This window comes from Burkholderia sp. BCC1985 (assembly GCF_905339915.1).
In the GTDB taxonomy this organism is placed as follows: Bacteria; Pseudomonadota; Gammaproteobacteria; order Burkholderiales; family Burkholderiaceae; genus Burkholderia.
On record NZ_CAJPGY010000009.1, the window covers coordinates 1 to 112,943 of the forward strand.

The 112,943-nt window shown below is 68.0% G+C and carries 100 protein-coding genes; 61 read left to right on the forward strand and 39 right to left on the reverse strand.

The features are described 5' to 3' along the window. The coding region (locus tag U4Z31_RS11125; protein ID WP_321810363.1) for an alginate export family protein at positions 1–1,391 on the forward strand (1,391 nt) is incomplete at its 5' end. A gap of 140 nt (positions 1,392–1,531) precedes the next feature. Here U4Z31_RS11125 and U4Z31_RS11130 read toward each other — a convergent pair. Continuing rightward, positions 1,532–3,118, reverse strand: coding sequence for an acid phosphatase (locus tag U4Z31_RS11130; protein WP_044846117.1), 1,587 nt, complete (start codon positions 3,116–3,118; stop codon positions 1,532–1,534). A gap of 221 nt (positions 3,119–3,339) precedes the next feature. On the opposite strand from U4Z31_RS11130, the gene U4Z31_RS11135 reads away from it, so the two are divergent. From U4Z31_RS11135 to U4Z31_RS11145, 3 genes are all read left to right on the forward strand, one after another. Continuing rightward, a complete protein-coding gene (locus U4Z31_RS11135; protein WP_321802143.1) occupies positions 3,340–4,689 on the forward strand; it encodes a cytochrome-c peroxidase in 1,350 nt (449 codons plus the stop codon). Positions 4,690–4,816: 127 nt separating this feature from the next. Next, the gene (locus U4Z31_RS11140; RefSeq protein WP_044846115.1) at positions 4,817–5,203 is read left to right on the forward strand and encodes a hypothetical protein; all 387 of its coding nucleotides are present in this window, start codon (positions 4,817–4,819) and stop codon (positions 5,201–5,203) included. An 11-nt stretch (positions 5,204–5,214) separates the two neighbouring features. After that, positions 5,215–5,685 (forward strand): NUDIX hydrolase, encoded by a 471-nt coding sequence (locus tag U4Z31_RS11145; protein WP_044846139.1) that lies wholly within the window; start codon positions 5,215–5,217, stop codon positions 5,683–5,685. 125 nt (positions 5,686–5,810) lie between these two features. Here U4Z31_RS11145 and U4Z31_RS11150 read toward each other — a convergent pair whose 3' ends face one another. Continuing rightward, positions 5,811–7,520, reverse strand: coding sequence for a glutamine--tRNA ligase/YqeY domain fusion protein (locus U4Z31_RS11150; RefSeq protein ID WP_044846114.1), 1,710 nt, complete (start codon positions 7,518–7,520; stop codon positions 5,811–5,813). A 252-nt stretch (positions 7,521–7,772) separates the two neighbouring features. On the opposite strand from U4Z31_RS11150, the gene U4Z31_RS11155 reads away from it, so the two are divergent. The 4 genes from U4Z31_RS11155 (at position 7,773) to U4Z31_RS11170 (ending at position 9,964) form a co-directional block, all read left to right on the forward strand. Beyond that, positions 7,773–7,982, forward strand: a complete 210-nt coding sequence (locus U4Z31_RS11155; RefSeq protein ID WP_006497729.1) for an ornithine acetyltransferase — start codon at positions 7,773–7,775, stop codon at positions 7,980–7,982. Positions 7,983–8,143: 161 nt separating this feature from the next. Beyond that, positions 8,144–8,698, forward strand: a complete 555-nt coding sequence (locus U4Z31_RS11160; protein ID WP_321810364.1) for an alpha/beta hydrolase — start codon at positions 8,144–8,146, stop codon at positions 8,696–8,698. Positions 8,699–8,969: 271 nt separating this feature from the next. After that, a complete protein-coding gene (locus U4Z31_RS11165; protein WP_044846112.1) occupies positions 8,970–9,398 on the forward strand; it encodes a L,D-transpeptidase in 429 nt (142 codons plus the stop codon). 41 nt (positions 9,399–9,439) lie between these two features. Then, complete coding sequence (locus U4Z31_RS11170; protein WP_321810365.1) at positions 9,440–9,964, forward strand: hypothetical protein; 525 nt, start codon at positions 9,440–9,442, stop codon at positions 9,962–9,964. A 59-nt stretch (positions 9,965–10,023) separates the two neighbouring features. Here U4Z31_RS11170 and U4Z31_RS11175 read toward each other — a convergent pair whose 3' ends face one another. Then, positions 10,024–11,244 (reverse strand): CaiB/BaiF CoA transferase family protein, encoded by a 1,221-nt coding sequence (locus tag U4Z31_RS11175; RefSeq protein WP_124523014.1) that lies wholly within the window; start codon positions 11,242–11,244, stop codon positions 10,024–10,026. A 240-nt stretch (positions 11,245–11,484) separates the two neighbouring features. On the opposite strand from U4Z31_RS11175, the gene alaS reads away from it, so the two are divergent. Then, the gene (alaS, locus tag U4Z31_RS11180) at positions 11,485–14,109 is read left to right on the forward strand and encodes an alanine--tRNA ligase (protein WP_321810366.1); all 2,625 of its coding nucleotides are present in this window, start codon (positions 11,485–11,487) and stop codon (positions 14,107–14,109) included. A 260-nt stretch (positions 14,110–14,369) separates the two neighbouring features. Here alaS and U4Z31_RS11185 read toward each other — a convergent pair whose 3' ends face one another. Then, positions 14,370–15,290, reverse strand: a complete 921-nt coding sequence (locus U4Z31_RS11185) for a LysR family transcriptional regulator (RefSeq protein WP_321810367.1) — start codon at positions 15,288–15,290, stop codon at positions 14,370–14,372. A gap of 124 nt (positions 15,291–15,414) precedes the next feature. Between U4Z31_RS11185 and U4Z31_RS11190 the strand changes: the two genes are divergently transcribed. The 8 genes from U4Z31_RS11190 to U4Z31_RS11225 all read left to right on the forward strand — a co-directional run bounded on the left by U4Z31_RS11190 (position 15,415) and on the right by U4Z31_RS11225 (position 22,458). After that, positions 15,415–16,692 (forward strand): YbfB/YjiJ family MFS transporter, encoded by a 1,278-nt coding sequence (locus U4Z31_RS11190; protein WP_321810368.1) that lies wholly within the window; start codon positions 15,415–15,417, stop codon positions 16,690–16,692. Between the two features lie 122 nt (positions 16,693–16,814). Continuing rightward, positions 16,815–17,351 (forward strand): NUDIX domain-containing protein, encoded by a 537-nt coding sequence (locus U4Z31_RS11195; RefSeq protein WP_044846107.1) that lies wholly within the window; start codon positions 16,815–16,817, stop codon positions 17,349–17,351. Between the two features lie 146 nt (positions 17,352–17,497). Then, entirely contained in the window at positions 17,498–17,935 is a 438-nt protein-coding gene (locus tag U4Z31_RS11200; RefSeq protein ID WP_044846106.1) for an acyl-CoA thioesterase, read from the forward strand. Between the two features lie 13 nt (positions 17,936–17,948). Further along, positions 17,949–18,884 (forward strand): branched-chain amino acid ABC transporter permease, encoded by a 936-nt coding sequence (locus U4Z31_RS11205; RefSeq protein WP_321810369.1) that lies wholly within the window; start codon positions 17,949–17,951, stop codon positions 18,882–18,884. Continuing rightward, on the forward strand, positions 18,877–20,103 hold the full coding sequence (locus U4Z31_RS11210; RefSeq protein ID WP_321810370.1) for a branched-chain amino acid ABC transporter permease: 1,227 nt from the start codon (positions 18,877–18,879) through the stop codon (positions 20,101–20,103). The genes U4Z31_RS11205 and U4Z31_RS11210 overlap by 8 nt, the downstream gene beginning before the upstream one ends. Continuing rightward, positions 20,100–20,849, forward strand: coding sequence for an ABC transporter ATP-binding protein (locus tag U4Z31_RS11215; RefSeq protein WP_321810371.1), 750 nt, complete (start codon positions 20,100–20,102; stop codon positions 20,847–20,849). Before U4Z31_RS11210 ends, U4Z31_RS11215 begins: the two co-directional genes overlap by 4 nt. Beyond that, positions 20,846–21,550, forward strand: a complete 705-nt coding sequence (locus tag U4Z31_RS11220; protein ID WP_321802150.1) for an ABC transporter ATP-binding protein — start codon at positions 20,846–20,848, stop codon at positions 21,548–21,550. The genes U4Z31_RS11215 and U4Z31_RS11220 overlap by 4 nt, the downstream gene beginning before the upstream one ends. Positions 21,551–21,711: 161 nt before the next feature. Beyond that, the gene (locus U4Z31_RS11225; RefSeq protein WP_257774079.1) at positions 21,712–22,458 is read left to right on the forward strand and encodes a glucose 1-dehydrogenase; all 747 of its coding nucleotides are present in this window, start codon (positions 21,712–21,714) and stop codon (positions 22,456–22,458) included. Positions 22,459–22,481: 23 nt separating this feature from the next. On the opposite strand, the gene U4Z31_RS11230 is transcribed toward U4Z31_RS11225, so the two are convergent. The 5 genes from U4Z31_RS11230 to U4Z31_RS11250 all read right to left on the reverse strand — a co-directional run bounded on the left by U4Z31_RS11230 (position 22,482) and on the right by U4Z31_RS11250 (position 28,790). After that, entirely contained in the window at positions 22,482–22,976 is a 495-nt protein-coding gene (locus U4Z31_RS11230) for a heme-degrading domain-containing protein (protein ID WP_321810372.1), read from the reverse strand. Positions 22,977–23,060: 84 nt separating this feature from the next. Next, the gene (gene iolB, locus U4Z31_RS11235) at positions 23,061–23,879 is read right to left on the reverse strand and encodes a 5-deoxy-glucuronate isomerase (protein ID WP_321810373.1); all 819 of its coding nucleotides are present in this window, start codon (positions 23,877–23,879) and stop codon (positions 23,061–23,063) included. A gap of 31 nt (positions 23,880–23,910) precedes the next feature. Next, entirely contained in the window at positions 23,911–24,840 is a 930-nt protein-coding gene (iolE, locus tag U4Z31_RS11240) for a myo-inosose-2 dehydratase (RefSeq protein ID WP_124523020.1), read from the reverse strand. 61 nt (positions 24,841–24,901) lie between these two features. Beyond that, positions 24,902–26,785, reverse strand: a complete 1,884-nt coding sequence (gene iolD / locus U4Z31_RS11245) for a 3D-(3,5/4)-trihydroxycyclohexane-1,2-dione acylhydrolase (decyclizing) (protein WP_321810374.1) — start codon at positions 26,783–26,785, stop codon at positions 24,902–24,904. Positions 26,786–26,831: 46 nt separating this feature from the next. Beyond that, positions 26,832–28,790, reverse strand: coding sequence for a bifunctional 5-dehydro-2-deoxygluconokinase/5-dehydro-2-deoxyphosphogluconate aldolase (locus tag U4Z31_RS11250; protein WP_321810375.1), 1,959 nt, complete (start codon positions 28,788–28,790; stop codon positions 26,832–26,834). Between the two features lie 317 nt (positions 28,791–29,107). Between U4Z31_RS11250 and U4Z31_RS11255 the strand changes: the two genes are divergently transcribed. From U4Z31_RS11255 to U4Z31_RS11290, 8 genes are all read left to right on the forward strand, one after another. Further along, positions 29,108–30,034, forward strand: coding sequence for a sugar ABC transporter substrate-binding protein (locus U4Z31_RS11255; protein WP_044846095.1), 927 nt, complete (start codon positions 29,108–29,110; stop codon positions 30,032–30,034). 68 nt (positions 30,035–30,102) lie between these two features. Continuing rightward, positions 30,103–31,677, forward strand: coding sequence for a sugar ABC transporter ATP-binding protein (locus U4Z31_RS11260; protein WP_044846094.1), 1,575 nt, complete (start codon positions 30,103–30,105; stop codon positions 31,675–31,677). A gap of 27 nt (positions 31,678–31,704) precedes the next feature. Further along, the gene (locus tag U4Z31_RS11265) at positions 31,705–32,730 is read left to right on the forward strand and encodes an ABC transporter permease (RefSeq protein WP_014722872.1); all 1,026 of its coding nucleotides are present in this window, start codon (positions 31,705–31,707) and stop codon (positions 32,728–32,730) included. 37 nt (positions 32,731–32,767) lie between these two features. Continuing rightward, complete coding sequence (locus U4Z31_RS11270) at positions 32,768–33,682, forward strand: sugar phosphate isomerase/epimerase (RefSeq protein ID WP_321810376.1); 915 nt, start codon at positions 32,768–32,770, stop codon at positions 33,680–33,682. Positions 33,683–33,756: 74 nt separating this feature from the next. Beyond that, entirely contained in the window at positions 33,757–34,770 is a 1,014-nt protein-coding gene (locus tag U4Z31_RS11275) for a Gfo/Idh/MocA family oxidoreductase (RefSeq protein ID WP_321802153.1), read from the forward strand. An 85-nt stretch (positions 34,771–34,855) separates the two neighbouring features. After that, positions 34,856–35,782: a TIM barrel protein gene (locus tag U4Z31_RS11280; RefSeq protein ID WP_044846137.1), complete on the forward strand. Its 927-nt coding sequence runs from the start codon at positions 34,856–34,858 to the stop codon at positions 35,780–35,782. Positions 35,783–35,848: 66 nt separating this feature from the next. Next, positions 35,849–37,021, forward strand: a complete 1,173-nt coding sequence (locus U4Z31_RS11285; RefSeq protein WP_124488955.1) for a Gfo/Idh/MocA family protein — start codon at positions 35,849–35,851, stop codon at positions 37,019–37,021. Positions 37,022–37,338: 317 nt separating this feature from the next. Continuing rightward, complete coding sequence (locus tag U4Z31_RS11290; RefSeq protein ID WP_321802155.1) at positions 37,339–38,223, forward strand: MurR/RpiR family transcriptional regulator; 885 nt, start codon at positions 37,339–37,341, stop codon at positions 38,221–38,223. Between the two features lie 62 nt (positions 38,224–38,285). Here U4Z31_RS11290 and U4Z31_RS11295 read toward each other — a convergent pair whose 3' ends face one another. Beyond that, entirely contained in the window at positions 38,286–39,806 is a 1,521-nt protein-coding gene (locus U4Z31_RS11295) for a CoA-acylating methylmalonate-semialdehyde dehydrogenase (protein WP_321810377.1), read from the reverse strand. Between the two features lie 115 nt (positions 39,807–39,921). Here U4Z31_RS11295 and U4Z31_RS11300 point away from each other — a divergent pair, with 115 nt between their 5' ends. The 7 genes from U4Z31_RS11300 (at position 39,922) to U4Z31_RS11330 (ending at position 47,304) form a co-directional block, all read left to right on the forward strand. Next, positions 39,922–40,857: a LysR family transcriptional regulator gene (locus U4Z31_RS11300; protein ID WP_321810378.1), complete on the forward strand. Its 936-nt coding sequence runs from the start codon at positions 39,922–39,924 to the stop codon at positions 40,855–40,857. A 162-nt stretch (positions 40,858–41,019) separates the two neighbouring features. Beyond that, positions 41,020–41,247 carry a sulfurtransferase TusA family protein gene (locus tag U4Z31_RS11305; protein WP_006753156.1) on the forward strand — a complete coding sequence of 76 codons (228 nt, stop codon included), beginning with the start codon at positions 41,020–41,022 and terminating at the stop codon, positions 41,245–41,247. Positions 41,248–41,536: 289 nt separating this feature from the next. Beyond that, entirely contained in the window at positions 41,537–41,962 is a 426-nt protein-coding gene (locus U4Z31_RS11310; protein WP_044846087.1) for a hypothetical protein, read from the forward strand. 229 nt (positions 41,963–42,191) lie between these two features. Next, complete coding sequence (locus U4Z31_RS11315) at positions 42,192–42,896, forward strand: response regulator transcription factor (RefSeq protein WP_006490421.1); 705 nt, start codon at positions 42,192–42,194, stop codon at positions 42,894–42,896. Then, positions 42,893–44,254: a FecR domain-containing protein gene (locus tag U4Z31_RS11320; RefSeq protein ID WP_321810379.1), complete on the forward strand. Its 1,362-nt coding sequence runs from the start codon at positions 42,893–42,895 to the stop codon at positions 44,252–44,254. The genes U4Z31_RS11315 and U4Z31_RS11320 overlap by 4 nt, the downstream gene beginning before the upstream one ends. A gap of 10 nt (positions 44,255–44,264) precedes the next feature. Beyond that, the gene (locus U4Z31_RS11325; protein WP_321810380.1) at positions 44,265–46,652 is read left to right on the forward strand and encodes a CHASE2 domain-containing protein; all 2,388 of its coding nucleotides are present in this window, start codon (positions 44,265–44,267) and stop codon (positions 46,650–46,652) included. A 37-nt stretch (positions 46,653–46,689) separates the two neighbouring features. Next, entirely contained in the window at positions 46,690–47,304 is a 615-nt protein-coding gene (locus U4Z31_RS11330; RefSeq protein ID WP_044846084.1) for a DUF4136 domain-containing protein, read from the forward strand. Positions 47,305–47,363: 59 nt separating this feature from the next. Here U4Z31_RS11330 and galU read toward each other — a convergent pair whose 3' ends face one another. Together galU and U4Z31_RS11340 are read right to left on the reverse strand one after the other, a co-directional pair. Then, positions 47,364–48,248, reverse strand: a complete 885-nt coding sequence (gene galU, locus U4Z31_RS11335) for a UTP--glucose-1-phosphate uridylyltransferase GalU (RefSeq protein ID WP_044846083.1) — start codon at positions 48,246–48,248, stop codon at positions 47,364–47,366. Positions 48,249–48,335: 87 nt separating this feature from the next. Continuing rightward, positions 48,336–51,203 carry a valine--tRNA ligase gene (locus tag U4Z31_RS11340; RefSeq protein ID WP_321810381.1) on the reverse strand — a complete coding sequence of 956 codons (2,868 nt, stop codon included), beginning with the start codon at positions 51,201–51,203 and terminating at the stop codon, positions 48,336–48,338. A 214-nt stretch (positions 51,204–51,417) separates the two neighbouring features. Between U4Z31_RS11340 and U4Z31_RS11345 the strand changes: the two genes are divergently transcribed. Further along, positions 51,418–53,781 (forward strand): UvrD-helicase domain-containing protein, encoded by a 2,364-nt coding sequence (locus U4Z31_RS11345; RefSeq protein ID WP_321802163.1) that lies wholly within the window; start codon positions 51,418–51,420, stop codon positions 53,779–53,781. After that, entirely contained in the window at positions 53,778–54,575 is a 798-nt protein-coding gene (locus tag U4Z31_RS11350; protein WP_321810382.1) for a 5'-methylthioadenosine/adenosylhomocysteine nucleosidase, read from the forward strand. The genes U4Z31_RS11345 and U4Z31_RS11350 overlap by 4 nt, the downstream gene beginning before the upstream one ends. Positions 54,576–54,640: 65 nt before the next feature. On the opposite strand, the gene U4Z31_RS11355 is transcribed toward U4Z31_RS11350, so the two are convergent. Further along, complete coding sequence (locus U4Z31_RS11355; protein ID WP_124488965.1) at positions 54,641–55,876, reverse strand: MFS transporter; 1,236 nt, start codon at positions 55,874–55,876, stop codon at positions 54,641–54,643. A 410-nt stretch (positions 55,877–56,286) separates the two neighbouring features. Between U4Z31_RS11355 and U4Z31_RS11360 the strand changes: the two genes are divergently transcribed. Further along, positions 56,287–57,960, forward strand: a complete 1,674-nt coding sequence (locus U4Z31_RS11360) for a methyl-accepting chemotaxis protein (protein ID WP_321810383.1) — start codon at positions 56,287–56,289, stop codon at positions 57,958–57,960. A gap of 23 nt (positions 57,961–57,983) precedes the next feature. Here the strand turns inward: U4Z31_RS11360 and U4Z31_RS11365 are convergent, their stop codons facing one another. The 4 genes from U4Z31_RS11365 to U4Z31_RS11380 are packed head-to-tail and all read right to left on the reverse strand — an operon-like array spanning position 57,984 to position 62,908. Then, the gene (locus U4Z31_RS11365; RefSeq protein ID WP_044846076.1) at positions 57,984–58,859 is read right to left on the reverse strand and encodes an HlyD family secretion protein; all 876 of its coding nucleotides are present in this window, start codon (positions 58,857–58,859) and stop codon (positions 57,984–57,986) included. A 12-nt stretch (positions 58,860–58,871) separates the two neighbouring features. Continuing rightward, positions 58,872–59,075: a DUF1656 domain-containing protein gene (locus tag U4Z31_RS11370; protein WP_011351756.1), complete on the reverse strand. Its 204-nt coding sequence runs from the start codon at positions 59,073–59,075 to the stop codon at positions 58,872–58,874. Further along, a complete protein-coding gene (locus U4Z31_RS11375) occupies positions 59,072–61,273 on the reverse strand; it encodes an FUSC family protein (RefSeq protein ID WP_124523052.1) in 2,202 nt (733 codons plus the stop codon). Before U4Z31_RS11375 ends, U4Z31_RS11370 begins: the two co-directional genes overlap by 4 nt. A 15-nt stretch (positions 61,274–61,288) precedes the next feature. Next, a complete protein-coding gene (locus tag U4Z31_RS11380) occupies positions 61,289–62,908 on the reverse strand; it encodes an efflux transporter outer membrane subunit (protein WP_321810384.1) in 1,620 nt (539 codons plus the stop codon). Between the two features lie 157 nt (positions 62,909–63,065). Here U4Z31_RS11380 and U4Z31_RS11385 point away from each other — a divergent pair, with 157 nt between their 5' ends. Both U4Z31_RS11385 and U4Z31_RS11390 read left to right on the forward strand, forming a co-directional pair. Further along, a complete protein-coding gene (locus U4Z31_RS11385; RefSeq protein WP_321810385.1) occupies positions 63,066–64,007 on the forward strand; it encodes a LysR family transcriptional regulator in 942 nt (313 codons plus the stop codon). A 125-nt stretch (positions 64,008–64,132) separates the two neighbouring features. Further along, positions 64,133–64,291, forward strand: coding sequence for a hypothetical protein (locus U4Z31_RS11390; protein ID WP_170296438.1), 159 nt, complete (start codon positions 64,133–64,135; stop codon positions 64,289–64,291). A 56-nt stretch (positions 64,292–64,347) separates the two neighbouring features. On the opposite strand, the gene U4Z31_RS11395 is transcribed toward U4Z31_RS11390, so the two are convergent. From U4Z31_RS11395 to wrbA, 4 genes are read right to left on the reverse strand one after another with little or no spacing between them, the layout of a single operon-like run. After that, positions 64,348–65,175 (reverse strand): metallophosphoesterase, encoded by an 828-nt coding sequence (locus U4Z31_RS11395; RefSeq protein ID WP_321810386.1) that lies wholly within the window; start codon positions 65,173–65,175, stop codon positions 64,348–64,350. A gap of 24 nt (positions 65,176–65,199) precedes the next feature. Further along, positions 65,200–66,621 (reverse strand): FAD-binding oxidoreductase, encoded by a 1,422-nt coding sequence (locus U4Z31_RS11400; protein ID WP_044846071.1) that lies wholly within the window; start codon positions 66,619–66,621, stop codon positions 65,200–65,202. A 19-nt stretch (positions 66,622–66,640) separates the two neighbouring features. Further along, positions 66,641–67,042: a DUF2069 domain-containing protein gene (locus tag U4Z31_RS11405; protein WP_044846070.1), complete on the reverse strand. Its 402-nt coding sequence runs from the start codon at positions 67,040–67,042 to the stop codon at positions 66,641–66,643. Then, complete coding sequence (wrbA, locus tag U4Z31_RS11410) at positions 67,039–67,659, reverse strand: NAD(P)H:quinone oxidoreductase (protein ID WP_044846069.1); 621 nt, start codon at positions 67,657–67,659, stop codon at positions 67,039–67,041. Before wrbA ends, U4Z31_RS11405 begins: the two co-directional genes overlap by 4 nt. Positions 67,660–67,807: 148 nt before the next feature. Between wrbA and U4Z31_RS11415 the strand changes: the two genes are divergently transcribed. Next, a complete protein-coding gene (locus U4Z31_RS11415) occupies positions 67,808–69,136 on the forward strand; it encodes a YihY family inner membrane protein (protein WP_321810387.1) in 1,329 nt (442 codons plus the stop codon). Between the two features lie 18 nt (positions 69,137–69,154). On the opposite strand, the gene U4Z31_RS11420 is transcribed toward U4Z31_RS11415, so the two are convergent. After that, a complete protein-coding gene (locus U4Z31_RS11420) occupies positions 69,155–69,472 on the reverse strand; it encodes an Mpo1-like protein (protein ID WP_044846067.1) in 318 nt (105 codons plus the stop codon). 158 nt (positions 69,473–69,630) lie between these two features. Here U4Z31_RS11420 and U4Z31_RS11425 point away from each other — a divergent pair, with 158 nt between their 5' ends. From U4Z31_RS11425 to aroC, 3 genes are all read left to right on the forward strand, one after another. Beyond that, entirely contained in the window at positions 69,631–70,086 is a 456-nt protein-coding gene (locus U4Z31_RS11425) for a CBS domain-containing protein (RefSeq protein ID WP_044846066.1), read from the forward strand. A gap of 139 nt (positions 70,087–70,225) precedes the next feature. Beyond that, positions 70,226–72,160, forward strand: coding sequence for an MFS transporter (locus U4Z31_RS11430; protein WP_044846065.1), 1,935 nt, complete (start codon positions 70,226–70,228; stop codon positions 72,158–72,160). Between the two features lie 262 nt (positions 72,161–72,422). Continuing rightward, positions 72,423–73,523, forward strand: coding sequence for a chorismate synthase (gene aroC / locus U4Z31_RS11435; RefSeq protein ID WP_321810388.1), 1,101 nt, complete (start codon positions 72,423–72,425; stop codon positions 73,521–73,523). A gap of 78 nt (positions 73,524–73,601) precedes the next feature. Here the strand turns inward: aroC and U4Z31_RS11440 are convergent, their stop codons facing one another. Continuing rightward, positions 73,602–74,672: a LacI family DNA-binding transcriptional regulator gene (locus tag U4Z31_RS11440; RefSeq protein ID WP_321810389.1), complete on the reverse strand. Its 1,071-nt coding sequence runs from the start codon at positions 74,670–74,672 to the stop codon at positions 73,602–73,604. Positions 74,673–74,910: 238 nt separating this feature from the next. Between U4Z31_RS11440 and rbsK the strand changes: the two genes are divergently transcribed. The 3 genes from rbsK to U4Z31_RS11455 all read left to right on the forward strand — a co-directional run bounded on the left by rbsK (position 74,911) and on the right by U4Z31_RS11455 (position 78,214). After that, the gene (gene rbsK / locus U4Z31_RS11445) at positions 74,911–75,840 is read left to right on the forward strand and encodes a ribokinase (RefSeq protein ID WP_321810390.1); all 930 of its coding nucleotides are present in this window, start codon (positions 74,911–74,913) and stop codon (positions 75,838–75,840) included. A 61-nt stretch (positions 75,841–75,901) separates the two neighbouring features. After that, positions 75,902–77,221 carry an MFS transporter gene (locus U4Z31_RS11450; RefSeq protein ID WP_124488978.1) on the forward strand — a complete coding sequence of 440 codons (1,320 nt, stop codon included), beginning with the start codon at positions 75,902–75,904 and terminating at the stop codon, positions 77,219–77,221. 45 nt (positions 77,222–77,266) lie between these two features. Then, positions 77,267–78,214 (forward strand): dihydrodipicolinate synthase family protein, encoded by a 948-nt coding sequence (locus U4Z31_RS11455; RefSeq protein WP_321810391.1) that lies wholly within the window; start codon positions 77,267–77,269, stop codon positions 78,212–78,214. 117 nt (positions 78,215–78,331) lie between these two features. Here U4Z31_RS11455 and U4Z31_RS11460 read toward each other — a convergent pair whose 3' ends face one another. Genes U4Z31_RS11460 through U4Z31_RS11480 form a run of 5 tightly spaced genes read right to left on the reverse strand, consistent with a single transcriptional unit; the run spans position 78,332 to position 83,621 of the window. Next, positions 78,332–80,005, reverse strand: a complete 1,674-nt coding sequence (locus tag U4Z31_RS11460) for an electron transfer flavoprotein-ubiquinone oxidoreductase (RefSeq protein ID WP_321810392.1) — start codon at positions 80,003–80,005, stop codon at positions 78,332–78,334. 21 nt (positions 80,006–80,026) lie between these two features. Further along, positions 80,027–80,692, reverse strand: coding sequence for a HutD family protein (locus U4Z31_RS11465; protein WP_321810393.1), 666 nt, complete (start codon positions 80,690–80,692; stop codon positions 80,027–80,029). Further along, positions 80,689–81,633 (reverse strand): electron transfer flavoprotein subunit alpha/FixB family protein, encoded by a 945-nt coding sequence (locus tag U4Z31_RS11470; protein WP_321802390.1) that lies wholly within the window; start codon positions 81,631–81,633, stop codon positions 80,689–80,691. The genes U4Z31_RS11465 and U4Z31_RS11470 overlap by 4 nt, the downstream gene beginning before the upstream one ends. Then, the gene (locus U4Z31_RS11475) at positions 81,630–82,409 is read right to left on the reverse strand and encodes an electron transfer flavoprotein subunit beta/FixA family protein (RefSeq protein WP_321810394.1); all 780 of its coding nucleotides are present in this window, start codon (positions 82,407–82,409) and stop codon (positions 81,630–81,632) included. The genes U4Z31_RS11470 and U4Z31_RS11475 overlap by 4 nt, the downstream gene beginning before the upstream one ends. A gap of 27 nt (positions 82,410–82,436) precedes the next feature. After that, positions 82,437–83,621: an FAD-binding oxidoreductase gene (locus U4Z31_RS11480; RefSeq protein WP_321810395.1), complete on the reverse strand. Its 1,185-nt coding sequence runs from the start codon at positions 83,619–83,621 to the stop codon at positions 82,437–82,439. A 177-nt stretch (positions 83,622–83,798) separates the two neighbouring features. Between U4Z31_RS11480 and U4Z31_RS11485 the strand changes: the two genes are divergently transcribed. Together U4Z31_RS11485 and hutG are read left to right on the forward strand one after the other, a co-directional pair. Beyond that, on the forward strand, positions 83,799–84,764 hold the full coding sequence (locus U4Z31_RS11485; RefSeq protein ID WP_321802616.1) for a LysR family transcriptional regulator: 966 nt from the start codon (positions 83,799–83,801) through the stop codon (positions 84,762–84,764). Positions 84,765–84,781: 17 nt separating this feature from the next. Further along, a complete protein-coding gene (hutG, locus tag U4Z31_RS11490; protein WP_321810396.1) occupies positions 84,782–85,591 on the forward strand; it encodes an N-formylglutamate deformylase in 810 nt (269 codons plus the stop codon). 212 nt (positions 85,592–85,803) lie between these two features. On the opposite strand, the gene U4Z31_RS11495 is transcribed toward hutG, so the two are convergent. Continuing rightward, entirely contained in the window at positions 85,804–86,406 is a 603-nt protein-coding gene (locus U4Z31_RS11495) for a helix-turn-helix domain-containing protein (RefSeq protein ID WP_124488097.1), read from the reverse strand. A gap of 250 nt (positions 86,407–86,656) precedes the next feature. Here U4Z31_RS11495 and glnT point away from each other — a divergent pair, with 250 nt between their 5' ends. The 5 genes from glnT (at position 86,657) to U4Z31_RS11520 (ending at position 92,617) form a co-directional block, all read left to right on the forward strand. Further along, on the forward strand, positions 86,657–88,045 hold the full coding sequence (gene glnT / locus U4Z31_RS11500) for a type III glutamate--ammonia ligase (RefSeq protein WP_321810397.1): 1,389 nt from the start codon (positions 86,657–86,659) through the stop codon (positions 88,043–88,045). A 12-nt stretch (positions 88,046–88,057) separates the two neighbouring features. Beyond that, positions 88,058–88,966: an amidophosphoribosyltransferase gene (locus tag U4Z31_RS11505; protein ID WP_321802401.1), complete on the forward strand. Its 909-nt coding sequence runs from the start codon at positions 88,058–88,060 to the stop codon at positions 88,964–88,966. Next, on the forward strand, positions 88,954–89,643 hold the full coding sequence (locus U4Z31_RS11510) for a protein glxC (RefSeq protein WP_321810398.1): 690 nt from the start codon (positions 88,954–88,956) through the stop codon (positions 89,641–89,643). The genes U4Z31_RS11505 and U4Z31_RS11510 overlap by 13 nt, the downstream gene beginning before the upstream one ends. 25 nt (positions 89,644–89,668) lie before the next feature. Further along, positions 89,669–91,030: an FMN-binding glutamate synthase family protein gene (locus tag U4Z31_RS11515; protein WP_034191060.1), complete on the forward strand. Its 1,362-nt coding sequence runs from the start codon at positions 89,669–89,671 to the stop codon at positions 91,028–91,030. Positions 91,031–91,219: 189 nt separating this feature from the next. Continuing rightward, positions 91,220–92,617 carry an ammonium transporter gene (locus U4Z31_RS11520; protein ID WP_321810399.1) on the forward strand — a complete coding sequence of 466 codons (1,398 nt, stop codon included), beginning with the start codon at positions 91,220–91,222 and terminating at the stop codon, positions 92,615–92,617. Between the two features lie 197 nt (positions 92,618–92,814). Here U4Z31_RS11520 and U4Z31_RS11525 read toward each other — a convergent pair whose 3' ends face one another. Then, positions 92,815–93,120, reverse strand: coding sequence for a hypothetical protein (locus tag U4Z31_RS11525; protein WP_321810400.1), 306 nt, complete (start codon positions 93,118–93,120; stop codon positions 92,815–92,817). A gap of 349 nt (positions 93,121–93,469) precedes the next feature. Here U4Z31_RS11525 and U4Z31_RS11530 point away from each other — a divergent pair, with 349 nt between their 5' ends. Beyond that, the gene (locus U4Z31_RS11530) at positions 93,470–94,390 is read left to right on the forward strand and encodes an SDR family oxidoreductase (protein ID WP_321810401.1); all 921 of its coding nucleotides are present in this window, start codon (positions 93,470–93,472) and stop codon (positions 94,388–94,390) included. A gap of 51 nt (positions 94,391–94,441) precedes the next feature. Here the strand turns inward: U4Z31_RS11530 and U4Z31_RS11535 are convergent, their stop codons facing one another. From U4Z31_RS11535 to U4Z31_RS11570, 8 genes are all read right to left on the reverse strand, one after another. Next, positions 94,442–96,790, reverse strand: a complete 2,349-nt coding sequence (locus U4Z31_RS11535) for a DUF1989 domain-containing protein (RefSeq protein ID WP_321810402.1) — start codon at positions 96,788–96,790, stop codon at positions 94,442–94,444. A 120-nt stretch (positions 96,791–96,910) separates the two neighbouring features. Further along, entirely contained in the window at positions 96,911–98,281 is a 1,371-nt protein-coding gene (locus tag U4Z31_RS11540; protein WP_124488092.1) for an NAD(P)-binding domain-containing protein, read from the reverse strand. Between the two features lie 73 nt (positions 98,282–98,354). After that, positions 98,355–99,221, reverse strand: a complete 867-nt coding sequence (locus U4Z31_RS11545; protein WP_321810403.1) for a bifunctional methylenetetrahydrofolate dehydrogenase/methenyltetrahydrofolate cyclohydrolase FolD — start codon at positions 99,219–99,221, stop codon at positions 98,355–98,357. Next, positions 99,218–100,075 (reverse strand): formyltetrahydrofolate deformylase, encoded by an 858-nt coding sequence (gene purU / locus U4Z31_RS11550; protein WP_321810404.1) that lies wholly within the window; start codon positions 100,073–100,075, stop codon positions 99,218–99,220. The genes U4Z31_RS11545 and purU overlap by 4 nt, the downstream gene beginning before the upstream one ends. Before the next feature lie 73 nt (positions 100,076–100,148). Further along, complete coding sequence (locus U4Z31_RS11555) at positions 100,149–101,279, reverse strand: aminomethyltransferase family protein (protein ID WP_124488090.1); 1,131 nt, start codon at positions 101,277–101,279, stop codon at positions 100,149–100,151. Positions 101,280–101,327: 48 nt separating this feature from the next. Continuing rightward, positions 101,328–102,344 carry a DUF3445 domain-containing protein gene (locus tag U4Z31_RS11560; protein WP_321810405.1) on the reverse strand — a complete coding sequence of 339 codons (1,017 nt, stop codon included), beginning with the start codon at positions 102,342–102,344 and terminating at the stop codon, positions 101,328–101,330. A gap of 10 nt (positions 102,345–102,354) precedes the next feature. After that, the gene (locus tag U4Z31_RS11565; protein WP_124521255.1) at positions 102,355–103,290 is read right to left on the reverse strand and encodes a PDR/VanB family oxidoreductase; all 936 of its coding nucleotides are present in this window, start codon (positions 103,288–103,290) and stop codon (positions 102,355–102,357) included. After that, positions 103,287–103,892 carry a dimethylamine monooxygenase subunit DmmA family protein gene (locus tag U4Z31_RS11570; protein WP_321810406.1) on the reverse strand — a complete coding sequence of 202 codons (606 nt, stop codon included), beginning with the start codon at positions 103,890–103,892 and terminating at the stop codon, positions 103,287–103,289. Before U4Z31_RS11570 ends, U4Z31_RS11565 begins: the two co-directional genes overlap by 4 nt. Before the next feature lie 224 nt (positions 103,893–104,116). Between U4Z31_RS11570 and U4Z31_RS11575 the strand changes: the two genes are divergently transcribed. From U4Z31_RS11575 to U4Z31_RS11585, 3 genes are read left to right on the forward strand one after another with little or no spacing between them, the layout of a single operon-like run. Then, positions 104,117–105,208: a sensor histidine kinase gene (locus tag U4Z31_RS11575; RefSeq protein WP_321802426.1), complete on the forward strand. Its 1,092-nt coding sequence runs from the start codon at positions 104,117–104,119 to the stop codon at positions 105,206–105,208. After that, positions 105,208–105,861, forward strand: coding sequence for a response regulator (locus U4Z31_RS11580; protein ID WP_321806321.1), 654 nt, complete (start codon positions 105,208–105,210; stop codon positions 105,859–105,861). The genes U4Z31_RS11575 and U4Z31_RS11580 overlap by 1 nt, the downstream gene beginning before the upstream one ends. A gap of 17 nt (positions 105,862–105,878) precedes the next feature. Next, positions 105,879–106,640 carry a PAS domain-containing protein gene (locus tag U4Z31_RS11585; RefSeq protein WP_321810407.1) on the forward strand — a complete coding sequence of 254 codons (762 nt, stop codon included), beginning with the start codon at positions 105,879–105,881 and terminating at the stop codon, positions 106,638–106,640. Positions 106,641–106,756: 116 nt separating this feature from the next. Here U4Z31_RS11585 and U4Z31_RS11590 read toward each other — a convergent pair whose 3' ends face one another. Continuing rightward, a complete protein-coding gene (locus U4Z31_RS11590) occupies positions 106,757–108,445 on the reverse strand; it encodes an APC family permease (RefSeq protein WP_321810408.1) in 1,689 nt (562 codons plus the stop codon). 335 nt (positions 108,446–108,780) lie between these two features. Here U4Z31_RS11590 and U4Z31_RS37180 point away from each other — a divergent pair, with 335 nt between their 5' ends. The 6 genes from U4Z31_RS37180 to U4Z31_RS11620 all read left to right on the forward strand — a co-directional run bounded on the left by U4Z31_RS37180 (position 108,781) and on the right by U4Z31_RS11620 (position 112,838). Next, positions 108,781–109,107, forward strand: coding sequence for a hypothetical protein (locus U4Z31_RS37180; RefSeq protein WP_415750280.1), 327 nt, complete (start codon positions 108,781–108,783; stop codon positions 109,105–109,107). Positions 109,108–109,139: 32 nt separating this feature from the next. Next, positions 109,140–109,706 (forward strand): TetR/AcrR family transcriptional regulator, encoded by a 567-nt coding sequence (locus tag U4Z31_RS11600; RefSeq protein ID WP_124488085.1) that lies wholly within the window; start codon positions 109,140–109,142, stop codon positions 109,704–109,706. A gap of 226 nt (positions 109,707–109,932) precedes the next feature. Continuing rightward, positions 109,933–110,358 carry an organic hydroperoxide resistance protein gene (locus U4Z31_RS11605; protein ID WP_011880657.1) on the forward strand — a complete coding sequence of 142 codons (426 nt, stop codon included), beginning with the start codon at positions 109,933–109,935 and terminating at the stop codon, positions 110,356–110,358. Between the two features lie 67 nt (positions 110,359–110,425). Next, positions 110,426–111,460 (forward strand): alpha/beta hydrolase, encoded by a 1,035-nt coding sequence (locus U4Z31_RS11610; RefSeq protein ID WP_321810409.1) that lies wholly within the window; start codon positions 110,426–110,428, stop codon positions 111,458–111,460. 275 nt (positions 111,461–111,735) lie between these two features. Continuing rightward, positions 111,736–112,107, forward strand: a complete 372-nt coding sequence (locus U4Z31_RS11615) for a CidA/LrgA family protein (protein ID WP_044847703.1) — start codon at positions 111,736–111,738, stop codon at positions 112,105–112,107. Then, the gene (locus U4Z31_RS11620; RefSeq protein ID WP_321810410.1) at positions 112,104–112,838 is read left to right on the forward strand and encodes an LrgB family protein; all 735 of its coding nucleotides are present in this window, start codon (positions 112,104–112,106) and stop codon (positions 112,836–112,838) included. Before U4Z31_RS11615 ends, U4Z31_RS11620 begins: the two co-directional genes overlap by 4 nt. Positions 112,839–112,943 lie beyond the last annotated feature (105 nt).

Genomic DNA, 112,943 nt, shown 5'->3' on the forward strand with positions numbered 1-112,943 from the left:
CGCAGCCTTCGGCTGCGTCATCGGTTTCGACCTCGACGCCGGCAGCGACCCAGACGGCCACCGCCGCATCGGCCTGCACGGCCAAGCGCCCGACGGTGCTGTTCAACCGCTGGCAGGAGGACTGGTCGGTGCTCGCGAATCCGTGCGTGCCGCGTGCGCCGCTCGACGGACTGAAATACATTCCGCTCGGCAACGATCCGGCCTCCTATCTATCGCTCGGCGTGAACCTGCGCGAGCGGCTGGAGACCAACGACGCGCCGCTGTTCGGGATCGGCTCCGCGCAATCGGACACGTACCTGATCCAGCGCGTCGAAGTGCATGCCGATGCGCATCTCGGCCAGCACTGGCAGTTCTTCGCGCAGTTGCAGGACGCGCGCGCGTTCGGCAAGAACACGGTGTCGCCCGTCGACAAGAACCCGCTCGATCTCGAACAGGCGTTCGCGACTTACACGGGCGCGCTCGGCGGCGGCACGTTCAAGTTCCGCGTCGGCCGGCAGGAGATGGCGTTCGACCTGCAGCGCTTCATCGCCACGCGCGACGGCCCGAACGTGCGGCAGGCGTTCGATGCGGTCTGGGCCGATTACGAATACGGGAAATGGCGCTTCATCGGCTACGCGACGCAACCGGTGCAGAACCGCAACGCGTCCGATTTCGACGACGTATCCAATCGCGGTCTCACCTTCAGCGGCGTGCGCGTCGAGCGGCAGTCGGTCGGGCCGGGCGACCTGTCCGGCTACTGGTCGCGCTACAACCGCCGCAACGCGCGTTTCCTCGATGCGAGCGGCGCCGAGCATCGCGATGTGTGGGACGTTCGCTACACGGGCACGCAGGGCCGTTTCGACTGGGATCTCGAGACGATGCTGCAGACCGGGACGGTCGGCAACGACACGATCGGTGCGTGGGCAGTCGGCTCGATCGCGGGCTACAAGCTCGATGCGCCGTGGTCGCCGCGCGTCGCGTTGCAGATCGATGCGGCCTCGGGCGACCGGCATCCGCACGACGGCCGCGTCGGCACCTTCAATCCGCTGTTTCCCAACGGCTATTACTTCACGCTGGCCGGCTACACGAGCTATGCGAACCTGATCCACGTGAAGCCGTCCGTGACGCTGAAGCCGTCGGCGAACCTGTCGCTGCTCGGCGCGCTGGGTTTCCAGTGGCGCGAGACGACCGGCGACGCCGTCTATCAGCAGCCGAACATTCCGGTGCCGGGCACGGCAGGCAAGGGCGGCCGCTGGACGGGGATGTACGTGCAGCTGCGCGCGGACTGGACGATCGCCGCGAACCTGATCGGCGCGGTCGAGGCCGTGCACTTCCAGGTCGGCGACGCGATCCGGCAGGCGGGCGGGCACAACGCGGACTACGTCGGCGTCGAGCTGAAGTACGGTTGGTGACGCGGCCGCGCAGCAACGCGCGCGCATGAAAAACACCCCAAAGGCTGGATTCGCATCCGGCTTTTGGGGTGCAGGTCGCCGCGGGTTGCCCTTCGTTCGTCCGGGCCGGCCGCGCGGCCGGCCCGTTCGCGGTGATGCCGTTACAGGTTCGGCGACAGCGTGAGCGCGTTCGTCAGGTCGCCCATCGGCTGCGCGCCGTTCGCCTTCAGTGCGTCGTCGCGCTGCTGCAGGCCCGGCAGGCGCGGCAGCGAGAAGCGGCGCGTGATGAGACGCAGGATCGAACCCGTGTCGTACTGCGTGTGGTCCACGAAACCCTTCTTCGCGTACGGCGACACGATCAGCGCCGGAATCCGCGTGCCCGGACCCCAGCGATCGGCGGTCGGCGGCGCGGCATGATCCCAGAAGCCGCCGTTCTCGTCGTACGTGACGACGACGACCATGTTCTTCCACTGCGGGCTTGCCTGCAGGTGCGCGATCACGTCGGCGATGTGCTGGTCGCCGGAGGTGACGTCCGTGTAGCCCGGGTGCTCGTTCAGGTTGCCTTGCGGCTTGTAGAACGTGACTTGCGGCAGCGTGCCCGCGTCGATCGCCTTGATGAACTCGGCGCCGTTCGCGCCGCCGTCGAGCAGGTGCTGCGCGCGGCTCGCGGTGCCCGGTGCCTGGTTCGCGAAGTAGTTGAACGGCTGGTGGTGCGGCTGGAAGTTCGGCGTCGACAGGTCGGCGCCGTAGATCACGTTCGACGTGCCGTTCTGGCTTGCCTGCAGCGCCTGGCCCCACGCGCCGCCGTACCATGCCCACGACACGCCCGCGTTGGTCATCAGGTCGCCGATGTTGGTCGCCGTCTGCGGCGGCATCGTCGACGGATTGGCCGGATCGGCGAGCAGCGGATCGCCGCCCGTGGCTGCCTTGTTGCCGCTCGGCTGATACGGCGGCTGCATCGTGTTGACCGCGAAGAAGTCGGGCGTGATCGCGCCGTCGTTGACGAACTTCGGCGGGCCGCTGAGCGCGGACGCGGGCGAGTTCGTCGCAACCTTCAGCGACTTGCCGTCCGCGTTCAACACGGCGATCTTGCCGGCTGCGGGGCTCGTGTTCGCGTTCGCGTAGAACGGCGCGCACGCGCAGATCAGGTACTGGTGGTTCAGGAACGAGCCGCCGAATGCGCCCATGAAGAAGTTGTCGGCGAGCACGTACTGCTGCGCGATCTTCCACAGCGGCAGCTTCGACGGATCCGGCGTGTAGTGGCCCATCGTCAGGCCGCCCGCATCGGTCCATGCGGCGTACATGTCGTTCTTGCCGCCGTTGATCTGCATCTGGTCCTGGTAGAAGCGGTGCACGATGTCGCGCGTCGCGATGCTCATCGACTGGTTGAAGCCCTTCGGATCGTCGATCGCGAACGGCGCGTTCGGCAGGTTCGCCGTCATCGCCTCGGTGACCGCCGGCGTGATGCCGGTCGCGGTCAGGCCGCCCCAGATCTTCGGCAGCGTCGCCATCGTCGAGCCGTCGCGATCCTTCTGCACCGAGTTCGCCGCCGTCGCATTCTGCAGGCCGTTCGCGCCGGGGAAGTTGCCGTACAGGTTGTCGAAGCTGCGGTTTTCCGCGTAGATCACGACGACGTTCTTGACGGCCGACAGGCCTTGCTGCGTGACATCGTCGCCGCCGCAGGCGGTCAGGCTGAGCGCGGCCGCGAGGGCGATCGGCGTGTAACGAATCCAGGCGTGCTTCTTCATGCGATGTTCTCTCTTTCGTCGTGTGTCGCGTGTGGGAATCGCGGTGGTGTCGGGCCGGCGCGGGAACCTTCGGACACCTGCCGGCTGCGCGCATTATCTGGAACCGATTTGACAGCCGGGTGTAGGGGCGCTTTCAAATGACTGTCGGTCGAACGTCATGCGGCGGTCACGGAACTGACATAAGCTCCGGCCGATTGCCCACCGCTACAAGAAGAACGACGATGCACAGCCTTCTGAAATCCTTCGCGTCCGCGCGATCGCTGATCCCTGCCGCGGCGGCGCTGGCGCTGGTCGGCGGGCTCGCGGCGCTCGCCGGTTGCGATGCGCGCCCCGGTGCCGATGCATCGGCCGCCGCCATCGTGCCGGCGGCACAGGCCGCACCGGCCGCTCCGGCAGTCGCGCCGGCCAGCCAGCCGCAGACGCGCGCACAGGTATTCGAGGGCGTGAAGCAGATGACGGCGCTCGGCAAGCAGTTGTTCTTCGATCCGTCGCTGTCCGGGTCCGGCAAGCTCGCGTGCGCGTCGTGCCATAGCGCCGAGCATGCGTTCGGGCCGCCGAACGCGCTGTCGGCGCAACTCGGCGGCGACGACATGCACAGCACGGGCTTTCGTGCGGTGCCGTCGCTGAAGTACCTGCGCGGCATTCCGCCGTTCAGCGAGCACTTCCACGATTCGCCGGACGAAGGTGACGAAAGCATCGATGCGGGCCCGACCGGCGGGCTGACCTGGGATGGCCGCGTCGATACGCGCGATGCGCAGGCGCGCATTCCGCTCACGTCGCCCTTCGAGATGAGCAGTTCGCCGGCGCGGGTTGCGAAGGCGGTGCGCGCCGCGCCGTATGCCGACGCGTTCCGCAAGGCGTTCGGCGACCAGGTTCTCGGCGACGACCAGGCGACGTTCGGTGCGGTGCTGCGCGCGCTCGACGCATTCCAGCAGCAGCCGGCGCTGTTCGATCCGTACACGAGCAAGTACGACGCCTATCTGGCCGGCCACGCGCAGCTCACGCCCGCGGAGCTGCGCGGGCTGCAGCTGTTCAACGACGAGAAGAAGGGCAACTGCGCGAGCTGCCACGTGAGCCAGCGCACGCTCGAAGGCGGCCCGCCGCAGTTCAGCGATTTCGGCCTGATCGCGATCGCGGTGCCGCGCAACCGCGCGCTGCCGGTCAATCGCGATCCGCGCTTTTACGACCTCGGCGCGTGCGGCCCCGAGCGCACCGACCTGAAGGGCCGCGACGAATTCTGCGGGCTGTTCCGCACGCCGTCGCTGCGCAACGTCGCGCTGCGCAAGACGTTCTTCCACAACGGCGTGTACCACTCGCTCGAGGACGTGATGCGCTTCTACGTCGAGCGTGACATTCATCCGGAGAAGTTCTATCCGGTCGTGCACGGCAAGGTGCAGGTCTACGACGACCTGCCGAAGCGCTACTGGCCGAACATCAACCGCGAGCCGCCGTTCGACCGCAAGCGCGGCGACGCGCCCGCGCTGAACGCGGCCGAGATCAGGGACGTGATCGCGTTCCTGAACACGCTGACCGACGGATATCAACCGGCAGCCGCGTCGGCGGCCCGCTAGACGACGTTCCTGGCGGCACGCATGCTATGCTCGCTGGCTGACGGGCGTGGCGCGTGCCGGTTCGCCGGCCGCCGGAGTGCCGGCCGCGCGCCATGCCGTTCGATCGAACATCCAAGGAGAACAACACATGTCGATGCGTGCATCCCTTTCCGTCGTCACGCGCGTGCTGGCCGGCGCCGCGTGCGCAGCCGCGATGCTGCCTGCCTACGCACAGAGCAACCTGGGCTTCCTGAACGACACGCCGCTCGCCTACTTCAGCAAGACCGACCGTGCGTCGCTGGCCAAGGCCGTGGCGCAGGTGCGCGACGAAGGCAAGGACGGCGAGACCACGACCTGGCAGAGCAGCGGCCGCGGCACGCAGATCGATGCGAAGCTCACGCCGTCGACGTCCGAGAACGACGGCAAGACCTGCCGCGAGATCGCCACCGACATTTCCGCGAAGGGCCAGACGCTGACGCTCAAGCCCGTCTATTGCAAGACCGCCACGGGCAAGTGGCAGCTGCAGAAGCGCTGAGCGCGCGTGCAATGAAGCGCAGCGGTGCGTCGCGCACGGTGTCGTGCGGCGTCGTGATTCTCGACGGGGCCGGCCGCGTATTCCTCGCGCACGCGACGGACACCACGCACTGGGACATCCCGAAGGGGCAGGGCGAGCCCGGCGAATCGCCGGTCGACGCGGCGCTGCGGGAGCTGCGCGAGGAAACCGGCATCGAGTTTGCGCCGGCGCGGCTGCTCGATCTCGGCCGCTTCGCCTACCGTCACGACAAGGACTTGCACCTGTTCGCGGTGCAGGTCGCGGACGACGAGATCGATCCCGCGCGCTGCACGTGCACGTCGCTGTTCCCGAGCCGTCGCGACGGCTCGCTGATTCCCGAGATGGACGCGTATCGCTGGACCGCGCCCGGCGACGTCGACGCGTATGCAAGCCGCAGCCTCGCGCGGCTGTTTCGCACGACGCTGTCGCTCGCGGATCTGCATCGGCGGTTGGCGAGCGCGTGAGCGTGGCGGCCGGTGCTGCCTGCCGCGCGATTTCCGCGCACGCAATAAAAAACGGCCCGAAGGCCGTTTTTTTTCATCCTGCGGCGGGCGGTGCGAGGCCGCCGCGCCGCGCGCGGAGCAGGCCGTCAGGCCGGTTTGCCCCAGCTGTCGCGCAGCCCGACGATCCGGTTGAACACGGGCTTGCCCGGCTTCGAATCGACGCGGTCGGCGACGAAATAGCCGTGACGCTCGAACTGCAGGCGCGTTTCCGGCGCGACGTCGCCGGCGCCCGGCTCGACGTAGGCCTGCGTGACCTTCTTCGAGTCCGGGTTCAGCGCCTCGAGGAAGTTCGCGCCGCCCGCGTCCGGGTGCGGCGCCTTGAACAGCCGGTCGTAGATCCGCACTTCGGCCGCCTGCGCGTGCTTCGCGCTGACCCAGTGGATGTTGCCCTTGACCTTGTAGTTGTTCGCGCCTTCGGTGCCCGACTTGCTGTCCGGGAAGTAGTTGCAGTGCACGGCCGTCACGTTGCCGTCGGCGTCCTTGTCGAAGCCCGTGCATTCGATCACGTAGCCGTAGCGCAGGCGCACCTTGTTGCCCGGGAACAGGCGGAAATAGCCCTTCGGCGGGTTCTCGACGAAGTCCTCGCGCTCGATCCACAGCTCGCGCGAGATCGGGAAGGTGCGCACGCCGCGGTCGGGATGGTGCGGGTGCACGGGCGCCGTGCACGCTTCTTCCTGGCCTTCCGGATAGTTGTCGATCACGAGCTTCAGCGGATCGAGCACGGCGACCGAGCGCGGCGCCTTGTCGTCGAGGTCGTCGCGCAGCGCACCTTCGAACACGCTCATGTCGATCCACGAATCGACCTTCGTCACGCCGATCCGCTCGCAGAACAGGTGAATGCTCTCCGGCGTGAAGCCGCGGCGGCGGATGCCGACGATCGTCGGCATGCGCGGGTCGTCCCAGCCTTCGACGTGACCTTCGGTGACGAGCTGCAGCAGCTTGCGCTTGCTGGTGATCGCGTACGTGAGGTTCAGGCGCGAGAATTCGATCTGTTGCGGCAGCGGGCGCGTGAATACGCCGGCTTCCGCGAGTTCGTTCAGCACCCAGTCGTACAGCGGGCGGTGATCCTCGAATTCGAGCGTGCACAGCGAATGCGTGATGCCTTCGAGCGCATCCGAGATGCAGTGCGTGTAGTCGTACATCGGATACACGCACCATGCGTCGCCGGTACGGTAGTGATGCGCGTAGCGGATCCGGTAGATCACCGGGTCGCGCATGTTCATGTTCGGCGACGCCATGTCGATCTTCGCGCGCAGCACGTGCTCGCCTTCCTTGAACTCGCCGGCCTTCATCCGGCGGAACAGGTCGAGGTTTTCCTCGGGCGAGCGGTCGCGGAACGGCGACGGCTTGCCGCCTTCGGTCAGCGAGCCGCGGTTCGCGCGCATTTCCTCGGCGCTCTGGCTGTCGACGTACGCCTTGCCGCGCTGGATCAGCAACTCGGCGAATTCGTACAGCTTGTCGTAGTAGTCGCTCGCGAAATACTGGTGATCGACCGCGTCCTTGCGCCAGTCGAAGCCGAGCCAGCGCACGGCGTCGACGATCGAGTCGACGTATTCGACGCTTTCCTTTTCCGGGTTCGTGTCGTCGAAGCGCAGGTGGCACACGCCGCCGTAGTCGCGCGCGACGCTGAAGTTCAGGCAGATGCTCTTGGCATGGCCGATGTGCAGATAGCCGTTCGGCTCGGGCGGGAAGCGCGTCTCGACGCGGCCGCTCCATTTGCCGGTGCGGTTGTCGTCGTCGATGATGTTGCGGATGAAATTGGAAGCCGCGGGGGCGTCGTTGCGTTCGGTGCTCATGCGGTTGGCGTCAGGTTGTGTCGGCGCGTCGCGCCGGTTTAATCCCGTAATTCTACCTGACCGGGGTCCGTCCCGCGCGGGTTGCGGCGTCGGCAGGGCGGTTCGCGCTGCCGATCGCAATATCTCGATAGTGTGTCGGCTGTAACACGACGTAAATCGGATTGCCCCCCGCATTCGGCTTTTCCTATGATGGCTTCACCGAATCAATGCCGCCATTCGCAGTTTTTGCGGGGCGGGAGGAAGCCAACAATCATGATGAAGAAGACCACTTTTCTCGTTCGTACCGCGGTAATCGTCGCGGCCCTGTCGCAACTCGGCGCATGCGCGATGACGCATACGCAGCGTAACGCCGGGATCGGCGCGGCAGCGGGCGGCGCGCTCGGCTACCTGATCACGGGCGGCCCGGTCGGCACGGTCGCCGGCGCCGCGGCAGGCGGCCTCGTCGGCGCCGGCGTGCGCTGACCGAAGCCGGCGCGCGTGAGCGCCGGCCGGTCGCGTGCGCAGCGCGACCGATTCATGTACCGCACATCCATTCCGCGATTCGACAGGCAACATCAGGGAGGAGCGGGTGTGCGACACTTCGTCGACGTTACATAACGACTTCATGCGTCGACGAACCTTCCATGAGCGATTCTCTCGTTTTCGTGCTGCCGGGCTACGGCAACTCCGGCCCGTTCCACTGGCAAAGCCGCTGGGAGCGCGCCGACGCGCGTTTCGTGCGCATCGCGATGCCCGACTGGGACCGTGCGTTCCGCAACGGCTGGTGTCTCGCGCTCGATCGTGCGGTCGAAGCCGCACCGGGCCCCGTGACGATCGCCGCGCACAGCCTCGGCACGCTGACCACCGCGTGGTGGGCGACCCGCTACGCGCGGCCGGCCGCGCTCGCGAAGGTGCGCGGCGCGCTGCTCGTCGCGTTGCCCGATCCGGCCGGGCCGGCGTTTCCGGCCGACGCGCACGGCTTCGGGCCGGTGCCGCACGAGCGGCTGCCGTTTCCGACCTGCGTGGTTGCGAGCAGCGACGATCCGTACGGCTCGCTCGCGTTCGCGCGCGGCTGCGCGCACGCGTGGGGCAGCGCGTTTCATGACCTCGGCCCGCGCGGCCACATCAACGCGGACAGCGGGCTCGGCGACTGGCCGCAGGGGCGCGGCTGGCTCGACGCGCTGGCGGGCGCAGGTTGACCGTGTCGCGCAGGGCGGATCGCAGGACCTTCAGATCGTCTGCTTCGCCTTCAACGTCGCGATCCGTTCGTTGTCGTGGCACAGCAACGGCGGAGCCACGCGCGTCGACAGTCACCCGTAGCGTGTCGCGCCATCCGGGCTCATCGTGGTAGGCGTGCGCGGCAGCGGACTCCTGCCGTTGGACAGCGCTCCGAATTTCTGACGTGTCCCATATCGCTTGAAGTCGGTAGTGGGTAGTCTGGCGGGCCATTCGACCAGACGGAAAGCCTCCATGCCAGTCCAGCCCGCACGATCCGACCGAACCAAAGAAAACAACGGCGCCGCGACGAAACGGATTCAGGTTGATCTGTCACGGCAATGCGTGGAAGCATACGAGGGGCGCGTTTGCGTGTTCCGCTTCGACTGCGTGACAGGCGACCGCGAGCACCCGACCGATCGGGGCACGTTCAGAATCCTCCGCAAGCACCACCCCTATCGCAGTCGCATGTATAACGCGCAGATGGATCATGCAATGTTCTTCACCGCGGATGGCAAGGCGTTTCATCAATACCACGGACCGATGCCGCTCGGCGTCGTGCGGCTGGCTCGCAATTCACTGAGTGACCGGTTCGGCTCGCGCGGATGTGTGCGGCTGAACGAGGCCGATGCGCGGCAGTTGTACGAATGGACACCGGTCGGAACCATGGTGCAGGTGTCATGACGCCCGCGGCAACAGGCCGGCTCGCTCGCGCGGCCGGCGCGGTGTTCGTCGCCGTGCTCGTCGTATTGGCTTGGCGAAGCATGGTCGGGGGCGCCGGCAGTCCCGTGCCGATCGCGCCGGGTACCGAAATACTCAGTGTGCAGCCGGATGAGGTGATGTCGTTCGTCTACTCCGCCGGTACGCTGAACGTGAACGCGCATCGCGTGCAGTCGGCGGCGCCGTTCTCCGTACGCGTCACGTTCGACGGCCGTGTTTCCCGGCAGTGTGTCGCGCCCCCTGGGCTGGCCGACCGGCTCGCGCCGCTCACCACGCTGATCGTGCGCGGCAGTGTGCCCGTCGCCGCGCTTGCGACGGCGTTCCCGACGCCGCTCGGCACGTTGGAAATGCGCGATCGCATCGCCTCCGAACCGCTTCCGACATTGGTATTCCGGGGGGCGGCCGACACGGACCCGGTGGCAGTCACCGGCCTCCCGGGCGCGGGCGGTCGTGCGATCGTCGTCGATCCGGCCGCGCGTGCCGCGCTCGCACTGCTCGCTGGCGGGTGCGATACGCTTGCGCAGCGCTGACCCCCGATATACCCGGCCGACACTGCTTGCGTGGGCGGTCGGCCGGGTATCACACGCGCTCAGATCGCCTGCTTCGCCTTCAACGCGGCGATCCGCACATCGTCGTAGCCGAGCATGTCGCGCAGCACGTCTTCCGTCTGCGCGCCCAGCAGCGGCGGGGCGGTGCGCGCATCGGGCGGCGTCGCGCTCATCCGGATCGGATTGCGCACGAGCTTCACGTCCGCGCCGCACGGGTGCGGCAGCGACACCTGCATTCCGCGCGCGACCACCTGTTCGTTGTCGAACACCTCGTCGAGTTCGTTGATCGGCCCGCACGGCACGCCGGCCGCTTCGAGCACGGCGATCCAGTCGGCCTTGCCGCGCGCCTTCACCATCTCCGCGAGGATCGGCACCAGCGTGTCGCGGTGGCGCACGCGCGACGGATTCGTCGCGAACCGTTCGTCGTCGGCCAGCTCGGGCCGCCCGCCGGCCTCGACGAACTTGCGGAACTGCCCGTCGTTGCCGACCGCGACGATGATCCAGCCGTCGCTCGTCTGGAACGTCTGGTAAGGCACGATGTTCGGGTGCGCGTTGCCCCAGCGCACCGGCGGCTTGCCGCTCGCGAGGAAGTTGGTGTTCATGTTCGCGAGCAGCGCGACCTGCACGTCGAGCAGCGCCATGTCGATGTACTGGCCTTCGCCCGTGCGATCGCGGTGCGCGAGCGCGGCGAGCACCGCGATCGTCGAATAGAGGCCCGTCGCGAGATCGGCGATCGCCACGCCGGCTTTTTGCGGGCCGCCGCCCGGCTCGCTGTCGCGCTCGCCGGTGATGCTCATGAAGCCTCCGATCCCCTGGACGATGAAGTCGTAGCCCGCGCGGTGCGCGTACGGGCCCGTCTGGCCAAATCCGGTGACCGAGCAGTAGACGAGATCGGGCTTCACCGCACGCAGCGATTCGTAATCGAGCCCGTATTTCTTCAGCTGGCCGACCTTGTAGTTCTCGAGCACGACGTCGCTCTGCGCGGCGAGCTCGCGCACGATTTGCTGGCCTTCCGGCGTCGCGATGTCGACCGTCACCGAGCGCTTGTTGCGGTTCGCCGCGAGGTAGTACGCGGCCTCGGCCGTATCGGCGCCGGTCGCGTCCTTCAGGTACGGCGGCCCCCAGTGGCGCGTGTCGTCGCCGGCGCCGGGGCGCTCGACCTTGATCACGTCCGCGCCGAAATCGGCAAGCGTCTGCGCGCACCACGGGCCCGCGAGCACGCGGGTGAGGTCCAGCACGCGGATATGGCTCAGGGCACCCATCGTCGAATCGTCTCCTTTCATGGCTCGCCCGGCCCGAGGCAAGGCGGATTGGCATGCCGAGCATCTTAAGGCGAATCGGCCGCGCCGGTGGCCCAGGCCGCTCGTCCGGCGCGGCGGGCCGCTGGCGTGGGAGCCGCCGATCTGTATCGTATAATCGCTCGTTTACGATATCTGCCCGCCGTGCGTCCGCGAGGACGGCCGGCGTTTGAAGCCGTCTCAGCCAGACATTCCCCGCACGCCATGAAAGCTGCCGAAATCCGCGAGAAATTCCTCAAATTCTTCGAATCGAAGGGCCACACGATCGTCCGCTCGTCGAGCCTCGTGCCCGGTAACGACCCCACGCTGATGTTCACGAACTCGGGCATGGTCCAGTTCAAGGACGTGTTCCTCGGCACGGATCCGCGTCCGTACACGCGCGCCACGACCGCGCAGCGCAGCGTGCGCGCGGGCGGCAAGCACAACGACCTCGAGAACGTCGGCTACACGGCGCGCCACCACACGTTCTTCGAGATGCTCGGCAATTTCTCGTTCGGCGACTACTTCAAGCACGACGCGATCCGCTTCGCGTGGGAACTGCTGACCACGGTCTACCAGCTGCCGAAGGAAAAGCTGTGGGTCACCGTCTACCAGGAAGACGACGAAGCGTACGACATCTGGGCGAAGGAGGTCGGCGTGCCGACCGAGCGGATCATCCGCATCGGCGACAACAAGGGCGCCCGCTACACGTCGGACAACTTCTGGACGATGGGCGACACCGGCCCGTGCGGCCCGTGTACCGAAATCTTCTACGACCACGGCCCGGACGTGTGGGGCGGCCCGCCGGGATCGCCTGAAGAAGACGGCGACCGCTACATCGAGATCTGGAACCTCGTGTTCATGCAGTTCAACCGTGACGCGCAGGGCAACATGACGCGTCTGCCGAAGCAGTCGGTCGACACCGGCATGGGCCTCGAGCGCCTCGCCGCGGTGCTGCAGCACGTGCACAGCAACTACGAGATCGACCTGTTCCAGAACCTGATCAAGGCCGCCGCGCGCGTGACCGAGATCAGCGATCTCACGAACAACTCGCTGAAGGTGATCGCCGATCACATCCGCGCGTGCTCGTTCCTGATCGTCGACGGCGTGATCCCCGGCAACGAAGGCCGCGGCTATGTGCTGCGCCGCATCGTGCGCCGCGCGATCCGCCACGGCTACAAGCTCGGCCGCAAGGGCTCGTTCTTCCACAAGCTGGTGGCCGACCTCGTCGCCGAGATGGGCGCAGCCTATCCGGAACTGAAGGAAGCCGAGCAGCGCGTGACCGACGTGCTGCGCCAGGAAGAAGAGCGTTTCTTCGAGACGATCGAGCACGGGATGTCGATCCTCGAAGCGGCGCTGGCGGATGTCGAAGCGAAGGGCGGCAAGGTGCTCGACGGCGAACTCGCGTTCAAGCTGCACGACACGTACGGTTTCCCGCTCGACCTCACGGCCGACGTGTGCCGCGAGCGCGGGATGACGGTCGACGAGCCGGCGTTCGACGACGCGATGGCGCGTCAGCGCGAGCAGGCGCGCGCGGCTGGCAAGTTCAAGGCCACGCAGGGCCTCGAATACTCGGGCGCGAAGACCACGTTCCACGGTTATGAAGAGATCGCGTTCGACGACGCGAAGGTCGTCGCGCTGTACGTCGACGGTTCGGCCGTCAACGAAGTGAAGCACGGCCAGGATGCGGTCGTCGTGCTCGACCACACGCCGTTCTACGCGGAATCGGGCGGCCAGGTCGGCGACCAGGGCGTGCTCGCGAATGCCGCGACGCGCTTCTCGGTGGCCGACACGCTGAAGGTGCAGGCCGACGTGATCGGCCACCACGGCACGCTCGAACAGGGCACGCTGAAGGTCGGCGACGTGCTGCGCGCGGAAATCGACGCGCACCGCCGCGCACGCACGCAGCGCAACCACTCGGCGACCCACCTGATGCACAAGGCGCTGCGTGAAGTGCTCGGCGCACACGTGCAGCAGAAGGGCTCGCTCGTCGACGCGGAGAAAACCCGCTTCGACTTCGCGCACAACGCGCCGCTGACCGACGACGAAATCCGTCGCGTCGAGCAGATCGTCAACAACGAGATTCTGGCCAACGCGCCGGGCATCGTGCGCGTGATGCCGTACGACGAAGCGGTGAAGGGCGGCGCGATGGCGCTGTTCGGCGAGAAGTACGGCGACGAAGTGCGCGTGCTCGACCTCGGCTTCTCGCGCGAACTGTGCGGCGGCACGCACGTGCACCGCACCGGCGACATCGGCTTCTTCAAGATCGTCGTCGAAGGCGGCGTCGCGGCCGGCATCCGCCGGGTCGAGGCGATCACCGGCGACAACGCGGTGCGCTACGTGCAGGAGCTCGATGCGCGCGTGAACGAAGCGGCCGCCGCGCTGAAGGCGCAGCCGTCGGAACTCACGCAACGCATCGCGCAGGTGCAGGACCAGGTGAAGTCGCTCGAGAAGGAATTGGGCGCGCTGAAGTCGAAGCTCGCGTCGAGCCAGGGCGACGAGCTCGCGCAGCAGGCGATCGAAGTCGGTGGCGTGTTCGTGCTGGCCGCGACGCTCGACGGCGCGGACGCGAAGACGCTGCGCGAGACGGTCGACAAGCTGAAGGACAAGCTGAAGAGCGCGGCGATCGTGCTGGCGGCCGTCGAAGGCGGCAAGGTCAGCCTGATCGCGGGCGTCACGCCGGACGCGAGCAAGAAGGTCAAGGCCGGCGAGCTCGTGAACTTCGTCGCGCAGCAGGTCGGCGGCAAGGGCGGCGGCCGTCCGGACATGGCGCAGGCAGGCGGCACGGAACCGGCGAACCTGCCGGGCGCGCTGGCAGGCGTCAAGGGCTGGGTCGAAGAGCGTCTTTGATCGGCATGGCTGGTGATGCGGTGTGGTCGGGCTGACCGCGTCGCGTCACATCGCTTCGCATCAAAAAAAGCGACCCGATCGGCACGTGTGCCGGTCGGGTCGTTTTGTTTTTGTCGGTATGAAGAATTAGCGCGCTCGCTGGCACTCGCCTGCGTTCCCGGCTCGGGCAGACGCCGACGCGGCCACCACCGCCCTGGCCGCATCGCCCGTGTCGGAATGAAGATCGAGCGCGCGCACCAGCGGCCGCCGGCGATCCCGACTCAGGCCGACACCGATGCGGCCACCGCCGCCTTGGTCGCATCACCTGGCCCCCGCGCAGCCTCGCCCAGCGCATCACGCAACGCGGCGAGCGCCGCCGATGCGTAACCATGCCGCCACGCGAGCAGCGTGTCGATCCCTTCGAGTTCGGGGATCGTGTGGGCGGCGACGTTGCCGGTCTCCGGCTGCAACTCGAGCACCGAGCGCGGCGCGACCGCGATGCCGGCGCCGGCCGCGACGCATGCGACGATCGCGTGATACGAACCGAGTTCGAGCACGCGCGCGGGCTTCGTCCCGTGCGCCGCATACCATTGCTCGACATATTTCCGGTACGTGCAGCCGCGCTCGAACGCGACCAGCGTCGGCAGGATCACGTCGCGCGGCGTGCGCACCGGCGGATGGCCGCGCGGCGTCAGCAGCACGAGATCCTCGCGGAAGATCGGCACCGTCTCGAACGTGTCGGGCAGCGTGTCCGGCTCGGGCGGCCGCGCAAACAGCGCCGCGTCGATCTCGAAATCACGCACCTTGTCGATCAGCCAGCCGGTCGTGCCGGTCACGAGCTCCAGCGACACGTCGGGCCACGCATGGTGATAGCGCGCGAGCACGGTCGGCAGCCGGCTCGCGGCCGTGCTTTCCATCGTGCCGAGCCGCAGCCGCCCGCGCGGCGTGTCCTCGCGCACCGCATCGCGCGCCTCGTCGGCAAGCGCGAGCAGCCGCTCCGCGTACGGCAGCAGCGTGTGCCCGGCCGGCGTCAGCACGAGCCGGCGGCCGTCGCGCACGAACAGCGCCGCGCCGAGTTCCTCCTCGAGCTGCTTGATGCGCGTCGTCACGTTCGATTGCACGCGATTGAGCTTCGCCGCCGCGCGCGTCACACCGTTCTCGCGCACGACAGCCCGGAAAATCGCCAGCGCCGCCAGGTCCATGATTCTCTCCCGGAGATATGTTGATTCTTGATTATTCATTTATCGAGAATGTTCGGTCAAGCTACGATACAAGCGTTGCGATTTCCGTTCCGGCCGGCGCGCGCCGCGCGCGGCCCATGCCGCCATGTCCCGTTCCGATGCGTCGAGCGCCGTCGCCGGCGTACACCTGCCCGATGACGCCGACCGCCGCGCCCGCGCGGCCGCGCTCGCCTGCATGATCGGGCTGGCGGTCGCGCTCGGCGTCGGCCGCTTCGCGTTCACGCCGCTGCTGCCGCTGATGCTCGCCGACGGCTCGATCGGCCTGAAGGCCGGCAGCTGGCTCGCGTCGGCGAACTACGCGGGTTATTTCGTCGGCGCGGTCAGTTGCGCGGCCGTGCGGGTCGCGCCCGCGCGGATGGTGCGCTTCGGGCTGGCCGCCACCGTGCTGTTGACTGCGGCGATGGGCGTCGGCCATCTGCTCTCCGTGTGGCTCGTGGTGCGCTTCGTCGCGGGCGTCGTCAGCGCATGGACGTTCGTGTTCGTGTCGCAATGGGGGCTGCGGCGGCTCACCGAACTGCATGCGCCCGAGTGGAGCGGGGTGATCTACGCGGGGCCGGGCGTCGGGATCGTGCTGACCGGGCTGATCGGCAGCGCGCTCGCCGGCCATCGCGCGGCGCCCGGCTGGCTCGGCTTCGCGGCGTTGTCGGCGCTGCTGTCGGTCGCGATCTGGCGCACGTTCGGCAGCGCGCCGGGGCCGGCCGCCTCGACAACCGCCGCGCGGGGCGCCGCGGCGCCGGCCGTGCGCGAGCGACCGGCCGCGCCGGCCGCGGCACCGCACGACGCACGGCGCCATCGCGCCGACGGCGCGTGGCTCGTCGTGCTGTACGGGATGCCGGGCTTCGGCTACATCATCACCGCGACGTTCCTGCCGGTGATCGCGCGGGCCGCGCTGCCGGCCGGCTCGCCGTGGCCCGACCTGTTCTGGCCGATGTTCGGCGCGGCGCTGATCGTCGGCGCGATCGCCGCGTCGCGATTGCCCGGCCACTGGGACAACCGGCTGCTGCTCGCCGCCGGCTGCGCGACGCAGGCGCTCGGGATCGCGGCGGGGATCGTCTGGCCGAACGCGGCCGGCTTCTCGGCCGGCAGCGCGCTGCTCGGCCTGCCGTTCACCGCGATCACGCTGTTCGCGATGCGCGAGGCGCGGCGGCTGCATGGCGAGCGAGCGGCCGGGCTGATGGGCTATGCGACCGCGTCGTACGGGGTCGGGCAGATTCTCGGCCCGCTCGTCGCCGCGCCGCTGACCGCGCGCTTCGGGTCGTTCTCGCCGGCGCTGTGGGTCGCGGCAGGCGCGTTGCTCGCCGGTGCCGCCGGCTTCGCGGCGACGGCCGCACGCGGGCGCGCGCAACCCCGCATGCAACCCTGACATCACCGGGGCCGGATCGTCTGCGGCGCGGGCAAACTCGCTAGAATGAGGCCTTTCCCGCGCCGAGCGGGCGCGCGACGCGGCCGGCAGGCCGCCGCCGGGCGTTCGCCAGATCCCCATCGATGACCACCGCCGACTACCGTTTTTGCCCGCGCTGCGCGCGTCCGCTGACCGAGCGCGCCGATCCCGACCACGAAGGCGGCCGCATCCGCCGGGCCTGCCCGGACGACACGTGCGGCTACGTGCACTGGAACAACCCGCTGCCGGTGGTGGCGGCGATCGTCGAGCTCGACGGCAAGATCCTGCTCGCGCGCAACGCGGCCTGGCCGGAAGGGATGTTCGCGCTGATCACCGGCTTCCTCGAGAACGGCGAGACGCCCGAGGACGGCATCGCGCGCGAGGTGTTCGAGGAAACCGCGCTGAAGGCCGAGCAGGTCACGCTCGTCGGCGTCTATGAATTCATCCGCAAGAACGAACTGATCATCGCGTACCACGTGCGCGCGTCGGGCACCGTCGCGCTGTCGCCGGAACTGCTCGAATACCGGCTCGTCGATCCGCCGCTGCTGCGCCCCTGGCGCGCCGGCACCGGCTACGCGCTCGCCGACTGGATGCGCGCGCGCGGCCTCGATTTCGAATTCGTCGACCGAGCGGGGCAGTGACGGGCCGCGCCGCCGCCATGTCGTCCGTCGCGCCGGGCACGATCGCGGCGCGGCACCTCGCCATTCGCCGGCGGGCCGTTCCGCACGGCCGCCGCGCGACGTGCGCTTCATCTTCCTCGTCCTGACCAGACCTGACCGCCATCGCCATGTCCGACAAGCCGCAGCCGCGTCCGCGCGACGCCTACCGCCACTTCCTGCCGATCACGACCCGCTGGATGGACAACGACGTCTACGGGCACGTGAACAACGTCGTCTACTACAGCTACTTCGACACCGTCGTGAACGAATACCTGATCCGCGCGGGCGTGCTCGACGTCGAGCACGGGCAGACGATCGGGCTCGTGGTCGAGACGCAGTGCAACTACTTCGCGCCGCTCGTCTTTCCGCAGTCGGTCGACGCGGGGCTGCGCGTCGCGAAGCTCGGCACGTCGAGCGTGCGCTACGAGATCGGGCTGTTCGCGGCGGGCGAAGCCGCGCCGGCCGCGCAGGGACACTTCGTGCACGTGTACGTCGATCGCGGCACGCGCCGCCCGGTGCCGCTGCCGGACGCGCTGCGCGCGGCGCTCGAACCGCTCGCCGGCTGACGGGCGCGCGGCGGTGCACGCGTTCGCGCTCCAGGCGTTCAACGGCCTCAGCTACGGGTTGCTGCTGTTCATGCTGTCGGCCGGCCTCACGCTGATCTTCAGCGTGCAGGGCGTGCTCAACTTCGCGCATGCGAGCTTCTACATGCTCGGCGCGTACGTCGGCTACAGCATCGCGGCCCGCGCGGGTTTCTGGCCCGCGCTCGGGCTCGCGCCGCTCGCGGTCGGGCTGCTCGGCGCCGGCTGCGAGCGCGCCCTGCTGCGCCGCGTGCAGGCGCACGGGCACACGAGCGAACTGCTGCTGACCTTCGGGCTCGCGTACCTGATTGGCGAGGGCGCGAAACTGCTGTGGGGCCTCGCACCGCTGCCGGCCCCGGTGCCGCCGCTGTTCGACGGCGCGCCCGTGACCGTGTTCGGCCTCGCGCTGCCGCGCTACAGGCTCTTCATGATGGCGATGTCCGCGGCGATGCTGGCCGCGCTCGGCGCGCTGCTGCGCGTGTCGCGCCTCGGCCTCGTCGTGCGCGCCGCGCTCACGCACCGCGCGGCCGTCGAGGCGCTCGGCTACGACGTGCCGCGCGTGATGACGGGACTGTTCGGCGCGGGCACCGCGCTCGCGGCGCTGGCCGGCGTGATCGGCGCGCCGCTCGCGGTGATCGAGCCGGCGCTGGCCGAGACCGTCGGGTCGGTGGTGTTCGCGGTCGTCGTGATCGGCGGGCTCGGCTCGCTCGGCGGCGCGTTCGCCGCGTCGCTCGCAGTCGGCTTCGCGCAGACCTTCGCGGCGTCCAGCGACACGTCGCTGCGCGACCTCGCGCGATGGGCGGGCCTCGCGCTGCCCGACGGCGTCGCGGCCGTGTCGATCGCGCAGCTCGCCCCGCTGGTCCCGTACCTGCTGCTCGTCGCGGTGCTGGTCGCCCGGCCGCGCGGGCTGTTCGGCGAGCGTGTCGATGGCTAGCCGCGCGCGGGCCGGCGCGCTGCGCTGGGTGCTGTTCGCCGCGTGCGTGGCCGTGCCCGCGTGGCTGTGGCCGCATGGCGCGGTGCTCGGCTATCTCGCGCAGACGGCCGCGCTCGTCGTGCTCGCGCTGTCGTACAACCTGCAGCTCGGCACGACCGGGCTGCTGTCGTTCGGCCATGCGGCCGTCGCGGGGCTCGGCGCGTTCGCCGCCGCGCACTGGTTCAATCATGTCGGCGCGCCGCTGCCGCTGTTGCCGCTCGTCGGCGGCGCGGCCGGCGCGGGCTTCGGGTTCCTGGCCGGCCTGCTCGCGACACGCCGCGCGGGCACCGTGTTCGCGATGATCACGCTCGGCCTCGGCGAATGCGTCGCGGCGGCCGCGTGGAGCGTGCCTGCGTGGTTCGGCGGCGTCGGCGGCGTGCCGATCGACCGCGCGAGCGGCGCGCCCTGGGGCGGCTGGCATTTCGGTGCGCAAACGCAGGCCTACGCGGTGATCGCCGCATGGTGCATCGTGTCGGCGCTGGCGATGCACGCGCTGACGCGCACGCCGCTCGCCCGGCTCGCGAACGCGGTGCGCGACAACCCCGCGCGCGTCGCCGCGCTCGGCACCGAGCCGCGCCGCGTGCGGCTCGCGATGGTCACCTGCGCGTCGTTCTTCGCGGGCATCGCGGGCACGCTGACGCTGATCGACGTCGAGATCGCGACGCCCGACAGCGTGTCGATGGCGCGTTCGGCGACCGTGCTGATCGCCGCGGTGATCGGCGGCACCGGCACGTTCTTCGGGCCGGCGGCCGGTGCGGTGGTGCTGACCGCGCTGAGCGTCGTCGTCGCGGGCGTGTCGCGCGCATGGGCGCTGTATCTCGGCGTGCTGTTCGTCGCGGTCGTCGTCGCCGCGCCGCGCGGGATCGCGGGCATCGCGCAAGCGTTCGCGCATGCATTGCGGCGCGGCGCGCCGGCGGCCGAGCGGTGGCGCCTGTTGTGCGGCGTCGGCGCGTGCGTGTTCTGGGGCGTCGCGATCGTCTGCGCGGCCGAGCTCGGCTATGCGTGGCGTTTCGCGCAGGACGACGGCACCGGCATCGCGTTCGGCGCGTGGGGCATCGACGCCGATTCGCCGGCGGGCTGGGCCGTCGCGGCTTCGGCGGCCGGCATCGGCACGCTGCTGTGGGGCTGGCGCGCGCGGTTGCTGAACCACGGGCACGGCACGCGGGAGGACGGGCGATGAACGGCAACGCGATCGCGCTCCACGGGATCGTGCAGCGTTTCGGCGCGCAGACCGTGCTCGACGGTGTCGAACTGAGCATCGCGGCCGGCGAGCGTCATGCGCTGATCGGGCCGAACGGCGCGGGCAAGTCGACGCTGTTCGGCGTGATCGCCGGCGCGACGCGGCCGACGCGCGGGCGCGTCGTGCTGCACGGTGTCGAGTTGCGCGGGCGCGGGCCGGTCGTCGCGAGCCGGCTCGGCATCGGCCGCAGTTTCCAGCAGACGAGCGCGTTCGCGCGGCTGAGCGTGTTCGACAACCTGCGCTGCGCGGCGCTGCATGCGCCGGCCGAGCGGCGGCGCTGGTGGAACCGGCTGCGCGAATCGGCCTCGGTCGATCGCGCGGCCGCGCGCGTGCTGCACGACATCGGTCTCGATGCGCGGCGCGACGCGCCGGCCGGCGCACTCGGCTATGCGGAACAGCGCGCGCTCGATCTGGGCATCGCGCTCGCGAGCGGCGCGCGCACGCTGCTGCTCGACGAGCCGACCGCCGGCATGAACCGCGACCAGGCGGCGCGGATGATCGCGCTGATCCGCGCGACGACGCAGGGCCGCACGGTGCTGATGATCGAGCACGACATGGACGCGGTGTTCGGCTTCGCCGAGCGCATCACGGTGCTCGTGCGCGGCACGGTGGTCGCGACCGGTGCGCCCGACGCGATCCGCGCGGACCCGGCCGTGCGCGCCGCCTATCTCGGCGAGGGCGCATGAGCGCGCTGCTCGACATCCGCGGCCTGCGTGCGTGGTACGGGCGGCAGCCCGTGCTCGACGGCGTCGATCTCGCGCTCGCGCCGGGCGAGACGCTCGCGCTGCTCGGCCGCAACGGCGCGGGCCGCTCGACGCTCGCGAAGGCCGTGATGGGGCTCGTGCGCACCGCGGGCTCGGTGCGCATCGCCGGCGCCGAATGCGCGGGCGCGCGCACGTTCGAGATCGCGCGTCGCGGCGTCGCGTACGTCGCCGAAAGCCGCGACGTATTTCCGCTGCTGAGCGTGCGCGACAACTTGCGGCTCGGGCTGCGCGGCCTGCGCGGCGCGGCCGAACGTGCCGCGCTCGACCGGCTGCTCGCGCGCTTTGCGCTGCTGGGCGCGCGGGCCGACGTGAAGGCCGGGCGGCTGTCGGGCGGCGAGCAGCAGGTGCTCGCGCTGGTGCGCGCGCTCGCCGGCCGCCCGCGCGTGCTGATCGTCGACGAACCGGCCGAAGGGCTCGCGCCGCTCGCGGTCGACGCAGTCGGCGCCTGCCTTGCCGCGCTGCAGGACGACGGCGTCGCGATCCTGCTGATCGAGCAGCGGCTGCAGCTCGCGCCGCGGCTCGCGCAGCGCGTCGCGGTAATGGGGCGCGGGCGGATCGTCTACGACGGCGCGCTCGACGGGCTCGCCGGCGACGTCGTCGGCACGTGGCTGAGCGCCGGCTGACCGTCCGTCGGCCGATTGTTCGGCAAACCTCGCCAGTCAATTCGTGTCGAGCCGCTTTATCGCGGCCGCCGGAACCGCGAAGATTGCCAGCAAGGCCGGTGCGCCGCGACAGGCGCGACCGGTACCTATCCATCGAAGTCTTCCGACTGAGGAATGAAATCATGAGCAAGCTGGCAGGCAAGGTCGCGATCGTCACGGGCGCTTCCAAGGGGATCGGCGCCGCAATCGCGAAGGCGCTGGGCGCCGAAGGCGCGTCGGTCGTCGTCAACTACGCGAGCAGCAAGGCCGGCGCCGACGCGGTCGTGAGCGCGATCGTCGAAGCGGGCGGCCGCGCGGTCGCGGTCGGCGGCGACGTGTCGAAGGCAGCGGACGCGCAGCGCATCGTCGATACGGCGATCGACACGTACGGCCGTCTCGACGTGCTGGTCAACAATTCCGGCGTGTACGAATTCGCGCCGATCGAGGCGATCACCGAAGAGCACTACCGCCGGCAGTTCGACACGAACGTGTTCGGCGTGCTGCTGACGACGCAGGCCGCCGTCAAGCATCTGGGCGAAGGCGCGAGCATCATCAACATCAGTTCCGTGGTGACGAGCATCACGCCGCCCGCGAGCGCCGTGTACAGCGGCACCAAGGGCGCCGTCGACGCGATCACCGGCGTGCTCGCGCTCGAACTCGGCCCGCGCAAGATTCGCGTGAACGCGATCAACCCGGGCATGATCGTGACCGAAGGCACGCACAGCGCGGGCATCATCGGTTCGGACCTCGACCGGCAGGTGCAAAGCCAGACGCCGCTCGGCCGCCTCGGCGAGCCGGACGACATCGCGTCGGTCGCGGTGTTCCTCGCATCGGACGATGCGCGCTGGCTGACCGGCGAGCGCCTCGTCGCGAGCGGCGGGCTGCACTGACCGCGCGAGCCGGCGCGCGCCCGCTACGCGATCATCGCGAGCGCGTTCGCGCCGACATGCCAGCGCAGGCTCTCGACGACGAGCGCATGATCGCGTTCGTCGTCGAGCCCGGCGATCGCCATCGCGCCGACGATGCCGCCGTCGGCCAGCCGCAGCGGCACGCCGCCGCCGTCGAGCGCATAGTCGGCATCCGACAATCCCTGCGACTGCAACGACCAGCCGGCGCGGCGAAAGCGCGCGCCGACCTCGAGCGAACTGACGCCGAAGCGCAACACCGTGTTCTGCCGGCGGCGGATCGCGTCGCTGTCGCGGGCGCGGCTGCCGTCGAGCGCGCAATAGAACAGCGGTGCGGCTTCGCCGACGATGCCGACCGCGATCGGCAGCCCGCGGCGCGACGCGAGATTGACCGCGATGTCGCCGAGCCGGCGCGCGACGTCGGCATCGAAGTGCGCCAGCATCGGCGTTGAGGCCGTGTCGCCGAAGGGCGTGGGCGCGCAGCGCGGGAAGGGTGTCGCCATGGCAGCTCCGTGTCGTCGCAAGTCCGGCTCGTGCGCGCGTCCTGCGTCGCGCGCCGGCCGTCGATCGTTCAGCGCGTCAATGCATCAGCGCCCGGGCGCCGCGTCGAGCATCCACTCGTGCGCGGGGTCGTTCCTGAACGCCCACGCGCGGCTCGGCCCGGCCATCACGTTCAGGTAGTACAGGTTGTAGCCGTGCGGCGCGACCACCGGGTGATAGCCGCGCGGCACCATCACGACGTCGTGGTTCTCGACCGCGCATGCCTCGTCGAGGCTGCGGTCGTCCGTGTACACGCGCTGGAACGCGAAACCCTGCGGCGGATCGATCCGGTGGTAATAGGTTTCCTCGAGCGACGTTTCGTCGGGCGCCGCGTCGCGATCGTGCTTGTGCGGCGGATAGCTGCTCGAGTGGCTCGCGGGCGTGATCACTTCGACGACCAGCAGCCGGTCCGCGGCCGGGTTGTCGCCCATCAGGATGTCGCATACGTAGCGCGTGTTGGTGCCTTGCCCGCGCACCGCACGCCGCATCCGTTCGCCGTCGAGGCGCTGCACGCGCTTGTCGCCGCTCGCGTAAGGCGCGGTGCACAGCGCGACTTCCGCGTCGCGCGTCGCCACCAGCGTGACGGTCTTGCCGCCCGGCACGTACAGTGCGTCCGGCGATACTTCCTCGAACACGCTGTCGCGCTTGCCGAGCGCGTCGTAGGTCTCGCCGTCGACTTGCGCGCGCAGCGTGCCCGTGAGCACGACGACGCACAGTTCGCGCATGCCCGTGTCGAGCGTTTCGGTGTCGCCGGCCTTCAGGCGCAGCGCGCGAAAGCCGACGTGTTTCCAGCCGGCCGACTCGGGCGTCACGTTGCAGATTTCGCGGTCGGCGGATGCCTTGACCAGCAGGGGAGAAATCGTCATGGCGTGAGGTTCCTCGATGAGATGACGGGGCTTACGCGCTCAACCGGTCGACGATCGCGCGCAGCGATTCGTAGCCCTTCTTCGCATACTGATAGCTCGGCGCGACGGCCGGGTCCTGCTCGGCCTCGACCACGAGCCAGCCTTCGTAGCCGGCGTCCTTCAGCGTGCGCAGCGTCGCTTCGTAATCGAGCGCGCCGTCGCCCGGCACCGTGAAGGTGCCGTTGATCACGCCGTTCAGGAAGCTCCAGCCGCCGTTGCGCGCCTGCGTGACGACCTGCGGCCGCACGTCCTTGCAGTGCACGTGCACGACGCGCGCCACGTGCTTCCTCAGCAGCGCGACCGGATCGGCCGCGCCGCCGAAATACGCGTGGCCCGTGTCGAACAGCAGGAACACCTTCGCGGGATCGGTCAGCGCCATCAGCCGGTCGACGTCGTCCGGCGATTCGACGTACGCGCCCATGTGGTGATGGTAGGCGAGCTTGATCCCGTAGGTCTCGAGCAGGTGCGCGCCGAATGCGTCGAGGCGCGCCGCATAGCGGCGCCAGGTTTCATCGTCGACGAAGCGCGGGCGCTTCGCGACCGGCGTGTCGATGCTGCCCTGGATCGTGCCCGCGCATTCGCCGTACACCACGACCTTCACGTCGTTGAACTGCAGCTTCGTCATGTGCGCGCGGCAGCGCTCGATTTCGGCCTCGACGGCATCGGCGTCGCTCATGCCCGGCGCGACTTCCGCCAGAAATCCCGAATACCAGCCCGACACGCACACGAGCCCGAACTCGGCGAGCTTCGCCTTCAGCTCGGGGCCCGTCTTCGGAAACTTGTTGCCGAGCTCGAAGCCCGCGTAGCCGATTTCGGCGCCTTCCTTCAGTGCCGTCTCGAGCGGCGTCTCGCCGCCGAGCGACGGCAGGTCGTCGTTCATCCACGACAGGGGATTGATACCGATGCGAACGTTCCAGCTCATGACGTGCTTCCTTGGTTCGAATGTTGTTTTCGCGGAGCGGCGGATTGAATGGGGAAACGGATCAGCGCCGCTGCCGGGTTTTCTCGTCGAGATACGTCCGGTGCGCGCGTTCGACACCGGCGCGCGCGGATACCTGCGGCACCGCGACTTCCCACCACGCGCCGCCGTCCGCGGTCGTGCGCTCGTGCGTCGTGTCGATCACGATGACCTGGCTCGTCTTCGCTGCGCGCGCACGCTTCATTTCGCTGCGCAGCTCGCCGACGTCGCGCACGTGCACGGCTTCGGCGCCCATCGAGCGCGCATGCATCGCGAAGTCGATCGTCGAGCGTTCGCCGCCTTCCGGCACGCAGTCGTCGAGCATGTTGTTGAAGCTCGCGCCGCCGCAATTGATCTGCAGCCGCTCGATGCAGCCGTAGCCGCGGTTGTCGAGGATCACGACGATGAGCTTGCGGCCGAGCATCACGGACGTCGCGAGTTCGGCGTTGAGCATCATGTACGAGCCGTCGCCGACGATCACGATCACTTCGCGCTCGGGCCGCGCGAGCTTCGCGCCGAGGCCGCCCGCGACCTCGTAGCCCATGCACGAGTACGCGTAGTCCATGTGGTAGTTGCCCGGCACGCCGCTGCGCCACAGCTTGTGCAGTTCGGCCGGCAGCGTGCCGGCCGCGCACACGACGAGATCGTCGCGCGCGCTGTCGCGTCCCGCGTCGGCCGCCGAGTCGCGCACCGCGCCGATCACTTCCGCGTCGTACGGCAGGGTGTCCTTCGGCATGCGCGTGGTCAGCTCGGTCACGCGCGCGTTCCACGCGGCGGCCTGATCCTGGTTCGCGGCCGTCCACGCCGCATCCGCGCGCCAGCCCGCGAGCGCGGCCGACAGCTGGCCGAGGCCCGTGCGCGCATCGGCGATCAATTGCCGGCCGCGCTTCTTGCCCGCGTCGAACGGCTGCACGTTCAGGCTCAGCAGCGTCGCATTGCCGAACAGCGCGTGCGAGCCGGTCGTGAAGTCCTGCAGGCGCGTGCCGACCGCGAACACCACGTCGGCCTGCGCGGCCGCGCGGTTCGCGGCGGGCGAGCCCGTCACGCCGATCGAGCCGAGGTTCAGCGGGTGGTCCCACGCGAGGCTGCCCTTGCCGGCCTGCGATTCGGCGACCGGCACGCCGTGCGTGTCGGCGAACGTGCGCAGCGCGTCCCACGCCTGGCTGTACAGCACGCCGCCGCCGGCGACGATCAGCGGTTTCTTCGCCGCTTTCAACACGTCGAGCGCATCCGCGAGTTCGAGCGCGTCGGCCGGCGGGCGGCGCATCCGGATCACCGGCGGCGCGAAGAAGTCCTCCGGCCAGTCGTACGCGAAGGTCTGCACGTCCTGCGGCAGCGCGAGACACACGGGGCCGCACTGCGCGGGGTCGGTCATCACCTGGATCGCGCGCGGCAGTGCGACCAGCAGCTGCTCGGGCGACGTGATCCGGTCGAAGTAGCGCGTCACCGGCCGGAAGCAGTCGTTCGCGCTGACGTCGCCCTGTTCGAAGTCCTCGACCTGCTGCAGCACCGGGTCGGGCAGCCGCGACACGAACACGTCGCCGGGCAGCAGCAACAGCGGCAGCCGGCCGACGTGCGCGAGCGCCGCGGAGGTCAGCATGTTGGTCGCGCCGGGGCCGATGCTCGACGTCGCGGCCATCATCCGCTGGCGGAAGTTCGCTTTCGCGAACGCGACGGCCGCATTCGCCATTCCTTGCTCGTTGTGCGCGCGGAACGTCGGCAGCCGTTCTTTTTCGGCATGCAGCGCTTCGCCGAGCCCGGCCACGTTGCCGTGGCCGAAGATCGCGAACACGCCGCCACAATACGGCAGGATCTCGGTGCGGCCGTCCGGCTGGACGACTTCGGCGCGCAGGGCGGCCAGGTAGCGCACGAGCGCCTGGCTGACGGTCAGTCTCACGGTGGTGGTCATCGTCTGTCGATCAGGAGGAATCGGGTGGTCATCACGGACATCTGCATCAGGCGGCTGCGGCGGCGCGCGCGGCGGCACGGCGGCCGAGCCACGCGTCGACCAGCTGCGCGAAATTGCCGGCCACTTCGTCGATCAGCGCCTGGTCGTCGATCCGGCCGGCGAGCCAGTGCAGCGACGCGTCGGCCCAAAGCGTGCGGCCGACCATGAAGCCCTTGACGATCGGGTTGGTCGCCGAGCGGAAGCTGTCGACCAGATATTGCAGCGGCTGGTTCAGCCCGAGGATCACCGCGCCGCGGCAGTGCGGGTCGCGCTCGGCCACCAGCGTCTCGAGCCGCGCCCAGCCGTCGGCGCTCATCGGCGCGAGCTTCCACCACTCCGGCATCACGCCGAGGTTGTAGAAGCGCGCGACCGTGCGCAGCACCGCGTCGTCCTCGGTGCCGGGCGGCGTGACCGCGCGCGGCGGAATGATTTCCAGCAGCAGCTCGTTGCCGCTCGCGCGCGTGGCTTCCCACAGCTCCAGCACGCGCTGCTCCTGCGCGACGCGCAGGTCGACGTCGTCGTCGGGGTGGTAGTGGACGAGGCACTTCACGACCTGTTCGGTCGGCCAGTGCGTGAGCGACGAGCCGACCGAGCGCGTGTCGTCGAAGCACAGCGGCCGCGAGCCGGGCAGCTCGACCGGGCGGCCGACCCACCAGCCGCGGCCGGTGGCCGACGCGAGCGCGTCGCGGCCATATGCGCCGCCGTCGATCAGCACGCCGACGTGGCCTTCGATCCGGCGATCGCGCTCGACCTGTTCGGCCGCGCGCACGAGCAGGCGCTTGAGCGTCTTGATCCGCGCCTCGTCCGCGCCGGCCTGCACCGCGAGCTCGTAGAACTGGCTGCGATGGTCGAACGCCATCACGCACAGGTCGTCCCATGCGCGGCGCGGCACCGTCACGCGATGCAGGTGCGCGAGCGCGCGATCGGCGTCCACCTGCGGATTGCGGCTGCCACCGAACCAGTGCGCGAGCTCGGCCGGCGTCGGCATCGCGGCCGAGCACGCGTGGCGCGACACGACGATCGCGCCGCACGCGTTCGCGATGCGCGTCGCTTGCGCCCAGCCGTGCCCGCGCAGCAGCCCGGACAGCAGGCCCGACAGGAACGCGTCGCCCGCGCCCAGCACGTTCAGGACTTCGACGCGTTCGCCGTGGAAGGTCGGCGCATCGTCGATGCGCGCGGGGATGTCGCCCTCGATCACGCAGCAGCCGAGCGCGCCGCGCTTGACCACCAGCACCGCACCGCTCGCGAGGCGCACGGCCTGCAGCGACGCGATCAGGTCGTGCGGCACGCCGCCCGCGATCAGGAATTCCTCCTCGGTGCCGACCAGCAGGTCGAACTCGCCGAGCACCTGCTGCAGTTGCCGCGTGACCTGCGCGTCGGGCACGTAGCGGTTCTCGCCCGCGCCGCGCGCGGTCAGCCCCCACAGCACCGGCCGGTAGTCGATGTCGAGGATCCGCACGACGCCGTGGCGGCGCGCGTAGCCGAGCGCGGTCAGCGACGCCTCGCGGGTGCCCGGCGTCGAAAGATGGGTGCCGGTGATCGCGAGCGCGCGGCAGCCGGCGATGAAGTCCTCGCGGATCTCGTCGGCGCGCACGGCCATGTCCGCGCAGTTCTCGCGCACGAACAGCAGCGGGAACGTGTCGCGATCCTTCAGCCCGAGCAGCACGAGCGCGGTCAGGCGTTCCGGATCGGTCTGCAGCTGGCTCGTGTCGCAGCCTTCGCGCTCGAGCGTCTCGCGCACGAAGCGGCCCATCTGCTCGTCGCCGACGCGCGAGATCATCGCGGTCTTCAGCCCGAGCCGGGCGACGCCGAACGCGACGTTGCCCGACGAGCCGCCGAGATACATCTGGAAGCTGCGCGCGTCCTCCAGGCGGCTGCCGTACTGTTGCGCGTAAAGGTCCACGGCGACGCGGCCGAGGCAGGCGAGATCGATGGGGCGGTCAGTCGGAAAGTTCAACGGGCTCATATCACGTATCACGCTCGCGGCCGGCGTTCGACCGTGCCGGCGGATTGAGGGACCGATCCTGCGACGGCGGTCCGTCACGTGCGCGGCACGACACGGGAACGCCTGCCGCAAGGAATCGGGCTACGGAACGGAGTCTAGACTTTTTGGAAATCCAGTTCCCTAGGTGAAATCACGTAGAAATAAATTTCCAAATTTTCGAAGAAGTGATCTACAGTTTCATCCGGATGCTTCAGTCCGAATCGGATCCGATCGGACTCGGCCCGGCGGCGCGCAACGCGCCGTTTTTCCGCCCCCGGAGATGAGGAGACAGAGTGATCATGAAGACCAAGCTGATGGCCGCCGCGGCCGCCGCAATCCTGGCCATGCCGCTCGCGCATGCCGAGAAGATCGGCGTGACGATGGCATCGTTCGACGACACGTTCCTGACGATCCTGCGCAACAGCATCGGCGATGCGGCGAAGAAGGACGGCGCGACCGTGCAGATCGAGGACGGCGGCAACGACGTCGGCAAGCAGTTGAGCCAGGTCCAGAACATGATCGCGCAGAAGGTCGACGCGATCATCGTGAATGCGGTCGACACCGACGCGACGCCGAAGATCACCAAGATGGTGACCGCCGCGAAGATCCCGCTCGTCTACGTGAACCGCAAGCCGGTCGATTTCGACAAGCTGCCGGCCGGCGTCGCCGTGGTCGCCTCCGACGAGAAACAGTCGGGCACGCTGCAGGCGCGCCAGGTGTGCAAGCTGCTCGGCGGCAAGGGCGACATCCTGGTGCTGATGGGCGAGCTGTCCAACGAGTCGGCGCGCGCGCGCACCAAGGACATCGAGGACGTGATCGCGACCAAGGACTGTGCCGGCATGAAGATCGTCGACAAGCGCGAAGGCAAGTGGAGCCGCACGCAGGGCCAGGACATCACGATGAACTGGCTGAGCTCCGGGACGAAGTTCGACGCGATCGTGTCGAACAACGACGAAATGGCGATCGGCGCGATCAACGCGCTGAAGGCCGCGCGCAAGCTGACGCCGAAGACGGTCGTCGCGGGCATCGACGCGACGCCGGACGGGCTCGCGGCGATGAAGAGCGGCGAGCTGAAGGTGTCGGTGTACCAGAACGCGGCCGGGCAGGGCGCGCAGGCCGTCGCGGCCGCGCTCAAGCTGGCGAAGAAGCAGCCCGTCGAGCGCTTCGTGAACGTGCCGTTCGAACTCGTCACGCCGGAGAACATGAACCAGTACGCGAAGCACTGACCGGTTTTTCCGCTGAACTGCGCGGGCCCGGCGTGTCCGGGTTCGCGTGTGACTTTCGAGGAACGTCCATGTTTACAGCCAGGATGGCGCGCTCGATGGCGAGCGAAAGCGCGCCGGCCGCCTCGTCCGCCGCACCGGGTTCGTCCGGTGTGCCCGCCGCCGACTGCGTGCTCGAGGTGCGCGGCGTCGGCAAGTCGTTTCCCGGCGTCGTCGCGCTCGACGGCGTGCAGTTCCGCGTGCGGCGCGGCACCGTGCATGCGCTGATGGGCGAGAACGGCGCCGGCAAGTCGACGCTGATGAAGATCATCGCCGGCGTCTACACGCCCGACCAGGGCGAGATCCTGATCAACGGCGAGCCCGTCGTGCTGAACGGCCCGCTCGACGCGCTCGATCGCGGGATCGCGATGATCCACCAGGAACTCAACCTGATGCCGTACATGACGGTCGCGGAGAACATCTGGATCCGCCGCGAACCGAAGAACCGCTTCGGCCTGATCGATCACGCCGAGCTGCGCCGCCGCACCGCCGCGCTGTTCGAGCGGCTGTCGATCGACATCGACCCGGAAGCCGACGTGCGCACGCTGACGGTCGCGAGCCGCCAGATGGTCGAGATCGCGAAGGCCGTGTCGTTCGACTCCGACGTGCTGATCATGGACGAGCCGACTTCCGCGCTGACCGACAAGGAGGTCACGCACCTGTTCCGCATCATTCGCCAGCTGCGCGAGCAGGGCAAGGGCATCGTCTACATCACGCACAAGATGAACGAGCTGTTCGAGATCGCCGACGAGTTCTCGGTGTTCCGCGACGGCAAGTACATCGGCACGCACGCGTCGAGCGACGTCACGCGCGACGACATCATCCGCATGATGGTCGGCCGCGAGATCACGCAGATGTTCCCGAAGGAAGAGGTGCCGATCGGCGACGTCGTGCTGGCCGTGAAGAACCTCGGCGTCGACGGCGTGTTCCGCGACGTCAGCTTCGAGCTGCGCGCGGGCGAGATCCTCGGCGTCGCGGGCCTCGTCGGCTCGGGGCGCTCGAACGTCGCGGAGGCGCTGTTCGGCGTCGTGCCGGCCACCTCCGGCGAGATCCTGATCGACGGCAAGCCGGTGCGCATCGCCACGCCCGCGCAGGCGATGAAGCACGGGATGGCGTTCCTCACCGAGGACCGCAAGGACACCGGCTGCTTCCTGAATCTCGACCTGCTCGCGAACATGGAAGCGGCGGTGCTCAGCAACCGCTACGTGAAGTTCAATTTCGTGCGGCAGGCGCAGTTGAAACGCGACTGCGAGGAAATGAGCCGGATGCTGCGCGTGAAGACGCCCGGGCTGCACGAGGAAATCCAGAACCTGTCGGGCGGCAACCAGCAGAAGGTGCTGATCGGCAGATGGTTGCTCACGCAACCGCGCATCCTGATCCTCGACGAGCCGACCCGCGGGATCGACGTCGGCGCGAAGGCCGAGATCCACCGGCTCGTCAGCGCGCTCGCCGGCAAGGGCGTCGCGGTGCTGATGATCTCGTCGGAGATGCCGGAGGTGCTCGGCATGAGCGATCGCGTGATGGTGATGCACGAAGGCCGGATGACCGGCATCGTCGAACGCAAGGACGCCGACCAGGTCCGCATCATGGACCTGGCCTCGCGCTGAGCCGCAACAAGCATGGAGACAACTGAAATGGGCAACCTGAATCCGGTCGCGGACGCGCAGTCCATGACGATCAAGACGCGGCACGCGAAGTGGCCGCCCGAACTGAGCATCTTCCTGGTGCTGGTGGGCATCAGCCTGTTCTTCGAGGTGATCGGCTGGCTCGTCGTCGGGCAGAGCTTCCTGTTCAACGCGGAGCGGCTCGAGATCATCGTGCTGCAGATGGCCGTGATCGGGATCATCGCGGTCGGCGTGAACCTCGTGATCATCACGAGCGGGATCGACCTGTCGTCGGGGTCCGTCGTCGCGGCGGCGGCGGTCGTGTCGGCCAGCCTCGCGCAGGTGTCCGATTTTCCGCGCGCGGTGTTCCCGCACCTGACCGACCTGCCGATCATCTGGCCGGTGCTGGCCGGCGTGTGCGTCGGGCTGCTGGTCGGCCTGCTCAACGGCTCGCTGATCGCGCTGACGGGCATCCCGCCGTTCATCGCGACGCTCGGCACGATGGTGGCCGCGCGCGGCTTCGCGAAGTGGTTCACCAACGGGATGCCGGTGTCGATGCTGACCGACCAGTTCGCGGCGATCGGCGCGGGCGCGAATCCGGTGATCATCTTCGTCGTGGTGGCCGCGATCTTCCACGTCGTGCTGCGCTATACGCGCTTCGGCAAGTACACGTATGCGATCGGCGCGAATCGCCACGCGGCCGTCGTATCGGGCATCAACGTGACGCGCCACCTGGTGTTCGTCTATGCGATCGCGGGCCTCCTGAGCGGGATCGCCGGCACCGTGACGGCCGCGCGCGCGATCTCCGGCCAGTCGGGCATGGGCGTGATGTACGAGCTCGACGCGATCGCGGCCGTCGTGATCGGCGGCACATCGCTGTCGGGCGGCCTCGGGCGCGTGACGGGCACCGTGATCGGCGTGCTGATCCTCGGCGTGATGACGTCGGGCTTCACGTTCATCCGGATCGACGCGTACTACCAGGAGATGGTCAAGGGCGCGATCATCGTCGCGGCCGTGATCGCCGACCAGTATCGCAACAAGAAATCGCGCCGCTGACCGGCCGAGATCGAACACACAACCGATCGGGAAGAAAATGAAGATCGCTCTGGATCCCTACATGATTCGCCACCTGCCGCTCGACCGGCTGCCGCATGCGGTGGCCGAGCTCGGCTACGACCAGATCGAGCTGTCGCCGCGCAGCGACTTTCTCGACTGGTGGGTGATGCCGCGCGCGACGCGCGAGCGCATGGCCGCGTTCCGGCAAGCGTTGCGCGCGAGCGGCGTGGGCCTTGCGTCGCTGCAGCCGATGTACCGCTGGGCCAGCCCGTTCGATGACGAGCGGCAGTGGGCGGTGCGCTGCTGGAAGAAGGCGATCGAGGTCGCGCTCGAGATGGAATGCCCGCTGATGGTGTCCGAATTCGGGCGCGGCGCGTCGCCGGAGCGCTCGGTCGGCGAACGGCCGGGCGCGAATCCGAAGGAGCTGTGCGAAGCCGCGTGGTTCCGTTCGATGGACGAGCTGCTGCCGATCCTCGAGCGCGAACGCATCGTGCTGTCGGTCGAGCCGCATCCGGAAGACTGGATCGAGCAGCTGCAGCCGGCGATCGACATCGTCACGAACATCGGTTCGCCGTCGCTGAAGCTGTCGTACATCGCGCCGCACACGTTCTATTACGGCGACGACATGGCCGCGATGATCGCGGCCGCCGCGCCGATCCTCGCGCACGTGCGCGTGGCCGACACGTTCGACCACCGCAAGAGCAGCCAGCTGCGCTACATCGTGAACCCGCCGGGCTCGAACCAGATCCGCGTGCACCAGCATCTCGACATCGGGCAGGGCGAGATCGACTGGGACGTGTTTTTCCGCGCACTCGGCAGCGCCGGCTTCGACGGCGTGATGTCGTCGTGCGTGTTCGCGTGGGAGGACCGCGCGGAAGCGTCGTCGCGCTATATGCGCGACACGATCCAGCGCTACGTCGAACGCCATTTCGAACGGGCGGCCGCGCGCTGACCCGTTTTGGAACCATTGCCGACCGGCGCGGCACGGGCCGCGCCGTCGTTGAACCAGAGACTGGAGATATCCGGATGACCTTGCAAATCGGCGTGATCGGCTGCGGCGCGATCGGCCAGGACCATATCCGCAGGCTCACGCGCACGCTGTCCGGCGCGCGCGTGGTGGCCGTCAACGACATCGATCCGCAGCAGGCGCGCGACGCGGTGACGAAGTACGGGCTCGACGCGGAAATCTACGGCGACGGCCACGAAGTGGTCGCGGCTGCCGACGTACAGGCCGTGCTCGTCACGTCGTGGGGGCCGACGCACGAGGCGTTCGTGCTCGACGCGATCGCGCACGGCAAGCCGGTGTTCTGCGAGAAACCGCTGGCCGTCACGGCCGACGGCTGCTTGCGGATCGTCGAAGCCGAGGTCGCGCACGGCCGCCGGCTCGTGCAGGTCGGCTTCATGCGTCCGTACGACGAAGGCTATCGCGCGCTCAAGCGCGTGATCGACGGCGGCGAGATCGGCGCGCCGCTGATGCTGCATTGCGCGCACCGCAACCAGTCGGTCGGCGAGCGCTATACGACCGACATGGCGATCACCGACACGCTGATCCACGAGCTCGACGTGCTGCGCTGGCTGCTCGGCGAGGACTATGCGACCGCGCAGGTCGTCTATCCGAAGAAGACGCGCCATGCGTCCGCGCATCTCGCCGATCCGCAGATCGTGCTGCTCGAAACCGCGAGCGGCGTGCGCATCGACGTCGAGATCTTCGTGAACTGCCAATACGGCTACGACATCCAGTGCGAGGTGGTCGGCGAGAACGGCATCGCGAAGCTGCCCGATCCGCCCGCGGTCGGGCTCAAGCACGCGGCGCGGCAGTCGGTCGAGATCATGACCGACTGGAAGGAGCGCTTCATCGCATCGTACGACGTCGAGCTGCAGGCGTTCATCGACGGCGTGCGGCAGGGTGCGCTGACCGGGCCGTCCGCATGGGACGGCTATGCGGCGGCGGTCGCGGCCGATGCGTGCGTGCGCGCGCAGCAGAGCGGGGCGGTCGAGCCGATCGCGATGGCCGAACGCCCGGCGTTCTATCGCGGCTGAACCGGCTGAACACGCCGACACCGGGCCGCGTGTCCATGCGGCCATGCTCGCGGCCGCGCGCCGCTTTCCTGCGGGACTGACCAACATGACGATGAAGATTGGCTGCGCGCCCTGCTGCTGGGGCGTCGACGACGTGAAGAACCCGCACCTGCCGCCGTGGCGGCAGGTGCTCGCCGAGGCCGCACAGGCCGGCTATTCGGGCATCGAGCTCGGCCCGTACGGCTACATCCCGCTCGAGCTCGACGTGGTGAGCGCGGAGCTCGAGCGGCAGCGTTTGAGCATCACCGCCGGCACGATCTTCGACGACCTGGTGTCGCCGGAGAATCTCCCGAACCTGCTGCGCCAGACGCGCGAGATCTGCGCGCTGATCACGCGCTTGCCGAAGCTGCCGACGCAGCCGGGCCAGCGTCATGCGGCGCCGTATCTGGTCGTGATGGACTGGGGGCACGACGAACGCGACTACGCGGCCGGCCACGCCGATCGCGCGCCGCGCCTGTCCGCCGAACGCTGGGCGCGCATGGTCGACCACATTCGCGAAATCGCGACGATCGCGCGCGACGAATTCGGCGTGCGCGCGGTGATCCATCCGCATGCAGGCGGCTACATCGAGTTCGCGGACGAGATCGACCGGATCGTCGCCGACGTCGCGGCCGATACGGCGGGCCTCTGTCTCGACACCGGCCACCTTTACTACTCGGGGATGGATCCCGAGACGTGGCTGCGCCGTCACGCGGCGCGGCTCGACTACGTGCATTTCAAGGATATCGACGCGGCCGTGTACGACGCGGTGATGGGCGAACACATCGCCTTCTTCGCGGCGTGCGCGCGTGGCGTGATGTGCCCGATCGGCACCGGCGTGCTCGACTACCGCGCGATCCGTCGCGCGCTCGACGACATCGGCTATGCGGGAACCATCACGATCGAACAGGAGCGCGATCCGCGCAATGCCGGCACGAGCCTGCGCGACGTCGCGGCGAGCCGCGAGTTTCTCGCATCGGCCGGGTTCGCGTAACCGGCCGTCGGCCCGACCCTCTGCACACACTTTGAACACCTGAACACGGACAGGAACACGACAATCATGATCGACGGACAGATTCTGCTCGGACATTCGATTCCCTGGGGCATGGTCGGCGGCGGCCTCGGCAGCCAGATCGGCTACAGCCACCGGTCGGCCGCATTGCGAGACGGCAGCTTCCAGCTCGTTGCCGGTGCATTCGACATCGATGCCGAACGCGGGCGGCAATTCGGCGTGAAGCTCGGCGTCGACGCCGGGCGCTGCTATCCCGACTACCGGACGATGTTCGACGCCGAGGCGAAGCGTGCCGACGGCATCCGCGCGGTGTCGATCGCGACGCCGAACAACACGCACTTCGAAATTTGCCGCGCGGCGCTGAACGCGGGGCTGCACGTCGTGTGCGAAAAGCCGCTGTGCTTCACGACCGAGGAGGCCGAGGCGCTGCAGCGGCTGTCGGTCGAGAAGAACCGCATCGTCGGCGTCGCGTACGGCTATTCCGGACACCAGATGATCGAGCAGGCGCGCGAAATGATCGCGCGCGGCGATCTCGGCGAGATCCGCATCGTGCAGATGCAGTTCGCGCACGGCTTTCACAGCGAGGGCGTCGAAGCCGCGAGCGCCGCCGCGCGCTGGCGCGTCGACCCGAAGTTCGCGGGGCCGAGCTACGTGCTCGGCGACATCGGCACGCATCCGCTGTACATCTCCGAAGTGATGGCGCCGGAACTGCGGATCAAACGGCTGATGTGCTCGCGGCAGAGCTTCGTGAAGAGTCGCGCGCCGCTCGAGGACAACGCGTTCACGATCATGGAGTACGACACGGGCGCGATCGGCTATGTGTGGTCGAGCGCGGTGAACGCGGGCTCGATGCACGGGCAGAAGGTGCGCGTGATCGGCTCGAAGGCGAGCGTCGAATGGTGGGACGAACATCCGAACCAGTTGCGCTACGAGATCCAGGGGCAGCCCGCGCAGGTGCTCGATCGCGGGATGGGCTATTTGCATCCGCACGCATTGCGCGAAGACCGCATCGGCGCCGGGCATCCGGAAGGGCTGTTCGAAGCGTGGTCGAATCTGTACGCACGCTTCGCGCTCGCGATGGACGCGGCCGATCGCGGCGACGCGCAGGCGTTGAAGAGCATCCGCTTTCCGGATGTTCATGCGGGCGTCGAAGGCGTGCGGTGGGTCGAGAACTGCGTGCGGTCCGCCGATGCGGGCGGCGTATGGGTCGACTATCGGTGAGCGAGCGGTGAGCAAGCGGCGACCGATGCGCGGCGTCGGCCGGCGGCCCAGGGCGGTTGCCGGCGACCCTCGGCGTCGCCGTTCGCTCGGCGTCGGTAGACGCCCTAATCTTTACGGCTCGGCGACGGCGTTGGAAAATCGTTTCCATTCCGGCCGTGGAGCGTGTGCAGGTGATGATCGAGCGCGTGGGAGCGAGCGTGCGGCGCGGGCCGTGCCGCAAACGTGATTAAATTCGCCCTTCATGCATGTCCATAGGTGAGTCCCGGGCGCACGCGCAGGCGGCGCGCGGATCGGGGCCGTCAACTTCGCGCTATCCGATGAGTTCATCCGAGAAACCACCCGCCACCGTCGAGGCGTTCCTGCAGCATCTGACGCAGGAGTACGACGGCCTCAGCAATCGCCTGAAGGTGATTGCGCGTCACGTGGAAACGCATCGGGACCAGCTGGGCCTGGAAGGCATCCAGTCGCTCGCGGAGGCGTGCGGCGTGCAGCCGTCGGCCGTCGTCCGGTTCGCGAAGCATTTCGGCTTTTCGGGTTTCTCCGAGATGCAGCGGCTGTTCCGCGAGGGGCTGGCCCAGCAGATCGCGCCGGGCCGCGCGTACAACCTGCGGCTGCGCGACGTGATCGAATCGGGCGAGTCGAGCCTGCAGCCCGAGCAGATCGCCGACGAATTCATCAAGGGCAGCATTGCCGGCATGCAGCAGCTGCGGCAGACGCTCGACCCGCACGCGCTCGCACAGGCCGTCGACCTGCTCGCCGACACGCAGGCGATCTGGATCGCCGGCTCGCGCCGCGCGTTTCCGATCGCCGTGTATCTCGACTATGCGCTGCAGCACACCGACAAGCGCATCGGCCTGTTCAGCGCGCTCGGCAGCATGCATCTCGGCCAGATCCGCTCGGTGCGCGAGGGCGACGTGATGATCGTGATCTCGTTCATGCCGTACGCGGAAGAGACGGTGCAGGTCGCGCAGCAGGCCGTGCAGCGCGGCGCGCGCCTGATCGCGATCACCGACAGCCGGATGAGCCCGCTCGCGCGGGAGGCCGAGGTGACGCTGATGGTGCAGGACAGCGAGACGTTCGGGTTCCGTGCACTGACCGCGACGATGGGCCTCGCGCAGAGCCTGTTCGTCGCGCTCGCGTACCGGCTCGAGCTGTCGTACCTGCCGACCGCCGACGGCGCCCACGGCACGCAGGCCGGCTGACGCCGGCCTGCGATTCGCCGGCCGCCCGCGCATTCCCTCGGCGGGCGGCGCGTCGACCCCGCTTACTTCGCGGTCGGCATCGCGAATTCGGCGCCCTTGCCGATGCTCGACGCCCAGCGCTGCATCACCGACTTCTGGCGCGTGTAGAAGCGCACGCCTTCCTCGCCGTACGCGTGCATGTCGCCGAACAGGCTCTTCTTCCAGCCGCCGAAGCCGTGCCAGGCCATCGGCACCGGGATCGGCACGTTGATGCCGACCATGCCGACCTGGATGCGCCGCGCGAATTCGCGCGCGATGCCGCCGTCGCTCGTGAAGCATGCGACGCCGTTGCCGAATTCGTGTGCGTTGATCAGGTCGACCGCTTCGCCGAAGTCCTTCACGCGCACGCAGCCGAGCACCGGCCCGAAGATCTCTTCCTTGTAGATGCGCATGTCGGGGCTCACGTGATCGAACAGCGTGCCGCCGGTGAAGAAGCCTGCCTCGCGGCCCGGCACGCGCAGCCCGCGGCCGTCGACCACCAGTTGCGCGCCTTCGCTGACGCCTTGCCCGATATAACCTTCGATGCGCTTGAGCGCGTCGCCGGTGACGATCGGTCCCATCTCGACTTCCGGCGACATCCCGTCGCCGATCACCAGCTTGCGCGCGCGCTCGGCCACCAACGGCACGATCTTGTCGGCCACGTCGCCGACCAGCACCGCGATGCTGATCGCCATGCAGCGCTCGCCGGCCGAGCCGTACGCGGCGCCGATCAGCGCGTCGACCGCCTGCTCGATGTTCGCGTCCGGCATCACGACGAGATGGTTCTTCGCGCCGCCGAGCGCCTGCACGCGCTTGCCCGACTGCACCGCGCGCTGCTGCACGTAGGCCGCGATCGGCGTCGAGCCGACGAAGCTGACGGCCTGCACGTCCGGGTGGTCGAGGAGCGCGTCGACCGCGCCCTTGTCGCCCTGCACGACGTTGAACACGCCGGCGGGCAGGCCCGCCTGCGTGAGCAGGTCGGCGATGAACAGCGCCGCCGACGGGTCGCGTTCGCTCGGCTTCAGCACGAACGTGTTGCCCGTCGCGAGCGCGACCGGGAACATCCAGCACGGCACCATGCACGGGAAGTTGAACGGCGTGATGCCCGCGACGACGCCGAGCGGCTGGCGCATCGTCCAGTTGTCGATGCCGGTGCTGACCTGGTCGGTGAAGTCGCCCTTCAGCAGTTGCGGCACGCCGCATGCGAATTCGATGATGTCGATGCCGCGCGCGACTTCGCCCTGCGCATCCGAGAACACCTTGCCGTGCTCGGCCGTGATGATGGCGGCCAGCGTGTCGCGGTGTTCGTTCATCAACTGCAGGAAGCGGTGCAGCACGCGGGCGCGGCGGATCGGCGGCGTGTCGGCCCAGGCCGGGAACGCCGCACGGGCGGACGCGACGGCGCGCTGTACTTCGTCGTCGCCGGCGAGCGCGACGCGGCGCACCGCGCGGCCGAGCGCCGGATTGAAGACGTCCTGGAAGCGGCCGCTGCGGCCGGCGACGGGTGCGCCGTCGATGTAGTGGCCGACGTCGGCGTCGGACGTATAGGCGGGAACCGTGGTCATGCGTGTCTCCTGGGCATGGGAATGGGGGTGGACGGAACCTAGTCTAGGCAAAGCGGCGGGGCGGGAGAAGGCCGCGCAGCTTGATTCACTGTTCAGAATTCTGAATAATCGGCGGATGAATCAGCAAAATGTCCAGGCGCTCTGGCCGCATATCCACTCGCTGACGGTCCTCGCCGCGGCCGGCAGTTTCACGGCCGCCGCGCAGCGGCTCGGCATCAGCAAGGCCGCGATGAGCCAGCGCATCGCCGATCTCGAGAAGGCGGCCGGCGTGCCGCTCGTGCGGCGCACGACGCGCAGCGTGCGGCTCACCGACGCCGGGCAGACGCTGGTCGACAGCACGCGCGACGCGTTCGAATCGATCGGCCAGCACTTCGCGCGCGTAAAGGAACTCGCCGGCGAGCCGCGCGGGCTGCTGCGCGTGACGGCGCCGGTCGCGCTCGGGCGCCAGCAGGTCGTGCCGCACCTGCCCGATTTCCTGCGGCAGCACCCGGGCGTGCACATCGAACTCGACCTGTCCGACCGGCTGCATTCGCTGACGCAGGAGGGCTTCGACCTCGCGATCCGCCATACGACGACCGCGCCGCAAACCCACGTCGCGTGGAAGCTGTGCGACACGCGTTCGCTGCTGGTCGCGAGCCGCGACTACCTCGACGCGCGCGGTGCGCCGCGCCACCCGAGCGAACTCGTCGACCACAGCTGCCTGTGCTACCTGCGCGACAACGAACCGGCCGCCTGGAGCTTCGAGCCGGACGGCCGGCGGCGCCAGCGCGTGAGCGTGCCGGTGCGCGGCAGCTTCGCGGCCAACAACAGCGAGGCGATGCGCGAGGCCGCGCTCGGCGGGCTCGGCATCGCGCTGCTGCCGGATTTCAGCGCGCAGCGCGATCTCGACGCCGGCCGGCTCGTCGCGCTGCTGGACGGCTGGCGGCCGTCGGGTGCGTTCGGCGACCACATCTTCGCGCTGCGGCCGTACAGCCCGGTCGTGCCGAGCGCGGTGCGTGCGCTCGTGCGGCATCTGCGCGAGCGGCTCGCGGGCGGGTTCACGGGCGCCTGACGGGCGCTCGGCGGGCGCTTGGCATGACGAGCGCGTGCCGAGCGCGGGCGCGCCGCGTCGCGCGGCCGGGCCCGGGCCGCGCGGGCAGGGGCGGCCGCGCTGCGGTAAAATCGCCGCTTCCTCCCGCGCCCGTGTGGCGCGTCATTCGAAGGTCGACAGCCGATGCAGATTCACAAGGAAGTGGACGCGCGCGGGCTCAATTGCCCGTTGCCGATCCTGCGCGCCAAGAAAGCGCTCGCCGATATGGAGAGCGGGCAGATCCTCAAGGTGCTCGCGACCGATCCGGGTTCGCAGCGCGATTTCGCCGCGTTCGCGAAGCAGACGGGCAACGAGATCGTCGAAGTGACGACGCAGGACAAGACCTTCGTGTTCCTGATGCGTCGCCGCTGACGGCCCGCATCACGCGCCCCTTGCGGCGCCCGCTCGCGCACCGCCCGCTGCGGTCCGCCGCGCCAACGGCGCGACACGAGCGCCAGCACAGACCCTCGCCCAGCGCCTGTTCCATGGGAAAGCGCTCGTCTGACGCCTCTGACAATTCTTAAACCTCGCCGCACGACCGGCTGCGTATACTGACCCGGCCGGTCGTCCGTCTCGGATGGATGCGCCGGCCACGGTACGTCATACGAGGCGGGCACGGGGGCCATGCCTGACGCTGCCGTCGTACAAACGGGGAGAGGACATGTCCTTCAGACCAGGGACCATTCGAAGTCCGTCCGCAGCGGAATGCATCGCGCCCGCACGCGCGGCGGGGTTGAGCCGGATCGAGCTCGACCCGCAACGGGATCGCCACGCGCGTGCCGCGCTCGAGGCGTATGCCGATTCGGCGGCGGCCGAGATGCCGTGGCTGGCCGAATCGCTCGACGAACGGCTGCGCGGCGCCGCGCGGGACGACGGCGCGGGCTTCACGTATTGCGGCGCGACGATCGGGCGCGTGTTCGATCTCGCGCAGGCGTGGGCGGCGAGCCAGCCCGACTATGCGGCGCCGGCGTGGGAGCGCGTGCGCAGCCAGCTGGAGCGGATGCTGGGGCAGCCCACGCTGGGGCAGCCCATGCTGGGCCAGCCGGAAGCGCCGCCAGTTGCGCGACGGGAAGGATTATTCGAATAAAGGACCGTAGTCCGCGCAATTTCTTGGCGAATTTCATACTACTATGATGAAATCGCCGGTTCGTCCGTGCCCCGTTTTTGAGATGGGTGGCCGGGGCGCCGTGTCGCGCAGGTTGCGCGCTCGGCAAACGACGGCTCGTCGGCCGGTGTCGGGCGCCGCGCGCATGCTGCGCGGCGGGATGAGTGCGGGGAGCTGAACTGGACGAATCGATTTCGATTTGCGGGGTGCTATGAGAATTGCTGTACTGGATGATGATCCGGCCCAGACGGATTTCGTCAGTCAAACGCTGACGGCCGTCGGCCACACGTGCTATGCGTTCAAGGAAGGCAAGGCCCTGAAGAAGCGTCTGCAGCGCGAGACGTTCGATCTGCTCGTGCTCGACTGGAACGTGCCCGACATGTCCGGCGAGGAAGTGCTCAAGTGGGTGCGTGCGAACCAGACCGAGCACAGCCTGCCGATCATCTTCATGACGAGCCGCGACGATGAGGCGGGGATCACGCAGATCCTCAACGCCGGCGCGGACGATTACGTGGTCAAGCCCGTGTCGGGCCCGATCCTGCGCGCGCGCATCGGCTCGCTGCTGCGCCGCGCGTATCCGGTCAATGCGGAGGCGACCGTTCGCGAGTTCGACCAGTTCCGCTTCGACGTGAACCTGAAGCAGGCGTATGTCGGCGACAAGGCCGTGAGCCTCACGCAGAAGGAATTCGAGCTCGCGCTGCTGCTGTTCCAGCACCTCGACCGGCCGCTGTCGCGCGCGCACATTCTCGATCTCGTGTGGAAGCAGGCGACCGACATCCCGTCGCGCACGATGGACACGCACATCTCGATGCTGCGCACGAAGCTCGGCCTGCGGCCGGAAAACGGCTATCGCCTCGCGCCGATCTACGGCTACGGCTACCGGCTCGAGCGGGTCGGTCAGGGAGAGCCGGAGTGACCCGGCGCATCACCCAGCGCACGGCGAACCTGCGCACGGCGGCACTGCATGCGGCGTGCGCGGTCGCGTTTGCGTTCGCGGCGCAGCAGGCCGTCGCGCAGCCGAGCGCTGCCGCGGGCAAGATGGTCGTCTACCGCACGCATGCCGGCGACACGCTGTACGACGTCGCCGCGCGCTACCTGCAGGGCCCGGACGACTGGCAACTGCTGCAACGGATCAACGGCGTGCCCGCGCCGAAACACCTGCAGCCCGACATCGCGCTGAAGCTGCCCGTCGCGCGGCTGCGCAAGGAAAAGCTGACCGCGCGCGTCGTCGCGGTGCAGGGCACGGCCGAGCGCGCGTCCGGCGGCGCGTACGCGCCGCTCGCGAACGAAGCGACGCTTACCGAGGGCGACCGCGTGCGCACGGGCGCGAACGGCTTCCTGACGCTCGAACTGGCCGACGGCACGCACATGAGCCTGCCGCCCGACAGCCAGCTCGACCTGAAGACCTTGCGCCGCACCGTGCTGACCGGCACGCTCGATCGCGAGTTCGAGCTCACGCGCGGCTCGGTCGACAGCGAGGTCACGCATCTGAAGAAGCGCGACGACCGCTTCCAGATCCGCTCGCCGTCGGTCGTGGCCGGCGTGCGCGGCACGCGGTTCCGCGTGAACTACGACGCCGCCGGCAACGCGGCGACGCGTGTCGAGGTGCTCGACGGCACCGTCGGCGTCGCGGGCAAGCAGCAGCCGGCCGACCCGACGCTCGTGCATGCGAACTTCGGCAGCGTCACGACGTCGTCCGGCGCGGTCGGCGCACCCGTGCAGCTGCTGCCGGCGCCCGCGCTCACGCATCCGGACAAGGTGCAGGACGAGCCCGACCTCACGTTCGACGTCGCGCCGCTCGAGCATGCGCATGCCTATCACCTGCAACTCGCGCGCGACGCGGGCATGCTCGAACTGTTCAGCGAAACGCGCACGGTCTCGTCGCGCGCGGTGTTCCGCGAGGTGCCGAACGGCACGTACTTCGTCCGGATTTCCGCGATCGACGACAACGGCCTCGAAGGCATGCCGCACATTTACGCGTTCGAGCGGCGCCTGATGGGGCTCGATGCGAGCGCGTCGCCCGGCCCGGACGGCTACGAGTTCCGCTGGGCGCCGAACGACGCGGCCAAGGACGCGCGTTATCGGTTCGTGCTGTCGCACTCGAAGGACCTGAGCGCGCCGGTCGTCGACCAGATGGGCCTGCAGGCGCGCCGGATCACGGTCTCCCACCTGCCGCCCGGCGACTACTACTGGGCGGTGACGGTCGAGGAGTTCGAGGGCGGCAAGTTCTATCAGAAGACGAGTCCGGTCAACGCGTTCACGTTGTCGCGCTGACCCGCGGCGCATGAAAACCGACTCCGTTTCCCCGCGGCGGCGCCTCGGCCGCCGCTTCCTGATCGAGTGGATCGCGATCGGCTGCCTCGGGATCGCGGTGATACTCGCGTGCGCGCTCGGCCGGCTGTCGTCGAGCGTCGACGGGCTGATCTACGACCGGCTGCTGATGCTGCGCAGCCTGCCGCTGTCGCCCGACGTCGTCGTCGTCGACATCGACAACCAGAGCGTGTCCGCACTCGGCCGCTGGCCGTGGCCGCGCAGCGTGCACGCGCGGCTGCTCGACACGCTGGCGCGTGCGCAGCCGGCCGCGGTCGTCTACGACGTGCTGTTTACCGAGCAGTCGCCGGAGGATCGCGCGTTCGCCGACGCGATGGCCCGTGTGCCGACCTTCCTGCCCGTCTTGCTGAGCCCCGAACAGGCGGACGGCACGCGCACCGTCGATCCGCCGGTGGCGGAGCTGTCGGCACGCACGATGGGACTCGGCCACATCAATCTCGAAGTCGATCCCGACGGCATCGTGCGTAGCGTCGCGCTGTTCGAAAGCGACGGCCGCGTGCGCTGGCCGCAGCTGATGGTGCCCGTCTATCGTGCGATCCAGGCCGGCCGGCTGCATCCGGTCGGCGGCACGCCCGGCGCGCAAGCGCACGACCTGTCGCGCGACGCGACCGGCGACGGCCGCTACCTGATCCCGTTCAGCCGCAACACGCCCGCGTATCCGACGCTGTCGTTCGACGACGTGCTCGAAGGGCGCGTGAAACCCGACGCACTGCGCGGCAAGATCGTCGTCGTCGGCGTGACGGCGTCGGGCCTCTACGACCGCTTCGCGACGCCGGTGTCGGGCGACTTCGGTCCGCTCGCCGGCGTGTACATCCACGCGAACGTCCTCGACATGCTGACGACCGGCAGCGCGATCCTGCCTGCATCGCGTGCCGGACTCTTCGCCGCATCGCTGCTGCCGCTCGCCGTGCTGCTGGGCGGCTTCCTGATGCTGTCGCCGTGGCGCGCGCTGCTGCTGACGCTGAGCCTGGCCGCGCTGGCCGTCGTCGCGAGCCTGGCGCTGCTGTTCGAGGCGCGCATATGGCTATCGCCCGCGCCGGCCATCTTCGGGCTGGTCGCCGTCTACCCGATCTGGAACTGGCGGCGCCTGGAAATGACGATGTCGTACCTGCGCCGCGAGCTGCAGCGGCTCGCCGATGAGCCGCACCTGCTGCCCGAGGCACCGCGCACGCGCAGCGTCGGCGGCGACGTGCTCGAACGGCAGATGGCGCTGATGGCGCAGGCCGCGCAGCGCGTGCAGGACATGAAGCGCTTCGTGTGGGACAGCCTCGACAGCATGCCGGAGCCGATCTTCGTCACCGACCTGGCCGGCACCGTGCTGATCGCGAACCATGCGGCGAAGCGCTACGGTTCGCGGCTCGCGCTGCCGGTGCCGGAAGGGCGGCCGCTGCGCGCCGCGCTCGGCGAGCTGACCTTCATGAAGACCGTCGACGGCAACGCCGAACACGACGTCACGATCCGCGCACACTGGCCGGACGCGCTCGACCCGACGCTCGGGGCCGAAGACGAAGCGATGGCGCGCGGCATCGAGGTGCGCGATCGCGACGGGCTCGACCATCTGTTACGCTACGCCCCGTGTACGAACGCGCAGGGCCACGTGACGGGCTGGATCGCCGGTCTGGTCGACGTGACCGAGCTGCACGCGGCCGAGCGGCAGCGCGAGGAGGCGCTGCACCTGCTGTCGCACGACATGCGCTCGCCGCAGTCGTCGATCCTCGCGCTCGTCGAGATCGAGCGCGATCGCGTCGAAACCGACGCGATGCGCGGGCTGCTCGCGCGGATCGAGCGCTATGCGCACCGTGCGCTGTCGCTCGCCGACGAGTTCGTGCAGCTGGCGCGCGCGGAGTCGCAGGCGTACCAGCTCGAACCGACGAGCCTGGTCGACGTGCTGATCGACGCGAGCGACGAAGTCTGGCCGCAGGCGCAGGCAAAGCGCATCCGCATCGAGACCGACGCCGGGGCCGACATGTGCTGGACGCGCGCCGACCGCTCGCTGATCACGCGTGCGTTCGTCAACCTGCTGAACAACGCAGTCAAATACAGTCCGTCCGACACGGTGATCGCGTGTACGCTGTCGGTCGAGCATGCATCGAAGCGGATCTTCTGTACGATTCGCGATCAGGGGTACGGCATCGCGCCGGAAGATCTGCAGCATCTGTTCGAGCGTTTCAAGCGGTTCCATGCCGGCGAGCGGCCCGAAATCTCGGGCTCCGGGCTCGGCATGGCATTCGTGAAGACGGTCGTCACGCGCCACGGCGGCAGCGTGACGGTCGACAGCGAAGTGGGTGTCGGCACCGCGGTGACGGTGTCGCTGCCCGCGATCGACGAGCCGTCCGCCTGACAGGGCCGGGCACGACGGCAGGCATTTGGGGGAAGTCATGAGAAAGGAATGGGCAGCGGCCGCGCTGGCGGCGTCGCTGTTGACGGGTTGCGCCGGCGTCACGACCGGCGTGAGCGCGCTCGGGCAGCCGAATGCGTTCGCATCCGGTGCGCACGGCTACGATTTCGTTCGCACGGCCGCTCAGGCCGACGATGCCGAATACCGGCAGATCGAGACGCTCGTGCACGACGAGCTCGCGCAGCGCGGCTTCGACGCGCAGCCTGGCCAGGCCGCGCGCTACCGGCTGTCGATCGCGTATGCGACGCAGCCGGCGTCGGTCGCGGCGACGGCCGACCAGTGCGGCGCGGCAAGCAGCGCGTGCGTGACCGTCGACGGACCGGCGCCGTTCGCGCTGCCGTTCGCGGGCAAGGTGTACCGCCACGTGCTGACGCTGCGTTTCGTCGATGCGAAGACGGGCGTCGACGTCTATCGCGTGTCGGCGTCGCTGCGCGATCGCGATGCGCTCACGCAGCAGGCCGCGCCGACGCTCGTGAAGAGCGCGCTCGCGAAGCTGCCGTTCGAGCAGGGTGACGGCTGGCTCGTGAAGACGAAAAAAGACGACGCGGGCGCAATGCCGGGCGTCGTCTCGGTGAAGCCGGCCGTCACGCGCTGACGCGCCGGCCGTGACGCGAGGGCGGCCCGCCGGGGAGGCGAGGCCGGCCCGTGCCGCGTTCAGGCAGCCGGTTGCCCGTTGCCGCGCGCGCGCAGGTACGCGTCGAAGTCGGTGCCGACTTCCGGGTGGCGCAGCGCGAACTCGACCGTCGCCTTCAGGTAGCCGAGCTTGCTGCCGCAGTCATAGCGCGTGCCCTGGTACTTGTAGGCCAGCACTTGTTCGTCGGCGAGCAGCGCCTGGATCGCGTCGGTGAGCTGCAGCTCGCCGCCCGCGCCCGGCTTCAGCGCACGCAGGTGTTCGAAGATCCGCGGCTTCAGGATGTAGCGGCCGACCACGCCGAGGTTCGACGGCGCGACTTCCGGCTCCGGTTTCTCGACGATCGCCGACATCTTGACGATCGACTCCTCCCACTCCTTGCCGTCGACGATGCCGTACGACTTCGTCTCCGACGGCGGGATCTCTTCCACGCCGATCACCGAGCTGTGATAGTGGTCGAACACGTCGACCATCTGCTTCATCACGGGCGGGTTGCCGTCGAGCAGGTCGTCGGCGAGGATCACGGCGAACGGATTGTCGGCGACGAGCTTCTCCGCGCACAGCACCGCATGGCCGAGGCCGAGCGCTTCCGGCTGGCGCACGTAGAAGCAGTCGACATGGCTCGGCTTGATGCTGCGCACGAGCTCGAGCAGCTTCTCCTTGCCGCGCGCCTCGAGTTCGGCCTCGACCTCGTACGACTTGTCGAAGTGATCCTCGATCGCGCGCTTGCTGCGCCCGGTCACGAAGATCATCTCGGTGATGCCCGCGGCGATCGCTTCCTCGACCGCGTACTGGATCAGCGGCTTGTCGACGACGGGCAGCATTTCCTTCGGGCTCGCCTTCGTTGCCGGGAGGAACCGCGTGCCGAGACCGGCAACGGGGAATACCGCCTTGGTGACTTTCAACATGATCGAACCTTTATTCCTGTAATCGACTTGTCAGACAGCCTATGTTCACGTTCTGATTATAGTGAACGCAAACGACCTTACCGTTTGTTACGCAGGCAACCGATCGAGCTGAGCGCGCAGTTTTTCGAGCGTGCTCTGGAATTCGGCGACGCGCTTCTGCTCCTGCTCGACCACGGCCGGCGGGGCTTTCGCGACGAACGCCTCGTTGCCGAGCTTCGCATTGCACTTCGCGATCTCGCCCGTCAGGCGCGCGATTTCCTTCGACAGGCGCTCGCGTTCGGCCGCGACGTCGATTTCCACCTTCAGCACCAGCTTGTTCGGGCCCACGATCGCGATCGGCGCGCCGTGCGCTTCCTTGTCGAGGGTCGCTTCGTCGGCCAGGATCTGCACTTCCGACAGGCGCGCGAGCGCCTGCACGTACGGCGCGAACGAGCGCAGGCGCTCGGCATCGCCGGCCGCGAGCAGCGGCACCTTGGTCGCCGGCGACAGGTTCATCTCGCCGCGCAGGTTGCGGCACGCGTCGACGATCGCCTTCAGGTCGGCCGCCCATTGTTCGGACGCCTCGTCGATCTTCTGCAGGTTCGCGACCGGATACGCCTGCGTCATCAGCGACGCTTCGCCCTCGGCCTGGCCTTGCGGATAACGGCCGGCGAGCGGCGCGACCTTCTGCCAGAGCGCTTCGGTGATGAACGGGATGATCGGGTGCGCGAGGCGCAGCACCGTTTCCAGCACGCGCAGCAGCGTGCGCCGCGTCGCGCGCTGCTGTTCCGGCGTGCCGTTCTGGATCTGCACCTTCGCGAGTTCGAGGTACCAGTCGCAGTACTCGTCCCACACGAACTTGTAGATGCTGGTCGCGATGTTGTCGAAGCGGTAATCGGCGAAGCCCTTCGCGATGTCGGCCTCGGTGCGCTGCAGGAGCGACACGATCCAGCGGTCGGCCGCCGAGAAGTCGAGGTAGCCGCCGGGGCCGCAGTCGCCCGCGCCGCACACTTCCGGTTTGTCGGCGCCGCAGTCGTGGCCTTCGCAGTTCATCAGCACGAAGCGCGTCGCGTTCCACAGCTTGTTGCAGAAGTTGCGATAGCCTTCGCAGCGCGCGAGGTCGAAGTTCACGTTGCGGCCGAGCGTCGCCATCGACGCCATCGTGAAGCGCAGCGCGTCGGTGCCGAACGCGGCGATGCCGTCCGGGAATTCCTTGCGCGTCTTCTTCTCGATGGTCGCGGCCTGCTTCGGGTTCATCAGGCCGGTCGTGCGCTTCGCGACCAGCGTCTCGAGGTCGATGCCGTCGACGATGTCGATCGGGTCGAGCGTGTTGCCCTTGCTCTTCGACATCTTCTGGCCTTCCGCGTCGCGCACGAGACCGTGCACGTAGACGGTGTGGAACGGCACCTTGCCGGTGAAGTGCGTCGTCATCATCACCATCCGGGCGACCCAGAAGAAGATGATGTCGAAGCCGGTGACGAGCACCGACGACGGCAGGAAGTGCTGCAGTTCAGGCGTTTCGTTCGGCCAGCCGAGCGACGAGAACGGCACGAGCGCCGACGAGAACCACGTGTCGAGCACGTCCTCGTCGCGCTTCAGCGCGCCGGTGTAGCCCTTCGCGGCGGCCTGCGCGCGCGCCTCTTCCTCGTCGCGCGCGACGAACACCTCGCCGTTCTCGCCGTACCACGCGGGAATCTGGTGGCCCCACCAGAGCTGGCGCGAGATGCACCAGTCCTGGATGTTCTCGAGCCACTGGTAGTAGGTGGTCGTCCAGTTTTCCGGCACGAACTTGATCTGGCCGCTGCGCACGACGTCGAGCGACGTTTCGGTGATCGACTTGCCCGGGTTGAACGTGCCTTCCGGCGCCGGCTTCGTCATCGCGACGAACCACTGGTCGGTCAGCATCGGCTCGATCACGACGCCCGTGCGGTCGCCGCGCGGCACCATCAGCTTGTGCGGCTTCACGGAGTCGAGGAAGCCCTCCGCGTCGAGATCGGCGACGATCGCCTTGCGCGCGTCGAAGCGGTCGAGGCCGCGATACTGCTCGGGGCCGTTGTCGTTGATCTTCGCGTCGAGCGTGAGGATCTCGATCGGCGCGAGGTTGTGGCGCAGGCCGACCTGGTAGTCGTTGAAGTCGTGCGCGGGCGTGACCTTCACGACGCCCGTGCCGAACTCGCGGTCGACGTAGTCGTCGGCGATCACCGGGATCTCGCGGCCCGTCAGCGGCAGCGTGACGAGCTTGCCGATCAGGTGCGCGTAGCGCTCGTCTTCCGGGTGGACCATCAGCGCGACGTCGCCGAGCATCGTTTCCGGACGCGTGGTCGCGACGGTCAGCGAGCCCGAACCGTCGACGAGCGGGTAGCGGATGTGCCACAGGTGGCCGTTTTCCTCCTCGCTCGCGACTTCGAGGTCCGACACCGCGGTGAGCAGCACCGGATCCCAGTTCACGAGGCGCTTGCCGCGGTAGATCAGGCCCTGTTCGTACAGCGTGACGAACACGTCGCGCACGGCGGCCGACATCTTGTCGTCCATCGTGAAATATTCGCGCGACCAGTCGGTCGACGCGCCGAGGCGGCGCACCTGGCCCGTGATCGTCGAGCCGGACTGCTGCTTCCACTCCCACACGCGCTCGACGAACTTCTCGCGGCCGAGGTCATGGCGCGATACGCCCTGCGCGTCGAGCTGGCGCTCGACGACGATCTGGGTCGCGATCCCCGCGTGGTCGGTGCCGGGCACCCACAGCGTGTTCTCGCCGAGCATCCGGTGGTAGCGGGCGAGGCCGTCCATGATCGTCTGGTTGAACGCGTGGCCCATGTGCAGCGTGCCGGTGACGTTCGGCGGCGGCAGCTGGATCGCGAAATCGGGACGCGCCGGGTCGAATGCCGGGGCGGCATAGCCGCGTTTTTCCCACTCCGGCCCCCATTGGGACTCGATGGTGTGGGGCTCGAAACTCTTCGCAAGCGTGCTGTCGCTCATGGTTGGAAATCTGCCGAAAAATGCGTGAATTGGATGCCGAATCTGACAATTATAAATGGATGCACATCGGCCAGCCATCGCTTGCCCGCGCGGGCGCGTCGCAAGGGGCGCGCAGCGCGGGCGACGGCCCGCGGCACAACTGATCGGAAACGGCATCGCGCGGCCGACTTATAATGGCGGGTCCGCATTTTTCTCGCACGTCCGCTGCCGCTCCATGCCCGATCTGCTCGCCAATCTGAACCCTGAACAATACGCCGCCGTCACGCTGCCGAACGAACCGGCGCTGATCCTCGCGGGGGCGGGCAGCGGCAAGACCCGCGTGCTGATCACACGTATCGCGTGGCTGATCCAGCAGGGCTACGCATCGCCGGCCACCGTGCTCGCCGTCACCTTCACGAACAAGGCCGCGCGCGAGATGATGGCGCGGCTGTCGGCGATGATGCCGATCGACACGCGCGGGATGTGGATCGGCACGTTCCACGGGCTGTGCAACCGGATGCTGCGCACGCACTGGCGCGACGCCGGCCTGCCGCAGACCTTCCAGATCCTCGACACGGCCGACCAGCTGTCGGCGATCAAGCGGCTGATGAAGGCGGCGAACGTCGACGACGAGAAATACCCGCCGAAGAACGTCCAGTACTTCATCAACAACGCGAAGGAGCAGGGGCTGCGACCCGACAAGGTCGACGCGTCCGACAACTTCAACCGCAAGTTCGTCGAGCTGTACCAGGCGTACGACCAGCAGTGCCAGCGCGAGGGCGTCGTCGATTTCCCCGAGCTGCTGCTGCGCTGCTACGAGCTGCTCGCGTACAACGCGCCGCTGCGCGCGCACTACCAGGCGCGTTTCAGGCACATCCTCGTCGACGAGTTCCAGGACACCAACAAGCTGCAGTACGCGTGGCTCAAGATGCTCGCGGGCGGCGAGAACGCGATCTTCGCGGTCGGCGACGACGACCAGTCGATCTACGCGTTCCGCGGCGCGAACGTCGGCAACATGCGCGACTTCGAAGACGAATTCCGCGTGCGCAACCTGATCAAGCTCGAGCAGAACTACCGGTCGCACGGCAACATCCTCGATGCGGCGAACCAGCTGATCTCGAACAACGCGCATCGCCTCGGCAAGAACCTGCGCACCGACGCCGGCCATGGCGAGCCCGTGCGCGTGTACGAGGCGAGCACGGATGCGCAGGAGGCCGGCTGGATCGTCGAGGAGATCCGCTCGCTGATCAACACCGGGATGTCGCGCAGCGAGGTGGCCGTCCTGTATCGCAGCAACGCGCAGTCGCGCGCGATCGAGCACACGCTGATGACGTCGGGCATCCCGTATCGCGTGTACGGCGGCCTGCGCTTCTTCGAGCGCCAGGAAGTGAAACACGCGCTCGCGTACCTGCGGCTAATCGACAACCCGAACGACGACACCGCGTTCGTGCGTGTCGTGAATTTCCCGACGCGCGGGATCGGCGCGCGCTCGATCGAGCAGCTCGCGGACGCCGCGCGCCTGTACGACTGCTCGATGGCCGCCGCGATTCCGTACGTGACCGGCAAGGCCGGCACGAGCCTCGGCGCATTCGCGACCCTGATCGCGAAGATGCGCGCCGAGACGCAGCAGATGAGCCTGCCTGAGACCGTCGAATACGTCGTGCGCGCGAGCGGCCTCGCCGATTTCTACCAGGGCGAGCGCGAAGGCCAGGACCGCCTCGAGAACCTGCAGGAACTCGTGAACGCGGCCACCGCGTTCGTCAGCGAGGAAGGCTACGGGCTCGACGCACCGGCCCGCTCGATTCCGCTGCGCGCGGGTGCGATCGCGGCGCCGGAGCTCGGCGTGGACGCAGGCGATCCGTCGGTCGACGTGCTCGACCCGGCGCCGCTCGGCGACCCCGCGCAGAATCCCGACACGATGACGCCGCTCGCGGGCTTCCTGTCGCACGCATCGCTCGAAGCCGGCGACAACCAGGCGCAGGCCGGCCAGGACGCGGTGCAACTGATGACGGTGCACGCGGCGAAGGGCCTCGAATTCTCGGCCGTGTTCATCACCGGCCTCGAGGAAGGGCTGTTCCCGCACGAGAACAGCGTGCTCGAATCGGACGGCCTCGAGGAAGAGCGCCGGCTGATGTACGTCGCGATCACGCGCGCGAAGGAGCGGCTCTACCTGTCGTTCGCGCAGAGCCGGATGCTGCACGGCCAGACGCGCTACAACGTGCGCTCGCGCTTCTTCGACGAACTGCCGGAGCACGTGCTGAAGTGGCTCACGCCGAAGGTCGAGGCCGGCTCGCGCTGGGGCGGCCGCTCGGACAACGCCGGCTGGGGGCGCGACTGGTTCGCGCGGCCGGGCGGCGGCAGCCGCGAGCAGGTCGTCGACGCGGCGGTCACCGCGCCGCTGCCGGCCTTCGCGAACAAGCAGCGCGCAGCCGACACCGGTTTCCGCGTCGGCCAGCCGGTCTTCCATACCAAGTTCGGCGAGGGCACGGTCACCGCGCTCGAAGGCAGCGGCGCCGATGCGAAGGCGCAGGTGAAGTTCAAGCGGCACGGCGAGAAGTGGCTCGCGCTGGCGGTCGCGAAACTGCAGGCGGTGGAATGATGAGCATCGACATGGTTGAAACGGTATCGACGCGTCCGCTCGGCATTCTGGCCGCGCTGCCCGAGGAACTCGGCGACCTGATCGCCGCGATGCGCGCCGACGGCGTGATGAAGACGATCACGCTCGGCCGCCGCGATTACCACGTCGGCACCGTGCACGGTGCGGCCTGCGTCGTCACGCTCGCGCGGGTCGGCAAGGTTGCGGCTTCCGCCACCGTCAGTGCGCTGATCCATGTGTTCGGCGTGTCCGGCGTCGTGTTCACCGGTGTCGCCGGCGGCGTGTCGCGCACGGTGCGTATCGGCGACGTCGTCGTCGCCGACACGCTGCTGCAGCACGATCTCGATGCGTCGCCGCTGTTTCCGCGCTACGAGGTGCCGCTGCTCGGCATCACGCGGTTCGCGACCGACGCGGCGCTGACGGCCCGCCTGAAGGCCGCGTGCACGCTGTTCGTCGCCGAGGAGGGCGCACAGTTCGCCGCGCGTTTCGGGCTCGCCGGCGGGACGCTGCATGGCGGGCTGATCATCAGCGGCGACCGCTTCGTGTCGAGCGAGCGGGAAGTCGTCGCGCTGCGCGACGCGCTGCCGGACGCGCTCGCGGTCGAGATGGAAGGCGCGGCGATCGCGCAGGTGTGTGCCGAACACGACGTGCCGTTCGCCATCGTGCGCACGATCTCCGATACGGCCGACGATCACGCGACGCAGTCGTTCTCGCACTTCCTGTCGGCGATCGCGAGCAGCTATTCGTCCGGCATCCTGAAGCGGTTCCTGACGCTGCATGCGACGACGGCGGCCTGAGCCGCCGTCATATTTTCGCTTCAAGCTGATCGACCGGCCGCGGCACCCAAGCCGCGGCCGTTTCGTCACGCCTTCTTGCGCCGGCTGCTTTCGAGGTTCGGCAGGAACACCGTCAGCACGCCGATCAGCGGCAGGAACGAGCACACCTTGTAGACGAACGTGATGCTCGTCGCGTCGGCGAGCTGGCCGAGCACGGCGGCGCCCACGCCGCCCAGGCCGAACGCGAAGCCGAAGAACAGGCCCGCGACCATCCCGACCTTGCCGGGCATCAGCTCCGTCGCATAGACGAGGATCGCGGCGAACGCCGACGCCAGCACGACGCCGATGATCACGCTCAGCACGCTCGTCCAGAACAGGTTCGCGTACGGCAGCAGCAGCGTGAACGGCGCGACGCCGAGGATCGACACCCAGATCACGTACTTGCGGCCGATCCGGTCGCCGACCGGCCCGCCGATCAGCGTGCCGGCCGCGACCGCCGCGAGGAACACGAACAGGTGGATCTGCGCGGCCTGCACCGACAGGTGGAACTTGTCGATCAGGTAGAACGTGAAATAGCTGTTGATGCTCGCGAGATAGAAGTACTTCGAGAACACCAGCAGCACCAGCACGCCGATCGCGGCGAGCACGCGGCCCGGCGACAGCGTCGGATGGCCGGCCGGCGCCGCCTTCTTCTTCATCGACGGATGCTTCTTGTACCAGTGGCCGATCTGCGTGAGCACGACCATCGCGACGAGCGCGGCCGCCGAGAACCACGCGATGCTGTGCTGGCCGTGCGGGATGATCACGAGCGCGGCGAGCAGCGGGCCGAGTGCCGAACCGGCGTTGCCGCCGACCTGGAACAGCGACTGCGCGAGCCCGTGCTGGCCGCCCGACGCCATCCGCGCGACGCGCGACGATTCCGGATGGAACACCGACGAGCCGCAGCCGACCAGCGCCGCCGCCGCCAGCAGCGTCGCGAAGTTCGGCGCGGCCGACATCAGCAGCAGCCCCGCGAGTGTGAAGCCCATCCCGACCGGCAGCGAATACGGCTTCGGCCGCTTGTCCGTGTACAGGCCGACGAGCGGCTGCAGCAGCGACGCGGTGATCTGGTAGGTCAGCGTGATCAGGCCGATCTGCGCGAACGACAGCGCGAACTGGCTCTTGAGCATCGGATAGATCGCGAGGATCAACGACTGGATCATGTCGTTGAGCATGTGCGAGAAGCTGATCGCGCCGAGCACCGGGTAGACGGTACGCGGGGCGCGCGGAGCAGACGGCTGGGCGGCGGCGGTGCCGGCGCCCGTATCGAGGCTGGTTTCCATGTGAGCTGAGCGAGTTGAGGTGACGGGACGCGCTCTGATGGGGATCGGCGCGTTCGAATCGTTGTTGCGTCAAAGAAGTCTAATGTGGCGTATCGAGAATGTCCGGCCAACTTTTGTCGCGATTCGGACATTGCTACGACGATTCGACCCATTGCACCCTTTTTTGGCCGGGTATAACGCTGCGGCGTGTCCGCCTTTCGTCGCGCCGCGCGGGACCGGATCGGTGTTTGTCCGGACTCAAGGCGCGCCGATCGAGGCCGTAGAAGACGCAACGACAACACAGGCGCGCCGCGCCCGGCGCCGGCCACGAGCCGGACGGGTGCAGGACGCGCGGCATGACGGGCCATTGCGTGAATGCCGGCCGCCGGAACCGACCTTTCCGGCGGCACGATCAATACGGGGAAATATCGATGAAAGCAGCTTCATTGCATCCGCGGCCGGTTGCGGCCACAGCCGCGACCGACGCAGCCGCCAGGCCCGCCTCGCGGCACGCGCGCGCAGCCCGGCACGAACGCCGGACGTGGACCGTAAAAGCGACGTTGCGCGCCGCGTTCGCGATCCTGCTGGCCGGCACGCTCGCGATCGGCGTGTTCTCGCTGTGGCAGATCAGCCGGCTCAACGCGTCGATTGCGTCGGTCTACGAGCAGGGGCACGTCGCGAGCCGCGCGGCGGAGGAAGTGCGCGCCGAGGTGCTGCGCGCGAGCCGCGCGCAGAAGATGCTGCTGACCGCCACCACCGCGAAGGAACGCGACGACCTGGGCGCCGAAGTCGGCGCGGGGCTCGCGTCGATCGGCCAGGCGCTCGCGACGCTGCAGCATTACGCGGATCCGGCCGATGCGGACGATTCCGCACGACTGCGCGCGTTCTCGCTGGCGGTCGGCACGTGGAGCGGCCATCTGCGCGATTTCGTCGCGCTCGTGCAGGCGCAGCCGCTCGACCTGTCGCAGATGAACTGGCAGGTCGGCACGCAGGACGTGTCGCTGCTGGTCGAGACCGGCAAGCTCGAGAAGCTCGTCGCGATGCTCGTGAAGACGCGCGGCGCGAAGTCGAAGGCGACGCTCGATGCATCCGCAACGATCTTCTCGTCGTCGTTCGCGATGATCGCGGCGATGACGGCCGCGCTGATCATGCTGGCGATCGCGATCGCCGAGCGGGTCGTGCGCCGCCTCGCGTCGCAGCTCGGCGGCGAGCCTGCGGAGGCGAAGGCGATCGCCGCCGACATCGCGCGCGGCGACCTGACGCGGCCGATTCCGCTCGGCCGGCACGACCGCGACAGCATGGTGCGCGCGCTGTCCGACATGCAGTCCGGGCTTGCGGCGACCGTCGGCGAGATCGCCGTCAGCGCCGAGGCGATCGCGGCCGCGTCCGGCGAGATCTCGACCGGCAACCTCGACCTGTCGCGGCGCACCGAGCAGCAGGCCGTCGCGCTCGAGCGCACCGCGGCCAGCATGGAAGAGCTCACGTCGACCGTGCGGCAGAATGCCGAGAACGCGCGTCAGGCGAGCGCGCTCGCGGCCAATGCGTCGGCCGTCGCGGAGGCGGGCGGCGAAGTCGTCGGCCGCGTGGTCGCGACGATGAGCGAGATCGACGACAGCGCGAAGAACATTCGCGACATCATCGGCACGATCGAGGGGATCGCGTTCCAGACCAACATTCTCGCGTTGAACGCGGCGGTGGAGGCGGCGCGCGCGGGTGAGCAGGGGCGCGGTTTTTCGGTGGTCGCGGGCGAGGTGCGGCTGCTCGCGCAGCGCGCGGCGACCGCGGCGAAGGAGATCCGTGCGCTGATCGGCGCGTCGGTCGAGCGCGTCGCGAACGGCGCGGCGCTCGCGCGCGATGCGGGCAGCACGATGGACGACGTGGTGCGGGCGGTCAAGCGCGTGACCGACATCATCGGCGAGATCTCGGCGGCGTCGGACGAGCAGAGCGCCGGGATCGACGAGATCGGCCGCGCGGTCACGCAGATGGATGCCGGCACGCAGCAGAACGCCGCGCTCGTCGAGCAGGCCGCCGCCGCGGCGAATGCGCTCGACGAACAGGCGCAGGCGCTCAAGTCGCTGGTCGGACGCTTTCGCATCGCGGCGTAGGCGTCCGGCCGGCAGGTCGGCGCTTACGACTTCTTCCGCTGGTCCGGATCGATGATGACCGTGCAGGTCGTGCCCGCCGACAGCACCACGTCGGCCGGCACCTCGTCGATGCGGATGCGCACCGGCACGCGCTGCGCGAGGCGCACCCAGTTGAAGGTCGGGTTCACGTCCGCGACGAGGTCGCGGCTTTGCGGGTTGTCGCGATCGTAGATGCCGCGCGAAATGCTCTCGACGTGGCCCTTCATCACGCCGCCGCTCATCAGCCGCATCTCGGCCGGCGCGCCGACCTTCACGCGCGGCAGCTTGGTTTCCTCGAAGTAGCCGTAGACCCAGAACGAATGGCTGTCGACGATCGCGAGCTTCGCCTGGCCGGCCACCGCGTAGTTGCCCTTGAACGTCTGCAGGTTCGTGATGTAGCCGTCGACCGGTGCGACCACGCGCGTGCGTTCGAGGTTGAGCTTCGCGGCGTCGAGCGCGGCGATCGCCTGCTGGTACTGCGCATCGGCGCTCGACGCGCTGTGCGCCGCGTTCTCGCGGTTTTCCTTCGACACGACGAGCGCGTCGAGGTCGGCACGACGGGCCGCGTCGTCGCGGCGCATCTGCAGTTCCGCGCGGCGGGCGGCGACGGCCGCCTGCGCCTGCTCGACCGCGATCTGGTAGTGCGACGGGTCGATCTGCATGATCAGGTCGCCCTTTTTCACGAGCTGGTTGTCATGCACGGGCAGCTCGACGATCGCGCCCGACACGTCCGGCGCGACGTTGACGATCTCGGCACGGACGCGGCCGTCGCGCGTCCAGGGATCGTCCATGTAGTGCACCCAGAGCGAGCGCCCGATCAGGATCGCGACGAGAAGGATGATGGCGGTCGCGACGAAGCCGAAGAGTTTTCTGAGAATCATGATGGTTCGGAATCAACGGTAAACGGCAAGACTCAGTCCGCCGCAAATGCAGACGAGAAGGCACGCGCGAAACAGCGACGGGTGCCAGACGAGACGGTAGAGGCCCGTGTAGGCGAGCAGGCGGTCGACGGCCCAGGTCGCGAGCGCGCCCAGGACGAACATCAGGACCACCGTGGGCATGTAGGCATCGAGAATGGCGATTTCACGCGGCATCATGACGAGGCTCCTTGTTGGGGACGCACGGGGCGGTTGCGGTTGAGCGGCTCGAGCGGCGATTCCGGATCGAGCAGCGCCGTGCGTACGAAATGCAGATGGCTCAGGATGCGTTGCAGCCGGTGGCGCTCCTCGCGCGACGGCGTGAACGCATCGAGCGTTTGCCGGGTCGCGTCGATCGCGGCGTTGACCGCGGCGAGCGCCGCGTCGAAGCGCGCCGCGTCCGGCTTGCGGAACAGTGCGGACAGTGCGGCGCGCAGCGTCTCGATCGCGCGGCGCCACGGTGTCGTCGGCGCATAGCGCGGGTCGGACGGCAGCGTCGCCAGCTCCGCGCGCAGGTCCAGCGCGGCATTGCCCGTTTCCAGCACCGCGAACATCCAGCGCAGCGCGTCGCGCTGCACGTCGGGCTGGTCGGCCGACAGCGTGTGCGCCTGGTACATCAGGTCGCGCGCGCCGCTCTCGAAGCGCGTGCGCAAGCCGGCGAGCCGTGCGTGGCACGCCGCGACCACCTGGTGGCGCAGGTCGGCGAACAGCCGCTTCTTGTGCCACGGCGCGGTCGGCGGGAACAGCACCGCGAACGCGATCGCCGAGACCAGCATCGACAGCACCAGCGCGAGCGCGTCGTTCATGAAGCTCGTCGGGTCGTAGTGCGTGATGTTGTCGGGGCCGGCGAGGAAGCTGAAGAAGATCAGGTAGCCCATCCCGTAGCCGGCGAGCTTCGGCTTCAGCGTCATGAAGATGCCGATCGCGAGCAGCGGCGCGAGGGCCACGCACAGCAGCGGGAAGCCGTCGATGTGCGGGTAGATGCCGAACGTCAGCAGGAAGCCCGTGCAGACGGCCAGTGCGGTACCCATGCCCATCTGTGCGGACATCGCGGTCGGGCGCGGCGTCGACGACGCGAGCGCGCAGGTGGCCGCCGCCGTCAGCGTCAGCGTCACGCCGCTCGGCCACGCGGTCGCGATCCAGAACGCGCCGAGCACGAGGATCACGGTCGCGGTGCGAATCGCGGCGATCACCATCGCCGTCAGGTTGGTGCGCGGCTCGTAGCGCTCGATCCAGCGCTCGCGCTCGTGCGTCGCGGTCGACAGCGACGCGTAGGTCGCCGCGTATTCGTGCAGGTCCGTGATGAAGCGGTACAGCAGCTCGGTGGCCGTGTCGAAGTCGAGCAGCGGGAAATCCGGCTGCGTCTCGAGCGCGGCGCGCGTCGCGCGGATGCGGCGCGGCAGCGCGTCGCGCCACGCGAGCAGCTGTTCGGCGGCGAGCGCGGCGTCGGCCGACGAGCGCACCGGCTCGCCGTTGCGCGTCAGAAGCGGCGCGATTTCGCGGAAGTACGGCTCGATCGCATCGATCGCGGCCTGCGCGCCGGCCGCGCGCAGCCGGTTCATCAGCTGGTGCAGCGCGTGGAAGCGGCTCGATACGCTCATGAACTCGCTGTTCAGGCGCGCGAGACGGCCGCTGCGCATCCGCGTGTCCGGATCCTCGAACACGGCCATGCTGCGCGCCGCTTCGAAGCCGACCACGTCCGCGACGAAGCGCGTATGGATGGTCTCGATGTGCGCGCGGTCGAGCTGGCCCGACAGTGCCGCCGCGACGTAGTCGACGAAGCTGCTGAAGCGCTTGCGCACCGTCGTGCGCATCTGCTCGCCGGTGTACTGCGGAAACACCAGCGCGCTGACGACGCCTGCCGACACGATCCCGACCATGATCTCTGCGACCCGCGTCATCGCGCTCATGAACGCGCCGTCGGGGTGTTGCGACGCCGGCAGCCCGATCAGCGCGGTCGTGTAACCGGCGAGCAGGAAGCCGTAGCTGCGGAAATTGCGGTTGCGCGCGGCACCGGCCGTGCACAGCGCGACCCACAGCGCGACGGCCAAGAGGAACAGCTGCGGCTGCTGCGGGAACAGCCCGACGAACGTGAGCGTCGCGATCAGCCCGAAGATCGTGCCGGCGACCCGGTAGAAACTCTTCGCGAGCACCGCGCCGCTTTGCGGCTGCATCACGATGAACACCGTGGTCATCGCCGTCTTCGGGGCCGGCAGGTCGAGCCGCATCGACACGCCGGTCGCGATGAACGCGGCGAGCAGCGCCTTGAACAGGTAGAGCCACGCGGCGCCGTCGCTGCGGGCCCAGTCGCCGAAGGCGGCGTACCAGGCCGCGAGCGCGCCGCCGGCGTGCGTGGAAGCGGGGGAGGAGGCTGACATGACGGTCGCTCCGCGTTACCGTGCGGCCGGCGTGGCGGCCGCACCGGCCGAACCGGCCGTCGCGACCTGCGCGGGGCGCGCGGCGGCCGCGGCGGGTTTCGCACCCGATGCGGCGGCCGGCGCGGCGGCCCCCGCGGCGGACGCGTCGCGGGCCGGATGACCGCCCCGAACGTCCGCATCTGTCTGCGTCTGCGCCTCCGTCTCGACGCCGCCGCCGAGCGCGGCCATCAACTGTGCGTGCGCGGCGAGGCGTTCCGCGTCGATGCGGGCGGCCGTCTCCTGCGCGCGCAGCAACTGCTGCTGCGCGACGAGCACGTTCACGTAATCGGTCAGCCCGCGGCGGAAGCCTTCGCGCGACAGCTGGTAACTGCGGTCGTTGGCGGCCACCGAGCGCGCGGCGTCCTTCTTCTGCGTGTCGAGCGAGCGGATCCGCACGACCTGGTCGGCGATGTCCTTGAGCGCGCCGACGACCGTCTGGTTGTAGCGTTCGACCGCCTGGTCGTAGCCGGCATCGGCCGCGCCGAGTTGCGCGCGCAGCCGGCCGCCTTCGAAGATCGGCAGCGACAGCGCTGGGCCGGCCGTCCAGCCGCCGTTCATCGCGCGCAGGAAGTCGGTGAACGGCGCGGTCACGCCGAAGCCGCCGACCGTCGCGAGCAGGTCGATGTTCGGGTAGAACGCGGCTTTCGCGACATCGATGCCGCGAGCCTGCGCGTCGACCGTCCAGCGGGCCGCGACGACGTCCGGGCGGCGCCCGAGCAGGTCGGCCGGCAGCGCGGACGGCAGGCCGGCCGGCGCATCGAGCGACAGGCTCGGCCGCTTGATCGCGTCGCCGGCGCCCGGGCCCTTGCCCGCGAGCGCGGCGAGCTGGTGGCGCGCGAGCTGGATCGCTTCTTCGTAGCTGTCGATCTGGCGCTCGTAGTCGGGCAGCGTCGATTCGGCCTGGCTGACTTCGAGCTGCGTGCCGAGGCCGGCCTGCAGGCGCTTGCGCGCGAGATCGGCCAGCGAGCGCTGGCGTTCGAACGTTTCGTGCGCAAGGTCGAGCAGCGCGTAGTTCATCGACATGCCGACATACGCGCGCACGACGTTGACCTCGAGCTCGAGCTTCGCCGCCCGTGCGTCGGCCGCGGTCGCATGCGCGGTGTCGAGCGCGCGCTCGGTCGCGTTCTTGTCCTTGCCCCACAGGTCGAGGTGGTACGACAGGCCGAGCGTGCCGGTGTTGTTCCAGGTGTCGGTGTCGGCGAGCGGCCCCGGGCCGTAGTAGACGTTGTCCGGCCAGTGCTGGCGCATCAGCGACAGATTGCCGTTGATCTGCGGCAGTTCCGCCGAGCGCGCCACGCGCGCCATCGCCTGCGCTTCGCGCACGCGCGCCTCGGCGGCCGCCAGGCTCGGGTTGCCGGCCTGCGCGGCGGCAATCCACGCATCGAGCTGCGGATCGCGGTACGCGCGCCACCAGTCGGACGCGGGCCAGCCCGCATCGTGGTCCGCCGCGCGGATCGCGGCACCGGCGTCGAGCGTGTTCGCTTCGATGCGGGCGGACTGCGGCTTGTTGTCGCCCATGCTCGCGCATCCGGCCATTATTAATGAGACTGCAAGAACCGCCAGTGCCAGCGTCCCTTTTGTTGCCGGAGACCGCACGATTTTCTCCCTTTCGGATATAGATGAGTCGGATGCGATTATATTTTTCAGTGATTCCTGAATAAATGGACAACGGTGCAAGTCATTTTTACGAATCCTGAGATAATATTTGTTGGCCCCTGTGCAACAATCCCTCCGGATTCATACGGGTAATGGGATGGATACGTTACAAAACATGCGGGTCTTCGTCCGCGTGGTCGACGCGGGCAGCTTTACCGCGGCCGCCCAGCAGATGAATTCGACCACCGCCTATGCGTCGCGCGCCGTGTCGGATCTCGAGGCGCACCTGCGCACGCGCCTCCTGAACCGGACGACACGCCGGATCGCGCTGACCGAAGCGGGCGAGCGCTACCTGCAGCGCTGCGAGCAGATCCTCGCGTACGTCGACCAGGCCGAAGCCGAAGCGGGCGATGCGCACGCGCGGCCGTCGGGCAAGCTGAAGGTGCATTGCTTCACGAGCCTCGGGCAGCACTATCTGGTGCCGGCCATCGCGCGCTATCGGCAGCGCTATCCGGACGTGCACGTCGAGCTGACGCTCGCGCAGCGCATGCCCGACCTGCTCGACGAGGGGTACGACGTCGCGATCGTGGTCGGCCGCGACCTGCCGGATTCGGGGCTCGTGTCGCAGCGGCTTGGCGAGAGCTACAGCGTCGTGTGCGCGTCGCCGGGCTATATCGACGCGCACGGCGTGCCGCAGACCCCGGCCGATCTCGAGCAGCACGTCTGTCTCGGGATGGTCGCGCCCGGTTTTCATTTCGACGAGTGGTCGCTGTCGGGGCCGCGCGGCGACGAAGTGGTTCCGGTCACGGCGCCGCCGTTCCGCGTGAACGTCGCCGAGGCGCTCGCGGTGGCCGTGCGGGAAGGGATGGGAATCGGCGGGTTGCCGCTCTATTCGGCGATCGGCGGGCTGCGCAGCGGACACATCGTGCGCGTGATGCCCGAATACCGGTCGCACGTGATGAACATCTACGCGCTGTATCCGTCGCGCCAGTACCTCGACGCGAAAATCCGCACCTGGGTCGATTTCCTGCGCGACGAGCTGCCGGTCACGCTGGAAGCCGACGAAGCCGCGCTCGCGCAGTTCACGGCTGCGACATGAGCGCGCGGTCGAGTGCAATCTGACGAGATTTGTCCTTCACGCAACATTTTTTTACCAACGGACCGCGGACAGTTTGATACTGTTTCAATCATCGAGATTTGGAACTGCCCACACCCGGAGTCGCAATGGATACGCAATTGATGATCGGCCTTGGAGTTTTGCTTGGTGCGGCTGCTGCCGCCGCGGCGACGCGCGATCTGCTGCGCGCGATGAAGGCACGGATGAAGCCGGTGCCGGTGCGGGTGCGCCCGTCGTCGAACGGCTCGCGCCGCGCCGATCGCTGATCGGGCGGCCTTTCAGCTCGGGGAGGGCCGCATCGCGCGGCCCGATGGCTTGGCGCTCAGCCGAGCTCGACCACCTTGTCCCACGCAAACGCGGGATTCTCCAGTTCGCCGGTGCGCCGGCGGATATAGCCGCGCGGGTTGCACACCACGCGCGTGCCGCTGTCGGTCACGTAATCGAATGAAGTATGCGTGTGGCCGTGGATCCACAGGTCCACGGGCGGCCGCACGAGTTCCGCCATGTCCGTGACGAATCCCGCCGACGCCAGGTCTTCCGCATAACGCTCCGCCAGCGAGCGCAGGTGCGGCGCATGATGCGTGACGACGATCGTGCGGCCCGCGAACGGTGTCGCGAGCCGTGCTTCCAGCCACGCGCGGCCTTGCCGGTGCAGCGCGATCGCGTCGGCCGGCGTGAAATCCCGCTCCGGGGCTGCCGCCGCATGCAAGGACGCATCGTGCGGCCACGTCACCTGGATCAATCCCTTGAAATCGAGCATCACGCGCATGGCCGCGTCGATCGCGCGCGCGACGCTCGCCTGGTCGGCGCCGAACAGCGAGAAATCGGCCCACAGCGTCGTGCCGAGCACGCGAAAGCGCTGCGCCGGATCGACGTACACGCCGTTGTTCAGGTAATGCACGTGATCGAGCGTATGCGCGGCGTCGCGCATCGCGGTTTCGAGCGCGCCGAATTCCCCGTCGTAGTACTCGTGATTACCCGGCACGTAGATCACCGGCACGTCGGGATCGAACGTCTCGGCGGCCCAGCGCAGGCCTTCCGCGTGATTGTGGATATCACCGGCCAGCACGACGAGATCCGCGTCGGCATGCGCGATCGTGTCGGGCTGGTTGCATTCGAGATGCAGGTCGGACAGGACGCGGACTCTCATGGGCATCGCTCCGGGACGGGGGCTTCAGTGCAGGACCTTGCCGGGATTCATCAGCCCGCGCGGGTCGAGCGCGGTCTTCAGCGTGCGCATGAGCGCCGTTTCGACCGGCGACTTGTAGCGCTGCGCGTCGTCGATCTTCAGCTGGCCGATCCCGTGCTCCGCGCTGATCGTGCCGTGGTGACGGTGCACGTTGTCGTAGACGATGCGGTTGATCGGCTTCTGGAATGCCGCGAGGAATGCCTTCGGGTCGCCGCCTTCGGGCGTCTGCACGTTGTAGTGCAGGTTGCCGTCGCCGAGATGGCCGAACGTGACCATCCGCGCGCCCGGCGCGGCCTGCTGGATCGCCGCGTCGGTTTCGTCGATGAAGCGCGCGATCGACGAGATCGGCACCGCGATGTCGTGCTTGATGTTGAGACCTTCGTCGGCCTGCGCGAGCGGGATGTGTTCGCGCAGGTCCCAGAACGCGCGCGATTGCGCGAGATTTTCCGCGACGACCGCGTCGACCACGAGCCCGGCCTCGAACGCCTCTTCCATCAGTTTTTCGAACAGCGCGCGCGCATGCGTTTCGCTTTCGTTGTCCGACAGTTCGAGCAGCACCGTCTGCGCATGCGTGCGGTCGAACGGATAGCGCAGTTGCGGATAGTGCTTGCCGACCAGCTGCATGCAGAAGTCGGACATCAGCTCGAAGCCGGTCAGCAGCGGGCCGGCCGCGCGTTGCGCGAGCGCGAGGAAGTCGAGCGCCGCGTGCGGCGACTCGAGCGCGGCCAGCGCCGTGACCTGCGCGGCCGGCAGCGGATGCAGCTTCAGCACGGCGGCCGTGATGATCCCGAGCGTGCCTTCGGCGCCGATGAACAGGTCGCGCAAGTCGTAGCCGGTGTTGTCCTTGCGCAGCCCGCGCAGGCCGTCCCAGATCTCGCCCTGCGGCGTCACGACCTCGAGCCCGAGGCACAGCTCGCGTGCGTTGCCGTAGCGCAGCACCGCGGTGCCGCCGGCGTTGGTCGACAGGTTGCCGCCGATCGTGCAGCTGCCTTCGGCGGCGAGGCTCAGCGCGAACAGCCGGCCGCCTTCGCGGGCGCGCGCCTGCACGTCGGCGAGGATCACGCCGGCGTCGACCGTGATCGTGTTGTTGTGCGGATCGAGGGCCCGCACGCGGTTCAGGCGCGCGAGGCTCAGCACGGCCTGGCTGCCGCTCGCGTCGGGCGTCGCGCCGCCGGCGAGCCCCGTGTTGCCGCCCTGCGGCACGAGCGCGACGCCGTGCGCGTTGGCGAGCCGGACGAGCGCGGCGACTTCCGCCGTATCGGCCGGTTTCAGCACCGCGCACGCACTGCCCTTGTAACGGCGGCGCCAGTCGGTCAGGAACGGTTCGGTGTCGTGCGGCTCGGTCAGCACGTAGGTGGCGCCGATCGCGTCTCGGCAGGCGGATACGAAGGCTTCGGAAGAATTCATACGTTCGGTCGCGTAAGGGTCAGGACGCGGCGCGCTGCTGCTTCGCCGCGCGCTTGAACGGCGCGACGTAGGCCAGCGCGGCCACGAAGAAGCCGACGGCGAGCGCGGTCTCGCACCAGCCGAGCGTCGCGGACAATCCGCGGTCGGACATGCCGCGCACGATGCCTTCGGCGAAATAGACGAGGATCAGCATGCTCGCCCACTGCATCGTATAGATGTTACGCCGCCAGACGCCGGGCAGCGCGAGCGCGAGCGGCACGGCCTTGAGCATCAGCGCCGAGCCTCCCGGGCGCAGCGGCGCGAGCCACAGTTCCCACGCGAGCGACAGCGCGATCAGCGCGACGAGGCACGCGGCCGCGGCCAGCGCGTAGCGCGGCCGGGCGGCGACGGGGGGACGGGCGGGGCGGGCAGGCGCGTTCATGCGGCCTCGGCGGCCCGGGCGTCGGCGAGGGCCGCTGCCGCACGCGCGAGCCGCACGCCGAGCGCGGCCGCGAGCGCCTTTTCGTCCGCCGATAGCCCCGCGGGCCCGCTGCGATCGTGCTGCGACACGTGCGACGCGCCGTACGGCGTGCCGCCGGTGCGCGTCGTGCTGAGCGCGGATTCCGTGTACGGGATGCCGACGATCATCATCCCGTGATGCAGCAGCGGCAGCATCATCGACAGCAGCGTCGACTCCTGGCCGCCGTGCAGGCTGCCGGTGGACGTGAACACGCAGGCCGGCTTGCCGGTCAGCGCGCCCGACAGCCATTGCGGCGTCGTGCCGTCGAGGAAATACTTGAGCGAGGCGGCCATGTTGCCGAAGCGGGTCGGCGAGCCGAGCGCGAGGCCCGCGCACTCCTCGAGATCGCGCAACTCCGCATACGGCGGGCCGTCGTCGGGGATATCGGAGGCGGTGGCTTCACAGACCGTCGAGACGGGCGGCACGGTACGGATGCGGGCCTGCATGCCGGGCACGCTGTCGATGCCGTTCGCGATTGCGAGCGCGAGATCACGCGTGGCGCCGTGGCGGCTGTAATAGAGGACGAGGATGTCTTTCATGGGCGACGGGGCCGCATGCGGCCGCGCGGATGCCCGGTGCAGTCGGCCCCTGCTGGATCGAGCGGCTATTATAGGGGCTGAAGTCGTCGCGCAGCGCGGCGGCGGCGCGCCATCGGGCGCGCGGCGTCAGCAGAGAAGGAGAAGCCGTTTGCCGAAGTTGAGCGTCGATCTCGACACCCTCAAGCGCCTCGCGCAGTTCGCGGCCCGGCGCAGCGCCGAGGATCGCATCCCGCAAGTGGCGGGCAGCCTCACGTTCACGACGATGCTGGCACTCGTGCCGCTCGTGACGGTCGCGTTTGCGCTGTTTACCGCGTTCCCGATGTTCGCGTCGTTCCAGATCTCGCTGCAGGGGTTCCTCGCGGATCACCTGATGCCCGCGCAGTTCAACGTCCAGATCTTCAAGTACCTGAACCAGTTCGCGTCGAAGGCCAAGGGGCTGACGACGGCCGGCCTGATCGTGCTCGTCGTCACGTCCGTGATGACGATGATGACGATCGAGTCCGCGTTCAACCTGATCTGGCGGGTGCGCAAGCCGCGGCCGTTCGCGCAGCGCGTGCTCGCGTACTGGGCGCTGATCACGCTCGGGCCCTTGCTGTTCGGCGTGAGCCTGTCGATCTCGTCGTACCTGTTTACGCAGTCGCTGGCGTTCACCGGCGCCGCGCCGTCGACGTCGATCGTCGAATGGCTGCTCGCGTTCGTGTCGCTGCCGCTGACCGTGCTCGCGTTCACGCTGCTGTACGTGTATCTGCCGAACTGCACGGTCGCATGGCGCGACGCGGTGATCGGCGGGCTGTTCGCGGCCATCGCGTTCGAACTCGCGAAGCGCGGCTTCGGCTATTACGTGCGGCGCATTCCGACCTATACGGCCGTCTACGGCGCGTTCGCGGCGCTGCCGGTGTTCCTGTTGTGGGTGTATCTGAGCTGGTTCATCGCGCTGCTCGGCGCGATGGTGGCGTCCGCGCTGCCGGCGATCCGCGTCGGCCAGTTCCATCGCATCCACTATGCGGGCAGCGACCTGCTCGACGCGCTCGAATTGCTCGCGCGGCTGGCCGAGGCGCGCGCGGTCGGCAAGGCGGGCTATACGGCGATGCGGCTTGCGGCCATGTTGCGCTGCGACATGGAAACCGCGCAGCGGCTGCTGTCGACGATGGAGGAGCGGGAGTGGATCGCGCGGCTGGACAGTGGCGAACGCGCGCCGTGCTACATCCTGCTGGCGAATCCGGAGCAGCTGACGCTGGCGCAGCTGTTCGACGTGCTGGTGATCGACCGCACCGAACTGACCTACCAGCTGCAGCGACGCAGCAGCCACGTCGAAGGCGCGGCATTGCTCGAGGTGCTGTCGAACGACCGGTTCGACGTATCGCTTGCGTCGCTGATCGCCGCGCACCGGCTTGCGGGTGCGCCGGCCGCGACCGTGCCCGGGCCGGTGCCCGGCGGGGCGCCCGACCCGCACGCGCGGCCGCCGAAAACGGCGTGACGCGGTGCCGGGCGGGCGTTACAGCGGAATCTTGCCGGTGCAGATGTCCTTGAACATCACCCAGTCGCCCATCAGGCTGTAGATCGGGTGCCGGAACGTGGCGGGGCGGTTCTTCTCGAAGAAGAAGTGTCCGACCCACGCGAATCCGTAGCCGCACACGACCGCCGCCGGCAGCCACGGCCAGTGGCCCGTCGCGATCGCCATCGCGACGCAGCCGATCACGCCGAGCGAGCCGATGAAGTGCAGCCGGCGCGACGTCAGGTTCTGGTGTTCGTTCAGGTAGTACGGGTAGAAATCGGCGAAGCTGGCGAATTGCTCCGTATGCGTATGTGCCATGGCCGTCTCCTCGGGCCGCCGTCCATGGAGTCATTGTGCGGCGGCCGGCCGGTGTCCGCAAGCGGCGACGGCCGCGCCGCGTGGGGCTGAGCTTTCCTTTTGACAGGCTTTCCGATAGGATCGAAAGCGGTTTTGCATTCAAGCATGAGGGGACTACGATGCGCGTCAGCGATATTCTGAAAGTGAAGGGCAACACGCTGTTTACGGTGACGCCCGATAAGCCGCTGCGCGAAGCGGTCGATACGATGGCCGAACACGATATCGGTTCGCTCGTCGTGATGGAGTACGGCGATCTCGTCGGGATGCTGACGTTCCGCGAGATCATCCTGCGCCTGCACGTGAACGGCGGCGCGATCGGCGACGTGCAGGTGCGCAAGGTGATGGACGAGCCGCTCACGTGCACGCCGGAAACCGACGTCAACGAAGTGCGCAGGATGATGCTCGAGCGCCACGCGCGCTACATGCCGGTGCTCGACAAGAAGGTGCTGATGGGCGTCATTTCGTTCTACGACGTCGCGAAGACGGTCGTCGAGGCGCAGAGCTTCGAGAACCGGATGCTGAAGGCGTACATTCGCGACTGGCCGGAATCGGAAGCCGAAGCGCAGAAGCCGTGAATCGCGTCGCGCCCGGTGCCATGACGCGCGGGCGCTGCCATTCGGCGTACGGCGGCGCAGGTTCAGCCTGCGCCGCCGTTTTTTCGACAACAACCCAAGGCCCGCGCAGCTTCGCCCAGACGATGCGCGCGTATTCCGCATGAGCGATCACACGCAAGTCTCTTCCGCGTCGCGCGGCGAACGGCGCGCCCACGCGTCGCAGTTCGACCTGTTGCGCCAGCGCCGTTTCGCGCCGTTCTTCACGACCCAGTTCCTGGGCGCGCTGAACGACAACGTGTTCAAGATCGGATTCACGTCGCTCGTCACCTATCACACCGCGCGCTTTTCCGGCGTCGACGCGAAGACGGCCGCGTTCCTGATCTCCGCGATCTTCATCCTGCCGTTCGTGCTGTTCTCGGCCACCTCCGGCCAGATCGCCGACAAATACGACAAGGCGACGCTCACGCGCTTCGTGAAGTCCTTCGAGATCGTGCTGATGCTGGTCGGCGCGGCCGGTTTCGTCACGCACAGCGCGACGCTGCTGTATCTGTGCACGTTCATGATGGGGATGCACTCGACGCTGTTCGGCCCCGTCAAGTATTCGTACCTGCCGCAGCATCTCGGCGACCACGAACTGGTCGGCGGCAACGGCCTCGTCGAGATGGGCACGTTCATCGCGATCCTGATCGGCACGATCATCGGCGGCGCGGCCGCGGGCATCGAAGGCAGCGGCGAGCGCGTGCTGGCGGTGAGCGTCGTCGTCATCGCGCTCGCGGGGCGGCTCGTCGCGCAGCGCGTGCCGTCGACGCCCGCACCGCAGCCCGATCTCGTGATCAACTGGAACCCGTTCAGCGAAACGTGGCGCAACCTCGGGCTCGCGCGGCAGAACCGCACCGTGTTCCTGAGCCTGCTCGGCATCTCGTGGCTGTGGTTCGTCGGCGCGACGTTCCTCACGTCGTTCTTCAATTTCGCGAAGGACGTGCTGTCCGCGAGCCCCGACGTCGTCACGGTCCTGCTCGCGACGTTCTCGGTCGGAATCGGCCTCGGCTCGCTGCTCTGCGAGCGGCTGTCGCAGCGGCGCGTCGAAATCGGCCTCGTGCCGCTCGGCTCGATCGGCATCAGCGTGTTCGCGATCGAGCTGTATTTCGCGAGCCGCTCGCTGCCGTCGCCCGGGCATCTGCTGTCGGTCGGGGAATTCCTCGCCGGCGCGCGCCACTGGCGCATCCTGGCCGACCTGTTCCTGCTCGCGATGTTCGGCGGCTTCTACAGCGTGCCGCTGTATGCGCTGATCCAGAGCCGCAGCGCGCCGACCCACCGTGCGCGGATCATCGCCGCGAACAACATCCTGAACGCGCTGTTCATGATCCTGTCGGCCCTGATGGCGATGGGGCTGACCAAGGCCGGGGTCGACATCCCCGGCCTGTTCCTCGTCACCGCGCTGCTGAACGTCGTGGTCGCGACGTATATCTACCTGCTCGTCCCCGAGTTCCTGCTGCGTTTCGTCGCGTGGGTGCTGGTGCACACGTTCTACCGGATTCGTCTCGTCCATGCGGAGCGGATCCCGGAAGAGGGCGCGGCCGTGCTCGTATGCAACCACGTGAGCTACGTCGATGCGCTCGTGCTGGCGGCTGCGAGCCCGCGTCCGATCCGGTTCGTGATGGATCACCGGATCTTCAAGGCGCGCTTCGCGAGCTGGGTGTTCCGGCATGCGAAGGCGATTCCGATCGCGCCGCGCCACGAGGATCCCGACATGCTCGCGCGCGCGTACGACGCATGCGAGGCCGCGCTGAAGGACGGCGAACTCGTGTGCATCTTCCCCGAGGGCAAGCTGACCAAGACGGGCGACATCAACACTTTCCACCACGGCATCACCGAGATCCTGGGCCGTACGCCGGCGCCCGTGATTCCGATGGCGCTGCGCGGGCTGTGGGGCAGCTATTTCTCCCGTCATGCCGATGCGCGCATGCCGCGGCCCATCAAGCGCGGCGTGATGAGCCGGCTGACGCTCGCGGTCGGCGAGCCGATCGCGGCCTCGGTCGCGACGCCCGAGGCGCTGCAGGCGGCGGTGACCGAGCTGCGCGGCGCGCGGAAGTAGGCAGGGCCGGCCCGGCGGCTTCGTATCGGGCAGCACACGGCTGCAAACCGGCCGGTTCGACCGGCAACGGCGCGGGTCGACGATTCTCGCGCCGGGCCGTCTGCGTGACCGGCCAGTATGGTCTGGACGGTTCACGCGGCCCGCGGGTCCGGGACGGCTGGCATAATAGCGGTTTACCTCTTTTCTCGACCGGCAAACGATCGGCCTGCCAGCGGCCCCGGCAGCGCATCGGTTTGTCCATTTCTCTTTGGGCGGTTCCATCATGTCCGGCAATACCCTCGGCACGCTTTTCACTGTCACGACCTTCGGCGAATCGCACGGTCCCGCGATCGGCTGCGTGATCGACGGCTGCCCGCCGGGAATGGGGCTGACCGAAGCCGACATCCAGGTCGAGCTCGATCGCCGCAAGCCCGGCACGTCGCGGCACGTGACGCAGCGCCAGGAAGCCGACGAGGTCGAGATCCTGTCCGGCGTGTTCGAAGGCGTGACGACCGGCACGCCGATCGCGCTGCTGATCCGCAACACCGACCAGCGCAGCAAGGATTACGGCAACATCGTCGAGACGTTCCGCCCCGGCCACGCCGACTACACCTACTGGCAGAAATACGGCATCCGCGACTACCGTGGCGGCGGCCGCTCGTCCGCGCGCCTGACCGCGCCGATCGTCGGCGCGGGCGCGGTCGCGAAGAAGTGGCTGCGCGAGCGCTTCGGCGTCGAAGTGCGCGGCTACATGAGCGGTCTCGGCGAGATCGACGTGCCGTTCGTCGACTGGTCGCACGTCCGCGAGAACCCGTTCTTCTCGCCGAATGCGTCGATCGTTCCGGAGCTGGAAGCCTACATGGACGCGCTGCGCAAGGACGGCGATTCGATCGGTGCGCGCATCGACGTCGTCGCGTCGGGCGTGCCGGTCGGCTGGGGTGAACCGGTATTCGACCGGCTCGACGCGGACATCGCGAAGGCGATGATGAGCATCAACGCGGTGAAGGGCGTCGAGATCGGCGCGGGCTTCGACAGCGTCGCGCAGCGCGGCTCGGTGCACGGCGACGAACTGACGCCGGCCGGTTTCGTCGGCAACCATGCAGGCGGCGTGCTCGGCGGGATTTCGACGGGGCAGGACATCACCGTGTCGATCGCGATCAAGCCGACCTCGAGCATCCGCACGCCGCGCCGTTCGATCACGAAGTCCGGTGAAGAAGCGACCGTCGAAACCTTCGGCCGCCACGACCCGTGCGTCGGCATTCGCGCGACGCCGATCGCCGAGTCGATGCTCGCGCTGGTGCTGATCGACCACGCGCTGCGCCATCGCGCGCAGTGCGGCGACGTCGAGACGCCGACGCCGAAGATCGCGGGCAGCGCGACCTGATGCAACGGAGCCGGCACTCGCCGGTTCGACCGATTTAGCCGATTCGATGCGAAACGGGGCGCCTGCGGCGCCCCGCTTTCATTGGGCCGGCGCGTCCGGCGGCGCGGCCGATTCGCGTACCCGCAGCTCCGGCAGTACCGCGCAACCGGGCCCGGCTGCGCCGTTTTCGAGTGCGTCGAGCAACGCGCGGGCGGCCTTGCGGCCGATCGCATCGGTGTCGACCCACATCGTCGTCAGCGCCGGCCGGATTTCGCGAGCCAGCGCGACATCGTCGAACCCGGTGATCGACAGCTGCGAAGGCACGTCGATGCCCCGTGCCTGCGCCTCGAGCAGGGCGCCGAGCGCGAGTGCGTCGTTGCCGCAGATCACGGCCGTCGGGCGCGTCGCGCCGCTGTCGGCAATTGCGCGCAGGCTCGCCCGCCCGAACGCGATCGTGGCCGCGCCCTCGTGCTGGTGGATCGGCCTGACCGCGAGCCCGCGCGCGGCGAGCGTCTCGTGAATGCCGCGCAGGCGGGCCTGCACGCGGTCGTTGTCGGCCGAAGGCTGCATGATGATCGCGAAATCGCGATGCCCGAGCTCGAGCAGGTGCGTGGTCAGTCGCGCGAATGCCGCGCGGTTGTCGAAGCCGATGCAGCAGTGCGGGCTGTCGTCGCGGTAAGCATAGGTGACGACATACGGCACGCGATGCAGGTCGAGCAGTTCGAATACTTCCGGCGGATAGGCTTCGCCGACCAGCGACACCGCTTCGACGCCGCGCGACAGCATCGCGCGCACCTGCGCGAGCGCTTGCGCCGGATCGTAATTCGAGCAGCCCAGGAACAGGGTGATGCCGTGCTCGGCCATGACCGCCTGCATGCCCGCTACCTGCGATGCGAACACCTGGTCGTCGAGCGTCGGAATGATCGCCCCGGTGATGTGGGTGCGCGTGGAGGCGAGTGCGCGGCCGGCTGCGTTGGGAATCCAGTTCAGCGCACGTGCCGCGTCGCGCACGCGCTGCTGCACGTCGGCCGAGACCTTGCCGGGATCGTTGTAGACGCGCGAAACGGTCGCGGTCGACACGCCGGCGAGTTTCGCGACGTCGCCGAGCACCGACCGGCCGCTGCCGCGGCGCGCGCGCGCCGTGCCACCACCGGATGAAGGCGTACTCATCGGTCATCCCCGGGCGCGGCTGCCCTGCAGGCTCCGCGTGTGGTCAAAAACGCCATCGTTTACCCTCGATTCATCGTGGTCCCGCTTGCAATCCCGGTCTCGCCTGTGAGAATGTAAGCGCTATCTTGATGCTACTCCGTATTATGTCAGACACAGATTTCAACCGCATCGTGAAGTTTTCGTCGACGAAGGCCGATCAGGCCATTTTGTCCGTCGAAAATGTAAGCGGTTACATTCGATGATGACCCACACCAGACCACCCCGAATCGCTGTCGTCGGCAGCGTCAACGTCGACCTCGTCACGCATGCGCCGCGGCTGCCCGTGCCGGGCGAAACGCTGCTCGGCACCACGTTCCAGACCGTTCACGGCGGCAAGGGGGCGAACCAGGCGGTGGCCGCCGCGCGCCTCGGTGCGTCGGTCGCGATGATCGGCTGCGTCGGCAACGACGCGTTCGGCGCACGTCTGCACGACGCGCTGGCGGCGGAGCACATCGACGTGACGCATCTGCACCGGATCGACGGCGAGGCAACCGGGGTCGCGACGATCACGGTCGATGCGCACGGCGCGAACAGCATCGTCGTCGTGCCCGGTGCAAACGCGCGCCTCGATGCCGAATTGATCGACCGGGCGCGCGACGCGATTGCCGGCGCGGCGCTGATGGTGTGCCAGCTCGAGGTGCCGATCGAGACCGTCGCGCGCGCCATCGGCAGTGCAATCGCGCATCGCACGCCGGTGCTGCTCAATCCGGCGCCGGCCCGGCCGCTGTTCGACGCATTGCTGGCCCGCATCGACTATCTCGTCATCAACGAAACGGAAGCGGAGTCGCTGACCGGCATTGCCGTCGGCGACGACGCCTCCGCGGTGCGGGCCGCCGAAGCGCTGCGCGCGAAGGGCGTCGGCAACGTGCTGGTCACGCTGGGCGCGCGCGGCGTCTGCTGGCGCGGAAGTGCAGGGAGCGGCCGCCATCGGGCGATGACGGTGGTCGCCGTCGATACGACGGCGGCCGGCGATACCTTCGTCGGCGGCTTCGCGGCCGCCCGGGCGAGCGGCGCGTCGATGGACGACGCGATCGCGTTCGGACAGCGTGCGGCCGCGATCAGCGTCACGCGCCACGGCGCGCAGACGTCGATTCCGACACGCGAGGAAGTGGAGCGTGGGGCCGCGTAGATTCCGCGAAGACGGAACAGACCGAGGCCCGGAAACCATTCAGGACATGGAGACAAACGCAATGAACGAGAATCATGCTGTTCCGACGGCGCCGCCACGTATCCGGCGCGGACAACGTATTGCGCTCGCGCTGCTGATGGCGAGCGGGATCGTCAACTATCTCGACCGCGGCACGCTGGCCGTCGCGAGTTCGGCAATCCGGGGCGATCTCGGGCTGTCGCTCTCGCAGATGGGCTTGCTGCTGTCGGCGTTCTCGTGGAGCTACGCGCTGTGCCAGTTCCCGGTCGGCGGACTCGTCGATCGCATCGGGCCGCGCCGGCTGCTCGGCATCGGGCTGATCGTCTGGTCGCTCGCGCAGGCATCGGGCGGCATCGTGTCCACCTTCGGCTGGTTCATCGTCGCGCGCATCGTGCTGGGCATCGGCGAGGCGCCGCAGTTCCCGTCGGCGGCGCGGGTGGTGAGCAACTGGTTTCCGTTGCGTGCGCGCGGTACGCCGACCGGCATCTTCAACGCGGCGTCGCCGCTCGGCACCGCACTCGCGCCATTGCTGCTCGCGGTGCTCGTCGCATCGTTCAACTGGCGCTGGGCATTCGTCGTGACGGGCGCGCTCGGCCTCGTCGTCGCCGTCGTCTGGTTTGCGTTGTACCGCGATCCGGCGCGCGCGCAATTGACCGCGGCGGAACGCGCATATCTCGATACCGATGCGCAGACGGCCGTCGCGATGCCGAAACTGACCTTCGCCGACTGGCGCAGCCTGTTTTCGCACGGCACGACCTGGGGCATGCTGCTCGGATTCTTCGGTTCCGTGTATCTGAACTGGGTCTACCTGACCTGGCTGCCGGGGTACCTGACGATGGAGCGTCACATGAGCCTCGTGCGCACCGGGTTTGCGGCATCCGTGCCGTTCCTGTGCGGGTTCGTCGGTTCGCTCGTTGCCGGCTGGCTCTCGGATCTGGTGACGCGCCGCAGCCGCTCGCCGGTCGTGAGCCGGCGCAACGCGGTGGTCGTCGCGATGCTCGGGATGGTCGCGTTCACGATTCCGGCCGCGCTCGTGCAGAGCAATACGGTCGCGCTCGCATGCATCTCGGTCGTGATCTTTCTCGCCAATGCGGCGTCGGCATGCTCGTGGGCGCTCGCGACGGCGGCCGCCCCGCCGAGCCGTGTCGCATCGCTCGGCGCGATCCAGAATTTCGGCGGTTTCATCGGCGGTGCGCTCGCGCCGATCCTGACGGGGGTCATCGCGCAGAGGTGGTCGTTCGTGCCCGCGCTGCTGACGGCGGCGGCAATCGCATTCGCCGGCGCGATGGCTTACCTGCTGCTGGTGCGCAAACCGATTCCCGAGCAGTCCGCGAGCGCCGCGCCCGGACCGCTGCCGGCCTGAGTCCGTCGGCTACACCCCCGTATTCACTGAAGGAAGGAGAAACAGATGCAACCACATCGGCAATCGAGCGCAACCATCGAGGGGATCGTACCGGTGATGCTGACGCCGTTCGACGACGCCGGCGCGATCGACTACGCGGGCCTCGAGCGACTCGTCGAGTGGTATCTGGCGCACGGCGCGGATGCGCTGTTCGCGGTCGCGCAATCGAGCGAGATGCAATTCCTGAGTCTTGCCGAGCGTGCGGAACTCGCGCGTTTCGTGGTCGAGCGGGTGGCCGGGCGCGTGCCCGTCGTCGCGTCCGGGCACATCAGCGACGATCTGGATGCGCAGGTCGCCGAGCTGCGTGCCGCGGCAGAATCGGGTGCGCAGGGCGTCGTGCTCGTGACCAACCGCCTCGATCCGCAGCGCAAGGGCAGCGCCGCGCTTCTCGACCATCTTCACAAGCTGCTCGCCCGGTTGCCGTCGGATCTGCCGCTCGGTTTGTACGAATGTCCGGCGCCTTATCGGCGACTGCTGTCCGATGACGAACTGCGTGCGTGCATCGACACCGGCCGCTTCGTGATGTTGAAGGACGTGAGCTGCGATCTGGAGACGGTGAAGCGACGCGTCGCACTCGCCGCGGGGTCGCCGCTGAAGATCCTCAATGCGAACGCCGCGATCGCATGGGATGCGATGAAGGCGGGGTCGGCCGGTTTCAACGGCGTGTTCACCAACTTCCATCCCGACCTGTACCGATGGTTGCGCACGCAGGGCGGCTCGGATCCGGCGCTGGCCGACGAGTTGTCGACGTTCCTGGTGCTCTCGGCGGTGTCGGAAGCGCTGGGTTACCCGGCGCTTGCGAAGATCTATCACCAACGGATCGGCACGTTCGGATCGATTCGTTGCCGCGCGATCGACTACGACGTGCGCGAGCGGTTCTGGGCGCTCGACGCGGTGCTCGACAAGATCGTGTCCGGTACCGAGCATTTCCGTCGGCGGATCGCGGCGCGTTAGCGCAGCCGATGCGGGCGCGGTACATGAGTCGCGCGCCCGATGGAGAGCCGGGCGGCGTCGAATGTCGAACGTCGAACCGACGAAAAAAACGCCGCGCGAGGCGGCGTTCTTCGGCAGTTACATGTTCGGGTAATTCGGCCCGCCGCCGCCTTCCGGCGTGACCCACACGATGTTCTGCGTCGGGTCCTTGATGTCGCAGGTCTTGCAGTGCACGCAGTTCTGCGCGTTGATCACGAGGCGGTCGCTGCCGTCGTCGTTCTTCACGAACTCGTACACCGCCGCCGGGCAGAAGCGCGCCTCCGGTCCCGCGTAGGTGCGCAGGTTCACGTTCACCGGCACGCTCGCGTCCTTCAAGGTCAGGTGCGCCGGCTGGTTCTCCTCGTGGTTCGTGTTCGAGATGAACACCGACGACAATCGGTCGAACGTCAGCTTGCCGTCCGGCTTCGGATACTCGATCGGCGTGCATTGCGACGCCGGCTTCAGCATCTCGTGGTCCGCATGCTTGTGGTGCAGCGTCCACGGCACGTTGCCGCCCATCACCTTCTGCTCAAGCCCGACCATCAGCGTGCCGAGGTAGAGACCCTTCGCCATCCACTGCTTGAAGTTGCGCGCGCGGTACAGCTCCGTGTACAGCCACGATTGCTTGAACGCATCCGGATACGCGTTGAGCTCATCGCTCTGACGGCCGGCCTGCAGCGCGTCGAACGCGGCGTCGGCCGCGAGCATGCCGGTCTTGATCGCCGCGTGGCTGCCCTTGATCCGCGACGCGTTCAGGAAGCCCGCGTCGTCGCCGATCAGCGCGCCGCCCGGGAACACCGTCTTCGGCAGCGACAGCAGGCCGCCGGCCGTGATCGCCCGCGCGCCGTACGACACGCGCTTGCCGCCTTCGAGGAACGCGCGGATCGACGGGTGCGTCTTGTAGCGCTGGAATTCCTCGAACGGCGACAGGTACGGGTTCGTGTAGCCGAGGCCGACCACGAAGCCGACCACGACCTGGTTGTTGTCCATGTGATACAGGAACGAGCCGCCGTACGTATCCGACTTCAGCGGCCAGCCGGCCGTGTGGATCACCAGACCCGGCTTGTGCTTCGCCGGATCGATTTCCCACAGTTCCTTGATGCCGATCCCGTAGGCCTGCGGATCGGCGTTCGCGTCGAGCTTGAACTTCGAGATCAGCTGACGGCCGAGGTGACCGCGGCAGCCTTCGGCGAACAGCGTGTACTTCGCGTGCAGTTCCATGCCGAGCTGGAAGTTTTCGGTCGGCTCGCCGTCCTTGCCTACGCCCATGTTGCCGGTGGCGACGCCTTTCACGGAACCGTCGTCGTTGTAGAGAATCTCCGCGGCCGGGAAGCCCGGGAAGATTTCGACGCCCAAGGCTTCCGCCTGCTGGCCGAGCCAGCGCGTGACGTTGCCCAGCGAGATCACGTAGTTGCCGTGGTTCTTGAAGTTGTCGGGCAGCGCCCAGTTGGGCGTGGTGACCGCGCTGTTCTCGGACAGGAACAGGAAGCGGTCTTCGGTCACCTCGACGTTCAACGGCGCACCCTGTTCCTTCCAGTCGGGGAACAGCTCGGTGATCGCGCGCGGGTCCATCACCGCGCCCGACAGGATGTGCGCGCCGATCTCGGAACCCTTCTCGAGCACGCACACGCCGATCTCGGTGCCTTTCTCGGCGGCCAGCTGCTTGAGCCGGATCGCGGCCGACAGCCCGGCCGGGCCGCCGCCGACGATCACGACGTCGTATTCCATCGATTCGCGTGGGCCGTATGGTTCGACAAACGAAGCGTGTGACATGAGCAGATAAGCGGGCAGGGATTAGCGTTCGACCGACTCGATCGCGATCGAGATCAGGCGGGAGTCAAGTGCGTCGGACTGCAGATCGATTTCTTCGCTGCGGCCGTCGAGCCACAGGCCATGCATCGGCAGCAGAGTCTGGGTACTGAGCGACGCGCTGCTGAAGCGCCATTGGCCGGCCGCGCAAATCAGCAGATGCGTCGGCGCCGGCGTCACGCGGCGTGAATGCGTCGCCACGCTCACGGTGGCCCGGCAGGCGGTGCGGCGCGTCATCACGTTGAGTACGTGCGTGGGTCGCACGATATCGGTCGTCCACACCGGCAAATCGCCGGGAAAGCATGCTGGCACGATCGGGTGCGCGACGAGATGCCCGTCCTGCGCGCGCAGTTCGACGCTCGCGTTGTCGACCGGCACGAGTATCCGGTCGACGCCCGGAAACTGCGAGAAGCGGGCCGGTCCGTCGAGCGTCGCGAGACTGATACGCCAGTCTACGTTGCCGTCGGCGTCGATGCGGTTGGCGATCGTTCGCGTGACGCCGGCGCCGTTCGCCCAGGCTTCAGGCTCGACTTCCGCGCAATCGACAAACCTGACGGACGGGTAGTGCGATGCCGACGATGCACTCCCGCTGGATGAACGTGGTGCAGGTACGCGCGGGACGCCGCCCTGCCCGGAATCCGGGTGCGTCATGCGCCACCCCCGGCGTCGATGTGACGTTCGAGGGCAGCCATCACGTCGAACAGGTCCCCCACGAAGCCCACGTCCGCGAACGAGAAGATGGGCGCATCCGGATCCTTGTTGACGGCGACGATCAGCTTCGAATCCTTCATGCCGGCCAGGTGCTGAATGGCCCCGGAGATCCCGAATGCGAGATAGGCGTCGGGGGCGACGGTCTTGCCTGTCTGGCCCACCTGAATGGCGTTCGGTGCATAGCCGGCGTCGACCGCGGCGCGCGATGCGCCGAGGGCTGCGCCGAAACGCGATGCGAGTGTGCCGAGCCGCACCATGTTCTCGCCGGACGCGAGCCCGCGTCCGCCTGACACGACGATCGGCGCATTCGCGAGATCGACGCCGGCTGTCTGAGTGCTGTTGCGTTCGACGAGCGTCGTCGCGGCGAATGCGGGCGGCGCATCCACGGAATCGATCGGTGCCGGTTCCGCTCGCGCGCCTGCCGCCGCGAACGACGACGCGCGCACGGTCGCAAAGCTGGTCTCTCGCGCGCTTTCGACGGTCGCGACGATGCTTCCCGCATACAGGCCGCGCACGAAGCGTCCGTCGTCCGTGATGCCGGTCACGTCCGCGACGAACGCCGCGCCGGCGAGGGCCGCGGCCCGCGGCAACGCGTTCCGGCCCAGCGTGCGATGGGCGGCCGCGATCAGCGTGTAGCGTGGCGCCAGTCCGGCAAGCAGCACGGCGAGGCTTTCCGGCGTGACGGCGCCGGCCGTGCCGGGCAGATCGGGCCGGAGTACACGGTCGACGCCGTCGATCAGCGCGGCTTGCGCGGCCGCCGCGGGATCGAGCACCAGCACGTCGACAGGATGCCGGCGTGCCGTTGCGGCAGTCACGACGCGCCGGACCGTATCCGGCAGCGTATGGTCGGCCGTGGTTTCGGCGATGACGAGCGTTCTCATGCGGAGGTTCCTGTGTGAGCAAAGACGTGGTGTGCGGCGAGCGCGGCGATCAACGCATCGATGTCGGCAACGCGGTGGCCTGTGCGCTGCGCCATCGGCTCGTCGAGCTGTACCGCGCGCGACGACGGCACGAGATCGACCGGGAACCGGGCGGCATGAATGACGGCAAGCGGCTTCTGTTTCGCCTTGACGATGCTCGGCAGCGTCACGCGTCGCGGTTCGGCCAGGCGCAGGTCGGCGCTCACGACGGCGCGGCCGGTCAGCCGCCAGGTTGCGGTGCCGCTGTCGTCGCCGCATGTGACGCGCCAGCCGTCGCCTTCGGGCGCGAGAGCGGTCGCGTCGAGACCTTGCGGCCAGCCGAGCAGGCCGGCGAGCATGGGCGCGACGCCGCCGGTGTCGTCGTCGATCGCCTGCTTGCCGCAAAGCACGAGGTCGTAAGGCGACGTGCCGAGGTACGCGTGGAGCAACCGTGCGACGCCCAGCGAGTCGAGCGACGCGGCGACGTCGCCGGTGTCGATCAGGATCGCGTCGTCGGCGCCCATGGCCAGGCCGGTGCGCAGCACGTCCTGGCAAGCGGCCGCGCCGCACGTGACGACGCTCACCTGGGCGGCATGGCCGGCCTCGCGCAGGCGCAGCGCCATCTCGAGCGCGCATTCGTCGAACGGGTTGATGGACATCTTGAGGCCGGTCGTCTCGATCGAACCGGTTGAACCGACCCGCACGCGCACGTTCGGATCGACGACGCGCTTGACGGGCACCAGTATCTTCAGGGGCATGGGAATGTCTCGTCGAAAGGATGAAGATCAGGACACGGCGCCGAGGCCATACTTGCCGGTGAGCAACGCGCCGGTCGCGAAGCGTTCGAGCGAGTAAGGGGCGAGCGACACGTCGGTCGGCTGTCCGAGCGCATGCTGTGCGAGCAGTTTGCCGATGCCGGGCGACAGCTTGAAGCCGTGGCCCGAGAAACCGAAGCCAACCACGAGTCCGTCGATGTCGCCGACGTTGCCAAGCACCGGGTTCCAGTCGGGGGTCACGTCGTAGACGCCGGTCCACGACGACGCGAGCCCGGCTGTCTCGTAGGCGGGAAAGCGTTCGGCGACCTGCGCACCGACTTCGGCGACGTAATCCAGCGAAATGTCGCCCTGTTCGGTTTCCGGCGCATTCAGCGTCTCGCCGACGACGCCCTCGGAGACCAGCATCTGGCTGCCGCCATAGCTGCGGTAATAGAGCATGCCGGGTGAGCCTAGGTCCTTGAACGCCGGCATCTGGAACGAATATCGTGCGTCGCACTCGAGCGCCAGCACGGTGTGCCGTTCCGGTTTCACGGGTAGCGGGACGTCGATCCAGCCGGACAGTTCCGGCGTCCAGATGTTCTGCGTACTGATCAGCGTGCCGCACATGAAGCGGCCGGCACTCGTGTCGACGCCGACGATGCGGCGGCCGTCACGCACGACCCCCGTGACGGTCGTGCCTTCGAGAATCTTCACGCCGCGCCGGCGTGCCGATTTCGCGAAGCTAGTCGCGACGAGATAGGCGTCGGCGAAGCCCGCTTCCGGCTCGAAGCCGATCAGCGCCGCGTCGTCGAACCGTGCGATCGGCAGGCGGGCACGTGCGTCGTCCCGATCGAGCAACTGCACGTCGATGTCCATCGCGCGTTGCGCGTCGAGCGACGCGCGCAGCGGCTCGAGCTTCGCCCCGTCCGGCGCGCAGATCATGTAGCCGCACTTGACGAGCCCGCACGACGCCTCGTCGTCGCCGACGTATTCGGCGAAGTTGTTGAAGGCCGACCACGACGAGCGCGCCAGCTCGACGTTCTGGCGGACCGAATAATGCGTGCGCAGCAGGCCGGACGATTGCGACGTGGTGCCGGCGCCGATCATGCCGCGTTCGATGACGAGCACGTTGCGCGCGCCGAGCGACGCAAGATGATGCGCGACCGACGTGCCGATCACGCCGGCACCGATCACGATGAAGTCGAAGTGGCTCATGGCTTCCCTCTGGATGGACGACGTGCCGATTCTAGGGAGCCGCGGTGCCGCCGAATTTTGTATTAGGCAAACTTATGCAACGTGCCCGGAAGTCCTCATCCTGCGTCCGGGCAGGCCGAATCGGCGCACCATGCGTTCCGTATTGCCGGAATGGACGCCGCCGCCACTGGAGCCTCTATGCGACGCACCCTATCGCCTATCGACCTGCGTGCCCTGCAGGCCTTCGTCGCCGTGTGCGAGACCGGTTCGATGACCGCCGCGGCCAGGCGGATCGGGGTCAGCCAGAGCGCGATCAGCCAGGCGATTTCCGCCCTCGAGCGCGAACAGGGGACGGTGCTGTTCGATCGGGACAGCCGCCCGCCGCGCCCCAATATCGCCGGCCGGGCATTGCTGGAACTGGCCGGCCCGCTGCTCGAGCATGCGCAGATGGTCAGCACGCGCGTCGGCGATGCGTCGGACGCGGGGCGAGTGCCCGTGCGGCTCGGCTGCGTCGACTCGTTCGCGGCGACGGTCGGCCCGGAACTGATTCGCGCGGTGTCGGGCACGTCGCGACAGATTTCGATGTGGTCCGGGATCACGCCGGGTTTGAGCAAGCAATTGCATGACCGGGAGATCGACGTCGCCGTATGTACGCAGACCACGCTCAGCGACGCGCGTATCGTCGAAGTCCCGTTGTTCTCCGAAGCATTCGTCGCGGTCGTCGCGCGCGCGCATCTGGCCGGGCGCCCGCAGGCCGACTGGCGAACGCTGGCCGCCGAACTGCCGTTGATCCGTTACACCGCACGTTCCGTGATCGGCCAGCAGGTCGAGCGGTTCGCGCGCCATCTCGGCATTGATAGCCCGAGGCGCTTCGAATTCGACGCGACGGATCCGCTGCTGAGCCTGGTTGCCGCCCGGCTCGGCTTCGCGATCTCGACGCCGCTGTGCCTGTGGCAGGCGCGCCATTACCTCGGCGACGTCGTGGTCGTGCCGCTGCCGGGCGGCCGGCTCGGCCGGCGCGATTTCTTTCTCCTGCACCGACAGGGCGAGTGGGAGGACTTCGTCACGGAGATCATCGAGCTGACGCGCGGCGTGCTCGACCATTCGATCCGGCCGGCGCTCGCGCGCGCCGTGCCGCAGTTACCCGAAGATGCATTGCTTTGATTCGTACGGAGTGCTCGATGAGTGACCTATACACGCTGCAACGCGGCGATGCGCCGCTGCTGATTTCGATTCCGCACCTGGGAACGGCGATACCCGCGCCGTTGCGCGACGCGTACACCGACCGCGCGCTGACACTCGCCGATACCGACTGGCACCTCGACCGACTGTACGCGTTCGCGACCACGCTCGGCGCGACGATGCTCGGTGCGACGGTTTCGCGTTACGTGATCGACCTCAATCGTCCGTCGGACGACGAGAGCCTGTACCCCGGCCAGACGACGACGGGCTTGTGTCCGACCGAAACGTTTCGGGGCGAGCCCGTCTATCGCGAAGGATGCGAACCGGATGCGGCGGAGAAAGGTCGCCGCGTCGACGCATACTGGCAGCCGTACCACATGGCGCTGGCGGCCGAGCTGGCGCGGCTGCGCGAGCGTCACGGGCACGTGCTGCTTTGGGAAGCGCACTCGATCGCGAGCCTGCTGCCGCGGCTGTTCGACGGCAAGCTGCCCGACCTGAACATCGGCACGCAGGACGGCAGGACCGTTGCGCCGTCCGTGCAGGCCGCGGTCGAGCGCGAGGCTGCCGCAAGCCCGTTCACGTGGGTCGCCAACGGTCGCTTCAAGGGCGGCTTCATCACCCGCTCGTCCGGCCGGCCGTCACACGGCGTGCACGCGATCCAGCTGGAGATGTGCCAGTCGACCTACATGGACGAAGCTTTCCCGTTCGCCTACGACACCGAACGCGCGGCCCACGTGCAGCCGACCGTGCGCCGGATGATCTGCGCGGCGCTGGATGCGCTGGCGGCACTGCCGCGGCTCGCAGCATAAGGAACGCTGATACATCTTCGTAATCAGGGTTCCCGTATCAGTGCGACGTTGCACCGAAGTTGGCGTGGCGCTGCACCCGCAGCACGCAGGGAGCGGGTTCTCACCCGCTGACGCACGGGTGCCATCTCGCCCGAAGTGTTTATTCACGGGAATCTTTGATTCCTGTAGATAAACCTGGCACGAGGCTTGCATTATCTCTCGCGACGGGAGGGTCATTCGTCGGCAGGGGGGCCGTAGACGAAGATCGACAGGAACTGGATCGGGGTCTTGATCAGGCGTTCCGGGCCGTGCGGTACGTCGGCGCGGAACGTCAGGGTGTCGCCCGGATGCAGGATGTAGGTCTGCTGACCGTGCCGGTATTCGATCACGCCCTTGAGCATGTGGATGAACTCGGTGCCGGGATGCTCGAAGACGGGAAAGCGTTCCGCCTGGTCCTCCATCGTGATCAGGAACGGCTCGAAGGTTTTACGCGGACCCTGGTCGTAGGCGAGCAGATGGTAGGTGTGGCCGCTTTTCGTGCCTTTCCGGACGACTTCCATGCCGGCGCCCTTCTTCACGAGCTGGGCGCCGCCCTGCGGGACGTCGAAGTTCCGGAACAGCACGGCCATGGAGACGCCGAGCGCCTGGGCAATGCGGTGGAGTACGTCGAGACCGGTCGAGGTCTGTGCGTTTTCGATCTTCGACAGCATGCCGCGGCTGATGCCGGCCTGTTCGGCGACCTGGGCGATGGTCAGGCCGTGGCTCTGGCGAAGCTCGCGGATGGTCGACCCGAGATAGCGTTCGAGCGGGGTCTTGCTGTCGTCAGCGGTATGCATCGTCGACCTCGGCAAAAGGGGCAAGGGTAGCAGATTGCGGCGTGCGCGCCGGTACGGTCGGGACCGCCGGCGTGCGCACCGCAAGTTTCATATAGGGAATTATTGTTTCACAACAATAAATCCCTTCGCATGCAGAAGGCGTGATCGCAGCGTACCGGACGCGGTGCTTGCCTCATGTCGCGCAATTGGGCCGCTCGCCAGCCGGGCGGATTCCACAAACCAGTGAACGCAGCAGTTGCAAGGAGAGACGATGAACCTGAACGATGCGAGCCCGTTGCCAGTCAACGCACTCGGAAGCGTACCGCGCTTCGATTCGGTGGACGAAGCGCAGACATACCTTGCGCAACACGGTGTGAAGTATGTGCTCGCGCAATTCGTCGACATTCACGGCGTGGCCAAGGCGAAATCGGTGCCGGTCGCGCATCTGGGCAGCGTGCTGACCGCGGGCGCGGGTTTCGCGGGCTTTGCGATCTGGGGTGTCGGCATCGAGCCGAACGGGCCGGACTACATGGCGGTCGGCGATCTCGCGACGCTGACGCCGGTGCCGTGGCAGTCCGGGCTCGCGCGCATCGCGTGCGACGGTCACGTCGACGGCGTACCGTGGGCGTTCGATTCACGCGTGACGCTGAAGAAGCAGGTTGCCCGCCTGACCGAGCGCGGATGGACGCTTTTTACGGGCCTCGAGCCCGAATTTTCGCTGCTGAAGCGCTCCGCGTCGGGCACGCTCGAGCCTTGCGATTCGAGCGATACGCTGGCGAAGCCCTGCTACGACTACAAGGGGCTGTCCCGCACGCGCGTGTTCCTGGAAAAGCTCACCGAATCGCTGCGCGCGGTCGGCATCGACGTCTACCAGATCGACCACGAGGACGCGAACGGGCAGTTCGAGATCAACTACACGTATACCGACTGCCTGACGTCGTGCGATCACTACGTGTTCTTCAAGATGGCCGCGTCGGAAATCGCGAACGAGCTCGGAATGATCTGTTCGTTCATGCCGAAACCGTTCGCGAACCGCCCGGGCAACGGCATGCACATGCACATGTCGATCGGCGACGGCAAGCGCAACCTGTTCGCCGACGCCGACGATACGCTCGGCATGGGCCTGTCGGCACTCGGCTACCGGTTCACGGCGGGCCTGCTCGCGCATGCGTCCGCGCTGGCGGCGCTCTGCAACCCGACGGTGAACTCGTACAAGCGCCTCGTCGTCGGGCGCTCGCTGACCGGCGCGACCTGGGCGCCGGCCTACATCAGCTACGGCGACAACAATCGCTCGACCATGGTGCGGATGCCAGGCGGCCGGATCGAACTGCGTCTGCCGGACGGCGCATGCAACCCGTATCTCGCGACGGCGGCCGTGATCGCCGCCGGGCTCGACGGCATCGACCGCGACCTGTCGCCGGGTGCGCCGGCGAACGAGAACCTGTACGAGTGGCCTGCGCAGAAACTTCGCGACCACGGCATCGGCGTGCTGCCGCAAAACCTTGGCGAGGCGCTCGACGCGCTCGAGGCCGACCGGACGATCTGCGATGCGCTCGGGCCGGTGGTCGACGAGTTCATCAAGCTCAAGCGAATGGAGTGGCTGGAATACATGCGCCACGTATCGGACTGGGAAATCAAGCAGTACGTCGAATTTTTCTGAGGAGCAGGCAACATGTGTGGAATCGTAGGATTGCTGGTCAAGACGCCGGCGTTGCGCGACCGTCTCGGCGAGCTGATGGTGCCGATGCTGATCGGCATGACCGAACGCGGCCCGGATTCGGCCGGTCTCGCGGTGTTCGGCGACGCGGTCGAGCCGAACCAGCGCAAGCTGAGCCTGTACTCGGGCTTTACGGATGAAGGCGAGCATTTTCCGTGGGACGTGATGCTCGATCGGCTGAAGGCGTCCGTCGACGCCGCGGCGCGTGTCGATGCGAAGGGAAACCACGCGGTGCTGACCGTCCACGCGCAGGCCGACACGGTCAGGCACTGGCTGAACGAGCATTACCCGCGCGTGTACCTGCTGTCGGCCGGGCGCTCGATCGACCTGTACAAGGACATCGGCTTGCCCGCGGAGATCGCCGCGCGTTACGCGTTCAGCGGCCTCAAGGGCTCTCACCTGGTCGGCCATACGCGGATGGCGACCGAGTCCGCGGTGACGCCGGATCGCGCACATCCGTTTACGGCCGGCGAGGACTTCTGCCTGGTCCACAACGGCTCGCTGTCGAACCCTTACGGCGTGCGCCGGAAGCTGGAGCCGAAGGGCATTCACTTCGATACCGACAACGACACGGAGGCGGCGTGCCGCTTCCTCGAATGGCGACTGCGCGAGGGCGACACGCTGCCGGTCGCACTGCAGAAGGGCTTCGAGGAGCTCGATGGCTTCTACACGTTCCTGATGGGGACGCCCACCGAGCTGGCGCTGATTCGCGACCCGTTCGCATGCAAGCCGGCCGTCGTTGCCGAGAACGACGACTATGTCGCGATCGCGTCGGAATTTCGCTCGCTCGCGCATCTGCCGGACATCAGGAACGCCAAGGTATTCGAACCCGCACCCGAGGAGATGTACGTATGGAACGCATGACATTCGACCTTGAGCACGCAACCGTCAGGGACGTCAACCAGTACCTGCACGGCAGCGCGGACGTGCTCGACGGGCAGGCGATCGTCGTGGCCTCGCCGAACGGTGCGCACAACATCGCGGTCGGCGTGGACGCCGACGTGACCGTGACGATCAATGGCCACGCCGGCTATTACGCCGGCGGCATGAACAAGCGCGCGACGATCGTCATCGAGGGCAGCGCCGGGACCGGCGTCGCGGAAAACATGATGAGCGGCAAGGTGCACGTGAAGGGTTTCGCGTCGAACGGCGCGGGTGCCTCCGCGCACGGCGGGCTGCTCGTGATCGAGGGCGACGCCGGGTTGCGTTGCGGCATCTCGCTGAAGGGCGGCGACATCGTCGTCGGCGGGTCGGTCGGCAGCTTCTCCGCATTCATGGCCCAGGCGGGCCGGATGGTGATCTGCGGCGACGCGGGCGACGCACTGGGCGATTCGCTCTACGAAGCGGTGCTCTACGTGAAGGGTGAAGTGAAGTCGCTCGGCGCGGACGCGCAGTTCGAGCCGATGGCCGACGCGGACTTCAGTGCCGTCGCGGCGCTCCTCGATGCGGCCGGGCTCGACCACGATCCGCGTGCATTCAAGCGCATCGCTTCGGCCCGCACGCTCTACCACTGGAACGCCGACGCGAACCAGGAATATTGAATCCACGCTCCATCGAGGCAACGCCATGGAAGTCAAACCCATTCATTTCGCCCGCTTGCAGCAGGAAGAGTCGTACGGCTACGACCGCAAGACGATCGACTACATCCACACGGCCGCCCAACGCGGCCTGTACGAGATTCGCGGCCTCGGGGCGAAGCGTCACGTACCGCACTTCGACGATCTGCTGTTCCTCGGTGCTTCGCTGTCGCGTTACCCGCTCGAAGGCTATCGCGAGAAATGCACGACGCAGACCGTGCTCGGCACGCGCTTCGCGAAGAAGCCTGTCGTGCTCGACATCCCGATCACCGTGGCCGGGATGAGCTTCGGCGCGCTGTCGGCGAACGTCAAGGAAGCGCTCGGCCGCGCGGCGACGGCGGCCGGCACGTCGACGACGACCGGCGACGGCGGGATGACGCAGGAGGAGCGCCGTTCGTCGAAGACGCTCGTCTACCAGTGCCTGCCGTCGCGCTACGGCTTCAATCCCGACGACGTGCGCCGCGCCGATGCGATCGAGGTCGTGATCGGGCAGGGTGCGAAGCCGGGCGGCGGCGGCATGCTGCTCGGCCAGAAGGTCAATCCGCGCGTGGCGTCGATGCGCACGCTCCCGGCGGGCGTCGACCAGCGTTCGGCAAGCCGCCATCCGGACTGGACCGGCCCGGACGATCTCGCGATCAAGATCCAGGAACTGCGCGAGATCACCGACTGGGAAAAGCCGATCTACGTGAAGGTCGGGGCAACGCGCACGTTCAATGACGTGAAGCTCGCAGTGCATGCGGGCGCGGACGTCGTCGTGGTCGACGGGATGCAGGGCGGCACGGCGGCAACCCAGACCTGCTTCATCGAGAACGTGGGCATTCCGACGCTGGCGGCGGTCCGTCAGGCCGTCGCCGCGCTCGAGGACCTGAACATGAAGGGGCAGGTTCAACTGATCGTGTCGGGCGGCATTCGCACCGGTGCGGACGTCGCCAAGGCGCTCGCGCTCGGCGCGGATGCCGTCGCGATCGGCCAGGGGGTGCTGATGGCGCTCGGCTGCAACAGCGAATCGTACTTCCAGGACGGCATGCTGCATTCGGCTGCGGCAGATTACGCGGCGCTGCATACGTCGCCGGGTTTCTGCCACCACTGTCATACCGGCAAGTGCCCGGTGGGCGTGACGACGCAGGACGCGGTCCTCGAAAAGCGTCTCGAGCCGGAAGAGGGTGCGCGTCGTGTGCGCAATTACCTGAAGACGCTGAACATGGAGCTGACCACCATCGCGCGCGCCTGCGGCAAGCAGAACGTTCATCACCTGGAGCCGGAAGATCTCGTCGCGCTGACGGTCGAGGCGGCCGCGATGGCGCGCGTGCCGCTGGCCGGCACGTCGTGGATTCCGGGCGAGCGGTCATGACCGCGGTGTGACGGTGCGCGCGACATGGCGCCGCGCAGTAGCGGGCGGCGTCATGTCGTCGGTCGCTTCAGACGCCGCGACCCGCTCGGTGCCTCCGTGCGGTGTCGCGGTCATTCCCGATTTTGCTGGTTCGTCATCGGTTATCGCGTGCATCGCGGGGCGGTGCATGCCTTGCTTCGAGGAAACGACATGAAAAAGACGATTGGCTGGATTCTGTGCGCGTGGCTCGCATTGCTGGCGCTACCCGGGTTCGCGGACGACAAGGTGGCGGCGGTGCCGGTGCCGAACAAGGGCGACACCGCGTGGATGATCGTCGCGACGCTGCTCGTCGTGATGATGGCGGCACCCGGGCTCGGCCTTTTCTACGGCGGAATGGTGCGGGCGAAGAACATGCTGTCGATCCTGATGCAGACGCTCGTGGTGTTCTGCCTGCTCGGCGTTCTGTGGGCGGTATACGGTTACAGCATTGCGTTCACCGAAGGCAACGCGTTCTTCGGCGGGCTCTCGAAGGCGTTCCTGGTCGGCATCACGCCGGATTCGACCGCCGCGACCTTCAGCAAGGGTGTCGTCATTCCGGAGTTCATCTACGTGTCGTTCCAGCTGACGTTCGCCGCGATCACGCCCGCGCTGATCGTGGGGGGCATCGCCGAACGCGCGAAATTTTCCGCGGTGCTGGCGTTCATGGTGCTGTGGTTCACCTTCTCGTACCTGCCGATTGCGCACATGGTCTGGTACTGGGCGGGCCCGGACGCTTACACGAGCGCCGCGGCGGCCGACAAGGCCGGCGCGACGGCCGGCTTCTTGTTCCAGAAGGGCGCGATCGATTTCGCAGGCGGCACCGTGGTGCATATCAATGCAGGCATCGCGGCGCTGGTCGGCGCGATCATGATCGGCAAGCGGGCGGGGTTCGGCAGGGAGACGATGGCGCCGCACAATCTGACGATGACGATGATCGGCGGGTCGCTGCTGTGGGTCGGCTGGTTCGGATTCAATGTGGGCTCCGCGCTCGAGGCAAGCGGCGCGGCGACGCTCGCCTTCGTCACGACGCTTTTGGCAACCTGTGCGGCGACGGTGTCGTGGACCTTCGTCGAATGGTCGCTGAAGAAGAAACCGTCCATGCTCGGCGCGGTGTCCGGCGCGATCGCGGGGCTGGTCGTGATCACCCCGGCATGTGGGTTCGTCGGGCCGATGGGCGCGATCGCGATGGGGTTGATCGCGGGCATCGTCTGCTATTGGGGCGTCAACGGGCTCAAGCGCCTGCTCGGCGTCGACGATTCGCTCGACGTATTCGGGGTCCACTGCATCGGCGGCATCGCGGGTGCGCTGCTCACCGGGGTATTCGCGTCGCCGTCGCTGGGCGGAACCGGGATCTACGACTACGTGGCAAACAAGGTCGCCGACTACCACATCGGCGAGCAACTGATTGCGCAGTGCTGGGGCGTCGGGACCTCGCTCGTGTGGTCGGCGGTCGTGTCGGTTGCCGCATTCAAGCTGGTCGACATGACGATCGGTCTGCGCGTCGACGGTGAGCGCGAACGTGAGGGTCTGGACGTCAGTTCGCACGGGGAGACGGCTTACCATTCGTGACGATCGGCGTAGCCGCAAACGCGCATTGTGTGCCGGTTCGCCGCCCCTATCCGGGGCGGCCGAACTGCATCGGTTGTAAAGCGGGGCGGCGAGATTGATTAAGGGAGCGCATCGACGGATGACTGAATCCGGCAGCAATTCGTCGTTCATCTCTCTGCCCGACGAACACTTCGATTGCCAGCGCTCCAGTGCGGAAGTTACTTGCCGTGCTCCTCCCATACCTTCGACCATGAACGAATCGCCTCGAGATTCGTACGGATATCACACAGTACGCCGTCGGCACCCTGGGGATGAAATTGATGTCTGCGAACGCTGTAGAAGTCCTGGACGAGGATCCTGATGTGACCTACCCTGTCGGCGCAGTAGCCGCAGCGAGCGCGAATGCGACTATGCAGAAGCTCAAGTTGTTCCAGGGCCGAAGGGTTTGGCGCAGCGAGATCGTTTTCGCGAAAAATTGCTTCTATCTCGGCTGCGACGTCGCGAATGATTTCAGATGTCTTCATGGAAAACTTTATCCATAACACCGTGGGCGATAGCGATGTCAGATAGGTGCAAATGGGATTTAACAAATTATAATGTTTCGGTCGCGCGATTTTCTTGTTTTTCAAAAATAAATCACTAGTGGTGCAAGTTTTCGTGGGCACTCCCGATGGCGTCTAATGCGAGTTATTTGGCGCATTTCGATAATGATTAAATGCAATGCAAATCACATAATGAAGTAACGGGAATTTATGAAAACCGCGCCATGGGGAATTTCGTCGGCAAGCGAGTCGCCATTGCCGGTGGTCCCGGTGGCTTCAGCGTCGGCGCGGCCAGGTGTCGTAATGAACCTGACGATGGGAGAGAAGGGTGATGGACCCGATAACCGCATTGCGCTTTTCGCGACGCAGCACCGCGGAGCAGGTCACCGAGGGCCTGGATCTCTCCGGCCGGACGATCCTGATCACGGGCTGTAATTCTGGTATCGGTCTTGAAACGACGCGGGTTTTGGCAATGCGCGGCGCCCGCATCATTGCCGTCGCGAGGGATGAAGACAAGGCGCGCGCCGCCCTGGCGATCGCCGACGCCGCAGATGGCATGGCCGTTGGAGCCGAACTGAGCGATCTCGCTTCCGTTGCCCGCGCCGCCGACCGCATTCGCGCGTGCGGCGTGACCCTCGATGCCGTCGTCACCAATGCCGCGATAATGGCGCTGCCAAAGCTGGAGACGGTGAACGGCGTGGAAAAGCAGTTCTTCGTCAACCATGTTGCCCATCATCTGCTGGTGACGCGGTTGCTGCCTTCAATCAACCGCTCGCGCCCGGGCCGGATCGTCATTGTGGGCAGTCATTCCCATCGCTTTGCTCCAGGCGGGAAAGGCATTGATTTCGACAATCTCGACGGTAGCAACGGCTATCGCGGTTTTCCGTTCTATGGCCAGGCGAAGCTCGCCAACATCCTGTTCGCGAACGAGCTTTCACGCAGAGTGGGTCATGTCGGAATCACTGCAAACGCACTCCATCCGGGACTGATTGGCGCCACGGGGCTGCATCGGCATATGCGCGGGCCGTTCAACTGGATCGTCTCGGCTGCGATGCTGTTCGGCAAAACGGTGCCGCAGGGCGCCGCGACAACGTGCCTGCTGGCCGCGCATCCTGCGCTGAACGGCGTCACCGGCCGTTATTTTGCGGATTGCCGCCCTGCCGAATCCTCGGCCTTTGCCCGGGACGCCGATCTCGCCCGGCGCCTCTGGGACCGCACCGAGGAAATCATCGCATCCCACGGGATGACCTGATCCCGAACGCTTCGGTTGCCTGCAGGTGTGTGCAAGGGGCAATCGCATCCGCTAGCCGCGCACGCGCGCCTTCTCCGGATCGTAAAAGATCGGGGCGGTCACCCGCGCGTCGATGCGCTTCTGCTGGCCGTCGAGCTTGCCGACGTGGAGCACGTTGCCCGGCTCCGTGTGGTGAACGTCGATTCGCGCGAGCGCGATGCTCCTGCCGAGGATCGGCGAGCGCATGCCGCTCGTGACGACGCCGACCTGTGCCCGCCCGTTGTGCACGCAATCGCCGTGACGGGCCGGTTCGTTGCCGGCGAGTTCGAGCCCGACGAGCCGGCGGTGCGGATGCGCGCTGCGGCGAAGCAGCGCGTCGCGCCCGACGAAGTCATCGGTCTTCGTCGCGAGCGGAACGCTGAAGCCGATGCCGGCCTCGAACGGATCGGTTTCGTCGGAGAATTCGTAGCCGGCAAACACGAGCCCGGCTTCGATCCGCAACAGGTCGAGCGCGTCGAGACCGAGCGGCACGAGTCCGTGCGGCTGGCCCGCCGCCCAGATCGCGTCCCATACGGCTTGCGCGTCGCGCGGATGGCACCAGACCTCATAGCCGAGCTCGCCGGTGTAGCCGGTCCTGCTGACGATGACGGGGCAGCCGTCGTCGCCGCCGAGGCGGCCGATCAGGAAGCGGAACCAGCCGAGGCTGTCGAGCGACGGCTGGGTCGCGGGCGTGCGGATCAGCGCGCGCAGGATCTCGCGGCTGCGCGGCCCTTGCAGCGCGACATTGTGGATCTGGTCGGACGACGACTTGACCCACGCCTTCATGCCGAGCCTGTTCGCCTGCTCCCGCAGCCAGATACCCGCGAAATCGTCGCCGCAGATCCAGCGGAACGTATCGGGGCCGAGCCGCATCAGCGTGCCGTCGTCGAGCATTCCGCCGTGCGGATGGCACATCGCCGAGTAGACGACCTGTCCGACCGCGAGCCTGCGCACGTCGCGCGTCAGGCAGTATTGCAACAGGGCCTCGGCGTCGGGGCCGGTGACGTCGAACTTGCGCAACGCGGACAGATCGACGATCGCCGCGCGCTCGCGGCAGCCGTAGTATTCGTCGATCGCGCCGTAGCCGTCGAACCGCGCCGGCAGGTGCCAGCCGCGGTAGTCGGCAAAGTGGCGCGTGAGCGCCGACGTGCGGGCGTGGAAGCCCGACTGGCGCGTCAGCACGGGCGGGGCGTCGGGGGTGGGTCTGATGGCGGTGGACATGGTGAAGCGCGCCTCGCTCGAATAGGTTCGGATCCGGATGTCGGTCGGTTGCCACGCGTTCGCGGGGTCGATGTCGTCGGGGCACGACGTGCTGACGCACAGCAGCGGCTTCAGCGCGCGCAGCAGCACGTAGTCGCCCGGGCGCGACCACGGCTCGTCGATCGTCATCTGGCCGTGCGCGTCGATCGAGGTGTTGAAGAAGAAATTGATCGCCGGCCAGCCGGGACGCGCGGCGATGCCGTATTCGGCGAGCGCCGCACTGATGTTGTCGCTGCAGTTCGCATGGCCCGGGTAACCCTGCGTGTCGTAATAGCGCGCGGTGCACGCGAGCGCGAACGTGTCGTGCCGGCCGACGGTATCGTGCACGACTTCGAGCATCGGCTGCATGAGCTGATCGAAGAACCGCGAGTACAGACCGGGCATGGGATACGCATGACCGTTCAGCGTGCGGGTGACGGTCGGATCGAGACCGACTTCCCGGTGTGCACCGAGCGCGTCGAGATCGAATGCGACGAAATCGGAGCATTGCCTGCCGTCGACGTCGACGATCTGCAGGTACTCGCCGGCCGCGACCGTGTACGCGACGGCCGTTCCCGGACGGATGACGAAATCCGCGAGCGGATCGGCGAGCGGCACGCTCGTCTGCGTGGCAGCGGACGCGCCCGCGCGCACGACGGACAGCTGAAGCTCCGTCGCCGGCTGGCCGGCCCGGTCCACGGGCACGGGGCCGCCGGGCGCCGCGACGATCGCGACGATCGGCTCCGTCGCGACGAACGTGCGCATGGTGCCGGCGCGGGTGTCGCCGGACCAGAGGACGGCGCCGTCGGGCAACGGCTTGCCCGTCAGCCCGTGCCGTTCGAGCAGGATGGCGAGATCCGCTTGTGCTGCGGAAGCGCCGTTCAGGCATTCGGCGATGAAGCGTGCGCTGTCGTCGGGCGTCAGGGCGAGCGCGGCCAGCGCACTGCCGCCGTCGCGCACGCGCAATGCGAGCAGCTCCGCGCGCTGCCGGCCTTCGACGTCGATCACCTGCAGCGCATCGCCGGCATCGAGCTTGACGGCGGCGAGCCCCGCACCGGCGACACGATGGCGTTCGCGGCCGGCCGCATGCGCGGACAACGCAGGTTCGTGCGGCCGCGACACGGTCGGTGGTCGAATGAGCATGGACGTTCCTTGAATGAGTGGACGGGCGCGGCCCGCGATGCGCGCGGCCGCGAACGGCACGTCGGGCGTCGCGGCACCCGGGGCCCGGTCGGGTGACGCGACAGCGCAGTGCCGCGACAGTCAGCCGGCGCGAACGCGCGGCTCGGGCGCACGCTCGCCGAGGTACGCGTCCATCGAATCGTCGAGCGCGTCGAGCCACGGCGTGTGATGCGGCGGCGACTGGGTGCCGGTCATCAGCGAGCGATACGATTTGTCGCGATAGCCCATGATGTTCTCGTGCTTGTCGTGTTTCCACGCGAGGAACGTGCGATTGACGCCGGCGATGTCGAAGCTCGGATAGTCGGTCGCATCGATCAGGTCCTGGATATAGCTGCCCTGATACTCGAACATCTGCTGGTTGGTGACCAGCGTTTCCTCGCGCGCGCGCCACGCGAGACTGTCGGCGTGCATCGCGTCGAAACCGGGCAGCGCGATGCGGCCGAGGATGACGTCGCGTGCGTACCAGGCTTGCGCGTCGAACATGTTGAACGAGTACCAGAGGTCCTGCATGCCGAGATAGATCAGTTTCGGATTGCGTTCCCAGAAGATGCCTTTGTACAGGTCGAGCGGCCAAAGCCGGTTGTTCGTCTTCAGGCGCAGGCTGTCGGGCAGGAACGGGAAATGATGCTGGTATCCGGTGCAGAGGATGATCGCGTCGATCTTCTTGCTGCTGCCGTCGGCGAAAAACGCGACGTTGCCGCGCACGCGCTCGAGCAACGGCTTTTCCTCCCAGTTCGCCGGCCAGTGATAACCCATCGGCGCCGTGCGATAGCAGCTCGTGATGCTGCGCGCACCATACTTGTAGCATTGCGACCCGATGTCCTCGGCCGAATAGCTGCTGCCGACGAGCAGGATGTCCTTGTCCTTGAATTCGAGCGCGTCGCGAAAGTCGTGCGCATGCAGGATGCGTCCGCCGAAGCTGTCGAAGCCGGGAAAGCTCGGCATGTTCGGGGTCGAGAAATGGCCGCACGCATTCACGACGTAGTCGAAGTCTTCCGCGTACACGACGTCCTTGTCGAGATCGTGCGCGGTCACCGTGAAGCGGCCGCTCGCGTCGTCGAACGCAACCTGGCGCACGACGGTGCTGAAGCGGATGTCCTTGCGCACGCCGGCCTTCTCGACGCGTCCCTTGATGTAGTCCCACAGCACTTCGCGCGGCGGATACGACGCGATCGGCTTGCCGAAGTGTTCCTCGAACGTGTAGTCGGCGAACTCCAGGCATTCCTTCGGGCCGTTCGACCACAGATAGCGGTACATGCTGCCGTGGACCGGCTCGCCATGTTCGTCGGTGCCGGTGCGCCACGTGTAGTTCCACATGCCGCCCCAGTCGCGCTGCTTCTCGAAGCAGACGAGCTGGGGGATGTCCGCGCCCTTCGCCTGGGCCGACTGGAAGGCGCGAAGCTGGGCCATGCCGGACGGGCCCGCACCGATGATTGCAACACGTTGTGTCATCGCGTTCTACCTCGTTGGAAGTGGTTAGCCGTGGTTCGGCGAACGGCGCGTGCCGTTCGTGCGCGGACGCGGGTCACGTCGCGCGCTGCCGCCGCGCCGCGAGCGCGGTGTTCTTCATCAGGAAGGCGATCGTCAGCGGACCGACGCCGCCCGGAACCGGCGTCAACGCGGCGGCGACGCGCGCCACGCTGTCGTGGTCGACATCGCCGACGAGCCGCGTCGCGCCGCCGAATTCGATGCGGTTGATGCCGACATCCACGACGACCGCGCCCGGCTTGATCCAGTCCGCATCGACGAGCCCCGGCTTGCCGGCCGCCGCGACGACGATGTCCGCCTGGCGGCACAGTTCGGCGGCGTTCGCGCTGCGCGAGTGGACGGTCGTCACCGAGCAGTCGGATTGGAGCAGCAGCGCGGCCATCGGCTTGCCGACGATGTTCGAGCGCCCGACGACGACTGCATGCTTGCCGCGCAAGTCGCCGACGATCTCCCGCAGCAGATGCATGCAGCCCGACGGCGTGCACGGCACGAGCGCGTCCTGGCCGAGCGCGAGCCCGCCGACGTTGTCGCGATGGAAGCCGTCGACGTCCTTGCGCGGATCGATTGCGTCGATCACGGCCGCGGCGTCGAGCGGCGCGGGCAGCGGCATCTGCACGAGAATCCCGTGGACGTCGGGGTCGGCGTTCAGCTCGGCGACGAGCGCGAGCAAGTCGGACGCGGCGGTGTCGGCGGGCAGCCGATGCTCGATCGAACGGATGCCGACCTGCTGCGCGCGCAGCATCTTGTTGCGCACATAGACGTGGCTCGCCGGGTCGTCGCCGACGAGCACGACCGCGAGGCCGGGCAGCACGCCGCCGCCGCGCAGCCGCGCGACGTCGTGCCGGACGGATTCCAGCAGCGCGTCGGCGATCGCCTTGCCGTCGATGATCGTCGCGCCGCTCATCGGAAGATCACCGTGCGGTTCTGGTTCAGGAACACGCGGTGCTCGGTGTGATACTTGACCGCACGCGACAGCGCGACCGTCTCGGTGTCGCGTCCGATCGCGACGAGATCGGACGGCTGCAGCACGTGGTCGACGCGCTGCACCTCCTGCTCGATGATCGGCCCTTCGTCGAGGTCGGACGTCACGTAGTGGGCGGTCGCGCCGATCAGCTTCACGCCGCGCTCGAACGCCTGGTGGTACGGCTTCGCGCCCTTGAACCCCGGCAGGAACGAGTGGTGGATATTGATCGCGCGGCCGGCGAGCCGCTCGCACAGGTCGTTCGACAGGATCTGCATGTAGCGGGCCAGCACGACGAGTTCGGTGCCGGTTTCGTCGACGATGCGCATCAGCTCCGCCTCCTGCCCCGTTCGGGTGTCCGGCGTGATCGGCAGGTAGATGAAGCGGATGCCCTCGCGCTCGGCCATCGGCCGCAGATCCAGATGGTTCGACACGACCGCGGTGATCTGCATGCGCAGCTCGCCCTTGCGGAAGCGGTACAGCAGGTCGGACAGGCAGTGGTCGAACTTGCTGACCATCAGCAGCACCTTCATCGGTTCGCCGGCGCTTTTCAGTTGCCACTGCATCGAGAAATCCCGGGCGACGCCTGCGAAATCGCGCTGCAGCTGCTCGACGTTGCCGTTCGCACCGGTGTTGAAGCGGAACACGGCGCGCATGAAGAACGTGCCGCTGACCTCGTCGTCGTATTGCGCCAGCTCGCCGATGTAGCAGTTCGATGCGGCGAGATGGGCGGTGACGGCAGCCACGATGCCGGACGTGGCCGGGCAGCTGATCGTCAGGATGTAGTTCGGATTCACGTCGTGTGTCCTCGAAACGGATCGGAATGCGGGAAAGGCCGGCCGTCGCCGGTCATGCATGGTCGTCAACGCGTCAGCCGACGGCGGTGCGCTTTTTCTTGTCGGGATCGTCGAACGGCAACAGCGCGGTGGTCGCGCGCGTCTCGACGCTGCCCTTCACCACGAGCGGCACGCCCGCACGGGCATGCCGGACGTCGAGGCGGGCGAGCGCGAGCGAGCGCCCCGTCAGCCGCGAATACATCGCGCACGTGATCACGCCGGCCGCCTTGCCGTCGTGCCAGAGCGTGTCGCCGGCCTGCGCGGCCTTCGCGGCCTCGAGCTCGACGCCGAAGATCCGGAACCGCTCCTTGCCGGCGAGCCGGAAATGCTCGGCCGCGCCGCAGAATTCGGTCTTGCCGGGCGACACCGTGAAATCGAGGCCGAGTTCCCACAGCGTGTCGCCGGCGCGCTCGTCGGCAAACGGGTACATCTCGGAGTTGTCGTACGGATAGAACAGCAGGTAGCTCTCGACGCGCAGCCAGTCGAGCGCGGTGAATGCGCAGGGGACGATGCCCATCGCCCGGCCCTTGTCGAGGATCGTGTCCCAGATGAACGGCGCGTCGGCGGCCTTGCAGAAGATCTCGTAGCCGCGCTCGCCGGTGTAGCCGGTGCGCGAGATCATCGCCGGCCGGCCGAACAGGCGCGTCTGCACATGGTGGAAGTACGGCAGGTTGCGGATGTCCGGCACGTATTCGGCAAGGAAGTCGACCGCGACCGGCCCCTGCAGCGACAGGTCGTGCAGGTCGTCGTCGAACAGCACGGCGACCTGCCGGCCATACGCGGAGCGCACGAGGCGCTCGTATCCCGCGCCCGCGCCGTGGACGACCATGAACGCATTGGGGCCGGTGCGGTAGACGATGCAGTCGTCGATGAACTTGCCGCTCTCGTCGAGCAGCGTCGCGTACACCGACTTGCCGGGATACAGCTTGCCGATGTCGCGCGTCGTCGCCCAGTTCAGCAGGCTTTCGGCGTGCGGGCCGACATAGTGCACCTTCTTCAGCCCCGATACGTCCATCAGGCCGGCACGGGTGCGAATGGCCTCGTGGTGGTCGGCGAGATCGGTCGCATAGGTCCATGCGGTGCCCATGCCGTTCCAGTCCTCGAGATTCGAGCCGAGTGCGCGATGCCGGTCCGCGAGGGCGGAGATGCGCCAGGAGTTCGCCATCTTGAATGCTCCAAACGAAAGTGAAGGTCGATTACGGAAAACGCCGGGTCAGGCGTGGACGTCGAACCGGCTGAGCCATTCGACGAGCGTGTGCCGGTAGCGGGTCATGCCCTTGTATTCGGCGATCGGGTCGGGCAGGTCGCGCAGCACGCGGTGCAGCCGGCGCGCCCACACCGGGTTGCCGACGAGGTCGGCCATGCTGCACAGGTAGGTGCGGATGCCGAACATCAGCGCATTGCTGCGCGCAAGCCGTGCCATCAATTGCAGCTCGACGCGCAGGTGCACGGCTTCGCCGACGTTGTCGGGCGTCACGCGCCCGCGGTCCGCGCCCCACTGGTGATAGGTCTCGGGCGACGTGTCGAGGCGCGGATGAATGGTCAGCGTCCAGTTCAGGCGGCGCACGGGGTGGCCTGCCTGCACCCCGAGCAGGTATTTCAGCGCGCGGTCGAATACGCCCGCCTGGTGCGCGAGCGGCACCGGCGCGTGCCATTGTTTGAAGCTCATGCCCGCATCGAACGCGAGCGACCAGTCGGCCGGGCCGGTGACGACGCCGGCGTCCATGTACAGGTCGCCGTCGCGCTGGTCGAGCAGCGCGATGTCGCCTTGCGTCTGCCGCATGACGTATTCGAGCGGGCCGTACGGCAGCGTGCGCGCGTCGCCGAACACGAATGCCTGGTCGAGGTCGAGCGCGTGGTTCCGCCAGTGCCAGCGATCACCGTCGCGCTCGAGCGTGAACCACGCCGGATAGTCGTGCGCGAGATGCGTCATGATCATCTCCAGCGTGTCCCAGCACGCGGTCTCCATGTGCGGCATCACGATCGCGCGGCGCGGATCGGCGTCGAGCACGCGTGCGCGTTCGGCGATCTCGGAACGGTAGTGCTCGTCGATGTCGAAGTGGTGCGCGAAGACCGAGCCGGGATCGCGCGGCGTCGCGGGCTCGAGGTTGACCGAATACATGTACCGGTCCTCGGGGAACGGAAACGGAAAGCGCGCGATCGCCGCCGGGCTGTTGCGGAACGAGAAGTCGTCGCGATAGGTTTGCGCGGGCTTGATGAATACGCTCATGGCTCGGATCTCACAGGTCGAGGGTCAATGCGGCGCCGCACGCGCGCGATACGCAGGGCATCAGATGGGTGGCGCGCGCGTCGGCGTCCAGGAACGCATCGCGATGCTCGACCGTGCCGTCGAGATATCGCGTCGCGCACTGGCCGCATGCGCCGCCGCGGCACAGGTTCGGCACGTCGATGCCCGCCGATTCGAGCGCCTCGAGCAGGCTCTGCTCGGCGCCGACCGCGATGCGGCGGCCGCTGCGGCGCAGGTCGACCGCGAACGGCTGGCCCGGCGCCGGCGCCACGAAGGCTTCCCAGTGCACGCGGCCGGCCGGCCAGCCGAGCGCGGCGGCCGCGGCGCGCACCGCGTCCAGCAGGCTTGCGGGGCCGCACACGTAGACGTGCGTGCCGAGCGGCTGCCTTTGCAGCATCGCGATCGCATCGAAGCGTGCGTGCACGCCGTCATAGCCGTGAAAGCGCGCGCCGAGCCGCGCATCGAGCGATGCGCGATAGGCATCCGTCAGGCCCGCGCGGTACGCATGGTGCAACTCGTGGCTCGCTTGCCGGCGCTCGAGTTCCGCGAGATGCGCGATGAACGGCGTGATGCCGATGCCGCCCGCGACGAGAACGTGATGGCGCGCGGTGGTGTTCAACGCGAACAGGTTCGCCGGTGCGGTGATGCGCAGGCGCGCGCCGGGTTCCAGACGGTCGTGCACGAACGCGGAGCCGCCGCGTGACGACGCGTGACGGCGCACGGCGATCCGGTAGAGGTTTCGTTCGGCCGGATCGCCCGCCAGCGAATAGGCATTGCGATAGGTGCGGCCGCCGTCGTTCAGCACGACTTGCACGTGGCTGCCGGACGAGAACGCCGGAAGGGGGCCGTCGAGCGCCGTCAGCACCAGTTCGCGCACGACGGGTGTGAGCATGCGGGCTTCGGCCACGCGAACGTCGAGCAGGCTCATGCGCGGTCTCCCGCGCAGGGCTGGTCGGCATCCGCGCAGACGCCGAGATAGGCGCCGAGTCGCGCGGAGAAATGCTGGCGGACACTCAGGCGGACGTCGCATGACGGGCAGGTGACCTCGTCGGGCTCGTCATGCCCGTCGTGCGCATGCGCGGTCCCGCAATGCACGCAGTACACGGTGCGCCGCGTGCCGGACACGGCCGCGGCCACCTCCTCGGGCAGCAGGCCGGCCGCCTGCGCGATACGCCGAATGTGCCAGACGAACGTCTCGTCGCCGCACACATAAAGACGCACGCCGACCGTGCTTTCATCCAGCCGGTGCCGCACCTCGTCTTCGAGCGTGTCGAGCGACGCGTGAAACACGGTCGGCAGGCCGATTGCCTGCAGCTTGCCGAGCGTGACGAGCAGCGCGCTGCCCGGCAGCCCGGCGAGCGCGTTGATGAACGCCGGCAGCGCGTGGAGCGCGTCGCCTTGCGCGACCACGAGATGCGAGCGGGCCTCGGCGCAGGGCTGCAGCGGCGCATAGTGCGGCAAACTCGGCGGCACGAACGGCGTATGGGCCGGTTGCCGGCTGCGGGCTGCGAACGGTTCAATTGAGTGCATCGATCGGCTCCCAAAATGGGGCGTTTGCATCATGAATGGGCGTACGCTCGGCGACGGTCGTGGCGTCACGTTTGCGTTCCTGTTGTTCAACATAGTTTCTTGCCAGTAATTGCCGTTCAATCCTGAAGAGGAGGTACGCCCTAAGAGGTAGCGCGCCGGAACGGCGCCGAAAGGCATGGAACTTGCATTGTGATTCGATCCTGGTTTGTCCGTGCCGAACGACCGTGACTCCTGACGACAGCCTGACCGACCGATGCATGCGGCCCGCCGGCGGCGCGTCGTTGCCGACGCGCATGCGTGACGCGCTGCTCGCGTTTCTGGCCGGATACGTCAATGGCGCGCCACGCCACGTGGCGTTTCACGCGTTCTTCACAGGGCTCGCGCGCGAATTGCCGGACGCGCGGATCGTGCTCGCGCTCGATGGCGGCGCGGGCTACGAATCCGCGCCGGACACGCTGGTGCGATGCACGCAGGGGCATCGCTGCAAGCTGCGGCACGGGGCAAGCGACGGCGCATGCGAACTGTGTCCGGACTGCGTCGGGCAGGGTCACGGGCGCGCGGTGCGCGCGCTCGGCGACGCGGTGCTGGTGCTGGACGTCGCGCTGCCGGCGGCGCCGACGCTGCTGATGGACCTCGAGATCGTCGCGATCACGATCCGCGCGGCGCTGATGCGTCGCGCGCCCGCCGACGCGCACGGGCGCGACGCGACGAACCCGTCGGAGGCGCTGACACGCGAGTTGCACGACTCGGTCGCGCAGCAACTGGGCTTCATGTCGTTCCTGGTCGCTCGCCTGCAGCAACAGGACACGACCGGCAACCCGCTGTTGGCCGAACTGCGCACGATGACGACACGCCTGCAGCGCCAGGTGCGCGAGCTCATCACCAGCGCGCGGCTGACGCTCGACGGGCGCTCGCTGCAGCAGGCGCTGGCCGAGTCGGTCGCGGAATTCTCGCGCCGCTGCGATGTGGTGTTCGAACTCGACAATCGCGTGCCCGACCTGCGGATCGATCCGCGCATCGCGCTGCATATCCTGCAGATCGTCCGTGAAGCGCTGTCGAACGTCGTGCGTCATGCGCAGGCCGGCCATGCGTGGATCACGCTGCGGACCGACGGCGACGGTTTGCAGGTATCCGTCGTCGACGACGGAATCGGGCTCAGCGAGGGATCGGCCGACCTGAACCACTACGGCCTCGACATCTTGCGCGAACGCGCGGCGGCGATCGGCGGACGCATCGCGATCGACAGCGGCGCCTGCCGCGGGACGCGCGTGATACTTGTCGTGCCGGACGGCGCGACATTCGGAGAGACATCCTGATGGAACCGACGACGCTGCTGTTGATCGACGATCACCCGCTGTTTCGCCGCGGCGTGGCCGAATTTTTTGGTGCGACCGGAGAATTCCGCGTGGTCGGCGAATCGTCGAACGGCGCGCAGGGGATTTCGCTCGCGGGCATGCTGCGCCCGGAGCTGGTGCTGATCGATCTGCACATGCCGGGGCTCGGCGGGCTGCAGGTGCTCGACGGGCTCAGGCGCAAGGAAGTCGATTGCGTGAAGGTGCTGCTGACGGCGTCGATGGAGCGCGACGAGCTGCGGGCGGCCGTGCGGCTCGGCGCCGACGGCTACGTGCTGAAGGAGTCGGAGCCGCAAGCGCTGCTCGCCTACGTGCGTAGTTGCATGCGGGGGCTCGTGGTGCTCGACGACGAACTCGCCGACGAAGACGGCGTCGCCGGCGCGCATGCCGACGCGCGGCCGGCCGACCTGACCGCGCGCGAGACGCAGACGCTGACGCTGATCGCCGACGGCATGAGCAACAAGCAGATCGCGCGCGTGCTCGGCATCAGCGAGGGCACGGTGAAGGTCTACGTGAAGAACCTGCTGCGGAAACTGGACGCGCGAACGCGGCTCGAGCTGGCGGCATCGGTGCACCGGCGCGCGATCGGCGCATCGACGCGGGAACGGGTGGCGTGATGAAGGACGCCGCGCGCGTGACTCAGCCTCTTCAGCCGACGCAGCCGTCGAGCGGCGCGTTCGACGTGGACGATTGCCCGCTCGCGCTGCTGAAGCTGGACGGCGCGGGACGGATCGCCGGCTTCAACGTCGCGTGGACCGACGCGATGGAACGGCCCGCGGCCGGTCGGCGCTTCGTCGATTACGTGCATCCGGAGGACCGGCGCATCTGGAGCGGCATGCTGCAGCGTGCGCGGGCGATCGCGCGCGGCGGGGTCCGCGAGCGTCTGCGCTGCGTGCGTCCGGACGGCGAACTGCGCTGGTTCGAGGTGTCGTTGAAGAGAAATGCCGGCGGCTCGTCCGTTGCGCTGTCCGACGTGACGCTCGACCGCCGTCGCGAGACTTCGACGCAGGCACACCTGAGAAGCGTCGCGGGGCTGCTCGACAGCATTCCGGGCCTCGTCTACCGCGGCCGCAACAACCGGCTGTGGACGATGGAGTACGTGAGCGCCGGATGCGAGGGCTTGACCGGCTATCCGCGGCAGTGGTTTCTCGACGGGCATGCGCATGCATTCGGGCAGCTGATCGTGCCCGAGGATGCCGATTACGTGTGGACGGGTGTACAGCAGGCGCTGGCGGTGCGCGGCGTCTTCGATCTGCGGTATCGGATCAGGTGCGCCGACGGACGGATCAAGCCGGTGTGGGAGAACGGCGTCGGGATTTATTCGGCAAGCGGCGAGGTGTTGGGCGTCGAGGGCGCGATCTTCGAAGTGCGGCCGGGCGACCGGTCGGGCGCCTGAGCGGCCGACGCATTCGCGCGGCCAGCCGCGCCCGCGCCGGATTGCCGGCGCGAAAGCGCGACGCCCGGTCGTGAAGCGGGCGTCGTTTCGATTCGCGCGTAACCGCGACGGCGCGCTTATGGCGCGAACCAGTGCGTCGCAACGACGACCGCCACGCCGAGCAGCAGCGTCAGGTACGGCAGATAGCCGGCCTTGCGCGGCTGCATGCTGCCGGACAACGCCATGTCCTCCCGCATCTGGTCCGGGAAGCGGCCCTTGTCGGTCACGTAATGCCGCCAGGCGAACACCGGCAGGATCAGCGCGGCGAACATGAGGCCCGAGACCAGCGTGCCCTTGCCCCACACGTCGGCGCCGAACCCCATCAGCGCGAGGTTGACGAACGACAGCAGCGTGCCGAGCGCGAGCAGCCAGCGCGGCGCCCTGAACGGGCGCGGCCAGTTCGCGCGGTCGAGGCGGTGGATCCATGCCGCGTTCAGGTTGAGGAAGTTGAAGATGATGTACCCGACGTTCGACATCGCGAGCACGACGGTGTAGTCGGACATCAGCAGCAGAAACAGGTTGAAGCCGAGATCGGTCCACATCGCGCGGGTCGGCGCGCCGTTCTCGTTCACGTGCGACAGGTACTTCGGCAGCCAGCCGTCGACCGATGCCTGATACAGCGTGCGCGACGATCCGGCCATCGACGTCATGATCGCGAGCACCAGCGCGAATACCAGCATCGGTTTCAGGATGTACTCGCCCCGGTTGCCGACGTGGACGATCTGCGCCATGGCTTCGGCGACGCCCATGCCGCTGAAGATGCCCGGCGACAGCACGCCGTCGTAGACGGCCGCCTGCGTGACGTTGCCGGCCGCATCCTTCACTTCGGGCGTGACGAGCTGGCCGAGGCCCAGCGCGCCCTGGAACGCGAGCGGGACCATCGTGAAGAACACGATGCACAGCAGGCCGGAATAGACGATGGCCTTGACCGTGTCGCGGCGCGGATCGCGAAACTCGCGCGTGTAGCAGACCGCCGTCTCGAAGCCGTAGGTCGACCATGCGGCGATGAACAGGCCGCCCGCCATCAGCTGCAGGCCCGCCAGATTCCATGTGCCGTCGATGACGCGGCCGGCCGCATCCTTCGCGAGCGGGTAGAGCGGCAGCAGGTGCGACTTGGGCAGGTCGCCGCTCAGGATCGGATAGACGCCGACGAGCAGCAGCGGCAGCAGCGCTGCGATCGCGAGAATCATCTGGAGTTTTGCGGCCTGCAGGATGCCGCGATGCTGGACCGCGAAGGTCGCGAGCAGGATGATCGCGCCGATCACGAAGGTCGCGTTGATGCGCAGCGACAGGCCGCTCGCGAGCCAGCCGAGATCGAGCAGCGTGATTTGCCAGGTGTTGATCGCAGCCGTGGCCGGGAACAGCATGTTCAGCACATAGCCCGCGCCCATGCCCGAGCCGATCGCCAGCACCGGCGACCACGCGAACCAGTTGCACCACACGGACAGCGGCGCGAGCAGCTTGCTGTAGCGCACCCACGCGATCGCACCGTACACCGATGCGCCGCCCGACTTGTGCGGAAAGAGTCCTGCAATCTCCGCGTAAGAAAACGCCTGGACGAAGCCGAACAGGATCGAGATCATCCATACGATCCACGACGGCTTGCCGACGGTGGCCGCGATGGAGCCGATCGAGAAGAGCACGAGCGCGGGTACGCCGCTCGCGACCCAGAACGCGCCGGTCCAGCTTATCTTGCGCTGAAGTCCGGCCGTCTCGCCATGCGCGGCGGGGAAATCCGCCGGTGCGCTGTCAGGGAGGGAACTCATGGGGGTCTCCGTCAAGTCGGGTTGGGTACGATGCGATCAACGATCGTTGGCCAATAACGCGCAAACAACTCTCTTGAAGAGGTACTCCTTCCGAGAGAGAACCGGCGTCGCACGGCGACGGAGGGGCGATGCCGGCACGCGCTCGGGCGCGCATGTGCGGAAATCGCGCAGGCGAAGCGGGGTGCGCTTCGTTAGGTCGACGAAGAAACTGGAACGAAGGGATGGTGTCCGGTGAGTGGTGCGCCGCGACCCGAGCATGGGCGGATCATTCGAAACGTTCGTTGCCCACGCGTCGTCGCCTGTCCGGGTAGTTCCGCCGGCCGCCGCGCTCTGGCGTGACCCGCACGCTGTTGCGCGCGTTGATCGCGATTTCCTCGTGGTTCGCGTTCGAGACGAACACCGACGACAGCCGGTCCAACGTCAGCTTGCCGTCCGGCTTCGAATACTCAACCGGCGCGCATCAGCGCGGCGTCACTGACGGTTGTCTGAATCGTCGCGAGCAGGCCGCGTTCGGCCTCTGCCCGGATTACGCGTCCCAAGTTGTCGCATTAGTTCGCCCGCGCCGCAGGACGGTTGTAAGCAATCGCGGCGGCACGGCGCCACGCGAGCCGGCACCCGGGATTCGCCGGGCCGTTCATCGCGCCCCACAAAAAAAGCCTTGACTATCTATCTACGAGTAGATAAAGTTCGACCCATGGAAACGAAGACAACCGTCCGCGAACAGATTCTCGACCACGCGATCACGCTGATGATGCTGCGCGGTTACAACGGCTTCAGCTATCGAGACCTGTCCGATCTGGTTGGCGTGAAGACGTCGAGCATCCACTACTACTTCCCGTCGAAAGACGATCTCGTTCTGGAAGCGGTGGCGGCGTACAGCGACGAAGTGCTTGCGGCGATGCGGGCGATCGATCCGGCATTGCCGGCCGACGTCAAGCTGAGCCTCTACACGAAGCTGTTCGGCAGAACGCTCGGCGACGGCAATCAGATCTGTCTGTGCGGCATGCTCGCGGCGGACATCGAATCGTTGCCGGAGCGCGTGCGGCAGGCGGTTCAGGCCTTTTTCAAGGCCAACGAGAACTGGCTCGCCGAGTTGCTGGCGCAGGGCGCGAAGGAGCGCACGCTGCAGTTCAGCGGCACGCCGGAAACGGCGGCGCGCACGTTGTACGCGGCGTTCCAGGGCAGCGTGCTGGCCAGTCGGCTGTTTCATACGCGGGCGCGTCTCGAGGATGTCGAGGCCGTCTGGAAAACCCGGTCCTGACGGACGGGGCAGGCAGTCAGGCGGTTCGCCGCCTTTTGTTGGGATTAGTTATCTATCTCGTAGTAGATAGATAATCGGGCGGATGGATTCGATCATCCGCATTTTTTGGGGATATATGTCTATCTATGAGTAGATAAACAAGCGTGATGTCGGCGGCCAGGCCGTCGGCGCGCGATCCCGGGTTGGAAGGCTGTTTCACTCACTCATCATTGAAAAGGAGTCTGTCATGTCGATCGAAAAAGTGCTGTACCGCGCTCATGCAAAAGCCACCGGCGGCCGTGACGGCCGCGCCACGGTGCCCGAAAGCGGTCTCGACCTGAAGCTGACCACGCCGCGCGAACTCGGCGGTGCAGGCGGCGCCGGCGCGAACCCCGAGCAACTTTTCGCGGCCGGCTACAGCGCGTGCTTCATCGGTGCGATGAAGTTCGTCGCGGCCCGCGACAAGATCGCGATTCCCGCGGATGCCGCGATCGAAGGCAGCGTCGGCATCGGCGCGATCCCGAACGGCTTCGGCATCGAAGTCGAACTGAAGATCTCGCTGCCGGGCCTCGACCGTGAAACCGCGCAAACGCTGATCGACCGCGCGCACATCGTCTGCCCGTACTCGAACGCGACGCGCGGCAACATCGACGTCACGCTGACGCTCGTCTGATCGCACGTACTACGAAGTAATCCGTCGTCATTCATTGCATACACCGGTTGAGCCAAGGAGTCTCATCATGAAGATCGTCAAGCCGCTGCTGATCGCCGCTGCCGTTGCGGCCGCGTTGTTCACCGTCCCCGCCGCCTTTGCCGCCGGCAGCGACGGCGTCCGTCCCGATACGGCGACCAGCGGGTTGCTCGCCGTGCTGAACGGCCAGAAGGGGCCGGGCCTCGAAACGCTGAGCCCCGCGAAGGCGCGTCAGGTGCTGGTCGACGCCCAGCGCGGCGCGAAGGTCGACCTGTCCGGCATCGACGTATCGAACCGCACGATCGAGCAGGACGGCCTGTCGGTGCCGATCACGATCGTGCGTCCGCAAGGAGTGGCGGGCACGCCGCCGGTGTTCATGTTCTTCCATGGAGGCGGCTGGATTCTCGGCGACTTCCCGACGCATGAGCGCCTGGTGCGCGATCTGGTGGTGCAATCGGGCGCCGTCGCGGTGTTCGTGAACTACACGCCGTCGCCGGAAGCGCATTACCCGGTCGCGATCAACCAGGCGTATGCGGCGACGAAGTGGGTCGCCGCGCACGGCGCGGAAATCGGCGTCGACGGCAGCCGCCTCGCGGTGGTCGGCAACAGCGTCGGCGGGAACATGGCGGCCGTCGTCGCGCTGATGGCGAAGGACAAGGGCGGCCCGGCGATCCGCTTCCAGGGCCTGTTGTGGCCCGTGACGGACCACGACTTCAATACCGGTTCGTACAACGCGTATCAGCAGGGGCACTTCCTGACCCGGCCGATGATGAAGTGGTTCTGGGACGCCTATACGAAGAACGAAGCGCAACGCAATGAGATCTACGCGTCGCCGCTGCGTGCGAGCACCGCGCAGTTGAAGGGATTGCCGCCCGCGCTGATCCAGGTCGCGCAGTTCGACGTGCTGCGCGACGAAGGTGAAGCGTACGGCCGCAAGCTCGACGCAGCCGGCGTCGATGCGACGACCACGCGCTACGACGGCACGATTCACGACTTCGGTTTGCTGAACGCGCTGGCCGAGGATGCGCCGACCAAGGCGGCGATGAAGGCGATGGCCAACGAAATCGCGACGCGCCTGAAGTAGGGCTGCGGGCGGCATTCGAACGGGTTCGGATGCGAACGGCGGAGCGGCGGGCTTAGGTCCGCCGCTTTCGCATGGGGAGCGGGGCGGCAGGGCCGTCGAAACGCGACCCCGGCGGCCGGATCGAAGCGGCTCAGTGCCGATCCCGATCGCGTGATGGCCCGCGGTGCCCGCCGCGCCCATTGTTGGTACGATCGCGCGTATCGTCCACGCCGGCGTCGCATGCCGCCGGCCCATCGGCTGCACGGTCACGCGGCCACGTTCGGGAGAAGCGCTTCATGCTGCAGGCGTTCGCGGTCTTGCTGACCTTCCAGTGTCTCGGGGAAGGGGTGTCCTACCTGTTCGGCCTGCCGGTGCCGGGCCCCGTGATCGGCATGCTGCTGCTGTTCGGTTTCGTGATGCTGCGCCCGCGGGTGGCCGACGCGATCGAGCCGACCGCGCTCGAGCTGCTGCGCCATCTGTCGCTGCTGTTCGTGCCGGCCGGCGTCGGCATCATGGTGTCGGCCGACCGCGTGCGCGGCGATGCGCTGGCGGTCGTCGTCGCGCTGGCGGTGAGCACGTCGCTCGCGATCGCCGTGACGGCGCTCGTCACGCGCGCGTTGCTGCGGCGCCAGCGGCGCGCGGACGGCGCGGCGGAGGGCACGCAATGACGGCCTTCCCGAAACTCGGCGCGATCTGGGTCTACCTCGCCGCGACCCCGCTGCTCGGCCTGACGATCACGCTGATCGCGTACCTGATTGCGCAGGCCATCTATGCGCGGACGCGCTTCAACCCGCTCGCGAACCCGGTGCTGATCGCGGTCGCGCTGATCGTCGTGCTGCTGACGATCACGCACACGCCGTATCCGACGTATTTCGAGGGCGCGCAGTTCGTTCACTTCCTGCTCGGCCCGGCGACCGTCGCGCTGGCGCTGCCGCTGTACCGCCAGTGGTCGAAGCTGCGGCGCGCCGCGGTGCCGCTGCTCGTCGGGCTGCTGGCGGGCTCGCTGACGGCGATCGTGTCGGCGGTCGGCATCGCCGCGCTGTTCGGCGCGTCGCACCAGACGATCGCGTCGCTCGCACCGAAATCCGCGACCACGCCGATCGCGATGGCCGTCGCGCAGGAAATCGGCGGGATTCCGTCGCTGACCGCCGTGCTGGTGATCTCGACCGGCATCTTCGGCGCCGTGTGCGCCCGCGCGATCCTGAACGCGTTGCGCATCGACGAGCCGGCCGTGCGCGGTTTCGCGCTCGGCGTCGCGTCGCACGGGATCGGCACCGCGCGCGCATTCCAGGTCAGCGAGGAGGCCGGCGCGTTCGCGGGCCTCGGGATGGGGCTGAACGGCGTGCTGACCGCATTCGTCGTGCCGATCCTGCTGCCGGTGCTGTCGCGCTGGATCTGAGCGGTGCAGGGCAGCGGCGGCGCGCGATGCTATCGGTTTCCCTGATGGCCGCGCACTCGGCGCCGGCCCGCCGGGCGCCTGCCGCGGATGTATCGTGGCCGTTAT

What these genes read in the sequence shown, in the direction of transcription:
- U4Z31_RS11130 (WP_044846117.1), bottom strand. Translation starts at nt 3,118, where the DNA reads ATGAAGAAGCACGCCTGGATTCGTTACACGCCGATCGCCCTCGCGGCC.
- U4Z31_RS11135 (WP_321802143.1), top strand. Translation starts at nt 3,340, where the DNA reads ATGCACAGCCTTCTGAAATCCTTCGCGTCCGCGCGATCGCTGATCCCT.
- U4Z31_RS11140 (WP_044846115.1), top strand. Translation starts at nt 4,817, where the DNA reads ATGTCGATGCGTGCATCCCTTTCCGTCGTCACGCGCGTGCTGGCCGGC.
- U4Z31_RS11145 (WP_044846139.1), top strand. Translation starts at nt 5,215, where the DNA reads ATGAAGCGCAGCGGTGCGTCGCGCACGGTGTCGTGCGGCGTCGTGATT.
- U4Z31_RS11150 (WP_044846114.1), bottom strand. Translation starts at nt 7,520, where the DNA reads ATGAGCACCGAACGCAACGACGCCCCCGCGGCTTCCAATTTCATCCGC.
- U4Z31_RS11155 (WP_006497729.1), top strand. Translation starts at nt 7,773, where the DNA reads ATGATGAAGAAGACCACTTTTCTCGTTCGTACCGCGGTAATCGTCGCG.
- U4Z31_RS11160 (WP_321810364.1), top strand. Translation starts at nt 8,144, where the DNA reads ATGAGCGATTCTCTCGTTTTCGTGCTGCCGGGCTACGGCAACTCCGGC.
- U4Z31_RS11165 (WP_044846112.1), top strand. Translation starts at nt 8,970, where the DNA reads ATGCCAGTCCAGCCCGCACGATCCGACCGAACCAAAGAAAACAACGGC.
- U4Z31_RS11175 (WP_124523014.1), bottom strand. Translation starts at nt 11,244, where the DNA reads ATGGGTGCCCTGAGCCATATCCGCGTGCTGGACCTCACCCGCGTGCTC.
- alaS (WP_321810366.1), top strand. Translation starts at nt 11,485, where the DNA reads ATGAAAGCTGCCGAAATCCGCGAGAAATTCCTCAAATTCTTCGAATCG.
- U4Z31_RS11185 (WP_321810367.1), bottom strand. Translation starts at nt 15,290, where the DNA reads ATGGACCTGGCGGCGCTGGCGATTTTCCGGGCTGTCGTGCGCGAGAAC.
- U4Z31_RS11190 (WP_321810368.1), top strand. Translation starts at nt 15,415, where the DNA reads ATGTCCCGTTCCGATGCGTCGAGCGCCGTCGCCGGCGTACACCTGCCC.
- U4Z31_RS11195 (WP_044846107.1), top strand. Translation starts at nt 16,815, where the DNA reads ATGACCACCGCCGACTACCGTTTTTGCCCGCGCTGCGCGCGTCCGCTG.
- U4Z31_RS11200 (WP_044846106.1), top strand. Translation starts at nt 17,498, where the DNA reads ATGTCCGACAAGCCGCAGCCGCGTCCGCGCGACGCCTACCGCCACTTC.
- U4Z31_RS11210 (WP_321810370.1), top strand. Translation starts at nt 18,877, where the DNA reads ATGGCTAGCCGCGCGCGGGCCGGCGCGCTGCGCTGGGTGCTGTTCGCC.
- U4Z31_RS11215 (WP_321810371.1), top strand. Translation starts at nt 20,100, where the DNA reads ATGAACGGCAACGCGATCGCGCTCCACGGGATCGTGCAGCGTTTCGGC.
- U4Z31_RS11220 (WP_321802150.1), top strand. Translation starts at nt 20,846, where the DNA reads ATGAGCGCGCTGCTCGACATCCGCGGCCTGCGTGCGTGGTACGGGCGG.
- U4Z31_RS11225 (WP_257774079.1), top strand. Translation starts at nt 21,712, where the DNA reads ATGAGCAAGCTGGCAGGCAAGGTCGCGATCGTCACGGGCGCTTCCAAG.
- U4Z31_RS11230 (WP_321810372.1), bottom strand. Translation starts at nt 22,976, where the DNA reads ATGGCGACACCCTTCCCGCGCTGCGCGCCCACGCCCTTCGGCGACACG.
- iolB (WP_321810373.1), bottom strand. Translation starts at nt 23,879, where the DNA reads ATGACGATTTCTCCCCTGCTGGTCAAGGCATCCGCCGACCGCGAAATC.
- iolE (WP_124523020.1), bottom strand. Translation starts at nt 24,840, where the DNA reads ATGAGCTGGAACGTTCGCATCGGTATCAATCCCCTGTCGTGGATGAAC.
- iolD (WP_321810374.1), bottom strand. Translation starts at nt 26,785, where the DNA reads ATGACCACCACCGTGAGACTGACCGTCAGCCAGGCGCTCGTGCGCTAC.
- U4Z31_RS11250 (WP_321810375.1), bottom strand. Translation starts at nt 28,790, where the DNA reads ATGAGCCCGTTGAACTTTCCGACTGACCGCCCCATCGATCTCGCCTGC.
- U4Z31_RS11255 (WP_044846095.1), top strand. Translation starts at nt 29,108, where the DNA reads ATGAAGACCAAGCTGATGGCCGCCGCGGCCGCCGCAATCCTGGCCATG.
- U4Z31_RS11260 (WP_044846094.1), top strand. Translation starts at nt 30,103, where the DNA reads ATGTTTACAGCCAGGATGGCGCGCTCGATGGCGAGCGAAAGCGCGCCG.
- U4Z31_RS11265 (WP_014722872.1), top strand. Translation starts at nt 31,705, where the DNA reads ATGGGCAACCTGAATCCGGTCGCGGACGCGCAGTCCATGACGATCAAG.
- U4Z31_RS11270 (WP_321810376.1), top strand. Translation starts at nt 32,768, where the DNA reads ATGAAGATCGCTCTGGATCCCTACATGATTCGCCACCTGCCGCTCGAC.
- U4Z31_RS11275 (WP_321802153.1), top strand. Translation starts at nt 33,757, where the DNA reads ATGACCTTGCAAATCGGCGTGATCGGCTGCGGCGCGATCGGCCAGGAC.
- U4Z31_RS11280 (WP_044846137.1), top strand. Translation starts at nt 34,856, where the DNA reads ATGACGATGAAGATTGGCTGCGCGCCCTGCTGCTGGGGCGTCGACGAC.
- U4Z31_RS11285 (WP_124488955.1), top strand. Translation starts at nt 35,849, where the DNA reads ATGATCGACGGACAGATTCTGCTCGGACATTCGATTCCCTGGGGCATG.
- U4Z31_RS11290 (WP_321802155.1), top strand. Translation starts at nt 37,339, where the DNA reads ATGAGTTCATCCGAGAAACCACCCGCCACCGTCGAGGCGTTCCTGCAG.
- U4Z31_RS11295 (WP_321810377.1), bottom strand. Translation starts at nt 39,806, where the DNA reads ATGACCACGGTTCCCGCCTATACGTCCGACGCCGACGTCGGCCACTAC.
- U4Z31_RS11300 (WP_321810378.1), top strand. Translation starts at nt 39,922, where the DNA reads ATGAATCAGCAAAATGTCCAGGCGCTCTGGCCGCATATCCACTCGCTG.
- U4Z31_RS11305 (WP_006753156.1), top strand. Translation starts at nt 41,020, where the DNA reads ATGCAGATTCACAAGGAAGTGGACGCGCGCGGGCTCAATTGCCCGTTG.
- U4Z31_RS11310 (WP_044846087.1), top strand. Translation starts at nt 41,537, where the DNA reads ATGTCCTTCAGACCAGGGACCATTCGAAGTCCGTCCGCAGCGGAATGC.
- U4Z31_RS11315 (WP_006490421.1), top strand. Translation starts at nt 42,192, where the DNA reads ATGAGAATTGCTGTACTGGATGATGATCCGGCCCAGACGGATTTCGTC.
- U4Z31_RS11325 (WP_321810380.1), top strand. Translation starts at nt 44,265, where the DNA reads ATGAAAACCGACTCCGTTTCCCCGCGGCGGCGCCTCGGCCGCCGCTTC.
- U4Z31_RS11330 (WP_044846084.1), top strand. Translation starts at nt 46,690, where the DNA reads ATGAGAAAGGAATGGGCAGCGGCCGCGCTGGCGGCGTCGCTGTTGACG.
- galU (WP_044846083.1), bottom strand. Translation starts at nt 48,248, where the DNA reads ATGTTGAAAGTCACCAAGGCGGTATTCCCCGTTGCCGGTCTCGGCACG.
- U4Z31_RS11340 (WP_321810381.1), bottom strand. Translation starts at nt 51,203, where the DNA reads ATGAGCGACAGCACGCTTGCGAAGAGTTTCGAGCCCCACACCATCGAG.
- U4Z31_RS11345 (WP_321802163.1), top strand. Translation starts at nt 51,418, where the DNA reads ATGCCCGATCTGCTCGCCAATCTGAACCCTGAACAATACGCCGCCGTC.
- U4Z31_RS11350 (WP_321810382.1), top strand. Translation starts at nt 53,778, where the DNA reads ATGATGAGCATCGACATGGTTGAAACGGTATCGACGCGTCCGCTCGGC.
- U4Z31_RS11355 (WP_124488965.1), bottom strand. Translation starts at nt 55,876, where the DNA reads ATGGAAACCAGCCTCGATACGGGCGCCGGCACCGCCGCCGCCCAGCCG.
- U4Z31_RS11360 (WP_321810383.1), top strand. Translation starts at nt 56,287, where the DNA reads ATGAAAGCAGCTTCATTGCATCCGCGGCCGGTTGCGGCCACAGCCGCG.
- U4Z31_RS11365 (WP_044846076.1), bottom strand. Translation starts at nt 58,859, where the DNA reads ATGATTCTCAGAAAACTCTTCGGCTTCGTCGCGACCGCCATCATCCTT.
- U4Z31_RS11370 (WP_011351756.1), bottom strand. Translation starts at nt 59,075, where the DNA reads ATGATGCCGCGTGAAATCGCCATTCTCGATGCCTACATGCCCACGGTG.
- U4Z31_RS11375 (WP_124523052.1), bottom strand. Translation starts at nt 61,273, where the DNA reads ATGTCAGCCTCCTCCCCCGCTTCCACGCACGCCGGCGGCGCGCTCGCG.
- U4Z31_RS11385 (WP_321810385.1), top strand. Translation starts at nt 63,066, where the DNA reads ATGGATACGTTACAAAACATGCGGGTCTTCGTCCGCGTGGTCGACGCG.
- U4Z31_RS11390 (WP_170296438.1), top strand. Translation starts at nt 64,133, where the DNA reads ATGGATACGCAATTGATGATCGGCCTTGGAGTTTTGCTTGGTGCGGCT.
- U4Z31_RS11395 (WP_321810386.1), bottom strand. Translation starts at nt 65,175, where the DNA reads ATGAGAGTCCGCGTCCTGTCCGACCTGCATCTCGAATGCAACCAGCCC.
- U4Z31_RS11400 (WP_044846071.1), bottom strand. Translation starts at nt 66,621, where the DNA reads ATGAATTCTTCCGAAGCCTTCGTATCCGCCTGCCGAGACGCGATCGGC.
- U4Z31_RS11405 (WP_044846070.1), bottom strand. Translation starts at nt 67,042, where the DNA reads ATGAACGCGCCTGCCCGCCCCGCCCGTCCCCCCGTCGCCGCCCGGCCG.
- wrbA (WP_044846069.1), bottom strand. Translation starts at nt 67,659, where the DNA reads ATGAAAGACATCCTCGTCCTCTATTACAGCCGCCACGGCGCCACGCGT.
- U4Z31_RS11420 (WP_044846067.1), bottom strand. Translation starts at nt 69,472, where the DNA reads ATGGCACATACGCATACGGAGCAATTCGCCAGCTTCGCCGATTTCTAC.
- U4Z31_RS11425 (WP_044846066.1), top strand. Translation starts at nt 69,631, where the DNA reads ATGCGCGTCAGCGATATTCTGAAAGTGAAGGGCAACACGCTGTTTACG.
- U4Z31_RS11430 (WP_044846065.1), top strand. Translation starts at nt 70,226, where the DNA reads ATGAGCGATCACACGCAAGTCTCTTCCGCGTCGCGCGGCGAACGGCGC.
- aroC (WP_321810388.1), top strand. Translation starts at nt 72,423, where the DNA reads ATGTCCGGCAATACCCTCGGCACGCTTTTCACTGTCACGACCTTCGGC.
- U4Z31_RS11440 (WP_321810389.1), bottom strand. Translation starts at nt 74,672, where the DNA reads ATGAGTACGCCTTCATCCGGTGGTGGCACGGCGCGCGCGCGCCGCGGC.
- rbsK (WP_321810390.1), top strand. Translation starts at nt 74,911, where the DNA reads ATGATGACCCACACCAGACCACCCCGAATCGCTGTCGTCGGCAGCGTC.
- U4Z31_RS11450 (WP_124488978.1), top strand. Translation starts at nt 75,902, where the DNA reads ATGAACGAGAATCATGCTGTTCCGACGGCGCCGCCACGTATCCGGCGC.
- U4Z31_RS11455 (WP_321810391.1), top strand. Translation starts at nt 77,267, where the DNA reads ATGCAACCACATCGGCAATCGAGCGCAACCATCGAGGGGATCGTACCG.
- U4Z31_RS11460 (WP_321810392.1), bottom strand. Translation starts at nt 80,005, where the DNA reads ATGTCACACGCTTCGTTTGTCGAACCATACGGCCCACGCGAATCGATG.
- U4Z31_RS11465 (WP_321810393.1), bottom strand. Translation starts at nt 80,692, where the DNA reads ATGACGCACCCGGATTCCGGGCAGGGCGGCGTCCCGCGCGTACCTGCA.
- U4Z31_RS11470 (WP_321802390.1), bottom strand. Translation starts at nt 81,633, where the DNA reads ATGAGAACGCTCGTCATCGCCGAAACCACGGCCGACCATACGCTGCCG.
- U4Z31_RS11475 (WP_321810394.1), bottom strand. Translation starts at nt 82,409, where the DNA reads ATGCCCCTGAAGATACTGGTGCCCGTCAAGCGCGTCGTCGATCCGAAC.
- U4Z31_RS11480 (WP_321810395.1), bottom strand. Translation starts at nt 83,621, where the DNA reads ATGAGCCACTTCGACTTCATCGTGATCGGTGCCGGCGTGATCGGCACG.
- U4Z31_RS11485 (WP_321802616.1), top strand. Translation starts at nt 83,799, where the DNA reads ATGCGACGCACCCTATCGCCTATCGACCTGCGTGCCCTGCAGGCCTTC.
- hutG (WP_321810396.1), top strand. Translation starts at nt 84,782, where the DNA reads ATGAGTGACCTATACACGCTGCAACGCGGCGATGCGCCGCTGCTGATT.
- U4Z31_RS11495 (WP_124488097.1), bottom strand. Translation starts at nt 86,406, where the DNA reads ATGCATACCGCTGACGACAGCAAGACCCCGCTCGAACGCTATCTCGGG.
- glnT (WP_321810397.1), top strand. Translation starts at nt 86,657, where the DNA reads ATGAACCTGAACGATGCGAGCCCGTTGCCAGTCAACGCACTCGGAAGC.
- U4Z31_RS11505 (WP_321802401.1), top strand. Translation starts at nt 88,058, where the DNA reads ATGTGTGGAATCGTAGGATTGCTGGTCAAGACGCCGGCGTTGCGCGAC.
- U4Z31_RS11510 (WP_321810398.1), top strand. Translation starts at nt 88,954, where the DNA reads ATGGAACGCATGACATTCGACCTTGAGCACGCAACCGTCAGGGACGTC.
- U4Z31_RS11515 (WP_034191060.1), top strand. Translation starts at nt 89,669, where the DNA reads ATGGAAGTCAAACCCATTCATTTCGCCCGCTTGCAGCAGGAAGAGTCG.
- U4Z31_RS11520 (WP_321810399.1), top strand. Translation starts at nt 91,220, where the DNA reads ATGAAAAAGACGATTGGCTGGATTCTGTGCGCGTGGCTCGCATTGCTG.
- U4Z31_RS11525 (WP_321810400.1), bottom strand. Translation starts at nt 93,120, where the DNA reads ATGAAGACATCTGAAATCATTCGCGACGTCGCAGCCGAGATAGAAGCA.
- U4Z31_RS11530 (WP_321810401.1), top strand. Translation starts at nt 93,470, where the DNA reads ATGGACCCGATAACCGCATTGCGCTTTTCGCGACGCAGCACCGCGGAG.
- U4Z31_RS11535 (WP_321810402.1), bottom strand. Translation starts at nt 96,790, where the DNA reads ATGCTCATTCGACCACCGACCGTGTCGCGGCCGCACGAACCTGCGTTG.
- U4Z31_RS11540 (WP_124488092.1), bottom strand. Translation starts at nt 98,281, where the DNA reads ATGACACAACGTGTTGCAATCATCGGTGCGGGCCCGTCCGGCATGGCC.
- U4Z31_RS11545 (WP_321810403.1), bottom strand. Translation starts at nt 99,221, where the DNA reads ATGAGCGGCGCGACGATCATCGACGGCAAGGCGATCGCCGACGCGCTG.
- U4Z31_RS11555 (WP_124488090.1), bottom strand. Translation starts at nt 101,279, where the DNA reads ATGGCGAACTCCTGGCGCATCTCCGCCCTCGCGGACCGGCATCGCGCA.
- U4Z31_RS11560 (WP_321810405.1), bottom strand. Translation starts at nt 102,344, where the DNA reads ATGAGCGTATTCATCAAGCCCGCGCAAACCTATCGCGACGACTTCTCG.
- U4Z31_RS11565 (WP_124521255.1), bottom strand. Translation starts at nt 103,290, where the DNA reads ATGAGCCTGCTCGACGTTCGCGTGGCCGAAGCCCGCATGCTCACACCC.
- U4Z31_RS11570 (WP_321810406.1), bottom strand. Translation starts at nt 103,892, where the DNA reads ATGCACTCAATTGAACCGTTCGCAGCCCGCAGCCGGCAACCGGCCCAT.
- U4Z31_RS11580 (WP_321806321.1), top strand. Translation starts at nt 105,208, where the DNA reads ATGGAACCGACGACGCTGCTGTTGATCGACGATCACCCGCTGTTTCGC.
- U4Z31_RS11590 (WP_321810408.1), bottom strand. Translation starts at nt 108,445, where the DNA reads ATGAGTTCCCTCCCTGACAGCGCACCGGCGGATTTCCCCGCCGCGCAT.
- U4Z31_RS11600 (WP_124488085.1), top strand. Translation starts at nt 109,140, where the DNA reads ATGGAAACGAAGACAACCGTCCGCGAACAGATTCTCGACCACGCGATC.
- U4Z31_RS11605 (WP_011880657.1), top strand. Translation starts at nt 109,933, where the DNA reads ATGTCGATCGAAAAAGTGCTGTACCGCGCTCATGCAAAAGCCACCGGC.
- U4Z31_RS11610 (WP_321810409.1), top strand. Translation starts at nt 110,426, where the DNA reads ATGAAGATCGTCAAGCCGCTGCTGATCGCCGCTGCCGTTGCGGCCGCG.
- U4Z31_RS11615 (WP_044847703.1), top strand. Translation starts at nt 111,736, where the DNA reads ATGCTGCAGGCGTTCGCGGTCTTGCTGACCTTCCAGTGTCTCGGGGAA.
- U4Z31_RS11620 (WP_321810410.1), top strand. Translation starts at nt 112,104, where the DNA reads ATGACGGCCTTCCCGAAACTCGGCGCGATCTGGGTCTACCTCGCCGCG.